The 110,779-nt window shown below is 61.1% G+C and carries 122 protein-coding genes, 1 tRNA gene and 1 pseudogene (2 of these 124 cut by a window edge); 56 read left to right on the top strand and 68 right to left on the bottom strand.

What is annotated here, in order from left to right:
- The 4 genes from FFS30_RS18715 to FFS30_RS18700 form a co-directional block, all read left to right on the top strand.
- Positions 1–763, top strand: partial view of a helix-turn-helix transcriptional regulator gene (locus FFS30_RS18715; protein ID WP_137914715.1) — the 3' portion only. The gene continues 77 nt to the left of window position 1, outside the view; only the last 763 of its 840 coding nucleotides appear in the window; its start codon lies beyond the left edge, outside the window; its stop codon occupies positions 761–763.
- 310 nt (positions 764–1,073) lie between these two features.
- A complete protein-coding gene (gene fusA, locus FFS30_RS18710; protein ID WP_137914714.1) occupies positions 1,074–3,218 on the top strand; it encodes an elongation factor G in 2,145 nt (714 codons plus the stop codon).
- Positions 3,219–3,359: 141 nt separating this feature from the next.
- A complete protein-coding gene (locus FFS30_RS18705; protein WP_137914713.1) occupies positions 3,360–4,076 on the top strand; it encodes a YebC/PmpR family DNA-binding transcriptional regulator in 717 nt (238 codons plus the stop codon).
- Positions 4,077–4,192: 116 nt separating this feature from the next.
- Positions 4,193–5,089: a hypothetical protein gene (locus FFS30_RS18700; RefSeq protein ID WP_137914712.1), complete on the top strand. Its 897-nt coding sequence runs from the start codon at positions 4,193–4,195 to the stop codon at positions 5,087–5,089.
- 128 nt (positions 5,090–5,217) lie between these two features.
- Here FFS30_RS18700 and FFS30_RS18695 read toward each other — a convergent pair whose 3' ends face one another.
- Complete coding sequence (locus tag FFS30_RS18695) at positions 5,218–5,967, bottom strand: hypothetical protein (RefSeq protein ID WP_137914711.1); 750 nt, start codon at positions 5,965–5,967, stop codon at positions 5,218–5,220.
- Between the two features lie 28 nt (positions 5,968–5,995).
- Positions 5,996–7,123, bottom strand: coding sequence for a histidine kinase (locus FFS30_RS18690; protein WP_249352547.1), 1,128 nt, complete (start codon positions 7,121–7,123; stop codon positions 5,996–5,998).
- Between the two features lie 573 nt (positions 7,124–7,696).
- On the opposite strand from FFS30_RS18690, the gene FFS30_RS18685 reads away from it, so the two are divergent.
- Together FFS30_RS18685 and FFS30_RS18680 are read left to right on the top strand one after the other, a co-directional pair.
- Entirely contained in the window at positions 7,697–7,960 is a 264-nt protein-coding gene (locus tag FFS30_RS18685) for a tyrosine-type recombinase/integrase (protein ID WP_137914920.1), read from the top strand.
- 260 nt (positions 7,961–8,220) lie between these two features.
- Complete coding sequence (locus FFS30_RS18680; RefSeq protein WP_137914709.1) at positions 8,221–8,514, top strand: hypothetical protein; 294 nt, start codon at positions 8,221–8,223, stop codon at positions 8,512–8,514.
- Between the two features lie 242 nt (positions 8,515–8,756).
- Here the strand turns inward: FFS30_RS18680 and FFS30_RS18675 are convergent, their stop codons facing one another.
- The 3 genes from FFS30_RS18675 to FFS30_RS18665 are packed head-to-tail and all read right to left on the bottom strand — an operon-like array spanning position 8,757 to position 9,943.
- Positions 8,757–9,188 carry a hypothetical protein gene (locus FFS30_RS18675; RefSeq protein WP_171014732.1) on the bottom strand — a complete coding sequence of 144 codons (432 nt, stop codon included), beginning with the start codon at positions 9,186–9,188 and terminating at the stop codon, positions 8,757–8,759.
- 4 nt (positions 9,189–9,192) lie between these two features.
- Positions 9,193–9,579 (bottom strand): hypothetical protein, encoded by a 387-nt coding sequence (locus FFS30_RS18670; RefSeq protein ID WP_137914707.1) that lies wholly within the window; start codon positions 9,577–9,579, stop codon positions 9,193–9,195.
- Positions 9,563–9,943, bottom strand: coding sequence for a hypothetical protein (locus FFS30_RS18665; protein WP_171014731.1), 381 nt, complete (start codon positions 9,941–9,943; stop codon positions 9,563–9,565). Before FFS30_RS18665 ends, FFS30_RS18670 begins: the two co-directional genes overlap by 17 nt.
- A gap of 1,460 nt (positions 9,944–11,403) precedes the next feature.
- Between FFS30_RS18665 and FFS30_RS18655 the strand changes: the two genes are divergently transcribed.
- A complete protein-coding gene (locus tag FFS30_RS18655) occupies positions 11,404–11,754 on the top strand; it encodes a hypothetical protein (protein ID WP_137914704.1) in 351 nt (116 codons plus the stop codon).
- A gap of 46 nt (positions 11,755–11,800) precedes the next feature.
- On the opposite strand, the gene FFS30_RS24310 is transcribed toward FFS30_RS18655, so the two are convergent.
- Entirely contained in the window at positions 11,801–12,931 is a 1,131-nt protein-coding gene (locus FFS30_RS24310) for a hypothetical protein (protein ID WP_137914703.1), read from the bottom strand.
- Positions 12,932–13,554: 623 nt separating this feature from the next.
- Here FFS30_RS24310 and FFS30_RS24305 point away from each other — a divergent pair.
- Positions 13,555–13,710 carry a hypothetical protein gene (locus FFS30_RS24305; RefSeq protein ID WP_249352561.1) on the top strand — a complete coding sequence of 52 codons (156 nt, stop codon included), beginning with the start codon at positions 13,555–13,557 and terminating at the stop codon, positions 13,708–13,710.
- Between the two features lie 116 nt (positions 13,711–13,826).
- Here FFS30_RS24305 and FFS30_RS24300 read toward each other — a convergent pair.
- From FFS30_RS24300 to FFS30_RS18620, 7 genes and pseudogenes are all read right to left on the bottom strand, one after another.
- A pseudogene (locus FFS30_RS24300) lies at positions 13,827–14,147 on the bottom strand (Ig-like domain-containing protein); the annotation flags it as partial.
- A 42-nt stretch (positions 14,148–14,189) separates the two neighbouring features.
- Positions 14,190–14,525: a hypothetical protein gene (locus FFS30_RS18645; protein ID WP_137914702.1), complete on the bottom strand. Its 336-nt coding sequence runs from the start codon at positions 14,523–14,525 to the stop codon at positions 14,190–14,192.
- A gap of 3 nt (positions 14,526–14,528) precedes the next feature.
- Positions 14,529–15,572: a hypothetical protein gene (locus FFS30_RS18640; protein WP_137914701.1), complete on the bottom strand. Its 1,044-nt coding sequence runs from the start codon at positions 15,570–15,572 to the stop codon at positions 14,529–14,531.
- A complete protein-coding gene (locus FFS30_RS18635; RefSeq protein ID WP_137914700.1) occupies positions 15,482–18,922 on the bottom strand; it encodes a hypothetical protein in 3,441 nt (1,146 codons plus the stop codon). The genes FFS30_RS18640 and FFS30_RS18635 overlap by 91 nt, the downstream gene beginning before the upstream one ends.
- Before the next feature lie 61 nt (positions 18,923–18,983).
- Positions 18,984–19,394, bottom strand: coding sequence for a hypothetical protein (locus FFS30_RS18630; protein WP_137914699.1), 411 nt, complete (start codon positions 19,392–19,394; stop codon positions 18,984–18,986).
- A 2-nt stretch (positions 19,395–19,396) separates the two neighbouring features.
- Positions 19,397–23,383, bottom strand: a complete 3,987-nt coding sequence (locus tag FFS30_RS18625; protein ID WP_137914698.1) for a phage tail tape measure protein — start codon at positions 23,381–23,383, stop codon at positions 19,397–19,399.
- Positions 23,383–24,114: a hypothetical protein gene (locus FFS30_RS18620; protein WP_171014728.1), complete on the bottom strand. Its 732-nt coding sequence runs from the start codon at positions 24,112–24,114 to the stop codon at positions 23,383–23,385. Before FFS30_RS18620 ends, FFS30_RS18625 begins: the two co-directional genes overlap by 1 nt.
- Between FFS30_RS18620 and FFS30_RS18615 the strand changes: the two genes are divergently transcribed.
- Both FFS30_RS18615 and FFS30_RS18610 read left to right on the top strand, forming a co-directional pair.
- Complete coding sequence (locus tag FFS30_RS18615) at positions 24,108–24,398, top strand: type II toxin-antitoxin system RelE/ParE family toxin (protein WP_137914696.1); 291 nt, start codon at positions 24,108–24,110, stop codon at positions 24,396–24,398. The genes FFS30_RS18620 and FFS30_RS18615 overlap by 7 nt on opposite strands.
- A gap of 2 nt (positions 24,399–24,400) precedes the next feature.
- Positions 24,401–24,748, top strand: a complete 348-nt coding sequence (locus FFS30_RS18610; RefSeq protein WP_137914695.1) for an addiction module antidote protein — start codon at positions 24,401–24,403, stop codon at positions 24,746–24,748.
- A gap of 49 nt (positions 24,749–24,797) precedes the next feature.
- Here the strand turns inward: FFS30_RS18610 and FFS30_RS18605 are convergent, their stop codons facing one another.
- Entirely contained in the window at positions 24,798–25,307 is a 510-nt protein-coding gene (locus tag FFS30_RS18605) for a hypothetical protein (protein WP_137914694.1), read from the bottom strand.
- Between the two features lie 422 nt (positions 25,308–25,729).
- The gene (locus tag FFS30_RS18600; RefSeq protein ID WP_137914693.1) at positions 25,730–26,467 is read right to left on the bottom strand and encodes a KilA-N domain-containing protein; all 738 of its coding nucleotides are present in this window, start codon (positions 26,465–26,467) and stop codon (positions 25,730–25,732) included.
- Positions 26,468–27,236: 769 nt separating this feature from the next.
- Here FFS30_RS18600 and FFS30_RS18590 point away from each other — a divergent pair.
- On the top strand, positions 27,237–27,659 hold the full coding sequence (locus tag FFS30_RS18590; protein WP_137914691.1) for a helix-turn-helix transcriptional regulator: 423 nt from the start codon (positions 27,237–27,239) through the stop codon (positions 27,657–27,659).
- A 10-nt stretch (positions 27,660–27,669) separates the two neighbouring features.
- Here the strand turns inward: FFS30_RS18590 and FFS30_RS18585 are convergent, their stop codons facing one another.
- From FFS30_RS18585 to FFS30_RS18540, 10 genes are all read right to left on the bottom strand, one after another.
- Positions 27,670–28,056, bottom strand: coding sequence for a hypothetical protein (locus tag FFS30_RS18585; protein ID WP_171014727.1), 387 nt, complete (start codon positions 28,054–28,056; stop codon positions 27,670–27,672).
- An 8-nt stretch (positions 28,057–28,064) separates the two neighbouring features.
- Complete coding sequence (locus FFS30_RS18580) at positions 28,065–28,358, bottom strand: hypothetical protein (RefSeq protein WP_137914689.1); 294 nt, start codon at positions 28,356–28,358, stop codon at positions 28,065–28,067.
- A 119-nt stretch (positions 28,359–28,477) separates the two neighbouring features.
- A complete protein-coding gene (locus FFS30_RS18575) occupies positions 28,478–28,678 on the bottom strand; it encodes a hypothetical protein (protein WP_137914688.1) in 201 nt (66 codons plus the stop codon).
- A 10-nt stretch (positions 28,679–28,688) separates the two neighbouring features.
- Positions 28,689–29,471, bottom strand: coding sequence for a hypothetical protein (locus FFS30_RS18570; RefSeq protein ID WP_137914687.1), 783 nt, complete (start codon positions 29,469–29,471; stop codon positions 28,689–28,691).
- Positions 29,472–29,562: 91 nt separating this feature from the next.
- Positions 29,563–30,006, bottom strand: coding sequence for a hypothetical protein (locus FFS30_RS18565; RefSeq protein ID WP_137914686.1), 444 nt, complete (start codon positions 30,004–30,006; stop codon positions 29,563–29,565).
- A complete protein-coding gene (locus tag FFS30_RS18560; RefSeq protein ID WP_137914685.1) occupies positions 29,999–30,319 on the bottom strand; it encodes a hypothetical protein in 321 nt (106 codons plus the stop codon). The genes FFS30_RS18565 and FFS30_RS18560 overlap by 8 nt, the downstream gene beginning before the upstream one ends.
- On the bottom strand, positions 30,316–30,498 hold the full coding sequence (locus FFS30_RS18555; RefSeq protein ID WP_137914684.1) for a hypothetical protein: 183 nt from the start codon (positions 30,496–30,498) through the stop codon (positions 30,316–30,318). The genes FFS30_RS18560 and FFS30_RS18555 overlap by 4 nt, the downstream gene beginning before the upstream one ends.
- On the bottom strand, positions 30,498–31,523 hold the full coding sequence (locus FFS30_RS18550) for a major capsid protein (protein WP_137914683.1): 1,026 nt from the start codon (positions 31,521–31,523) through the stop codon (positions 30,498–30,500). Before FFS30_RS18550 ends, FFS30_RS18555 begins: the two co-directional genes overlap by 1 nt.
- Positions 31,524–31,621: 98 nt before the next feature.
- Positions 31,622–31,996 carry a head decoration protein gene (locus FFS30_RS18545; protein ID WP_137914682.1) on the bottom strand — a complete coding sequence of 125 codons (375 nt, stop codon included), beginning with the start codon at positions 31,994–31,996 and terminating at the stop codon, positions 31,622–31,624.
- A gap of 53 nt (positions 31,997–32,049) precedes the next feature.
- Positions 32,050–32,505 (bottom strand): hypothetical protein, encoded by a 456-nt coding sequence (locus tag FFS30_RS18540; RefSeq protein WP_137914681.1) that lies wholly within the window; start codon positions 32,503–32,505, stop codon positions 32,050–32,052.
- Positions 32,506–32,519: 14 nt separating this feature from the next.
- Between FFS30_RS18540 and FFS30_RS24455 the strand changes: the two genes are divergently transcribed.
- Positions 32,520–32,810, top strand: a complete 291-nt coding sequence (locus tag FFS30_RS24455) for a hypothetical protein (RefSeq protein WP_171014701.1) — start codon at positions 32,520–32,522, stop codon at positions 32,808–32,810.
- On the opposite strand, the gene FFS30_RS24450 is transcribed toward FFS30_RS24455, so the two are convergent.
- The 14 genes from FFS30_RS24450 to FFS30_RS18470 form a co-directional block, all read right to left on the bottom strand.
- Positions 32,786–33,346 carry a S49 family peptidase gene (locus tag FFS30_RS24450; RefSeq protein WP_137914679.1) on the bottom strand — a complete coding sequence of 187 codons (561 nt, stop codon included), beginning with the start codon at positions 33,344–33,346 and terminating at the stop codon, positions 32,786–32,788. The two genes, FFS30_RS24455 and FFS30_RS24450, sit on opposite strands and share 25 nt — an antisense overlap.
- Entirely contained in the window at positions 33,343–35,079 is a 1,737-nt protein-coding gene (locus FFS30_RS18525; protein ID WP_137914678.1) for a phage portal protein, read from the bottom strand. Before FFS30_RS18525 ends, FFS30_RS24450 begins: the two co-directional genes overlap by 4 nt.
- Complete coding sequence (locus FFS30_RS18520; protein WP_137914677.1) at positions 35,076–35,294, bottom strand: hypothetical protein; 219 nt, start codon at positions 35,292–35,294, stop codon at positions 35,076–35,078. The genes FFS30_RS18525 and FFS30_RS18520 overlap by 4 nt, the downstream gene beginning before the upstream one ends.
- A gap of 37 nt (positions 35,295–35,331) precedes the next feature.
- On the bottom strand, positions 35,332–37,278 hold the full coding sequence (locus tag FFS30_RS18515) for a terminase gpA endonuclease subunit (RefSeq protein WP_249352557.1): 1,947 nt from the start codon (positions 37,276–37,278) through the stop codon (positions 35,332–35,334).
- The gene (locus tag FFS30_RS24290) at positions 37,211–37,741 is read right to left on the bottom strand and encodes a hypothetical protein (RefSeq protein ID WP_249352546.1); all 531 of its coding nucleotides are present in this window, start codon (positions 37,739–37,741) and stop codon (positions 37,211–37,213) included. Before FFS30_RS24290 ends, FFS30_RS18515 begins: the two co-directional genes overlap by 68 nt.
- Positions 37,742–38,090: 349 nt before the next feature.
- The gene (locus tag FFS30_RS18510; RefSeq protein ID WP_137914675.1) at positions 38,091–38,426 is read right to left on the bottom strand and encodes a hypothetical protein; all 336 of its coding nucleotides are present in this window, start codon (positions 38,424–38,426) and stop codon (positions 38,091–38,093) included.
- The gene (locus FFS30_RS18505) at positions 38,426–38,731 is read right to left on the bottom strand and encodes a hypothetical protein (RefSeq protein WP_137914674.1); all 306 of its coding nucleotides are present in this window, start codon (positions 38,729–38,731) and stop codon (positions 38,426–38,428) included. Before FFS30_RS18505 ends, FFS30_RS18510 begins: the two co-directional genes overlap by 1 nt.
- A complete protein-coding gene (locus tag FFS30_RS18500) occupies positions 38,728–39,066 on the bottom strand; it encodes a hypothetical protein (protein WP_137914673.1) in 339 nt (112 codons plus the stop codon). Before FFS30_RS18500 ends, FFS30_RS18505 begins: the two co-directional genes overlap by 4 nt.
- Complete coding sequence (locus tag FFS30_RS18495; protein ID WP_212742517.1) at positions 39,059–39,553, bottom strand: hypothetical protein; 495 nt, start codon at positions 39,551–39,553, stop codon at positions 39,059–39,061. Before FFS30_RS18495 ends, FFS30_RS18500 begins: the two co-directional genes overlap by 8 nt.
- A 3-nt stretch (positions 39,554–39,556) precedes the next feature.
- Positions 39,557–39,916: a hypothetical protein gene (locus FFS30_RS18490; RefSeq protein WP_137914672.1), complete on the bottom strand. Its 360-nt coding sequence runs from the start codon at positions 39,914–39,916 to the stop codon at positions 39,557–39,559.
- A gap of 303 nt (positions 39,917–40,219) precedes the next feature.
- Positions 40,220–40,666 carry a GIY-YIG nuclease family protein gene (locus FFS30_RS18485; RefSeq protein ID WP_171014725.1) on the bottom strand — a complete coding sequence of 149 codons (447 nt, stop codon included), beginning with the start codon at positions 40,664–40,666 and terminating at the stop codon, positions 40,220–40,222.
- Positions 40,667–40,862: 196 nt separating this feature from the next.
- Positions 40,863–41,414, bottom strand: a complete 552-nt coding sequence (locus FFS30_RS18480; RefSeq protein WP_137914670.1) for an NYN domain-containing protein — start codon at positions 41,412–41,414, stop codon at positions 40,863–40,865.
- A 106-nt stretch (positions 41,415–41,520) separates the two neighbouring features.
- Positions 41,521–41,820: a hypothetical protein gene (locus FFS30_RS18475; RefSeq protein ID WP_137914669.1), complete on the bottom strand. Its 300-nt coding sequence runs from the start codon at positions 41,818–41,820 to the stop codon at positions 41,521–41,523.
- Between the two features lie 93 nt (positions 41,821–41,913).
- A complete protein-coding gene (locus FFS30_RS18470) occupies positions 41,914–42,342 on the bottom strand; it encodes a hypothetical protein (RefSeq protein ID WP_137914668.1) in 429 nt (142 codons plus the stop codon).
- Between the two features lie 354 nt (positions 42,343–42,696).
- Between FFS30_RS18470 and FFS30_RS18465 the strand changes: the two genes are divergently transcribed.
- Entirely contained in the window at positions 42,697–43,086 is a 390-nt protein-coding gene (locus tag FFS30_RS18465; protein ID WP_137914667.1) for a hypothetical protein, read from the top strand.
- A gap of 26 nt (positions 43,087–43,112) precedes the next feature.
- On the opposite strand, the gene FFS30_RS18460 is transcribed toward FFS30_RS18465, so the two are convergent.
- The 9 genes from FFS30_RS18460 to FFS30_RS18425 form a co-directional block, all read right to left on the bottom strand.
- Positions 43,113–43,385 carry a hypothetical protein gene (locus FFS30_RS18460; RefSeq protein ID WP_137914666.1) on the bottom strand — a complete coding sequence of 91 codons (273 nt, stop codon included), beginning with the start codon at positions 43,383–43,385 and terminating at the stop codon, positions 43,113–43,115.
- Positions 43,386–43,557: 172 nt separating this feature from the next.
- Complete coding sequence (locus tag FFS30_RS18455; protein ID WP_137914665.1) at positions 43,558–43,956, bottom strand: recombination protein NinB; 399 nt, start codon at positions 43,954–43,956, stop codon at positions 43,558–43,560.
- On the bottom strand, positions 43,953–44,342 hold the full coding sequence (locus FFS30_RS18450; protein ID WP_137914664.1) for a hypothetical protein: 390 nt from the start codon (positions 44,340–44,342) through the stop codon (positions 43,953–43,955). The genes FFS30_RS18455 and FFS30_RS18450 overlap by 4 nt, the downstream gene beginning before the upstream one ends.
- Positions 44,339–44,512, bottom strand: a complete 174-nt coding sequence (locus FFS30_RS23935; RefSeq protein ID WP_171014724.1) for a hypothetical protein — start codon at positions 44,510–44,512, stop codon at positions 44,339–44,341. Before FFS30_RS23935 ends, FFS30_RS18450 begins: the two co-directional genes overlap by 4 nt.
- Positions 44,505–45,872 carry a replicative DNA helicase gene (locus FFS30_RS18445; RefSeq protein ID WP_137914663.1) on the bottom strand — a complete coding sequence of 456 codons (1,368 nt, stop codon included), beginning with the start codon at positions 45,870–45,872 and terminating at the stop codon, positions 44,505–44,507. Before FFS30_RS18445 ends, FFS30_RS23935 begins: the two co-directional genes overlap by 8 nt.
- Positions 45,869–46,726, bottom strand: coding sequence for a hypothetical protein (locus FFS30_RS18440; protein WP_137914662.1), 858 nt, complete (start codon positions 46,724–46,726; stop codon positions 45,869–45,871). Before FFS30_RS18440 ends, FFS30_RS18445 begins: the two co-directional genes overlap by 4 nt.
- Before the next feature lie 4 nt (positions 46,727–46,730).
- Positions 46,731–46,946 (bottom strand): hypothetical protein, encoded by a 216-nt coding sequence (locus tag FFS30_RS18435; protein WP_137914661.1) that lies wholly within the window; start codon positions 46,944–46,946, stop codon positions 46,731–46,733.
- Positions 46,947–47,118: 172 nt separating this feature from the next.
- The gene (locus tag FFS30_RS18430; RefSeq protein WP_137914660.1) at positions 47,119–47,424 is read right to left on the bottom strand and encodes a hypothetical protein; all 306 of its coding nucleotides are present in this window, start codon (positions 47,422–47,424) and stop codon (positions 47,119–47,121) included.
- 86 nt (positions 47,425–47,510) lie between these two features.
- Positions 47,511–47,966 (bottom strand): phage regulatory CII family protein, encoded by a 456-nt coding sequence (locus FFS30_RS18425; protein ID WP_137914659.1) that lies wholly within the window; start codon positions 47,964–47,966, stop codon positions 47,511–47,513.
- A 211-nt stretch (positions 47,967–48,177) separates the two neighbouring features.
- Here FFS30_RS18425 and FFS30_RS18420 point away from each other — a divergent pair, with 211 nt between their 5' ends.
- Positions 48,178–48,480, top strand: a complete 303-nt coding sequence (locus tag FFS30_RS18420) for a hypothetical protein (RefSeq protein WP_137914658.1) — start codon at positions 48,178–48,180, stop codon at positions 48,478–48,480.
- Between the two features lie 83 nt (positions 48,481–48,563).
- Here FFS30_RS18420 and FFS30_RS18415 read toward each other — a convergent pair whose 3' ends face one another.
- Positions 48,564–48,794 (bottom strand): YdaS family helix-turn-helix protein, encoded by a 231-nt coding sequence (locus FFS30_RS18415; RefSeq protein WP_137914657.1) that lies wholly within the window; start codon positions 48,792–48,794, stop codon positions 48,564–48,566.
- Between the two features lie 84 nt (positions 48,795–48,878).
- Here FFS30_RS18415 and FFS30_RS18410 point away from each other — a divergent pair, with 84 nt between their 5' ends.
- The 5 genes from FFS30_RS18410 to FFS30_RS18390 all read left to right on the top strand — a co-directional run bounded on the left by FFS30_RS18410 (position 48,879) and on the right by FFS30_RS18390 (position 51,827).
- Positions 48,879–49,415 (top strand): helix-turn-helix domain-containing protein, encoded by a 537-nt coding sequence (locus tag FFS30_RS18410; RefSeq protein WP_137914656.1) that lies wholly within the window; start codon positions 48,879–48,881, stop codon positions 49,413–49,415.
- A gap of 264 nt (positions 49,416–49,679) precedes the next feature.
- Entirely contained in the window at positions 49,680–49,940 is a 261-nt protein-coding gene (locus tag FFS30_RS18405) for a hypothetical protein (protein ID WP_137914655.1), read from the top strand.
- A 153-nt stretch (positions 49,941–50,093) separates the two neighbouring features.
- Positions 50,094–50,708, top strand: coding sequence for a toll/interleukin-1 receptor domain-containing protein (locus tag FFS30_RS18400; RefSeq protein WP_171014723.1), 615 nt, complete (start codon positions 50,094–50,096; stop codon positions 50,706–50,708).
- Between the two features lie 32 nt (positions 50,709–50,740).
- Positions 50,741–51,097: a hypothetical protein gene (locus FFS30_RS18395; RefSeq protein WP_137914653.1), complete on the top strand. Its 357-nt coding sequence runs from the start codon at positions 50,741–50,743 to the stop codon at positions 51,095–51,097.
- A 46-nt stretch (positions 51,098–51,143) separates the two neighbouring features.
- Positions 51,144–51,827, top strand: coding sequence for a hypothetical protein (locus FFS30_RS18390; RefSeq protein ID WP_137914652.1), 684 nt, complete (start codon positions 51,144–51,146; stop codon positions 51,825–51,827).
- A gap of 84 nt (positions 51,828–51,911) precedes the next feature.
- Here the strand turns inward: FFS30_RS18390 and FFS30_RS18385 are convergent, their stop codons facing one another.
- Positions 51,912–52,439, bottom strand: a complete 528-nt coding sequence (locus FFS30_RS18385) for a trypco2 family protein (protein WP_137914651.1) — start codon at positions 52,437–52,439, stop codon at positions 51,912–51,914.
- 702 nt (positions 52,440–53,141) lie between these two features.
- On the opposite strand from FFS30_RS18385, the gene FFS30_RS18380 reads away from it, so the two are divergent.
- From FFS30_RS18380 to FFS30_RS18370, 3 genes are read left to right on the top strand one after another with little or no spacing between them, the layout of a single operon-like run.
- Positions 53,142–53,327: a hypothetical protein gene (locus FFS30_RS18380; protein ID WP_137914650.1), complete on the top strand. Its 186-nt coding sequence runs from the start codon at positions 53,142–53,144 to the stop codon at positions 53,325–53,327.
- The gene (locus FFS30_RS18375; protein WP_137914649.1) at positions 53,324–53,506 is read left to right on the top strand and encodes a hypothetical protein; all 183 of its coding nucleotides are present in this window, start codon (positions 53,324–53,326) and stop codon (positions 53,504–53,506) included. The genes FFS30_RS18380 and FFS30_RS18375 overlap by 4 nt, the downstream gene beginning before the upstream one ends.
- Before the next feature lie 11 nt (positions 53,507–53,517).
- The gene (locus tag FFS30_RS18370; protein WP_137914648.1) at positions 53,518–53,823 is read left to right on the top strand and encodes a hypothetical protein; all 306 of its coding nucleotides are present in this window, start codon (positions 53,518–53,520) and stop codon (positions 53,821–53,823) included.
- 47 nt (positions 53,824–53,870) lie between these two features.
- On the opposite strand, the gene FFS30_RS18365 is transcribed toward FFS30_RS18370, so the two are convergent.
- Positions 53,871–54,473, bottom strand: a complete 603-nt coding sequence (locus FFS30_RS18365; RefSeq protein ID WP_171014722.1) for a DUF4145 domain-containing protein — start codon at positions 54,471–54,473, stop codon at positions 53,871–53,873.
- Positions 54,474–54,666: 193 nt separating this feature from the next.
- Here FFS30_RS18365 and FFS30_RS18360 point away from each other — a divergent pair, with 193 nt between their 5' ends.
- The 13 genes from FFS30_RS18360 (at position 54,667) to FFS30_RS18295 (ending at position 67,153) form a co-directional block, all read left to right on the top strand.
- Positions 54,667–54,900 (top strand): hypothetical protein, encoded by a 234-nt coding sequence (locus FFS30_RS18360; RefSeq protein ID WP_137914646.1) that lies wholly within the window; start codon positions 54,667–54,669, stop codon positions 54,898–54,900.
- Positions 54,901–54,959: 59 nt separating this feature from the next.
- Positions 54,960–55,916, top strand: a complete 957-nt coding sequence (locus FFS30_RS18355) for a RecT family recombinase (protein WP_137914645.1) — start codon at positions 54,960–54,962, stop codon at positions 55,914–55,916.
- Complete coding sequence (locus FFS30_RS18350) at positions 55,913–56,335, top strand: single-stranded DNA-binding protein (RefSeq protein WP_137914644.1); 423 nt, start codon at positions 55,913–55,915, stop codon at positions 56,333–56,335. The genes FFS30_RS18355 and FFS30_RS18350 overlap by 4 nt, the downstream gene beginning before the upstream one ends.
- Before the next feature lie 122 nt (positions 56,336–56,457).
- Positions 56,458–56,652, top strand: a complete 195-nt coding sequence (locus tag FFS30_RS18345) for a hypothetical protein (protein WP_137914643.1) — start codon at positions 56,458–56,460, stop codon at positions 56,650–56,652.
- Positions 56,630–57,097, top strand: a complete 468-nt coding sequence (locus FFS30_RS18340; protein WP_137914642.1) for a hypothetical protein — start codon at positions 56,630–56,632, stop codon at positions 57,095–57,097. The genes FFS30_RS18345 and FFS30_RS18340 overlap by 23 nt, the downstream gene beginning before the upstream one ends.
- 134 nt (positions 57,098–57,231) lie before the next feature.
- The gene (locus tag FFS30_RS18335) at positions 57,232–58,041 is read left to right on the top strand and encodes a hypothetical protein (protein ID WP_171014721.1); all 810 of its coding nucleotides are present in this window, start codon (positions 57,232–57,234) and stop codon (positions 58,039–58,041) included.
- A gap of 470 nt (positions 58,042–58,511) precedes the next feature.
- Entirely contained in the window at positions 58,512–58,817 is a 306-nt protein-coding gene (locus FFS30_RS18330) for a hypothetical protein (protein WP_137914640.1), read from the top strand.
- A gap of 291 nt (positions 58,818–59,108) precedes the next feature.
- Positions 59,109–60,059: a tyrosine-type recombinase/integrase gene (locus FFS30_RS24285; protein WP_249352545.1), complete on the top strand. Its 951-nt coding sequence runs from the start codon at positions 59,109–59,111 to the stop codon at positions 60,057–60,059.
- A gap of 61 nt (positions 60,060–60,120) precedes the next feature.
- Positions 60,121–60,197 (top strand) — tRNA-Arg (locus tag FFS30_RS18315).
- Positions 60,198–60,369: 172 nt separating this feature from the next.
- Positions 60,370–61,218 carry a cyanophycinase gene (locus FFS30_RS18310; RefSeq protein ID WP_137914638.1) on the top strand — a complete coding sequence of 283 codons (849 nt, stop codon included), beginning with the start codon at positions 60,370–60,372 and terminating at the stop codon, positions 61,216–61,218.
- Positions 61,215–61,937 (top strand): CPBP family intramembrane glutamic endopeptidase, encoded by a 723-nt coding sequence (locus FFS30_RS18305; protein ID WP_137914637.1) that lies wholly within the window; start codon positions 61,215–61,217, stop codon positions 61,935–61,937. The genes FFS30_RS18310 and FFS30_RS18305 overlap by 4 nt, the downstream gene beginning before the upstream one ends.
- A gap of 88 nt (positions 61,938–62,025) precedes the next feature.
- The gene (cphA, locus tag FFS30_RS18300; protein WP_137914636.1) at positions 62,026–64,818 is read left to right on the top strand and encodes a cyanophycin synthetase; all 2,793 of its coding nucleotides are present in this window, start codon (positions 62,026–62,028) and stop codon (positions 64,816–64,818) included.
- A 25-nt stretch (positions 64,819–64,843) separates the two neighbouring features.
- Positions 64,844–67,153 carry a DUF559 domain-containing protein gene (locus FFS30_RS18295; RefSeq protein WP_249352544.1) on the top strand — a complete coding sequence of 770 codons (2,310 nt, stop codon included), beginning with the start codon at positions 64,844–64,846 and terminating at the stop codon, positions 67,151–67,153.
- Between the two features lie 38 nt (positions 67,154–67,191).
- On the opposite strand, the gene FFS30_RS18290 is transcribed toward FFS30_RS18295, so the two are convergent.
- The gene (locus FFS30_RS18290; protein ID WP_137914635.1) at positions 67,192–68,697 is read right to left on the bottom strand and encodes a glycosyltransferase family 39 protein; all 1,506 of its coding nucleotides are present in this window, start codon (positions 68,695–68,697) and stop codon (positions 67,192–67,194) included.
- A 187-nt stretch (positions 68,698–68,884) separates the two neighbouring features.
- The gene (locus FFS30_RS18285) at positions 68,885–69,382 is read right to left on the bottom strand and encodes a hypothetical protein (protein WP_137914634.1); all 498 of its coding nucleotides are present in this window, start codon (positions 69,380–69,382) and stop codon (positions 68,885–68,887) included.
- Between the two features lie 421 nt (positions 69,383–69,803).
- On the opposite strand from FFS30_RS18285, the gene FFS30_RS18280 reads away from it, so the two are divergent.
- On the top strand, positions 69,804–71,339 hold the full coding sequence (locus FFS30_RS18280) for an aldehyde dehydrogenase family protein (RefSeq protein ID WP_137914633.1): 1,536 nt from the start codon (positions 69,804–69,806) through the stop codon (positions 71,337–71,339).
- A 563-nt stretch (positions 71,340–71,902) separates the two neighbouring features.
- Positions 71,903–72,532: a class I SAM-dependent methyltransferase gene (locus FFS30_RS18275; protein WP_137914632.1), complete on the top strand. Its 630-nt coding sequence runs from the start codon at positions 71,903–71,905 to the stop codon at positions 72,530–72,532.
- Position 72,533: 1 nt separating this feature from the next.
- Here FFS30_RS18275 and FFS30_RS18270 read toward each other — a convergent pair whose 3' ends face one another.
- From FFS30_RS18270 to FFS30_RS18260, 3 genes are all read right to left on the bottom strand, one after another.
- Positions 72,534–74,975 carry a heavy metal translocating P-type ATPase gene (locus FFS30_RS18270; RefSeq protein WP_283235226.1) on the bottom strand — a complete coding sequence of 814 codons (2,442 nt, stop codon included), beginning with the start codon at positions 74,973–74,975 and terminating at the stop codon, positions 72,534–72,536.
- Entirely contained in the window at positions 74,975–75,379 is a 405-nt protein-coding gene (locus FFS30_RS18265) for a heavy metal-responsive transcriptional regulator (protein WP_137914631.1), read from the bottom strand. Before FFS30_RS18265 ends, FFS30_RS18270 begins: the two co-directional genes overlap by 1 nt.
- Positions 75,380–75,568: 189 nt before the next feature.
- On the bottom strand, positions 75,569–75,796 hold the full coding sequence (locus FFS30_RS18260; RefSeq protein ID WP_137914630.1) for a GDCCVxC domain-containing (seleno)protein: 228 nt from the start codon (positions 75,794–75,796) through the stop codon (positions 75,569–75,571).
- A 98-nt stretch (positions 75,797–75,894) separates the two neighbouring features.
- Here FFS30_RS18260 and FFS30_RS18255 point away from each other — a divergent pair, with 98 nt between their 5' ends.
- The 6 genes from FFS30_RS18255 to FFS30_RS18230 all read left to right on the top strand — a co-directional run bounded on the left by FFS30_RS18255 (position 75,895) and on the right by FFS30_RS18230 (position 79,232).
- Positions 75,895–76,185 (top strand): DUF4190 domain-containing protein, encoded by a 291-nt coding sequence (locus tag FFS30_RS18255; RefSeq protein WP_137914629.1) that lies wholly within the window; start codon positions 75,895–75,897, stop codon positions 76,183–76,185.
- A 108-nt stretch (positions 76,186–76,293) separates the two neighbouring features.
- A complete protein-coding gene (locus FFS30_RS18250) occupies positions 76,294–76,578 on the top strand; it encodes a ribbon-helix-helix protein, CopG family (RefSeq protein WP_171014720.1) in 285 nt (94 codons plus the stop codon).
- Complete coding sequence (locus FFS30_RS18245; protein ID WP_137914627.1) at positions 76,578–76,775, top strand: hypothetical protein; 198 nt, start codon at positions 76,578–76,580, stop codon at positions 76,773–76,775. The genes FFS30_RS18250 and FFS30_RS18245 overlap by 1 nt, the downstream gene beginning before the upstream one ends.
- A 21-nt stretch (positions 76,776–76,796) precedes the next feature.
- Positions 76,797–77,831: a quinone-dependent dihydroorotate dehydrogenase gene (locus FFS30_RS18240; RefSeq protein WP_137914626.1), complete on the top strand. Its 1,035-nt coding sequence runs from the start codon at positions 76,797–76,799 to the stop codon at positions 77,829–77,831.
- Positions 77,828–78,895 carry a UDP-N-acetylmuramate dehydrogenase gene (gene murB, locus FFS30_RS18235; RefSeq protein ID WP_137914625.1) on the top strand — a complete coding sequence of 356 codons (1,068 nt, stop codon included), beginning with the start codon at positions 77,828–77,830 and terminating at the stop codon, positions 78,893–78,895. Before FFS30_RS18240 ends, murB begins: the two co-directional genes overlap by 4 nt.
- 55 nt (positions 78,896–78,950) lie before the next feature.
- Positions 78,951–79,232, top strand: a complete 282-nt coding sequence (locus FFS30_RS18230) for a hypothetical protein (protein ID WP_137914624.1) — start codon at positions 78,951–78,953, stop codon at positions 79,230–79,232.
- Between the two features lie 21 nt (positions 79,233–79,253).
- On the opposite strand, the gene FFS30_RS18225 is transcribed toward FFS30_RS18230, so the two are convergent.
- Together FFS30_RS18225 and FFS30_RS18220 are read right to left on the bottom strand one after the other, a co-directional pair.
- A complete protein-coding gene (locus FFS30_RS18225; protein ID WP_137914623.1) occupies positions 79,254–80,147 on the bottom strand; it encodes an adenylate/guanylate cyclase domain-containing protein in 894 nt (297 codons plus the stop codon).
- A 172-nt stretch (positions 80,148–80,319) separates the two neighbouring features.
- A complete protein-coding gene (locus FFS30_RS18220) occupies positions 80,320–81,423 on the bottom strand; it encodes a TIGR03032 family protein (protein WP_212742516.1) in 1,104 nt (367 codons plus the stop codon).
- 73 nt (positions 81,424–81,496) lie between these two features.
- On the opposite strand from FFS30_RS18220, the gene FFS30_RS18215 reads away from it, so the two are divergent.
- Together FFS30_RS18215 and FFS30_RS18210 are read left to right on the top strand one after the other, a co-directional pair.
- A complete protein-coding gene (locus tag FFS30_RS18215; RefSeq protein ID WP_137914622.1) occupies positions 81,497–82,039 on the top strand; it encodes a hypothetical protein in 543 nt (180 codons plus the stop codon).
- Positions 82,040–82,250: 211 nt separating this feature from the next.
- A complete protein-coding gene (locus FFS30_RS18210; RefSeq protein ID WP_137914621.1) occupies positions 82,251–85,868 on the top strand; it encodes an Ig-like domain repeat protein in 3,618 nt (1,205 codons plus the stop codon).
- Positions 85,869–86,090: 222 nt separating this feature from the next.
- On the opposite strand, the gene FFS30_RS18205 is transcribed toward FFS30_RS18210, so the two are convergent.
- The 6 genes from FFS30_RS18205 to FFS30_RS18180 all read right to left on the bottom strand — a co-directional run bounded on the left by FFS30_RS18205 (position 86,091) and on the right by FFS30_RS18180 (position 92,466).
- The gene (locus FFS30_RS18205; RefSeq protein WP_137914620.1) at positions 86,091–88,358 is read right to left on the bottom strand and encodes a thiamine pyrophosphate-dependent enzyme; all 2,268 of its coding nucleotides are present in this window, start codon (positions 88,356–88,358) and stop codon (positions 86,091–86,093) included.
- Positions 88,359–88,459: 101 nt separating this feature from the next.
- The gene (locus FFS30_RS18200) at positions 88,460–89,161 is read right to left on the bottom strand and encodes a polysaccharide lyase family 7 protein (RefSeq protein WP_171014719.1); all 702 of its coding nucleotides are present in this window, start codon (positions 89,159–89,161) and stop codon (positions 88,460–88,462) included.
- 283 nt (positions 89,162–89,444) lie between these two features.
- Complete coding sequence (locus FFS30_RS18195; RefSeq protein ID WP_283235225.1) at positions 89,445–90,065, bottom strand: glutathione S-transferase family protein; 621 nt, start codon at positions 90,063–90,065, stop codon at positions 89,445–89,447.
- 37 nt (positions 90,066–90,102) lie between these two features.
- Positions 90,103–90,645 carry a GNAT family N-acetyltransferase gene (locus FFS30_RS18190; protein ID WP_137914618.1) on the bottom strand — a complete coding sequence of 181 codons (543 nt, stop codon included), beginning with the start codon at positions 90,643–90,645 and terminating at the stop codon, positions 90,103–90,105.
- Between the two features lie 61 nt (positions 90,646–90,706).
- On the bottom strand, positions 90,707–91,261 hold the full coding sequence (locus FFS30_RS18185; RefSeq protein ID WP_171014718.1) for a pilin: 555 nt from the start codon (positions 91,259–91,261) through the stop codon (positions 90,707–90,709).
- Between the two features lie 32 nt (positions 91,262–91,293).
- A complete protein-coding gene (locus FFS30_RS18180) occupies positions 91,294–92,466 on the bottom strand; it encodes an acyl-CoA dehydrogenase family protein (protein WP_137913656.1) in 1,173 nt (390 codons plus the stop codon).
- A 218-nt stretch (positions 92,467–92,684) separates the two neighbouring features.
- Here FFS30_RS18180 and FFS30_RS18175 point away from each other — a divergent pair, with 218 nt between their 5' ends.
- The 4 genes from FFS30_RS18175 (at position 92,685) to FFS30_RS18160 (ending at position 95,689) form a co-directional block, all read left to right on the top strand.
- A complete protein-coding gene (locus tag FFS30_RS18175; RefSeq protein ID WP_137914616.1) occupies positions 92,685–93,506 on the top strand; it encodes a polysaccharide deacetylase family protein in 822 nt (273 codons plus the stop codon).
- 155 nt (positions 93,507–93,661) lie between these two features.
- Positions 93,662–94,186: a hypothetical protein gene (locus FFS30_RS18170; protein ID WP_171014717.1), complete on the top strand. Its 525-nt coding sequence runs from the start codon at positions 93,662–93,664 to the stop codon at positions 94,184–94,186.
- A 147-nt stretch (positions 94,187–94,333) separates the two neighbouring features.
- Positions 94,334–94,891 (top strand): cytochrome b, encoded by a 558-nt coding sequence (locus FFS30_RS18165; protein WP_137914614.1) that lies wholly within the window; start codon positions 94,334–94,336, stop codon positions 94,889–94,891.
- A 153-nt stretch (positions 94,892–95,044) separates the two neighbouring features.
- Entirely contained in the window at positions 95,045–95,689 is a 645-nt protein-coding gene (locus FFS30_RS18160; protein WP_137914613.1) for an ECF-type sigma factor, read from the top strand.
- Positions 95,690–95,695: 6 nt separating this feature from the next.
- Here FFS30_RS18160 and FFS30_RS18155 read toward each other — a convergent pair whose 3' ends face one another.
- A complete protein-coding gene (locus tag FFS30_RS18155; RefSeq protein ID WP_137914612.1) occupies positions 95,696–96,721 on the bottom strand; it encodes an IPTL-CTERM sorting domain-containing protein in 1,026 nt (341 codons plus the stop codon).
- Positions 96,722–96,855: 134 nt separating this feature from the next.
- Entirely contained in the window at positions 96,856–98,193 is a 1,338-nt protein-coding gene (locus tag FFS30_RS18150; protein ID WP_137914611.1) for a hypothetical protein, read from the bottom strand.
- 146 nt (positions 98,194–98,339) lie between these two features.
- Between FFS30_RS18150 and FFS30_RS23930 the strand changes: the two genes are divergently transcribed.
- The 5 genes from FFS30_RS23930 to FFS30_RS18125 all read left to right on the top strand — a co-directional run bounded on the left by FFS30_RS23930 (position 98,340) and on the right by FFS30_RS18125 (position 105,926).
- A complete protein-coding gene (locus FFS30_RS23930; protein WP_171014716.1) occupies positions 98,340–100,946 on the top strand; it encodes a serine/threonine-protein kinase in 2,607 nt (868 codons plus the stop codon).
- A 53-nt stretch (positions 100,947–100,999) separates the two neighbouring features.
- Positions 101,000–101,851: an SDR family oxidoreductase gene (locus tag FFS30_RS18140; protein WP_137914610.1), complete on the top strand. Its 852-nt coding sequence runs from the start codon at positions 101,000–101,002 to the stop codon at positions 101,849–101,851.
- A 65-nt stretch (positions 101,852–101,916) separates the two neighbouring features.
- A complete protein-coding gene (locus FFS30_RS18135) occupies positions 101,917–103,680 on the top strand; it encodes a DUF885 domain-containing protein (RefSeq protein WP_137914609.1) in 1,764 nt (587 codons plus the stop codon).
- A gap of 58 nt (positions 103,681–103,738) precedes the next feature.
- Entirely contained in the window at positions 103,739–105,127 is a 1,389-nt protein-coding gene (gene dbpA, locus FFS30_RS18130; RefSeq protein ID WP_137914608.1) for an ATP-dependent RNA helicase DbpA, read from the top strand.
- Between the two features lie 61 nt (positions 105,128–105,188).
- The gene (locus FFS30_RS18125; RefSeq protein ID WP_137914607.1) at positions 105,189–105,926 is read left to right on the top strand and encodes a TetR/AcrR family transcriptional regulator C-terminal domain-containing protein; all 738 of its coding nucleotides are present in this window, start codon (positions 105,189–105,191) and stop codon (positions 105,924–105,926) included.
- A 7-nt stretch (positions 105,927–105,933) separates the two neighbouring features.
- Here FFS30_RS18125 and FFS30_RS18120 read toward each other — a convergent pair whose 3' ends face one another.
- Positions 105,934–107,259: an aspartate aminotransferase family protein gene (locus FFS30_RS18120; RefSeq protein WP_137914606.1), complete on the bottom strand. Its 1,326-nt coding sequence runs from the start codon at positions 107,257–107,259 to the stop codon at positions 105,934–105,936.
- A 133-nt stretch (positions 107,260–107,392) separates the two neighbouring features.
- Here FFS30_RS18120 and FFS30_RS18115 point away from each other — a divergent pair, with 133 nt between their 5' ends.
- Positions 107,393–109,393, top strand: coding sequence for an amidohydrolase family protein (locus FFS30_RS18115; protein WP_171014715.1), 2,001 nt, complete (start codon positions 107,393–107,395; stop codon positions 109,391–109,393).
- A gap of 72 nt (positions 109,394–109,465) precedes the next feature.
- The gene (locus tag FFS30_RS18110) at positions 109,466–110,587 is read left to right on the top strand and encodes a serine hydrolase domain-containing protein (protein ID WP_137914604.1); all 1,122 of its coding nucleotides are present in this window, start codon (positions 109,466–109,468) and stop codon (positions 110,585–110,587) included.
- A 49-nt stretch (positions 110,588–110,636) separates the two neighbouring features.
- Here the strand turns inward: FFS30_RS18110 and FFS30_RS18105 are convergent, their stop codons facing one another.
- A protein-coding gene (locus FFS30_RS18105; RefSeq protein WP_171014714.1) for a DUF2225 domain-containing protein crosses the window boundary here: on the bottom strand, positions 110,637–110,779 show its 3' end. It continues 610 nt past the right edge of the window; 143 of the gene's 753 nt are visible here — the last part of the coding sequence; its start codon lies off the right edge, out of view — the gene reads right to left on this strand; the stop codon is at positions 110,637–110,639.

Genomic DNA, 110,779 nt, shown 5'->3' with positions numbered 1-110,779 from the left:
CCTGCCCCTGCGGCGCCGGCGCACGCCCGGCCTGCGCCGCGAAGAGGTCGCGCAGCGCGCCCACGTCAGCGCGACCTGGTACACCTGGCTCGAACAAGGCCGTGGCGGCGCGCCCTCGGCCAATGTGCTCGACCGCATCGCCGGCGCGCTGATGCTGACTGATGCCGAACGCGAGCATCTGTTCCTGCTCGGCCTCGGCCGGCAGCCCGAAGTCCGCTACCGCGCGGCCGAAGGCGTCACGCCGCGCCTGCAACGCGTGCTCGACGCGCTGCCGTTCAGTCCGGCGATCGTCCGCACCGCGACCTGGGACGTCGTCGCGTGGAACCGTGCCGCCGTGGCGGTACTGACCGACTATGCGATGATCCCGCCGGAGCGGCGCAACATTCTGCGCATGATCTTCTGCGATCCGCGCGTCCGCGCCGTGCAATACGACTGGGAAAGCGTCGCGCGCTTCGTCGTCGGCACGTTCCGCGCTGATGCGGTGCGCGCAGGCGCATCGAAGGAAATCGAGGCGCTCATCGCCGACCTGAGCCGGCAAAGCCCCGAGTTCGCCGCGATGTGGCGCGAACGCGATGTGCGCACGCATGGCGAGGGCACGAAACAATTGCGCCATCCGGTTGTCGGCCCGATCGCCCTGGAGTTCTCGGGCTTCGCCGTCGACGGCCGGGCCGACCTGAACATGGTCATCTACAGTCCGGCAACGCCGGAGGACCAAGCGCGGATCGAAAGCCTGATCCGGGCGCTGCCGAAACCGGCGCGATAAACCGCGACAGACGGCGCCCGGACCGGGCGCGAACGCCGCACTTTGCCGCCGACAGGCGGCAAAAACCGCAAGTCACCCGGGGCGAGCCGGCCTGGGTGCACAAAAGGGGATCAAAACAGGTATAATCAGCGGGTTAAGCGACCCGCAACGACGACTCGCGTCTCCGTTGATCTTCCACCGAACGATCGGCGTCGCGTCAAACGACTTTCATCCGCCTTCGGCATCCTCGATCGGTTGCCGCGGGCGATTGCATTTTCGATCGCCCGAATCACTTCCAGTTTTCCAGTTCCAAACCTTCGAGTTCAAGACCATGGCCAGAACCAAAGACCTCAAGTTCTATCGCAACATCGGCATCATCGCGCACATCGACGCGGGCAAGACGACGACGACCGAGCGCGTGCTCTACTACACCGGCAAGAAGCACCAGATCGTCGACGTGCACGACACCAAGGACGGCAAGGGTTCGACCACGACCGACTACCTCGAACAGGAACGCAAGCGCGGCATCACGATTCAGTCCGCCGCGGTCTCGACCGAGTGGAAGGGCTACCAGATCAACGTCATCGACACCCCGGGACACGTCGACTTCACGATCGAAGTGAACCGTTCGCTGCGCGTGCTCGACGGTGCGGTCGTCGTGTTCGACGGCGTCGCCGGCGTGGAGCCGCAGACCGAGACCAACTGGCGCCTCGCCGACCAGTACCGCGTGCCGCGCATGTGCTACGTCAACAAGATGGACCGCATCGGCGCGAACTTCGGCCATTGCGTCAAGGGCATCCGCGAGCGCCTCGGCGCCAACGCCCTGCTCTGCCAGGTTCCGCTCGGCAGCCATGACGAATTCTGCGGCATGGTCGACCTCGTCGCCGGCGTCGGCTACAAGTGGGATTCGCACGACAAGGATTCGACCTGGGAAACGATTCCGCTCGACCAGGTCAAGGACAAGGTCAAGTTCGCCGCGACCGCCGACAACGAGTGGGTCGCGAACCTGCCGAAGCTGCGCCAGGACCTGCTCGAAAGCGCGCTCGCGATGAACGACGAAGCGTTCGAGAAGCTGCTCGAGACCGGCGAGTTCGACCCGGCCGTGCTCAAGGCCTGCATCCGCAAGGGCTGCATCGAAGGCAAGCTGGTGCCGGTGTTCTGCGGTTCGTCTTATCGCAACAAGGGCGTGCAGCAGTTGCTCGACGGCGTCATCGACTATCTGCCGGCCCCGGGTGAGAACGGCGGTATCGCGATGGTCGACGAAGACGGCAAGGCGATCGGCGTGCAGGAAGTGACCGACGACGCGCCGGCGCGCGCGCTCGCGTTCAAGGTCATCAACGACCAGTTCGGCACCCTCACCTTCGTGCGCGTCTATTCGGGCGTGATCAAGAAAGGCGACACCCTGCTCAACGTCACGCGCGACAAGAAAGAGCGCATCGGCCGCATCGTCGAAGTGCAGGCGAACGCGACCAAGGACATCGAAGAAGTCCGCGCCGGCGACATCTGCGCCTTCGTCTCGATGAAGGATACGGAAACGGGCGACTCGCTCAGCGATCCGTCGAAGCCCGCGCTGCTCGAGCGCATGCGCTTCCCGGACCCGGTGATCTCGGTCTCGGTTGAACCGAAGAGCCGCAACGACATCGACAAGATGTCGACCGCGCTCTACAAGATGGCCAAGGCCGACCCGTCGCTGCGTCTGCAGGTCGATCCGGCCACCGGCCAGACCGTGCTCAAGGGCATGGGCGAACTGCATCTCGAAGTCACGATCGACCGCATGCGCACCGAGCTCGGCGTCGAGGCGGTCATGGGCAAGCCGAAGGTCAGCTTCAAGGAGAAGTTCGGCCAGGCGGTCGAGCACATCTACACGCACAAGAAGCAGTCCGGCGGTTCGGGCCAGTTCGCCGAAGTGAAGGTCCGCTTCGAGCCGACCGAGCCGGGCACGGGCGTCGAGTTCGTTGACGAAATCGTCGGCGGCCGCATCCCGCGCGAATACATCCCGTCGGTCGACTTCGCCGTCAAGACCGAGTCGAAGAAGGGCCAGATCGCCGGCTACGAAGTCGTCGACTTCAAGTTCACCCTGCTCGACGGCAAGTACCATGACGTCGACTCGTCCGCACTCGCGTTCGAAATCGCCGGCAAGGCCTGCTTCCGCGAAGCGCACAAGATGTCCAAGCCGAAGCTGCTCGAGCCGATGATGAAGATCGAAGTCGTGACCGAAGCCGAGTTCCTCGGCGACGTGATCGGCGACATCAACCGCCGCCGCGGCCAGGTCAGCGACCAGGGCCAGAAGGGTCCGCAGGCGTTCGTCCAGGGCTTCGTGCCGCTGGTCGAAATGTTCGGCTACATCAACTACCTGCGCTCGGCAACGCGCGGCCGCGGCAACTTCACGATGGAGTTCGACCACTACTCCGAAGTGCCGGCCAGCATGGTCGACAAGCTGATGGAAGACGAGAAGAAGGACAACAAGGCCGCCTAAACCACGGCCGAGTTAGAAAGAAAGGCCGGGCCCCGCTCGGCCTTTCTTTTGTCCGCTGTTTGCACCGCTTCGAATCCGGGGCACGGCAAACGCGGGCGGCGCTGATAAAATACGCACACCAGACTATACGCAGGAATTCTTATGGGCAGAGGCCCCAGCATCGAAGGCCGCAAGAACGCCGAAGACGCGCGTCGCGGCAAGATTTTCACCAAGCTCATTCGCGAGATCACGATCGCCGCACGCCAGGGCGCCGACCCCGCCAGCAACGCGCGCCTGCGCGCCGGCATCGACAAGGCGAAAGCGGTCAGCATGCCGAGCGACACGATCGAGCGCGCACTCAAACGCGCGAGCGGCGCCGACGCCGCCGACATGCACGAGCTGCGCTACGAGGGTTACGGCCCCGGCGGCATCGCGATCATCATCGACTGCATGACCGACAACCAGCAGCGCACCGTCGCCGACGTGCGCAGCTCGCTCACCAAGCACGGCGGCAACCTTGGCACGTCGGGCTCGGTCGCCTTCCAGTTCAAGCATCAGGGCGAGCTCGTTTTCGCCACGCCTGACGCGGCAAGCGAGGAAAAAGTCCTCGAAGTCGCACTCGAAGCCGGCGCCGACGATGTGCAGGCGGAGAACGGTCAAAGCACCGTGCTGTGCACGCCGGAGAACTACGAGGCCGTGAAGAAGGCACTCGTCGCAGCGAAGCTCGAACCCACGCGCGCCGACGTGGTCTGGCGTCCGGAAAACCGCGTCAAGGTCGAGGGCGAAACCGAAGAAACCCTGCGCGACCTGCTCGATCGCCTCGAAGAACTCGACGACGTGCAGGAGGTTTATCACAACGCCGCGATCGACGACGCCTGATCGCCGGGCGCAAACGCGGGATCGAATCGGTCGACGGCACGAACATCTTGCAGCATCGATCGACGGCAAGCAGGTCAGTTGAGCAGACGCAATTCGCCAGCGTCCAAGTCAGTCTGATGAAACAAGGGCCGCAGCGGCTTCCGCTTGCGGCCCTTTCGTTTTTCAGACGGCAGTCCCGATACGTGGAAATCTGCTGCGCGCCCGCGACCTTTCTCGCTGACACAATCTTGCGACTTTTCCGATACGTCCCTGTCGTCATCCGCCGATACATTCGCTCCGCCGCAGTGCCGTCAAAAAAACGGCTTGCGGCAGGTCTTCGCGCGCCAAGGGGGGCTCGCGAAATTGATGTATCGCAACGTTACCAGGAGAAATTCATGTACGTTTCGAAGACGACCAAGAAAAACCCGCTCGCGATCGCAGCGGCCTCATTCGCCGTGTACGCGGGCGCGCTATGCGCCAGCTTGAGTCTCAGCTCGACGGCACTCGCTTGGAATGTCTCACCGGGTGGAACGGTGTCGTTCGCCGCGCCAGTCACGCTGAGCACGACGGCACCTCCCTATGCGACAACGGGAGTCAACTGCACCCTGTCGATGCAAGGCTCCTTTGCTCCGAGCACCGGCGAACTGACGATCACGTCGGCTGCGCTCAACTCCAACTGCCAGTACGCGAACGGATCGGCAACGGAAGGGATCAGGGTAGATGCCAATCAATTTCCGATCGGCCCCATGCCATTGGAATGGGACGGAAGCGCGAACACTCTGAGCCTGAACTTCGTTTTCGGTTTCGTTTTCTGGCAGAAGCTCGGGTTCGGCCCCGCTCCGGCCGCGTCCACCTGCACCTTCAACGCGAATCTCATCTGGAACAACACGCAGAACATCAGCAGCTCGCCGCCCTCGAACCAGGCTCAGATCAGCGGCGGCTACGGCACCGCCACCAACGGACATGGACCGACCTACGATTGCTCCATAAGCGGCACGTTCACCATCACGCCGTCGCAATCCATCATCTATTGAAAGTAGTCGCGTGATGCCGCCCCGGTGACCATACTCAATCGACGTCGATCCAAGAGTGTGGCCCGCCGGGGCTCTCCGCACGTAAAGCAACTTCAAGAAGATTCGCGGTAGATTTTGGCGAACCTAAATCAACGATTCGCTTGTTCGTATCGCAGATTGGCAAACAGCCAATTGCTGTAACGCTCGACGACGACCGAACCTATCGGCCGGTTCGCGCTTATGCCGAGGAATTCCGGGACACCGGACGGCATACCTGTCAGCCCTTGCGGGAATATCAACGTCGAATAGATCAATTGCCCCGCGGGATTGAATACCGTCATGTTCACGGGTGCGGGCGTACCGCCAGCGCTGTCGCAACCGAAGCATTGAATGTCCATGCCAATGGCATTGGCGCCCCCGCGAATCTTGATCTGCGCAACAAAGTTGGAGATAACAAAACTGCTCGACTGAGTTTGCGCTCCAAACCAAAAGCTGGCCGGAAGTCCAACCAGCTGATCGACCACTTTCGGGCCTGTCGCCGGTGCAACATTCCCAAAGACCCGGACGGGACCGGCGCCGAATGGCGCCGAACTTCCAATTAAATTGTCAAAATTAGCGCGAGATGCTTGCGGATACACGGCATCGAAAGCGACGCGATCCGAAAATACGGTCACTGCGAGGGGCGTGCTCGACGCCGAATTCTCGGTACTCTCATCGGCGGTTGCGCCAACGCCGGCGCTGATCTCCTGTGCAAAGATGGGGTGGGCGAAGGCGAGACTGGTTAAAACCGCAAATAACGCTGTCAAACGCATAGCTCTCTCCGATATCGATATTGTTTCAAACGGCCGAGGCCGGTGAGCTTTGATATCGCCCCCCGCGTCGGCAACGATACGACTCATGGTTCAGAGAGGAAGTTCCGTTGCCATTTTATGGCAGCGCCAGATCCACAGCTCGGTTCCCGCCCCATCCAACTCTTCGTCGTTCGGCAGCCGGAATGGCAGCAAGATGCTTAAGTGGCACGCGAATGCTGCAAACTGCACCGCGCGGTGAGAGTGCCTCAAGCAGAATCCGCCCCTCGCTGCCGTAGAGCTCGGCCAGACGCAAACGCGAATTGGACAAGCCGATGCCGCGCCGGAACGGATCCTTCGATGTGCCAGCTACCGTGCTGTTTCGGTTCCGCACATCGATGCAAAGATACCCAGTGACACTACTGCAAGAGATTTCTACGCAGTCGTCGCCAATGTGTTTTCCGATGCCATGGCCAATGGCGTTCTCAACGATCGGCTGCAGAATCAGGCTCGGAACAGCGTACTGCATCAACTCCGGAGCAACGTCGACGCGCGCGGTCAGGCGATCCTTGAAACGCACGCACTGAATGCCGAGATAGAGCTCGATCAGATCCAGTTCTTCTTGCAGCGTAATTTCCTGGCGATCATCGTCGAGGTAGGTACGTAACAGTTCCGCAAGACGAAGCAGCATATCCTCAGTAGCAGTTGCATCTTCCCGGCTCAGCGTTGCGGCAGTGTGCAATGCGTTGAACAGAAAATGGGGATGCAATTGCATCTTAAGCAATTGCAAGTGCGATTGAGCAAGCTGGGTTTGAAGGTGGCTCGCTTGTAGCTCTCGGCGCACCTTTTCACGATGCAGCCAAACCGCTTGCCGTGTCAGCACTAGCACCCAGTAGGCCAGAAACCCCGCCTCGCCATGTTTTGAGACAAACTCATCGAGTTGCGGGCGAATTTCAGGCTCTCCGGGCTCAACGAAGAGAGAGAGAAACGTTGCCGCCATCACCGCAAGCACCGTAAACCCGACGCTCATGACAAGATGGAAGCAAAAATTGCGCAAGCGATGAGGCGATTCGATCGGCTTAAGCGCAGACAGCCAGTACGCAAGAGGCCCCAAGGCAAACAGCGTCGACCACTCGACCGCGGCCCAGCGAATATAGTCTGTGGGAGCCCAGACGTGACGGTGCAAATAGACATCAAAAATGTACCATAAGAGCGCGAACACGCCGCATGCGATCATCCACAACGCCACATAAGCGAGCGCACGCATAAAAATTTCGGGCGGATGCACCCTGTCTGCACACATGAACAATTCCAAATCCGAGAATGCGTGGGCATGCTACGCGTACGATCGGAAATTCGAAAGAAATCGCGGAACGAATTGCGATTTGTCGACTTGCAGCTACGATTCGTCTCATCTTCGGGCGCAAGATTCGTCGTTGCACATAGGAGAATCTGCGCGAGCAACTCTTGAGCAAGTAAGCAACACACGACGAAGATGCGCGATTATACGGACTGCTCGGCGCCGGTCTTTTCATCGCGTCAGTTGTTGCTGTTGAAATACTTCAGCCGTGGCGTTCGACGTCACCGTGGCTTGGCGCCATGAACGCCTTTCTAGTTGGCCTAGCGGCCGGTGAAATATCTCGGGCCTTTCGTGGCGGCTCTAGGAACGAGCCAGTCTAGCCGTTTCCCAAAACACCAAGCGGGCGGCGAGGACGCTCAGCTTCGCCGGTGCGCTTTGCCCTATCGTTGATAACACAATCCGGATCGAGGGTACCGGAACAGGCCAACCAAGTCAGGCAAGTGGCGCGAGGTTGCGCCGAACGCTGCGGCTAAGTCTGCCCTGCGCCGCCTCGGAGACGATAGAATATCGCCATGTAGCAAGGATGCTCCGACTCGCGCGTTTGCGGGTGCGGCGAAGAAGGTAGGTATCCGCGGGAATCTACACATCCTCCGTCATACGTTTTGCTCGCATCTCCTGATGCATCGGGTGTCGCTGCGAACTGCCCAGGCCCTAGCCGGCCATTCGAACTTTGCGATTACCGAGCAGTATGCGCACTTTGCAACGCAGGACAAGACAGAAGTGGCAGATAAGATACGGCTGTAGAACTAGCGCAAAACCAGCACAGCAGTATACTTGAAAATATTTTAACTCGTTGTTTTGTAAAACAAGGCCCCGTAGCTCAGCTGGATAGAGCGTCCCCCTCCTAAGGGAATATCTCGCTCACCACGCATATATAAATCAATAAGTTACGTTTTCTACCATGCACTAAATCGCACGGTTTTGGTCACAAATGGTCACAGTGCCAAAATCTGCAAGTGAATCCCTGTCGCAACCCCTGCGACCTACCCCGCTACACTGCCGGCATGCGCGGCGACAAGACAGCGATTGAGCAGTTGACTTACGGTCCCATCGGGATGAGCGTCACCTGGGGTGCATGGCTCGATGGCAAGCAAATCACGCAAATGAACGGATGCCCCGGAGGCTATGCCGTTCGTTGGCTTTGGCTGGATTGGCAAGACCCGCATGCCACGACAATACATGCTGACCGAGACGCCGCGATCGAGTACATCCGGCTATGGGTCAGCGGCTTGGATATTGATCCTGGCGACATCGAAGGCTGCGAACTTAGCTCGCTCGACGATTTGCCAGCGGCCTGATTTCCCTACGTAGCGACGCATGCAGCTGGCACATGGAGATCGGACCAAACCGCTATGGTCCGTTCAAGGCTTACATCGGAGCACGAAGATACGCGTACAAATGGTATAGCGGCCTGGACATCGTGCCGCTCGAAGAAATAGCATTATCGAGGAAGTAGAGCTCGCCCACCCTAGGCATTTTCGGCCTGCCCACACTCAATTTTTGAGGGATACAGGTTTGCCAGCTCGAGCAACCGAGTGCCCTATATGGTCGCGAGAGTTTGATGCGCCGGATCAGTGACCAATTCCACTGTAATCCGCCACCTTGCTTCGGAACGGCTCCATTCCCCGTCGCCCTTACGCCAGGCCATGCGCACGACATATTTTCCTTCGGTCGGCGGCAGCACGAACCCCGTCTGCTTGATACGCGCGGTGCCGCTTTCAGCGACATCAACAGTATGTTCTGTTCCTGTCGCGACAAGGTTTTCGTCTGTCGACCAAATTTCGAGGCGGAATGTCGTCTTCCCCTTGTCCTCGTCGTCAAATTCCCAGTACGAATGGGTCTCGAGCTGCATGCGCTCGTTAAGTTTCAGAACGCGCAAACTCTCAACGACGTTTACAAACGTCCACATCCCTGATTCGGCGCTCAGAATCGATGAAACGCACAGCAAAACGGTATTACAACGGATACTCATAGAATTAATCGGCGTAACAAAATCGAACCGCATCACCGCGATTTCGCGCTGACGGCTGAGGAGGACGAGCCGCCGTAAGCATGCTGAAGGTACGCCCGATAGCTTGAAAAGTCATGGCCGTATCTGTAGCCACCCTCACAAATTGCTGCAAATCTGCGACTTCCCCGAAAAGCCGAGTACTTAACATTTCGTTCGCAAATGCTATCTCAGATACTTTTCCGCTAGATATTCGTTCGGAAACTACTTTTACAGCCTCTCTCTCCGAGCGATTCATTCGATACCAGAGCACATCAAGAACCGCCATGAGGTCGTCCTCACGATCTTCGTTCGCGTCCCTGCGCGCTAGGAACACTTGCGCAAGGGTCTGGAAATATTCAGTCGATATGGACATGAGTCCATCGCTCCCGCGTTGCGTGAATCGCTCGTTCGTATGCCAAAAATGGGCATGATTGCCGCGGCGCGATCACAAAATGGTATGGATCTGTGCCATTAAGATCATCTAGGTAGGCTTCAAGTTCCTCACCCAAGTGTTCTTCCTGAATGGAAAACACCGGATATGTACCTGTCCCACCTAGTGTTTTTGGTCGTCGATGATCAGGCAAGTGCCGTGGATTCTCAGCGGCAACTGACATTCCTCCTGATCGCGGTTTTACAACCCCATCAACAATTTCCACATCAGCCGGTTCAGCAACGCGCACGCCCAATAACGCGCCGGATTGCCCAATTCTTGGAAATTGATCGGCATCAGCGCGCATCGCGCGAAAATATCTCATTCCCCTTGCCTATCCCCTAGAAACACGCGTTCTAGGCACCACGGCGTGCCATCCTCCCAGGAATCTTGGCACAGCTTTTCGGGGAATGTCCATAGACCCTCTCTACTGTGCGCTCGCCCCTACCCCGACTTCTTCACGCAGTCGCGGTGCATCCTATCTCTGCACCGGAAGCAGCGCCGCGCGAGCGGACGGCATGGACGCTTAGCTTTGCCGGGGCACTCAAACGTATTGCGGTATGCTGAGTCCTTCGCGGCGGCGGCCGCTTATCTCAGGCGTTAGGCATCTATGGGCAGTCCGCAGGAAGAATCCTGGTGGCTCGACAGTAGCAACGATTCCGTTATGTGGGCGCGTCTTCGAGTGTTCACTGACGGGGGGGCTGAAGTCCTCGACCTTGACGGAAAGCGCCACCACTTTGCTTCAAAGCGAGACGCGGTGCTTTGGCTCCAAGAAGATGAATATTTGGCGTACCGAGACGCCATAGCAGAAGGGGAAATTCCAAGTACGGTTCTGCCGCCTGAGGCCTCAACTGAGGCTGAGCTTGTGCGCAAAATGGTTCTCCGCCTGCAGTCTGATGCCTAACTATTCGCTCAAGCGGACCGCTGCGATGGGTTGCGGTATCCTGACACTCCCGGCTTAGGAACGTCTTGGCTTCCCCGTTCGACCGCACAGCAGGACAGGTGCACTATGAATTCCCCATGGCTGACGTTCAGTGCTGCTCTGACTGTCGCGCTCGCTATTTACTACTTTCTCGGCCGGCTCAATTTGAGCAGTTGGGTACACGGGCTGCTCGGCGCCAGTCTCCTCATCGCATCGTTTTTCGCCATTAGTTATCTTCAACCTTGGCATGCGGTATCTCCGTGGCCAGGTTCCATCAATGCGTTTCTGGTGGGCTTGGCGGCCGGTGAGATATCTCGCGCCGTTCGTGGCAGTTCTAAGAATGAGGCCACGTAGTCATACGGTCTAGCAGGCGCTTTGCCGGTGCGCTCAATTGTATTGCGGTATGCTGGCGTTCCTCGCGGCAGCGGCCGCTTAGCTCAAGCGTTAGCTGCCATGAATAGCAATCAGCGCAGCCTGGAACTCCTTGAGAAGCATCTGGATCTGTTGCCGCTCGAGAAGCAAGGCATTGCGCGCTGGCTCTGTGAGGAATGGCGTGGTGGTGACAGCAAGCTACCCAGGCAGTTGCGTAATAGGGTCTGGAGGCATTTTAGCTATGACTTGTCACTCCCTAATGCACCTGACTGGCTGGTGCGAGAGCTATCCTTGAAGCTGCTAGCCGATAGCAAGATTGTGATCGCTCGTCGCAATCGCGTGGGTGCCAGCCGGCAGCTTCCGTCTGGCCCTCGTCGTCGGGGTGAGTCGCATCGCAGCTAACAATTCATTCAAGCCGACGCCGCTTCGCGGCGCGGCTCAATTCAGACGTTAGGTTGCATGGGTAGGCACTAATGAACTCACAAGCCATCCGAAGCACATTGACAAGCGCAATTTGGTTCTGGGAACGGGGTCGGATTTTTTACAATCTAGCGCTCTGCGCGGTGGTCTTGGGCATCTACACATTCAATTTGCCACATGCCAAACAGGTCTTGTCGCTCGATAGCCTGTTAACTCTGTTTGTGCTTGCTGTGCTCGCAAACGTGGCTTACTGCGCAGCTTATATCGTTGACATCGTGGCGCAATCTTCTGACTATCGTGCTGGTTGGCTCAAAACTCGTTGGGTCTTGCTCGTCGTTGGCATTTTGTTTGCCGCCGCCATCACGCAGTTCTGCGCTCGCGCAATATTTAGCATAGAAACTTAACTCTTCGTTCAAGCAGCCAAAAGGATATTTTGTTTTGGCGGTGCGTCTAGACATACTGAGTTACACCAGTAAGTGTGGGTGCCGTGTCCACAACTCGGCCATCTTGAACGAATACGCCTGCGCCGATTGCCCAAGTTTGTCCCGGAAGCGGTCGCGCGCAAATCGCGCCGCCGTCGGTCGTCGCCACCGTCAAGCTACCGTCCGCGTTGATCGAGGTGACGCTGCCCTTAATGTAGCGGGTCCCCGGTAGCGTTCCGGTCAACGCTCGCCAAAAATTCGCACGCGCGACTCCTTCGCCGCCGCCCGCGATTGCATTGCGGCCGCGCTCGCGTTGCACCGTTGCGTCGGTAATCAGAGCATCGACGATCTGCGGTAGCCGAGTAGTGCCGGCACGACCGTTTCGGATAATTGGCGAACTCACTCCAACCTGCTGCCCGCTGACGAGCACATAGTCGAAGATCGGATCAGCTGGGGGCGAATCGAGCTTGATGTCCTGCGCCACAACCAGCGCACTCGCACTGCCAGTATTGGACTGCATCTGCACATTGATTTGCACCGACGCCACCTGCCCCTTCCATCCGGAGGCAGCGACGAACTGTACGAGGTGAAGCGGCGAGATCAGGCCCGGCATATCCGTTGCCGTTGCCGGCCAGAGGGGAAGCCCTGCGATTTGATATGTCGCCGTGCCGCTCGTTTGGTCGACCGCGGTGAGCTGCGGCGTGAAGTCATCCAGCACGGTCTTGTCCGGCGACGTCGACGCCCAGTCCCATGGGTTTGTCGGCCAACGCGGCCGGATCTGCAGGACATCGTTGAACGGATGCGACTGAACGATCGCGCCCGCGGCAGAGGCTATTCTTTGGATTGCGCCGATCGGCGTTTGTTGCTGATAGGTCCATGTTCCACCCGGCACGAGCCAGTCGGTCGTACCGTAGTCCAGCGTGAAACCGCTGAACTGCAGTTCGTCGTTCATGAGCTGTTGTGCGGTTTTCTGTGCCGCCTGCGCGTAGTCGCGCGGCATCCGATAGGGCGCGTTGAGCAGCATCGTGCGGCTGTGGCCGGTCATAGTCACAACGTCGGCCGGGAACTTCGATTGCGTTTGCCAGGATTCGATGATCGCCGTCCAGATGTAGCCGTTGACGTTGACCTCGATGCTCTGCGGGCCGTTCGAGTCGGGCAACAGGTATGGCCTTGAGCGCAGGATCCGCGAGCGTGATGCTGACGGACCAAGCCACGTCGTCGACGCTTGACGCGAGCGTGATCGCGGAAACAGGAATGGGTGTGCGCTCGGGCAGACGCACCACGGCGGCAGAATTGAGCACGATGTATCTCCGGCGGCCGAGCGAAGCCGCATAGCAGGCAAAGGGGCCGATCGGCAGATAGAGCTGATCGCCTTTCGGCGGCGAATAAAGGCATTGGATCGGGAGCGCGAGTCGATCACCGCGCGGCGGTACGTAGTACGGCGCTGGCGGCACAACGGGCGGCACATCGATGCCCGGCGAGTGCGGCAGCCATGGCACGCGCGGCGCGTAGCCCCACGGCATGCATGTCCGCAGCGGCGTGCGCTGTCGCAGAGTCCAGGTCGAAGCCGCACTAGCCGCCGCGCGCGGCCGCACGAGGGATAGCGCGGACAGCTGACTTCCCACCGTCGGGCGCGCGATCCAGGACGCAGTTGTATCGGTACTCGGGAATTGGCGCGCGAGTTGCCACGCACTGGACGCCGCTGCGGCGATACGCACGTCCCTATTCCACGATGTTGCTCGTTCTACGGCTTCCCGAGGGCGCATACCCCAGATCGACCGCATGCCCGCCGCGACGCGCGCATCGCGCGCCCAAGGCATCAATGTCGAGATTGAGCAGCGCGCGGCTGTCTCCCAAGTCATCGATGGCTCCGCATTCGCTCGATCACGCATCGACCAGCCCGAGGCGAGTTCGATCGGCAGGCGCGACGTCGGCTGATACGGCATCTTTGTCTCGGTCGCGATGTAGCGCATCACAGGCGGCAACAATGCGATGGTCAAGGTCACCGTCGCCGTCGCCGTCGCCGTGCCGGCCGCGTTGCTCAAATCGTACGTAAACGAATCCGGCCCGGAATAGCCCGATGTCGGCGTATAGGAGAAGCTCCCATCCGAGTGGAGCGAGAGGATGCCGTGGATCGGCGCCGAATGGAGCGCGAGCGTAGCGCCGGCCGGCACATCGTTAGCGAGTACGCCCGGTGCCGGCACATTCAACGTGGTGCCCGCGAACAACGCGTAGGAGTCCGCGCGCGCGATCGGCAAGCCTGCGCCAGAATCGAAGTCGGCGAGCGGAAATGAAAGTTCGTTGCCTGTCGGCGCGGTGTAGCTGCGAGAGAACGGAAACGCCAGTTTGTCGCCGCCGGGAGGCGTGTAGGCCATCGCTCAGCTCGAGTACGGGACCGGGGTGATACGCGCGAGAATCTAATCGTTGTAGATGCGCTGATCGTCGCGCGCGATCGCCATGTATTCGCGACCCACGATGAGGCCATCGAACGCAGCGATACCGTCGATCGTCGACATGGTGCTTCGTACCCAGGCGCGCGATGCGTACTCGAAGAGATCGACCGTACGCTGCGCCGGCGCGCCATTGACGGTGACCGCCAACAACTCGCCGCCGACTAACCCCGGCGCGAGCAGAAAGCCGCGCGAGGGATCGCGCGGAGTCTGGGGAACCGGTGCGAGCTGTGCAAACGAATAGCCGCGGACGCGAACGTATGGCGACGGCGCCGAAGCCAGCGTGAGGAATTCGTTGGCCATGGTCTACCAGCTCAGCGATTGTTCTATGAGCACACCGCCGTGGGCTTTGCTGGAAGAACCCTTGTAGAGCGAGAACAGCGAGAGATTGCTGCCGCCCGGAAAGGCAAAGCTCGTGTTCTCGTTGTAGGCGGAATGCCCCGTCGACGAATCGAAATCGATCCCGCAATGAAACAGCGGAATGCTGATTCCGCGGAGCTTGCCCCGGACGACGTTGTTTCTCACCACGAGTGCCGGCATCACGTAGTTGTTTGCGCCGTTCAGTGACGGCGTGATCGGGTAGCCGTCGTCGCCGAAGATCGCGCCGTTTGCCGCAGTGATACCGAGCAAGCTGTGCGGCGAATAGCCTGACACGATGCCCGTATATTCGCGGCCAAGCGATAACCCGATGTCCGACGTCGACGTAAAACCGCCGTTGGCGAAAATTGGCTGAAAAGACCCCATCGGTCCGAGACAAAAATATCGGTACGCATCCGCAGTCGAGAACGAGGCAATATCGCCAGCGCCGGCCGTGAACGGATATATGTTGACGGCCGCTGCGGAATCGGGCTGCGCAATGCTGAAATAGAACGTCAACTCGTCCGCACATACATGCCACGTCGATGGCTTCGCCGTGGCAGCCGGCAAGCGATAGGCGAGATAGGAATTCGTCGGATTGGTCCCATCCGTCAGGCTCGACATGGACTGATAGACGGTGAGCTTTACAGGACCTGCCGATGAGGTGCCCGTTTCGTCGATCTGCACATAGCAGCCCGTGCCACCCGCGGCCGTCGAATTTTGGAAGACAGCAATGTTCCCGGAAGCCGCAAACGGCTCCGTCCATCCCGCCCCTGTTTTCGCGCTTCCACCGCTGCCATAGCCCGCGACGAGACAGGCGCGCAGAACCGCCGCGTAGCTGCCCTGCGTGCTGTTGATCGGCGGCGCGCCCGCGTCGCTGGATATGTAGTACCGCGTCGTCGTCATGTGGTTTTGCCTCCGCCGTAAACCTGGAATCGAATCTGATCGGTCGTCACCGTGATCGCCCCCTGCTGCGTGCAGCGCAGCAGCCATGTCGGATGCGTAGCGCTGATAGTGTTGAATCTGTAGATGTTGCCGGCTGCCCAGCCGCTGCCCCAGCCGCCTTGCTTGACTGTGAAATATGGCTTGCCGGAGACCGGGTTGTTCGGTGCGATATCGGCTGTAATCGGGAACTGGCCGAGATTGCCGGCGATCTCGCCGATGACGGACACCGAATTGACTGAGTAGAACTGGAACGCCCAGCGGTCTTGCGTCAATGAATCGTCCGCGACCTGGACCGGGTAGACGACCGAGTTGTATTGGGCGGTCGTGCCGGGTCCGACAGGTGCATCCTTGAACGTTCCGTCCCAGGTCTGTTGGGTGAAGGGATTCGTCACGCGCGCCTGCAGATCTCCGTAGTAGAGGCACGACGAGACGTAGCTGTCGCCGGCGCTGAACGCATGCGTCAACGGCGATTGGAGAGTGATCTCGCCGGTGATCTGCACGTCGGCCGCTGTATAGATATCTTCGATGCGGTGTCGGATCTGCACCGGCAGCGTGAACGCGCTCAAGTCGAGAGGATTCGCCCAGGTGACTGTGCCCGCGTCGAGGTCTGCCGTGTACCAGACGGGCAGAATGTCTTTCGGCGGATTCGACGAATCCGTGAGCGTCGCGAACGAAATTCGCGGGCGCCCGAGATTTGTCACCGCGCCGGCCGTCGGCGTGATGCCTGTGGTCTGCGTGTTGTGCACAACGATAATCTGGCCCGGCCGATAGCACTGCACTTTGCCGTTGCTCGGCAATCGGACTGGGTCGAGGCCAATAATCGCGGCGGCGAGTGGCACCGACTTGTAGATGACGTAGTTCGCGAAGACCTGCGAAGGATCAACGAGCACGTAGAAGCTCAGCGAGATATACCCGTTATCCCAGTTCACCGACCCAGTGAAATCGCCGCTGATTACGCCATTGATGTTGGCCGACGCATTCAGCACGGTCCCGTCGAGCTTGACTGCCCGCACGGTGAAATTGGCCGGCTGCAGCGGCGCGCCACGCGCGTGGAACACCGTGCTCATGATGCCGGTGCGCACGTATTGCGTGAGCAGCGAAACACATGCGAACGAATTGCTCCCGCCGCCGGCGGCGGTGAAGATTGCGGTGTTGCTCGCATAGTCGTACGTGCCCGCGGCGACGCCGACGTTCGTGGTCGGATCGATATCGCGATAGAGCTGACCGTTCCTGTCGACGTAGGTTTTGCTGCGGAAGTTCAGCCGCACCGAGCCGGGAACGGCCGGCCCCACGGCACCCGTCGCCAGCGAAATCGATGTCGTTGCCGGCGTGAACTGCTCAGATGTCGCGTTGACCGCACCGGCGACGCCGTAGCCGATCGACAGCGGCTCGCCGTTCTTCGACCACTGCTGCGCAGACGTGGTCCAGCCCGTCAGCACGCCGTCCGAATAGATCGGCGTGTTTCCGATGAAGTTGACGATCGAGCAGAAATTGACCGCCCCGGTCGAATAATCCACCGTGTTCGTACCTGCGAGCGGCTGCGTCGGATCGGTGAGCTTCTTGAATCCGCCGCTGCCGTCGTCGACGAATTGCGCGACAAAGTACGTGGATGACGTCGAGGTGCCGCGCATCGTCAAGTTCACTGATCCCGGCAGCGGCACGTCCGGCAACGTGAACGCCATCTGATTCGCGCTGATCGACGGATTGACGTTGACGTATTTGTAGGTCGCGGGATCCCGGTACGAATAGCTGAGCGTGAAGGCCGCGTCCGGGAACTGTGCGGTCGACAGCGCGATGGCTCCCGTCCCGAAGTTCCAGGTTCCCGTCGCATCGCCGCTGATCGTTCCATCGGCCCCAACGGTCGCGCTCTTGGCGACGCCGGAACTGGCCCACGCGATCGTGATGCCCGTCGTCGCGGTTGGATAGTGCGCCAGCTGGTAGGTGTAGTTGGCCGTGCCGGCCGTGACGTCCGCATGCGAATCGCGCGTCGTCAGGCTGGTGCCCCAGTAGACAATCAAGGATGAGCCATTATCCGGGTATGTGCCGAGCGTGACTGCAAACGAGCCCGTCGTGTAGGTGATGGTACCTACGCCCTGCCCTTCGAGGCCGCTGATCGTGCCATCGCCGTTGTCGGTGAGGCGAATCCAACGGCCGAGCGCGAGATAGTCGATGATCACGCTGCCCGGGACAGGTGCAACCGGGATGTTGCCGATGAATGCGAGCTGGCGAACGCCGTTCGGCGTCGGGATCGCCATCGAGCGCGTCTGCTGTAGCACTCCGCCAGCAGGTGTGGCGATTGCCGAGAGTGTCCCGCTTGCGCCGCCCGTGTGCGTCAACGTGAAGCTGCCCGACACATAGTCCGCACTGCCCGACCAGGTGACATCCGCGGTGCAAACGAGATTGCCATTGCCGTCGTCGACAATAGTTGAGCCGCCGAAGCTGATACTCAGCGAGCGGCGCGTGAACGGCGTGCCGAAGAAGCGAGTGACCGAGGCACCCGCCGCGAGTACTGTCGAGACCGATATCGACAATGCATTCGCAGCCCCGCTCTGGCACATCGCGATGACGCCTTCGCCGGCGAGCACGTCGGTCAGCGGCGCCTCGGCCTGCGTCGTCGGCACCACGCGCACGAAGGGGCTGTCGATCTTGACGACCGTGTCGCCGATCGCCGCGGCGAGCTTCAACGGCTGGATTCCGTAGAAGGTGGACGAGTCGGAGACCTGCGTCGCGCGCACGATCGTCGGCGCATTAACGCTGCTCGTGTAGCGCTGCGGATCCGGCTGGCCGAGGAACGCATACTGAAGCGGCGTCGTGATCTGCAGGATGAGCACGTCTTTCGTGAACGTGCCCTGCGAGTCCTCGAACGTCAGAGTCTGGCGACTCAGGATCGAATCAATTTTGATGTACTGCTGGACATTCAGATAGCCGCTTGCTTCGACAGAGAGCAGCAGCACGTCACCGATGTTCGGCGTTGCGATGGTGCGATCGCGGCAATAGAGCTGGATCGTCTGCTGGCCGACGATGTGATTGCCATAGAGGACGAACTGCGTCTTGTTGCTCGGGATGCGGTAGTTCTGGACGTAGTTGGCGGCGTCGGCCTTTTGGTCCGAGTAGCTGCCGGTATCGAAGGCAACGACGGATTCGTTCGGATCCGCCGGCGGCGACGATAGGAAGGCGAACGCGCGCATATAGGTGTCGGTACCGGGCACGTCGACCTGCGCGTAGATCTTGCGCATCACGGTATGGCCTGTGACGCCGTCAAGCTCGGCTAGGTCGCCAAAGACGTTGTCGACGACGCCGTCGACGATCTCGACCGCTGACATTTGGCCGCCGCCGTCGTCGAAATCGGTCATGCGCTCGGACTGGCGCAACTTAATGTCTTGCGAAGTTATGGTCATCTGGACTCCAGAAATGCAAAACCCGGCCGAAGCCGGGTTCTCTGCGGGGTTGGAAGGACGGTCAAACCAGAATTAGATAGATCGTCACGTTGTAGTAGTCACTGTCCGATGGCGGGTCGTAGAACGTGATCGGCGCTGCCGTCACAGCAGCCTTACCGGCTCGACGAAACATCGCAGTGAAGCTGCGCCCATCGCTCAACACGACTGGATAGGTCGCGCCAGGGACATCCGCTAAGGCTTTCAGCGCATTGACCTGCGCTCGCGTCAGCGGGCCCCAGAACTGATCACCACTGCTCCCGCTCTGGAGAGTCATCGCCCTACCCGCCTGCTGAGCCGATGCCTGGATGATCAGCGCGCCGGTAATGCTGATGGTTTCGGTCTGCCCTACCAGATCGCTGCCTTGATCGAATTCGTCGATCCACTGCAGCTCGGTATCGAGGGTGACTGTGCCGATGGAGAAAGGCTGACTCATTATTAGTACCCCGCACTCCGTTGAGCGTTTCTGAGGCCGTTCATCACCACATCCAGAATGCGCTGTTGATCGCGTGGATCATTCAGATTGATGCCGCCGAGGTTGTTTCCGTTGAGTGTGATTTCGATTCGCGAAACCGTACCGCTCGAACCCGCCGATCCCGACGACTGCGAGGACGATGCTCCGCTATCGCCTGAGGATGAGGACGTCGATCCGCTGGACGAACCTGCGCCGGTTGAACTGGACGAATTGGCCGCGGCCTGCGCCTGCTTCTGCAGGTTCTGCATCTTGAGTTCGTGCAACTGATTCTCTTCTTGCACGGCCTGCTGATAACTCTGCGAGTTCAGAGTGTTCGCCGCTTCCGCTGCCGCCTTGAGATCGGCAAGCTGCTTCTGGTGCCGCTCGTCCTCAAGTGCCGTCTGGTTGCCCTGCTCCTGGAGCAGCGAATCATGGATGCCCTGGGCGAGAGATTCGTATTGCTGCTCGGCCGCCTTTGCGGCATCCGCGAGCTGCTGCGTGCGCTGGATGGCGCTGTCGAGGGCTTGTTGGAGTGGGCCAAGCTCCTGCTGGCCGAGCAAGGTGAACCCCGAGTTGCCGTCCTGCAGGGCCTGTCGTTGCGCTAATAATGCAGATAGCAGTTTGTCTGCACCTTGCCCGGCGATGCCGAAGTTCGTCTGCGCGGCGGTGCCGTACGTGTTGAGAAGACTGATCGTGGCCGCAAGCGATTCGCGCTGCCCATCGATCTTTGCTTGAGTCTGCTCTTGAACCGCTTCGAGCGTCTTAAAGTAAGACACGATCCCGGAGCCGGTATCCACCGCGTTACGCAAATCTCCCATGCTCTTGGTGAGGTCGGTTGTACCTTCCTTCACCAATCCAATGCTCGTCAACGCGTGATCAAGCGCGGCGGTGAACTCGTGGCCTGCAGCTTCGGATACGGCGCTGAACTGCGCGCCAGTATTTGCCATTATCTGACCAAGGCTTTGCGCCGCCCCCATCGCCCCGACCATCTCCGTCTCTGCACCTTCTGCGGTAGCGGCTTGTCGCTCAGTGGCGTCAGACGCCGAATCCATTGCGGCCGCCAGCGCTTTCTCGCGATCTGCCAAGGAGGCAGTCGTATCCTTCAATTTTGCTAGAGCAGCGTCGCACTCTGCCGCGCGTTTGGCGCCTTCTGCCATCTGATCCTGCTGCAGCTTCGCCCCTTCCTGAGCTTGGCGCACGCCTTCGAGGTAGTTACCGGCGGCTTCGCGGGCAGCAATACCGGATTTGTTCGATGCATCTATTAGACCTTGTAGGATATTCGTCAGGCCCAGTGCGGCGGCTTTCGATTCAAGCATCGCTTGTGTCGAATACCTCTCGCCTTCGGTTAGATTCTGCGTAGCCTCCAACTGTTTTCTTGCGTAATCGAGGAACGCATTGCGCACGTTTGCGATTCCTGCGGCGCTCCCATCGGACGTCGCTTCGATCAACTTGAAATGGTTGGCTGCTGTGTCGGCGGCTTCTGCCAAATCGCCCTGCAAAGTTATTTTCAATCCGGCCGCAGCTGCCTGAATTTTCTTAAACTCCTCTGAACCAGCCGCAACGCTTGCTTTCATTCCCAGCAATGACGGGTTGACGACGCCGCTTATAGCGTCATTACCAAAACTTCGAAGCTGCGCGCTGGCACTCTGAATCTGATCTCGTAACGCTTGGACAGCAGGCCCTGTAGTGATGCCCGCATGCTCCAAAACACCAAGCGCAGTCACTGCCTCATTTAGGCTCGCCTGGAAGCCTCGGATTCGCGATGTAGATGCTTGTGCGGAGTCTGCTGTCTTCGATATCGCGTCGCCAACCAACTTGCTTGCAGCCGCGGCGTGTTCTGATTGTTCGGCCGAGTCCTTGAGGCTCTTCGCATGCTCTTCGTGCTTCGGTGCGGCATCCTTTGCCTTCTCTCCTGCATCGAGGATTTTTTCCGTTAGGTCTCCGAGCGACTTGCCGACTTTCTCTGCGGCCTCATCTCCGGCATTCCAGTAGGCCGTGGCATTGTCAGCATATTGCTTCGCGAGATCATGGAACTCTTTCGCCTTTTGGGCAGCCGCGTCGCTGAAGTATCCAATCTTATCGAGCGCTGAAGCCAGACTCTCTACCACATGAGATGCGAGATAGCTTGTGGCGGAGGCAATCGAATCGAATACGGTCTTGATCGTGTTCCAGACCGCGCCCACGATGTTGCCGAGAATTCCGAAGCCCTTGCCTACAACTCCTACGCTCTCGGAAATCAGCGCGAATGACTCGCGCGCGCTATTGGCCCATTCAGAAATTTGTTTGCCGAAATCCTTCCAATCGATCGCGTGAGCAAACTGGTCGAACCATTTCACCGCGTCGGTGACAAAATCCTTCACGCCGTCCTTGAGCGTCTTGAATGTCTCGGACTTACCAACGTCCTTCAGTTCTTCATTGAGCTTCTTGAGTTCGCCCTCGACCGCCGGGAGCGACTCCTTGACCATATCCTCCGCCAGACTGTCGACGGTTCGCCCGATTCCCTTGAGAGCACCATCGAGCGTATCGCCGAGCAGCTTCGCCGTCTTGCTTGCGGAGCCTGCGGAGTCGTCCAGGATTTTCTGGAACTGCTGCAGCCCGGCGCCACCGCCCTGCTCAAGGGCTAGAACCGCCGCACGTCCTTTGACGCTAAGGTCTTCAAGCGCCTTGGTGCCTCGATCGCCGGCTCCGCGCAGACCATCCATTATCGAATTGAGCGAGGTTGTATCGATACCGAGGCCGACGAGGTCTTGCCGGAGCTTGCTCGTCGGCGTGCCAAGCGCGACGAACAACTCGCGTAGCCCCGCACTCGATTTCTGTGCGTCGAAGCCTTTGCTCGAAAGTTCCGCTAGCGCGCTCGCTACAGTGTCGAAGCCGATGCCAGCTTGTTTCGCTAGTGGGGCCACCTCTGCGGCGCCGCGCGCCAGGTCGGCAAGGTTGACGCCGGTTCGAGCAGCAATCGCCGCCGGCTTGTCGGCAACCTGCCCAGCCTGATCCGCATTGAGGCTAAACGCCTTGAGCGTGGTAGCGACGAGATCGGCCGACTCGTTGAAGTCGATCTGAGCAGCTTTGGCAAGCGTCAAGGTCGCCGGCAATGCCTTCGCCGCGGCGTCAGCATTCCCCAACTGCGCCGTGAGCCGCGTAAGTGTCTCGACTGCTACGTTGCCGGTTGTACCAACGGAATCGGCCGCCTTTTCAGCGGCTTCTTTCAGATGGTTGAACGACTCCTGATTCCCGTCGACAGCCGCTTTCAGCTTCGCGAGCGCGACTTCGCCAGACCGCGCTTCCTCCACGCCTTTCTCGAAGAAGCGGAATCCGGTGATCGTCGCCAGCGCGGAGGCAACGACTCCTGCAATGCCCGAGATTTCGAGAAGGTGCTTCCCGAATTCGATCGCTTTCTCTCCCCCGTCCTTCAGCGATTCAGCCGCCTTGGCAATTCCTTCCTTGAGTGACGCAAAGCTGATGCCACCACGATTGGCCTGGGCGGCGGTATCTGCCAGCTTCGACCCCGCCTCCTGTGCCTTCTTGCTCAACTCATCGTGGGCGACTCCAAGGTTCTTGGTATCGACGCCTTCTGCATTGAGAGCAGCCGAGGCAGTGGACACCCGGACGGCGAGCGCATCGTGTTGCGCGGTAAGGTCTTCAATGGACTTGTTCGCGGCGTCGAACTGCTTCGCGATCTCGGCACTGCTCTTGTCGGTCGCACTGAATGCGCTGTTGAGATTCGCGAGGCCGTCTCGGGCGGCGGCCAGCTTCTCGCTGACAGCGCTCAGACGGTCCTGCAGCGCCTGCAGACCTTCGATCTGATTGACCCGCTCCAGCAATCCGCCAAGTTCATCGGCGAGCTTCGTTAGCTCTGCGCCAGACTCGCCGCCCTGCTTCCCGGCTTTCGCCAGGGCATTGGTAAGTTGATCAAGCCCTTCCTGACCTTGCGTTTCGAGAACGAACTGGAGGATTTCTTGTTGGGTTGCCATTAGCGGTTCTTCAGTAGGTCGACGAGACGCGAAACTTCGTCGGAAAGGATGTTTCGGCCGAACTCAACGAGTTGCGGGTAAATGTCGCCGTGCTTGCGCTCGTAGACCGCGCGGGCCATCGCTGGCCCTTTCCGCACGACGATGGGAAGGCGGCCGACGAGCGCACCGGCCGACTGGATGACTTGACGTGACGAGTCGCGTCCTTGACCGACTTGCTGCGTCTTCGAGCGCGATGTCGGGATGCGCTGCCAGACTTCCTTGCTGCCCGGGCGCAGGAACGTATGTGGCAAGACGACTGCGCCTTGATCTCGCCAGATCGTCGCGACAACACCCGGTGATGTTCGGCCGCCCCAAGTCGGCTTGAACGCAGAGATCGGTGGTCGCTGGTCAGAGCCCGTCAACGTGATGGATTGCTCGTCCGCCTTGACGTCGAGATAGCCGCTGATCACGCGCGGAGGCAGGTTCAGAATCTTCTCGCTGATCTGCCGCGACGCCTCTGCACCCAATCGCCGCTTTAGCGTCGAGATCGCCCTGATCTTGACCTGCGAAATCTGCTTCTCGCTGAGATCGCGCGTGAACGAGGCAAGACGAATCAGCGCGTCGACGTTGATGTTGATGCTGCTCTTTGCCATTCGAACTCCGGAAATGAAAAGCCCCGCACTTGGCGGGGCTACGAGGTAGGAATACTTTGCATTCGGCGATTTTTGTCCATTATAATGGACAAATGACAACCATCATCAGCACCTCTGCTTTTGACGATTGGTTCAACTCGTTGCGTGACCGTGAGGCCAAACAACGTATCTCTGTTCGCATCCGAAGACTGGGCTCCGGCAATCCCGGTCAACATCGCACCCTCAAGGGCGGCGTATCCGAGATGAAGATCGACTACGGCCCCGGCTACAGGATCTATTACACCGAGCGCCTTGGAATCACATACATCCTGCTTTGTGGCGGCGATAAACGCACCCAAGACGCCGATATCGAAATCGCCGTTCGAATGGCGAAGGAGCTTTGACTATGAGCAAGATCAAGACACGCGTTTGGGATTCCGTCGAGCATCTACGCGACGAAACCGACATTCAGCTATATATCCAGGCCGCCCTAGAAGAAGCGCCGGATGACGCAGCCTTTCTTGCTAGCGTCCTCGGCGATGCAGCTCGTGCTCGCAATATCACCGAACTGGCGCGCGTTACTGGCATTGCCCGCGAGACGCTATACAAGACGCTTCGTGGCGAGGGAAATCCGACCATGACAACCGTCAGCAAACTTGCAAACGCTCTCGGCTTCCGCCTTAGCTTGGTCCCGGTAACGGATTCCAAGCCAACGCGCCCCGCACGGACCAACAAATCGAGCAAGGCTGCCTAGATACAAGCTCTAAGTCGCTGCAGCCTCGCAATCCCGATTTCAGATACCTCTATGCGGCGTCACCCGCGCCAGACGACCGTGAGGCCCGCTGCTCCAGCAAATACCTCAATTCCGCCACCTCGAATTCAGTCAAGGTCGAACTGCCATGAGCTAGCTGGTTCGGGTCGATACAGTCGGCTGGCAGGTGCCGACCGATCTCCCTGCGCCTTGTGAACTCCGGTTCTGCCTCACCCCGCACAACCAGTTGCATGTAAGGCGCTCCAGTCAGTCGCGCCTTCTTAGCTTTTCGTCCGTGCGCCAACATTTCCCGGCGCCGCTTTGCTTCCAACTCCTTCACTGCCCTGTCCCGGTAGAACTCCCACTCGCTCTCTTCGTTGTCGAAGCGGCTGTATTTCGCAGCCAATCCCCGAACTGCCGGGCTGAGGGCGTTCAAAACATGACGTTCGGGATGCAATATGTGAATGCGGGATGCCGCCGGCGTGCAGCTGTCGACTGACTTAGAAGCCACGTCCGTGCGGCGAAATTGCGATTGCGCACTGTTTGTAGTAAGGTTTTCCACGTTAGAAAACTCCTGGTAAGGGGGTTTTGTAATCAAGACCTCAAGCGTTGGCGCGCTTGGGGTCTTCTCGTTTTTGGGCCGTGCTGCTTTTTCGACAACTCGGCCCTTCGATTCGCATTCTCTACATTCCTCTGACTCTGCCTACTCCGAAAAACAGTAGGCCCCTCAACTTGCGATTTATTCCGATGCTTGGCAACGCTCAAATTCGGACCGCATCGGAATCTGATTTGCAGCATATCCAACTGTTCTGTCGGCTTACCAGTGGATAACTTGTGGGAAACTCGCTTGACTTGCCAAAAATATGCTTTGGGACGACCAAGTTAGACCATCTTGGTATACCGGGGCAGAACTGGATATCGTCGACCAAATAGCTTCATTGCCTTGAGTCTCACTAGCTGACACATTTCAAAATATTTTTCTCGTTAGGCCGCGCTCGCGAGCGTCTTCTGATTCCATGCCATAGCCATCGATTCGAGCGCCTTGGCCCGCTCCTCTCTCCCGACGCCACGAGCTAGCAACACCAGATTTTTTGCCTCCAGCTTGGCCAGAAGATCCAACGCAGTAAGAGGAAGTGCGTCGCGATCAAGGCCTCCCCACTCACCCGTGATGACACGATTTACTAGGCGCGCCTCATTTGCATAGTGGTAGCTCGCCGTGCTCTTTCCCTCTTCCTCGCGCACCAGCCGCAGCACATCGCACATGCCTTTATATGTGGCAGATGCTTCGTGACGGGCGCGTTTCCAATCCACTTGTCCGCGGAGCAGTTTGTCGATCTGCTCGTCGCACCAGACCGCGAATCGAACATCCAACCAGCGAGCGAACACCACACCTAGCTTGGGATGCATCCATGTGCCGCCACCGTTTTCCGGAGAGCCGGCTTTGGTCCTGACAAACCCCGTGCCCTTGGACAATCGGAGTAATTTTGCTTGGCTCGCCGGACGCTCGCCTTTCAACTGACTGATTTCGTTGAATTGTTCCAGAAAACCACTTTTGCCTTCGCTGTTGGCCAGAGCGGCTAAATACTCCGCTGTGTCCCGTTGTTCTAGCCAATCAACAGGCCGCTTACCGAACCTGGCGGCAGCACCAGTCGCGTTGAACCAACCATCGCCTGAAAACGTGATGTCAGTTCCCTGGAAGTCCGCGTGGATGATGTTGGTCATGCCGCCCCCCTTTCCTGATCTGATCGGTACTGTTCCACCGCTGCCTTGCCGGATAATCGAACGTGAACTTCTCTACCCTTCCTTTTTCTTCCATCGTAGGAATATGGTGGATCGCCTAGGCACATGGCGGGCCATCCGGAAGACAATCGTTGATCCAGTGTGCAGAAGTTGACGCCGTAATATTCCGCCCACTCGTGAAGTGACCTGACATCTCCTTGAATGGCCCAATAGACTTTCCCCGTTGGTATCTCAGATCGATCTAACGACCATTGACGACCGCGCAAATAGCTCACCCTATGGCCGATCCTGCCGCGACAACGCTCAACCATGTCTCGACTGTTGTCTGCGCCGCTTCCGAGGTAAAGATGATTGGGGTTGCAGCAGGATGGATTATCGCAGTGATGGCAAATGAATCTGCGCTTTGAGGACATGTCTCCCCCATGAGGAATCGGGCCGAAATGGAGTGCATACATGAGTCGATGCGCGATCACGCTCCGACCTTCGATGTACGCGTGACCATATCCGCAATAGTCCTTCGTTCCGTCCCAGTTCCAGCAATCATTTGCATCTTTGACGAGCCGGCCCATTAGTTTCACCAGCGCCAAATCTCGGTCCGCTGGCATTGGCATCATTGTTCCGGGCGACACTTTCTCCCGACTCATAATTTGATTCCTCAGTCCTTGGAGCTTTTTGTGTATCTTTGTGGCCTTTTGTGGATTTGTCAAGCACTTTGTTGCTTTCTGTGCACTTTGCCACGATCATTTGATTTATGGATAACGAATTTGGCGCGCGGCTGAAAAAGCTGCGCACGGACAGTGGCCTAACTGTGCGCGAGGTCGGCGAAGCAGTAGGCGTGGGATGGACACAGATTTCCCGTTACGAACGCGGTCTGGCGATGCCTCGGCCGAAATTGCTACTTGAGCTCTGCGCATACTTCAAAGTTACGCTTGAATTTCTTCGCGACGGGCTGACGGCCGAAGAAGAATGGCGACGCATGGAGGCCAGCGGCATCCGACTCGATGAGGAAGAAATGCAGTTGGAACTCGCCCCCGATGTATTTCGAATGATCCTCGAACGATCGATGGTCAGTAAACGCACATTTCGAGGAGAGGTCATTTATCTCCTCGAACAAGGTATCAAGCACGACATCGATCAGCTAAAAGATCAAAAGAAAAAGAAAACCCGGCGCTAGGCCGGGTTTTTCATTCTTGGATGGTTGTCAGAACGCCATCGTCAAAATAGAGATACCAACTCAAGCGCTCATTGCCGAACACCCATTGCTCGTGCGTTCCTCTTGCGTTCTCGGTCCGATTTACCTTGTGCGAGCCACACCACCTGAACGCGCGGTCCCAGCAGTCTTTTGACTCGATGACCTTCATCACCTCGGCTTGGGTCATTCCAATTCGAGGCTGCCATTCCTCCTGCTTTGGTTTGGGATCGGCAACCACTTTACTCGCGGTGCCTGCCGGGCACTTGTCCGCGAAGTAGCCGCCTTTCCCTGGTACTTCGCACCACTCCTTTGCGACAAGCGATGCGGAAGCCAGTGGGAGCAGCCAAATTAGCGATCTCGATACCTTTCTCATCGACATGTCTGCCTCTAACGATCGATCATGTCGAGCACGCCGGTCACGATGCCATTGAGATTGACATTGATCAGCGTCCAACTGCCGTTGCCTCGGTTGTACTGCCATTGCTCGCCGATCTTGACGCCGTACTCGTTATACCGAGGAATAACCTTCTCGGGATCCGCCGCATCTCTAAACTGAGAAACACGATCCCCGGCGCTCACAACCCTATTCCCGACCCTGACGTGCTCCATTGAAGAGTACGTGACTGCGAACAAATGATTGCTCTGCACCAAGAGTAATAGCGCGATCAAGCCAATCTTCATAAAGTCCCCCCGTCGGATTCCCGACCGCATCCTACTGCCGCCCCATTCCCGGTTCAATCCGGGGCCGACGGATCGACGTTTTCCTACACGCCGATCCGGCGTTTTCCTCTTGCTTCTGACTATGCCCCAATGACCGTCTGCGCGCTGCCCTGCGCGCGGATGAAGTCGGCGTCCGCTTGCCCGAAGGCGTCCTCGTCGCCGCGCTGATAGGTCTTGCTCTTGCCATCGGTGCCAACGTGACGATGAGGCTGCGTGAACCTCAGCCTGATCTTCTTCGCATCTGTGGCCTTCGCCGCTTCGACTTTCGCTTCGTCTGCCATGATCGCGTCCTCAGAAGCCATTCGGGATGGTGGTGATGTAGTTCACCGTAAGCGGCGCCGCACCAGCGACCGAGATTGGCGAGCCGGTAAGAGTCAGGTTCGCGAAGTTCTCGCTCATCAAATCCAGCGCGGTCGACGGCGCCATGACGGCCTTCGGCACGTCCACCTGGATGTACTTGCCATCCGCAAGGTTCTTGCCATCGAACACGATCTGCATGTTCAACTGCGTGAACTTCTCCGCCGCAATCGTCTTACCGGCGTAGGTTGCGTAGGTGTATCCGACCTTGATGCTGCCGACGGTGATTGCGCCTGCCGAATAGAAGATGATGAGACCGAGGCTGTAGTCCACATCGTAGTCGCTGCCCTCGACGTAGGTCGTGGTGCCACCGGTATTCGTTACACTCACCGCGGACATAAACCTCTTCCCTGGCGCGATGGGAACGTAAAGATCGAGCGCGGGCACGTTGAACGCTGCAGGTGCAACGGTTGCTCCGGTAACGGTCAGTGCTGTCAGATCGCCGCGGAAAATCTGCGCGATACCTTGCGCATCGATCGTGTCGAACGTCAGCGTCAACGCCGACGGCTTCGGAACATAGACTTGGTCGAGGATTCGACCGTAGGTCCCAATGCCCTTACTGATGCGCTGCTTCACTGTCGGCTGACCGGAGTTGTACTCGAATTTGACGGTGTTCTTGCTGACTCCATAGCCGATCGGCGTAAGGCCATCGGATGCCAGGAGACCGAATTTCAGATTGCCTTCGGCCAGAAAGCCGACGTCTTGGGTAGCACCCATGTTGAAACCTCCAAAAGGATAAATGGCCGTCTCGCGACGGTCTGATCGGCTGCCTCACGGCAGTCGGCTGGTTTCGGGTAGACCGAAATAGTTAGGTGCGCGGCAGATAGTTCGCCGTGCCGTTGAACTGGACCACGATGGCATCGAGCCCGTCGGGCCGTTTCAGAATCGTTGAATCGGTGAGTTTCGCATTTGCAATGCCCGTGATGGACGCCTGCGGCTTCGAGAACGCCGATTCGACATCGCCGACTATCTGGTGAGCCAATTGCTTGGCGTTGCTCAGAGAAGCTTTCACGGCCGCCTCGATCGTGAAGCTGATGGAACGCTGACGTCGATTCACATTCGGATCGGTCGAAAGCCGCGACGTGTTCACGTCGACCACGACAGGAATCTGGTCCTTGGTCGGAGTCACCGATTCCTCAAGCAACACCAGGTCGCCGATGTCGGTGAAGTACCCATTGACCTTGCGAATCAGCTGCAGTTGCGCCTGCACAGCCAGGGCAAGCTGCCAGGTGATCGGGTCAGTGCTAGCCATCGTTCAGCACCCATTGCTCGCTGGATTCGTCACACTGGCCTTGTACCGGCTTTTCGAGTGCCCACGTCTCGGAGCCGATTGACAGGGTCGCCCCGCGCTTCGGCCGGGGCACTTCGACGAGTTGGAAGGTCGCGACAGTGCGCTGTCCGATCACTTGGCCGATATCGCCGAGTTCTTGGATATCTCGCTCCAGAACGACAGTGCATGGGACCGTTCCTAGCTCGTCCTGATAAGTCGCCGCATCGGCCAAGCCGGCTCGCCGCAACGAAGCGAAGACAGCAGCATCAATACGAGCAATGGCCGCATTCGTCACAACACAACCCCATTGCGGACGAGCTGTTCGCGCAACCACTTCTGCTCATCACGCATGTCTTTGAGCAGATCGCGGATTTCTGTAAGCAGCGGGACGGGATCGGGAATCGATTCGTTCGCTAGCGGGAAGGAGACCGGCGTTTCCGCCGGTCGGTTGTGCTTGTGCTTGAACATCTTCATCAGGCCGCAGTGCCACGCTGCAGCATGAGCGGCTTCGTGCAGACGTATAGCGGGTAGCTGTAGATTTCCAGATCGACGAACATGTTGCGATCGTCGTCCGGAATCTGCAGCGCATAGAACGGCTGCCCCGGGGTGTTGACCCAATCGAACGATTCACCGGGAGACATGGCCTGCTTGAACACGCCCGGCGCGTTGACGGGGAAAAACTTGCACTTCCCGTTAGGCACAGCCACGGTGGTGTTGTCGTCCGTGCCGCGATAGTTCACGAACGTGATACCGCCGTAGACGAAGGTCTGGAAGGCCGTACCCGTACGCAACTCTGCTGCTTGGGCTTGGTTGAGGTACGTGGCGCGCGTTTCCGCGTTCCCGACGAGAGCGTCGAAGAAGGTGTCGTCACAAAGACCCATGACGTAGGACCGTCCATCGATCCATGCACCCTTCGATGCACGAGCCGTTGCGCGAACGATCGCGGCGCACTGACCGCGGATAGTTCCGTTTGCGGCGGTCGCAGAGGAAAACGAGAAGCTCACTTCTGCCGGTTGCGACACGCCAAACTCGGTATACCAGTTGCGGATCGTCGTTCCGTCAGCATCCTTCACGATGCCCTGGATCGCGCCGAGACGCATGTTCTCATGCGTTAGATTCTGGTCATTGCGCAGATTGGTGAGCTTGCGCAGCACCTCTTCTTGTACCTGCATGAGCTCGCTGTCGGACCCAAACGCACGGATGTTCTGAATCTCCGACGCGTTGAGCCGATCCTTGTTCGCGACGCGGACCGTCGGGAAGTAGCGCAGCGAGCGGCCGTTGTCAGTCCGAGCCGTTGCCGGTGCACCGCGTGGCGAGGTCTGAACCAGATTCAGAACATTGTCGCGCTGCTCGATCGCAAACGCTTCGGTACGGACCGGTACCGCCTCGAAGATATCGAGCGACTGCAAGAAGTTGGGGATGTACGGAACGTTATTGATTGCCTGCGTAAGTTCGAAGGTCGTAAACGCGTCGCCTTTGAAGACGTCAATCGAAGCCATGGTTTTTCTCCGTCAGATGGGATTTTTCGCCGTCACGGCGAGCGTGAAAATAGAAAGGCCCGACAAGCGGGCCTGGCAGGGGTTGGGATCAATGTGGGCTATCGAACGACGACCGCGTTGACTGCGAGCTGGCCGATGGCAGTCGTCTTCTGCGGACCGGTGATGCCGCCGGGCCACGTCAACTCGCCGCCAGTGACTTCGGCGTCACGGGTGACTGCGGTGGCGACCGCATCGGCCGAGGTCGCGTCGACAGACGCCCACAGGATGCCGGCAGCGATCTGACTGCCGTCGCTCGCGCCCGGAGCAAGGACAGTGAACTTGCCGGAAGCGGTGATCTTGCCGAGCACGGCGCCAGTGGCAAGAACACCAGCGCCGGATGCGATGACGATCTGATCGACTGAAATCTTGCTGCCATCGTAGTTTCCGGACAGCAAGAAGCCGCCGGCGTGGAGGGTTTCGTTCAAAACAGGCATGGCTTTCTCCGTCTAGTTGGGAATACGTCGCCTCGCGGCGAGAGAAGATGGAATTAGGCCGCTTTGGCCTTGGCTTTGTGGCGGTCGACGATGCGATCCCACGAACTCGCTCCCGCTGTTGGATCGCCTGGCGCGGCATGCGGAGCACCTTTGGAATCACGCTTCATCGCATCAACTGTGATGCCGCGATCCTTGATCGCCTTGGCCTGCACGACTGCGTAGTCCGCAATCGATGTGCCGGCCGCAACGGCTGCATCACGCTCGGCTTCGAAACCGGCAACATGCAGATCGTTGATCCCTTTAACGCGTTCGCGCTCCGCCGTCGCGCCCAGCTCACGGCCTTCTCTCAGGCCATCGGCTTTGCCGGATTCAACACCCTCTCTTCGAGCAGCCTCGATAGCTGCCGAATTGTCGGGGGCGGAAATCTTGATGTTCTCGGGTTTGTAGCCGGCGTTGAGCGCCGTGCGGTAGTCCGCATCGTTCGTGACGGTAATCGATTCGTTACTCATTGAATTAGACCTCGTTGTTTCAGTTTCGCTTTGGCAGCGAGTTGAGAAATGACCGATTCGAGCGACCCGAGCCGGTCAGCCATTCCAGCGTTCACGGCGTCTTTACCGACGAGCACGCCACCCTTGCCGAAATTCGATTTGACATAACCCACCGCGACACCTCGATTGCGCGCAACCTTCTCAAGGAAGGCTTCTTCCAGGGCGTCGACGACGGCCTGGAACTGCGCACGTCCCGCTTCGGTAGTGGGGTCTGGGCGCTTGTTCGGCGCGTTCGTGCTGACTATCTGATAGGTGCGGCGTCCTGACTTGGCATCGCGTTCGCTCGTATCCTCGATAGTCGAGACGACCCAATCGATCCCAGCAAAGCTGTGTCGTCTGCAACGACCGTGTCGGCGGCTGAGCCAATCCAATACGCTGTACTCGCCATCGTGCCACCGGCATAGGCGACGATCGGCTTTGTTCCGCGCGCCGAATGGATGACGTCGGACATCTCGTTGATTCCCCGCGCGTCGCCGCCCGGAGAATCGATGTTGAGCACGATTCCCGTCACGGTCGGGTCGTCGAGCGCGGTACGGATGTCGGTCGCGAGAACCTGCGTCGACGTCGCGCCGGAAATCTCCGTGAAGATGTTCGAGTACCGCATGATCGGCCCGGCGATCGGCACCACAGCAATTCCGTTTGCTCGTTTCTCAACGGTGCGCGTGTTGTCGAGTGGCTTGCCTTGCAATTGCGCCAGGGCCTCGTGACTGAAATCCCGCTCGCAGATCGCGAGGATCCGTTCGAGCGCATCGGGCAAGATCAGCCAGTGCTGAGCGCATGCCACATCGAAAGCGCGAATCATTCCTGCTGCTCCGGGTCTTCGGGGTTATCGGCTTCTGCCGGGTCGCTCGGCGTGACCGGTGTACCGTCTGGATTGTCGATTGGGGTGTAACGAACGACACCCGTCGGACGCAGTTCCCACGTTTGGTCGCGCTTGCGCTGATTGATCTCGCGAACCTGCTGGTCGTATACGGCGTCGCGAGACTCACCTGTCATCGCTGCGCATTCGATCGATTCGTTGCTGACACCGATCGCAATGCGCTTCTCGGCCGCCTGTGCTTCCTTGAGTTCATCCATCGCGCCGCGTGCTGGACCAATCCAGACGCACCGTGAATAAGCCCGTCGACGAATCGGGTCCGAATAGCCCGGCAAGCGAATGCGCCCCGTTGCGACCTCTTCGTCTAACCGCAACCCATAAATCGGATCGCAGAACTGCTGCACCGTGCGTGCGCGACGGCCTGTATAGAACCGCCATGCCTGCAACATGGCCGCGCGCGCTGCGGTATAGCTTCCGGCGTAGGTCAGCAGAATTTCATCGCTCGGCATTTCGAGTGATGCGCCCATCTGCTTGACCATGGCGACAAAGAACGGATCGAACTGCGCATTGGGTCGAGCAGGATTGGCGAAATTCGCCTTGTCACCGTTCGCCAATTCAATGACCGCGCCGTTGCCGAGCGCGACGTTCTGCGCCGGAACGGGCGGCACGAGCGTAGACTGATCCACTTGACCCGTCGCCGTCGGTCCAGCCGGCACGCCACCAAAGGCGCTGAGGGCATTACCGTTCGGATCGAGGACATCCTGTCCCTTCTCGATGAAGACCGTGAACATGGCCGAGATGACGGCGGCCATCAGTTCGTTGTCAGTCCATTTCGAGAGTTGCCGAAGCGGTTCAAGAATCGGAGCAAGAAACGGTGCGCCGCGGACCTGCCCCGGCCGTTCCTTATCGTTCCAGATGTGCATCACACGCCGGCGCCCGGTTTCCTCGCCAAATGCCGGGTGGAAAGTCCAGGTCGGCGGCTGCTGTGTGATCAGCGCATCGCCCGGGTGATTGCTGCGAATCCAGTAGCCGACCGGCGCGCCCAGATCGTCGAGTGCGACGCCGTTGATCAGCCCGGCGCGGTCCGGTTGCTGCTCGGGTGTTTCGAGCCGGTCCGCCTCGATCAGTTGCACCTTGAGCCCGGAGACGCCGCCCTGGCGCTCGACCCACGGCGTGAGCGCAATGCAGTCGCCGCTCAGCATCGCCGAGAAGACAGCGAGGCTCTGCAGGCCATAGAAGTCCAAGGTTGCTTCAGCATCGCATTCGAGCGCGTCTTCCGCCCAACGCTCCCAAGACGCCTGCAGTTGCGAGTTGAGGGCCTCCGCTTCGTCCGCAGTGATTCCCAACGTCACGTAATCCACGCTCGGACGGCAGATGAGTCCCGTCCCGACAATGTTTGTTCGCGCTCGAGTCATTGCCGCACGGGCGATCGGAAAGGCTCGAATTGCATCGCGAGAGCGTGCACGCAAGGTGCGCTGCTCGCTCAGATTCAAATCGCTTGTTCCACTCCCCAGCGCCGCAAACCACGAAGCCATGCTTCGCAGGACTCGCGACGCGCCAGGCCAACGCGTTTCGCGGAAGTTGGCACCGTCCCCAGTGGCCGTAGCTCCGATAGCGCCCGCATTCTCAAGCGACTTGAAGCGCAGACGCTCCAGTTCACGCTTGACGGCGATGCCGGGCGCGATGTGAGCAATCGCGCGATTGATCACGCTGGTCATAGCGGCGTCACGTAGGTGACACGCGCTCGACCGCCGCCGTTAGCCGCCGCATTCTCCATCGCAGCGAGCGAGCTATATCTCTGCTCAAGCGCCATCAGTTCGGTGAGATTGGCCTTCGTTAGCGACCTGTTGTTCAGGCGCACACTGACGCCGGTCGTGAGAATGTCGTCAATCGCCGCCTGGACGGTCGCCAGTCGTTCGGTATAGGTCGCCATGGGTCTCATTTGGCTGCCTCACGGCAGTCGTTACTGTTCAAAATACCTGCACACCAGTGGATCGAACTGTCGGCCTACTAACGATGCGCGCAGTCTGCGTGGTCACTGGCGAGCCTGCTGGACGCAGATTTGCCACGCCATGTACATGTGCGAGAAACGCTTGCATGGCCTCGCAATCAAGATAGTCGTGAGCCTTGTGACCGCCGATCCACATCACGCGGCCGGATGGCAATCGCAATTGCTGCTCGGCGACCAATTGCCGGTAGTAATCCTCTTGATCAGGCCACTCGCCTTGCGGTGTGTGCCACGCTCCGGGCTGATCCGGGCGCCAACTAAAGCGCGCCTGGACCCACCCCTTGAAATGCTTATCGTCGATCGTCCAAAGCTGCAGCTTGTGACGATCATTGACGCTGATCTCGTTGCTATTGAAGATCTTGCTCGGCTTGTCGCGGCCCTTGGTCGCATATGCGATTGCGCCATATTTCAGACACCACGAGTACACCTGATCGGTTCGAAAGCCTGAATCGACCGCGCAAGCCCGTAGGGGCATGCCATCCCACGTACGCAGCACGAACTGATCGAGCTTTTCCCACACGTCAGGTTTGTCGGTATCGCCTTCGCCGTAGATCTCACCCTTCTCAACGAGCCACGATTCGAACGACGGTCCCCAAGCTCGCACGACATAAACGAGGCGATTCTTTTGGACGTCGATCGTGCAGAAAAGAAGCTGCGCATCCTGCGGTACACGGCCATAGGCATATTCGATCGAGCAGCCTAACCTCACGTCCTCCCAAGCCGGCGCGTCGCCACGCAGCGCGTAGAGCTCGCCGAATCCGGTATTGAGTACGGCGCGAACACGATCCTGATCGCCACTACGCACCGCGCGCAGCCAAGCCGCAGCTCGCTGTCCGAACGAGACCCACGGCGAGCAGAGACCGGATACCCAGAAACTCTGGATGTCCGATTCCTCGACTTCGCCGGTCACTTCGCCGTTTTCATCGCCGAAGCCAAGCTGCCGATGCCAAGGACGTCCAGCCTGCGCCGGATCGTAGCCGACGACATCCTGCCCCCAGGCTAGGAACGTACCGCCCGCATTCATTGCGAACTTGTCGGCGTCCTCAATCTCCGCGCCGCACCGCTGGCATGTCAGTCGCGCCTCAAGTAGCGCGCGTCTTGGAGTGCTTCCTTCCGGCCAGCGAAGCAATTGGAACCGCGGCACGAAGAAGCGATGACAGTGTGGACATGGAATCGCCCACTCGAACCGCGTCCCTTCCTGCCATAGCGACCAGATCGCCGAAGCAATCGCATCGCCCGGCGCGACCTTCCAGTGATCGATTCCCGTGACAGGATGGCGCTCGATGTCGACGGTGCCTTCGGTCGGACTCGATCCGATGACAAGGCGCCCATCAATGAACGTTGCCGTTCGAGCTTCCGAAATCGACACGACATCGCCTTCGCCCGGAATCGCCTTCATGCGATCGATCTCGTCCAGGAGCACTGTATGCGCCGGTTGCGAGGCCAATTCAGTTGGCGAACCTGCCCACGCAAAGCGAAACAACACACCAGCAATCTGCTTCGCGAGTGTTTTTGCTTTCCTACCCTTCAACGTCTTCGCATCCAGCGAAGCGCTTTGCCGCAGCATCTCCGAGAACCTCGGTTCAATTACCGTGCTCACGTTCGACTTCGTTGGACCGACGAACAACATCGGCGCCGGATCGGTATCGAGCTTGTGCCCAGCGATGTTGAACATCGTCTCGGTCTTGGCGACCTGCGATCCTTCACAGAACACGACGCGACGAGCACGCGGGTTCACCGCTGCCCGACAGATCGCGATCGTCCACGGGGTCTTCGATGACTTCCACTTGCCGGGCTCAGCGCTTCCCTTAGGTAGGCGCCGGTTCGCATCAGCCCACGTATCAGGTGTTGTCTTCGGCGGCGCTTTCGCTATCGCCTGAGCTGCCCGGTACTCGATCGCCAGCGCCATCGAACTGCGCGGCGATGATCCCGAGAACTCCGGCGACAGCGTCGCGGACGTCATTGCATTCATCGATGAGCTTTGCGCGTACGAGCGCGGGGTCCTTCATGTTCGCGACGGTTGGCGCAACGCGGCCGGGGAACCCCGCCATCTGCCCTGCAACCTCACCAGCCAGCCTTCGCAACAATTCGCCGTGCATCGAGATCGAGACGAACTCGCCACGACGAACGGCGTTTTCGAATTCGGCCTTATCGGCCTGCGCTGCGGCCAAGCGCTCGCGATCATCCGAGACGGGCCTGCCGAAGCGGACGTTCTCGATCATCCAGCGAATCGCTTTCGCCGTATCGATCTCGACGGCCTCCCCTTTCTTTCCGCTGCGCTCGCATGGCATGCCGCGATCAAGGTAGTCCGCGACCTGACGCGGGCTGTAGCCCACGAGCTCAGCGAACTCACGGCGATTGACGATTGGCATGAATTGTTAAGAAAGGGAAACGAATTCGAACCGTCTATTCACACAAATTGCGGCTCTGCGTTCCCGCTGGGGTTCCGGTTGGCGGAAAGGACCCGTCCGAAAACTGAACAACCTCAACAACCTGAATGGCGTGACCGAAATGCGAACCGCTCACTGCTTGATCACTCCTGCTCGCTCTAACGCATCCAGACATCGTGCGCATAGTTGTCGCCGTGCGTCACAGGCTTCACCTTGCTTGATGTGCGTCTGCTGTAGCCAGACGAGATAGTCGTCATCCTTACGGCCGTTCCACTCCTGCGCGTCTGGGCATTTGTCGCGACACTGCTGCGGGCAACGGAACTCGACGGGCTTAGCGCGCGTTAGCGCGGAGCACGACGGCAGGATCAGCAGTAGCGCAAGTAAAGTCAGTCTGGATTGGAGGCGCATTGTTTTTGAGCGCTTCGTCTAGCGCGTTGAATTTGTCGAGGTATGGAGCGAGTGCCAGTGTTTCCTGCCTGACCTGCGCTTCCGTTGCGGTGGTCGCGGCATTCACGCGCGCCTCGCACTTCTGCTCGCCGAGCTCGCGCTCGTGCCATGCAAACGTGACCAGCGAGAGCACTACGAACAGTGCTGCCGCAGCGAGCAGCCAGATCTTGAGCGGCAGTTCTCCTGCCCACGCGGACAGTGCAGCGATCTTCTCAAGCATCAGTGCAGTGACCTCGTGTTGCGCTGTAAGTGAAGACGGCGAAGCTGTCTCGCCGTATCAAGTCGGCGCAGCAGCACCAAGTACACAGCAAGACCGACATCGATAATGACGTCCCACCATTTCGGCTCACCTGGTCCAATGTCGAACCAAATACCTACAAACGAACCTATTGCCACCATCGCAAACGCTATCGCGAGCAATGGTTGTCGACGACCGTCCATGACGCGAAGTTCATCACCGATCAACAGAGTGATCGAAATCAAAGCGATGACATCGACGAGATCGAGCATCGAGATGTGGATCATTGCGCACCTCCGTCCCCCTGATTGGGTTGGGATGCAGTTCCGCCGAGGTTACCGATGCGGTTCCTCACTGCGTTCTTTGCTGCCGGCAGAGCCGACATCGCGCACAGCCCGATGACAAAAGCGACGCCGTTCTCGACACCGGCTGATTTCAAACCGGTCCATTCTGCAATCATCGGCGTAATGGCAATCGCCGTGATTAGTCCCACAAACACCGCGAGAATTGCTTGAGTGCGCGATAAGTCCTTCACAAACGCCAGGGAGACAATGCCGCCAGCAAAGCCGAATACCGCAGTTCCCAGCTTGATCCCCAGCGTGCTCGATACAGGCTCACCCATGTTCTACGGCCTCAAGTGCGATGCGGTAGCTGTCAGGCCAGTCTTTTGGTCGCGGGACGCCCGGATTCTGAGCGCTTAGATAGAACGCCCAAGCAGCGTTTGCATCGCCGAGCGCCGGCAGCGGCTTTGAATCGGCCCAGCAGGTCAATCGGCACATTCCGAAGCCGAGAACATCATCGAATTCGAGCGCGTTCCAAACGTCGAACGCAGTTGGAGCAACGCCCCGTGCTTCGCAAAGCTGGAGTGCGAGGACGTGCGTCAGCGGATTACTGAGAACACACTGCAAGCCACCTCGCTCGTACTGCGTGAGGCCGCGCGCAGGTCCATTGCCGTATTGATGCCTCGTCCGTAGCTTTGTCTCCTGCCACGCTGTTGCCAGTAGTTGGACGCGCGCTTCTTGCGAATCCATTTTTCCCGGCAGCAAGTCCAGCGCAGGCACAATTGCCTGCGCCAGACAATCCGCTGGCGTGACAGGAAGATTGAGCACAGCTTAGCCTTCCGGCTTGGCCTCGGAGCCACCCGCAGCACCGACAGCGGCCGCGTCTTCGTGCGATTCCGGCGCAGGCGGTTCGGCCAGCGAAGGTGCCGGTGTGGGATTCAGAGCGGTGTCGATTGCAATCTTTGAAGCGTTCAGGCCGGCAGTAGCCGACTTCACGCCCTGATCGATCGCGCCAAGTTGATTCGCGAGAGTCGCCAGATCCGCATCGGTGACGACGCTGGCATTCAAAGTCGACAGCTTGTCGAGCGCGGCCTGGACATCCGTTCCGATGCCAGATACGGCCGTAGTGAGTTCGCCAAGATCGGTGGAAAGCTGAGAAACAATGGTTTCAACGTTGTCGAGCTTTGACATGATGGTCTCCAGAATTGAAAACGGTGAACGGAACAAGCGGCCGAAGAATCGGCACATGGGAATCTCCCAAAAAGGTCCTGCGGCAGTGAATGGGTAGCGATGAAGATCCGAATAGGCGAACCGGTGGCGTCTCACGACGGGAACGGCTTCTTGCTCTAACTGCCGCAGAAAAGGTGGCCCCGCGACCGGCTTAGCCAGTCAGCCGATGTCCGGGGAGCGCCGGATTCGTTCGGTTTTTTACGGGGCTTGAAAACGCAAAAGCCCGGGACTGGCCCGGGCTTGAAACTTCATTTGTCACGACTGCTATGCAGCCTTCAAACTGATCTGGCGTCCAATCGCCTGGTTTTGTCGAGCCAAAGCGCGCAACGCCTTCATGTGCACTGTATCCCAATGCCATCCGCTCGAGGCGACTTTATCCAGAACGCCCCTGCAGACGCGATGCAGAGTTTGCTTGTGCTCAGGAATTCTTGCATCGAACCGATACCATTCACCGTTCGAACGGAATTCCGCCAAGCCGCGATGTATCAGTTTCTCCGCGATCTTCGAGCTTTCGAGATACGGGAGGCGCACGCACCGAAACAGCTTGATCTCGATCGGGCTTGCATGCGATAGCGCCAAAAACCGTCGGTATGGGTCAGATGATCGCCCGACCTTCACGTGAATCGCGCCACCTGACTCCTCAGCGAAACCGAGATAGACGAAATGGCCGCGGAGCATTTCCCCATTCGAGTCGCGGTCGAGAACCGTCACTATGCCCATCCTCGTACACTATTTCCGATCGTGTAGCTACGCAAGCATTTTCATAGGCATCAGCTTCGGCAAGTACCGTTTGCGCGCCAGTTGCATCGCTGTTGACATCCATTGTTCGATGCGACGTGCCAACCTGATCGACAACGCTTTGATCTACCGTGACCTCCATACAATTCCTGTCCGCTTGTACGAATAGTTAAGCACTCGCGTTGCCGACATAGCTCAAGAACGGATTGAGGCTTGTGAACTTACTACACGCGGCCCTCAGCTCTGGCGCTGCGTTGTCCCAGAAAACGACGTGCACAGTAAAGCCATTTTCTACGAGGTCTTCTACGACCGGGCAGAAGTCTTTATCTCCTGCAACCAGCGTGATTTCGTCCGTGCCTTTCTTGATCTTGCCGGTATAGGCATCTTTCGTAATTTGATGCGCAATCGCAACATCCACTTTCTTTTCCTTCCCGGCGAAATTTTTGTCGTAAGTCTTTACTTCAAAACCCTTTCTTTCAACCATCTTCCAGAAGGAGTCACTGGGCGGCGGAGAACCCCATAGCTTCGCGCAGCCAATTTCCGCCTTGTCACCACATGCAAACTCATGAAGATGCCCATAATCAACGTTCCACGAACGATCAACCACATTGTTCCTCATGGCCTCAATGTACGATTCCGCACCGGGCATTTTCTTTGCCACAGCTGATGCTCGGCAGCCCTCAGCATACACATTTGAATTATCAACATAGGTGAAGTTCACTTGAAGAGTCCCCTTTTTTGTGCCAAAAAGTTCGAACTAAACGGCGGCTGTCCCTGGAAACATCAGCATACCGCAACCAATCACAGCGCTCAGCTTGAGCGGATGGCTAAGGAAGATCATCGATTGCCACATAGTCGCCTGATAGAGCAACTTGTGTACCAGCGCCAGGCGGAATGCTTGGTACGATAATTACGAGACGAAACCCTTCGGGCGCAGAAGAGGCGTGCTTTGAATATTCGTCACGCCATTGTTGCGGTGAATCAATAATGCGTTTTTCCGCTGCCTTAGATATTTGATAATAGGTACATTTTGGGCATTTAAAGAACTTTCTATTGCTGTAATCAACCCAGTAGAAGCTCGCTGGGCTGCTGCAAAGAGGGCATTCTTGTTCCTGTTCCAATTTCATAAAATCTCCAGAGGGGCGCCGGACCATCAATAGATGGGAATTGATGTTCGCTTATACATCATACGCCTCACCCCGGGCATCTTGGCTATGTATTCACGCAGACTCCGCCCTCACGGTGACGAGCGCACCGAGCAGGAAGGCTCGTCCGTACTGCACCGCCCGATAGTACGTCTGCCGGCTCATAGGAATGCCGACCTTGGCCAATGTGCGCAGCCGTTCATTCTCGGGCCAATGCTTAGGCGACAGATAGTAGGCGCGCAAGCACATGGCAGCCCGGAACGGAAGACTGACTGTGCCCGGCGTGCCGCGCATCTGAGCGAGCGTGCAGATCGCCTGCTCGACCTCATCGGCCGCGGTGCCGATCGGCGTGCCGGAATAGCCGCGCGCAGATGGCACGAAACCCCTATGGTCGATCAGGGACTGTAGGCAGTTCCGGGTCCGAGTCTGCGGCATGTCGCCGCCCTGCCCGTACTCCTTCGCCCACTGTTCCAGCCGGACATCTAACTGCGCTTCATTGATCACTCGATTCTCCCAACGTAGTTTCGTCCAGCTCAAATCTGATTCCAGGCGTATGCAGACAAAGTGGAAAGCAGCGCGACTTGCCGGTGCAGAACGACCTACCCCACGCATCCGCCGACTTGTCGCGGTTCAGGCAGCAGGCACAACCGCCACGCTGATTTATCTCTGCAACGATGCGCCTGCGCTGGCCGCGCTCCACGAAGCGCTCCGGTTTGGTGTAGACCGTCACACTTCACCTCTAAGTGCTAACGGCGCCGCGCTGTGCGCTCGGCATTCAATGGAACCTTCAGCCTTCGTCGCGATCCGTGAGATTGCCAACGCGCACCTTGTGCGCGACGACAACGACGGGGAAATCGTATGCGAGAGTTCTGGCGCAGAATTGCGAAGGAATTTGTCGACCTGATCAAGAATCTCGGTCTCTGTATCTCGTTCCTGTACATAGCCGGATACGTTCTGTACGGGAAGGGCCACATCTTCAATGAAGCCTCTACCGATCGCATGTTCTGGACGCTTTACTGGATCTCGTTCGTGATCGGCATGATCGTATTCTGGCTTTTTGCCGAGGCCGTATATGCTGAAATGCGAAACTCCCGCGCTGCGACCTGGGCTCCGACCACCTGGTGCATCATCATGGGCTGTGCTTTCTCTTTGGTTGTCTTCATCATGCACTTCACTGCAAACATAATTGACTTCGCTCACTCGCAGTCCACGGCGTGCGCCCATGTGAAGACCGAAGCGAGCAAGTAGTTGGTGCCACTGGCGAGCCACCATCATCATTGCGTATCCAACAGGCTCAGTTCGATCCAGCAGCCGGGCGCGTCCAACGCATCCAGCTCTTCGCCATCGAATTTGTATGCTTTCACGTAGTGACGCGATATCACGCCGCACCCCTTGGAATAATCTTGTCCGACGACAAGCGGTTCGATCTCGCTTTCTGGTCTGTTGACATCAGTGCTACCGATGCCGGTTTCCCGGCCCGGAGCCGCACCACACGTCGCGTCGTTTCGTTCGCTGCTTCCTGTTCCGTCATTCTGCCGATACGCCAAACTCTCGCTTCGTGGCATTGATGGCAGGCCGCCACCGTGCCGAAATGGAGCCCTTGCTTCGGATGGTGGGCCTCTACCGGCGGTGGTGCGTCGCAAAAAGCGCAGGCGACGCTCTTCACATCCGCAAGCCACTCGGCCTCGTCGTCGGTCAGCGGTCGGCTATTCTTCGATCTCACGCAGCGTCACGCTCATCCGCCACGAAACGGGCAAGGCATACGGTTGCTCCCCACCGTACCGGCTTACTCGATAGTCCTTGATCCCCCGGGTTATCTCCAATGTCGAATGCCATCCTGATGGCCTCGGTCGCCTGCGATCTCGTGAATTCCAAACTGCTACGGGACATGCGGATCAGACCGGGATTACCGTGGCCCGTGTTAACTCCAGGGACAATTCGCTCACCCAACACGCACGCTGCGATCAGATGCCGGAAGTCATCTTTGTCAAATCGGGCACCGTGCCAAAATCGAATTGCCTCGGCCAAATCGCCACAGGCCGCGTTGAGCAATTTCTGCTGATCGCGAGTCATACGATCACGCCCGGTTTCCTGCCAATCGGTGCGCTCAGCTGTCACGGCAATTCCTCGATCTCCACCAAGGTTTCTCCCTTACCGGGCTCCTGACGTACCTCAAGCGGCGCCACGATGCAGCACCGCGAGTCCTCCTGAATGACGCCCAGGCCGTCAGGATGCGTTTTTGATAGCGGCTGCAGAACGTCAAGCACCGCTTTGGCACTACTCGCCGCGTTGTCGTCATCGAGCCGTCGCCGACAACGGCGCGTGATCGTGATGCGGCAGCGCTGAATGGGTGGCGCGCCAACCTGATATCCACTGCCGTGCTCCAACAACGCAGCTTTGACGAGCCATGCCACCCGCTTGCGGAGACGAGTGCGCTTTCCCCAGTGCATGCGGAGTAGAACGTTCTGCCCGGGTAGTGCCTCAGGGATGGTGATTCGAATCATGCGAATCTTTCCAAAACCACCATACGGGGCTCCATGCAGGCTTCCGCAAGGCCATCGAACAGCAGCGCAAGTTCTGGAATATGCTCTTTTACCCACGCCCGATTCTCGGCTCGAGTCGCGATGTTCTTTCGCATCTGGTGCTCAGCCAGTTCGCGTAGAGAGTCAATCATTGATCGCTCTTCCTGAGTTGCCACCGAATCCGCGATATCGGCGCGCAGGAGCGCTTGGAGCGATTTGTGGCAATCCACCCGGCGCTGCGTCAAAGCGCTGGATATCGAAGCGAGTGCGCAACGGGACCATTCCCGTTCGACCGTTGCGCTGCTTCCTGATCAGTGCTTCGGCGAAGCCAGCATGGGGCGATTCGGTGTTGTAGTACTCATCGCGGTAGATGAACAGGATCACGTCGGCGTCCTGTTCAATCGCGCCCGACTCGCGCAGGTCACTCATCATCGGACGTTTGTCCGCGCGCTGCTCAAGCGAGCGGTTGAGCTGCGAGACAAGGACGATCGTTATTCCGAGCGCTTTGGCCGTCGCCTTCAGTTCTCGCGTTACCTCTTGCACCGCGAGGGCCATCGTTTGGGCTTCGGGCAGCCGCATGTGCTGCACGTAGTCCAACACGACGAGCCTAGTCCCGTGCTGCATGTTTGCCTGACGAATTCGCGCTAATGCGCTAGCCAAGTCGTAGACGTCATCGTCGAAGTACAGGGGTAAAGCGCCTATGTCGTCGCCTGCCGATACAATTCGAGGCCAGTGGTGATCTTCAATTTTTTTTGCGTCCCGCACGATGTCAAAGGGCACCTCCGAACGCGCCGAGATCATGCGAGTGACGCAAGCCGCGGTCTGCATTTCTAAGGTGACGACGTGTGCAGGAACGCCCGCTGCCGCTGCCGTATGCGCGAACTGCATCGCCAGCAGGCTCTTTCCCATACTGGGGCGCCCTGCCACCAAGACCAGCTCACCCACCTGGAATCCCGCGGTCATTTCATCGAGCATCGGGAAGCCGGTGGACACGCCGAGCAGATCGGAATCACGGTCGGTCTGCGCTTGCATCACCCGCAACACACCGCGCATAGCGGCCTTCGCGTCCTTGGTCGGCGCCGCTGACCCACCGACAACCGAGCCGAGGACTGCCTGAGCCTCTGCAAGCGAGTCCGGACCAGTTAGTGAGGCGATCTTTGTGCCCGCCTCTCGAACGCGACGGCCGATCGCGTGGTCCCGGACGATCTCCGCCCATGCCCGAATGTTTGCTGTGCTCGCCGTAGTGTTTGCCAGATCAATGACATAGCTCACACCACCCACAAGATCGGAAATCTTGTGCGACTCGAACCATTCGGCAAGGGTGATTGAGTCTGCGGAGCTACCCTCTCGAACAAGTTCGCTTATCGCGCCGAAAATGACCGAATGTCGGCGACTGGAAAAGTCGCGCTCCGTCACTACGTCCGCGATTGACCAGAACGCCTTGGCGTCAAGCATGCAGCCGCCAAGAACGTTCTGCTCCGCTATGGCAAAGTTGTTTTCGCGAGGCTTCATGCTGCGGCATCCGGCGCCATTGCGCGCTGCAGTTGCAGTCCTACTGTGGTGAGCTTGTACTCACCGCCCGGATCCACCCACCAAGCCTTCGCCCAATTGCCCTCTACCGAGTCCTGGAAAATTTTTGGCCAGCCTCTCGCAGAGTATTTTTTCTCGCTTTGCGAATACCGTCGTTGAAACCAATCCCATGCCAGTTTCAGGAACTCCGCAGGAATTCCCACTCGCTCCGCGTAGGCGAAGACGGCGTGATCCTCAGGAATCGCCATTGAGCCCTCTGGCAGCGAGCGCAGCCAGACACGAAACGCCACTTTGCTTGCGGGTTTTGCAGTCGGAGGGGCGGCGTCAGCCGCGCTTTCCCCTTCTTTTGGAATCGGAGACGGAGACGGAGACGGAAGCGGGGCATCCGGATCGCATTGCGGATTTGTGCGTGGCGCATGCGGTTCGGGTGCGGGTCGCATGCGGGTCGCATACTCCGGCATGCGTTCCGCAGCGCCATCGCGGCCATAGCGCTTGCAAAGCGCAGCCCATTTCGATGACTCGCTGCGATCTGTAGAGCCTGCAGCCCAGGGATTGTGTTCTGACCAATCATGGACCGAATAGTGCCCATCTGCGCCGTCGAGAAAGCGAACATCGAGTAATGCGGCGACGAGCGCGCCATCGTCGCCGCCCCAATTCGCCGCAAGCTCGATATCCTCCACTGTCATGCCGGAGAGATCACCGCTCGGTCGATTTTCGGCCACGAAGAGGAATAGACAGATCAACGCCCAACAGCCCTCTCCGCCAAGTCTCTTTCGGAGCTTCTTGGTCTTAGGGTGAGATGGAAGCGAAGTAGCAATGCGCGCGTCGGAACTCATTCGATTAGGCCCTTAGCCCCTTCGCGCGCTCCATACGCTCGATCTGTTTTGGCGAGCGCTGACTAACGGCAACGCAGTACGCATCCCATGCAGCCAACTTTTGGGGCAGCGAGAACTGGTGGTAATAGATGTTCGTGAACGCTACGTACAGCTTTTGGATTCGGCGCTCGTGGCGCCAATCGTTCAGTCGCTGGCGAAACGCGATGATGGCTTCTCTCATATGCTCGCCCTGAGGAATGGCATCGCTTCGTTCCGAATCACAAGGTCGTCCAGCGCACGCTCAAGCTGACGTGCGCAAGCTCTCGCCTCAGGCGAATCGATGGAATCAAGGAGGCGTGCAGCTTCGCGATTTCGCTGCACGAGAATTTCCAAGAGCCGCTGATCGTGTACGTTCATGCGGCTTCGGCCTTCAGAGCAAAGGCTTCCTCTGGCTCGTCTGAGCGTGCTAGCGGAACGCACCCCCATGTCACGTCACGCGCGGTACGTTTACCCTCCGATTGGTCCCGCACAACGCGATCGATGTCCAGCCAATCTTGCGGGTACAGACGGATATGATTGGGTAGCTGCTTGCCCCCGAGCTGCATGTATGCCCGGAGCCTGTCCGACTTCTCCAGCACCTGTCGGCTCGACTTCTTGAGCGAGTACGCCTCCAGCGCAATGCTGTTGACGACCTTCTTCGCTAAATTGTCTCTTGCCATCTTCGCCCTCCGTTTCGGCAACGATAGTGTGGTTTTCGCGTTTTCCAGGGGTCGAAAGTCCCCAATTACGTCGACGGTTTCTGGGGTTATGCGACAGGCCGCAGCGCTGGAGCTTTGGCGCTCGCCGTCAGTCGCGCGATAAGAGCGATCAGGACGGACTGCACTTGGTTGCCCGCAGCACAGATATGGCGAAGCTCGTTCTGCGTGATCACGCCATCGGCAACTGCGGAATGGATGGTCTCCATCAATCGCCCATTCGCGGCGTTCTCTTCGAGGGAGAGATTCAGCAATGAATCTGTCTGCACAGGTTCGAGCGGCACTATTGCGCAACCGTGATTTGCCGCGAGTGACCGCAAGATCTGTAGATCATTGGTTAGGGTCATCATCGAATCCGCCTCTGCCAACGTCAGGTGATGCGACGAGCAGTTCGGGTTGACCTTGTTTCGCAAGACTGCATCAGACATCGCCATCCGCGGCGCCAGCGCAACGCTTCCGCCCGGATAATCGTGCACAGTCTTGTAGGCAGCATCGCCGACGTTCATAGGATCTCCGAATGCACGTAGAAGTCAGTCTCTGCCCCAGCTACCGTGGCGGCAATGGACGAGTTGAAGAAAAACGCCGCGCGCAAATTCCACCGTGACCGAAAGGAGGTTGGTTGCGAGGATGTGCAGACGCGTGGCGCGGGAAAGAATTACGGTGCTACGGTGATAGGATTCCGACTTTTCTCGCCACTCACCCGCCACCGGAGCAAAAATGGACGTCTTAATGGAACTCGCCGCGACTTCCGAGCAAATCGCCAAGCAAATAGCCACGCTGGCAGCGAAATCGAGAGCCGAGGCGATCGTCATTCGAGCGCTCGCATACGCAGCACAGCACAACCCCGATTTCACCCGATACCTGATAGACGGCCTCGCACGGAAGGACGTGGAATATGTTCTACAGGGGATGCCAGACGAGAGCGTCACAAGCTTCGAGAATTCGCTCAAGGAGCTTCTCCCCGACCAATTCCATCAGCATGTTCTTCCGTCGCTGATCGGTTTGAAGCCAATGAACTGACCGCCAGAGCCGGCTGGCTCGGCATATGCTCGATTCCGAGCCGGAATCGAAGTGCCCTACAGAGGCGTACACGGATGCCCATCTCACGCGGCCTTCTTCTTCGGCGCCGAAAGCTCGGGCCAGATGTCGGGGCGCAGATCAGAGCGTGTTACTGCGCCGTTGGTCTCGCGCTCGATTGCCTGCGCCATAACCTTGCTGGCGCGCTTGCCACGCCATGCAATTGAAAGCTGCCATAGGTACTGGGCGCTTGTTCCAACCGCATCAGCAAGTTGATTGCGTTGTTCGGAATCGGATATGTAGTCGGCGAGCTTCATTCTCGCACCATACTAGCTTGGCTAGTATTTGTAAATAGCTTAGCTCGTGGCGGATAGAAGCCGCAGTTAGTAGCCTAGCTAGTTATGGGTAAACGAACTCTCAGCGATGAAGAACGCGCGATGGCCGCGACTATCAAGGCCGCAGTTGAGCGGTCTACGAAGTCTCAGGAGGCCATCGGAGTCGAAGTCGGCGTGACTCAGGGATCCATCTGGCAATGGATGGAAGGAAAAGAGCCGGTTTCCGCAAAACGCGCCCCAGCGCTCGCAGCCGCACTGGGAATTGATGATCCAGCCAAGATCAGTTCCGCCTATCGTGAGCTCAGGCCGAACAGGACCGAGGACGCCATCGCGATTTTCACTCCCGAACGACGCGCAGATGACAACGTGACTGCGGTTCACATCGCGGTTGAGAGTCTTGCGGTCGCTCTCTTGCGCCAGGTACCAGGCTCAGCAGAGGCATTCGCCGCTGACCTGGAGGCGATTTGTAGCGAGCGCCATTTCTCGCCGCACCATGCTCTTCTTGGCAGGCTCTTAGGTAGCGCTCGCACAATTCAGAGTATCGAGGCAGCGGAAGACAGAGTGCGGCGGCGCGCCGGTCCTGCTCGGCGCACCAAGCCCTGAACTTTGGATCGAATGGATCAAATTTCATGGTTTCCCCCTGGTGAGGGACATGAAATCAAAACAATCTCGCACAGCGTGAGATTCTATATAATCAATTAGTTATAGCGGAGCTCGCAACAGGCATTCGTGGAATTGCCGTTACCTCATTGAGCTTCCAAAGTTTCTATCCCAATGCCGGGGTAAAGTTCTAGTCATGCCTGGAAGCTATGGCGGCGAAGTTACTTGGGATATCGGCGGCGGCAATGAATGTAAGAGGAAACCTGGATGGATGAGCCGTTTAAGCGCCTCGATCGCGCAAAGTCGCAAGCATTTGTCCGCGATATCCTTGCCATCTACGCAAAATATGGACTGGCGATCTCCCACGAAGACGGGTCAGGATCATTTATCATCGACCGTGATGCAACTGATTTGCGCGCCAGGCTCTTGTTAGCGGCGAATGGAAGTGAGATTGACGCCGATAATGTGTTTAGCAATTCCGAGATGATGGAGGAGCCACTTCGATTGGCTCCAGTGGTGCGCACTTAGGGAAAGAACGTCTTGGAGGAGCTATGCACGATCCAACATCAGCCGAGAGCCCCGAGCCGAATGCGGGGAAGTAGCTTCGACCAGGTTCGCGATAAAGAAGTTGTAGAGACGGAATGCCGCTGAAAATTGCGACCTCAGTATCAGGGGATACGTGTGGCCCAAGACGCGCCCGACCAAACAAAGTACGAGTTTGACGTATTCATCTCTCATGCCTCGGAAGACAAGGAATCCATTGTCCGGCGCCTAGTCACCCTACTTGTCGGATACGGTTACCAAGTCTGGTACGACGAGTTTTCCCTTTCGCTTGGCGACTCTCTGCGCAGATCCATCGATGCCGGGCTAATAAAGAGTCGCTTTGGCGCCGTGGTTCTAAGCCACAGTTTCTTCAAGAAAAACTGGCCGCAATACGAACTGGATTCCCTCAATGCAATATCCATTGCAACGGGCGAAAAACGCATTCTGCCCATTTGGCACGAGATCACTTATCGAGAGATGGTGGGGTACTCGCCATATCTCGCGGACAAGGTAAGCATTCAAAGCAACGTAAGTGATGACGATCTACTCGTTGGCTTTATTAAGGCACTTGGGCCTCCACCGAACATCCTGCGTAAGCAATCAATCTCGGTGACATTCAACGGACATCGTATTCAAGTATGCCCGTGGTGCCTCTCGCCAATCACAACAAGTGGACAATATCTGGGGTACGGTGACAGCTATTGGGAGCAACACTGTCAGTCCTGCAGATGGGCTGACTCAGGCGTGAGCTAGGTTGAGAGCCGTGCGACTTACACTTTGCCAAGATGAAAAATAGTCCTGACCAGGAATCTCGCGGCTGGACGAATCACGACATCCTTCGAAGCGATGCGATTAAGTACGTCTTCGATTACATTCGGAACATTGGTATTAGCGGATCACTCATTGCGGGTGGCGACTATCTCCGCGAACATCCAGAGTTCTTTAAAGCCCCGGCGCCTCTGAATGACGCATTTGGGTGGACCATTGGGGGAATCGGACTCGCCCTACTCGTTCTGAACTACGCCCATGCCAGCTCGAAGGTCGATGACCTGAAGCTACCCAAGGTCATCTCCGTGCTCATCAACTTCCTAATAAACGTACTGTCGATGGTGGTCATGATTCTGATTGCGTTGAAGAAGTGAGATCCTAGACCGTCGAGGCTCAGTGATCGGCAAATATGAATGATCGATGGATTTAATTCCGACCCTCGTTAGCTCTATTGCCAGTAGCGCCTTAGTTGCCGGGCTGCTTGTCTGGCTATTCAAGTCGTGGATTAGCGAGCGACTAAAGAATGCTATCAAGGCAGAGTACGATCAGAAGCTGGAAACGCACAAGGCTCAGCTAAAGGCTCAGGCAGACGTCGAAATTGAGCGCCTTCGATCTCAACTAAGCATCGCCGCCACCGAACACCAGGTTCGATTCTCCAAGCTCCATGACAAGCAAGCGGATGTAGTAGTGCAGATATATACCTTGCTCGTCGAAGCCAATACCGCGGCGACGACATTTGTTTCAGCGTCCCAAGGAACTGATGAAGCAAGACAAGGACAGGCGCATGAAAATGCCATTACATCCCTGATTACCTTCGTCGATTTTTTTGAAAAGAACCGTATCTTTCTTCCAGAAAGAGTCTGCACTCAAATAGAAGAACTTGTGAATAGCATGGGGGACAAAATAACGAAAGTTAGAACCTACATGCACTATCGAAGCGAAGATCTTCCAGCCGCTGCCCTCGAGGTTAAAGAGCGTGCCTCGAATGACGCTTGGAGTTACTTTCAGGAAAAGTTTCCGGTTGCTCGATCTGCTCTAGAGCACCAATTGCGCATAATGCTTGGCTCGAAAGAATCCAAGAACTCGAAATCCGACAAAGCATAATCACTCGCACTGGGAGGCTCGGGACGAAGCCCGTGAGCGCTTACCTGGCGAGATCTCCTTGACTGGATTGGCACCACCTACCAACTAGCCGGCACCCGCCTGATACTTCTCCTCGGCTTGGGCCTGTATCCCCATATCTTCGATTTTCTCTATGACGTCGGATATATCACCGTCACCTGAAACATCCACTTCTGGACGGAACGTTGGGCCGTGACCGACAGGTCCTTCTTGCTTTGGCAGACCCATCGCCGCAACAAAGGCGGTCAGAACCCGCACGAAAGTCTCTTTCTCAGTCTGAGAGATCGGCTGTTCTGATTCCTGATGTTTCTTCCCGCTCGGCCCCGGAGGTCCTGGTGGTGGCGCCTTTGGGAGCGGCTTGAACTTCAGTTCCACCTTGTGGAGTTGCTTGGCGTCGCCGGCGAGCTTCGCATCGATGACGTAGAAATCAACCTCGGCTTCGCTTTTGATCACTAGCTCGAAATGCGTTTCGAGCTTGATCTCCTGAAGCTCCATGTATGGCTTGGTGTTGTCCTCTGCCGCCAGAAGCTCCCGCTTAACTTGTCGAATGAATTTGACGAGACTTATACCGCCCGGAGTTTTGCCAAGTTCCATTGCAGTGCCCCCTATTGGCCCTGTGGAAATGATGCTCCTACTAAAGCCACCGTTCAAGACGAGTTTGTCGGAAAAAAAAGGATTGCACTCCCCACCTTCACCTGCAATGCCAAAACCCCGCCACCGTTACCGCGATGGCAGGGCTGCGGTGCCACGGTCAGCCGCTTCACAAATGGCCGAGTCCAACTTTGAGGTATCCGTATGGAAAACTTGAAACTCAAAGCCATGGCGAAGCTCGGGAAGTCGAAAGCATAGTTCAAGCTATGCCTTCGCGAGGCGACTTCTAGGTCATCCTGCCCTTCTCAGTTTCTTCCATGCCACCTTGATTGCTATCCTCACTATGCCGGCGATTGGCCGGTAAATCGACACAGAAGGTGCAATCATGCTTCAACCTTTCAAGCTCCATATTCAATAGGCAAAGAGTAGGTCTATCTAGATCGAAATACCGTGGTGGATGGTGGCAATCGCCCTTGACCTATTGAGTCGAATGTAAGTCCGCTCCGGGACGCGCCACCTCCGTCCCGGAGCACAAATCCCCGAAGCCGCCGCATGGCGGCTTTTTCATACCCGCAATTCATGTAGGGCGGCGTTTGGTGCCGCGCTCGATAGAAAGTCACGAAATACTAGCACAGCTATTGACAACAAATAGCTTGGCTAGTATTGTTCTTCCCACGCCGAACTCAGCCGGCAGTGGAGAATCCGATGTACCTCAGTCAGACCCGCGTTCATCGCCCGGCGAATTTCGATGTCGCGCGCGAACAGGATTGCATTGCGATCCGCACTAACGACCGCGACGTCTACGTCTCACTGTCGTTTGACGAAGCCGAAGAGCTACGGGCGAAGCTACGCAGCGCGCTCACCAGTTCGCAGGCCGAGGCCGCACCATGAGCGTCCTCACCTACGACAACTACCGGAACGCCGAACGCATTCGCCGGTACGAGCACGCGCTTGCGGACACCAATCTGGATCGCTCAGACCTTCCGTTCCGCATCGTGCGTGGGATGGCATTCAAGAGAACTCTGCGCTCCGAATCAACGGCGCAGGTCGCCCTTGTCCATCCGAAATAGGACAAGCCGGCATGACTCTCGATCCAGTCACCGCCGACACCAACCGCTACGAGTGGGACTTGAACAGGTCCGACGCCCGCGCGACGGCGATCGATGCGCTCGAAGAGAAGTTCTGGTCCGACCACGGAGAGCGCCTATCGCTGCTCGAAGAAGTGGGGATGAGCGAGCGGGACAAGCTGATCGCCGCACTCACCGAATGCGACTACCGCAAGTTCGCAACGCTGATCCAGTCAGCCGCTCGCGAAGCATGCGAATCCGAGTTTGACGACCGAATCGAAACGCAGCGCTACAACGCCGCTGCGGGCAAACACGACTAGAGGAGCATCGCAGCGTGACCAGCCAAGCAAACGATGAACGGCTACATCTACGGCGACGTCGTGCCCTGGAATTCCACGAGCATTCCGGGAAGCGTAAACAGGTAGTTCAGGGTCAACTCGGTGAAGTGCGAAATATCGCGCGCATCTTTTTCGGACGTATCCAAGGGATCGTGCATGGCGTCATTGCGCAGCAACCTAACATGGTGCGCCCACGCACCGAGTTCCCTTGTAAGTCGTCCATCGCTCGTGAGTCGCTCTATTCGGGCGAACAGAGTCAGCGTTGCCAAGTCCGGGGCAAAAAACTTGGTCGCCACGTCAATCGATTTTCCGACGAGCATCGCGGCTGTTTCCCAGTCTCGTGCGCGCAGAGCTTCATACCCCTTCTTGAGCGTCCGCTCGACCTCTGGGGGGATATGGGCCGGAACGTCGATGTCCATGACTTTCGGCTCCGTATAAAGGAATTCCTCGCGCATGGTGTTTTCCTCCATGACGTGATTGCACACCGCAATGACACCTCGAAAGCAAACTCGGCAGATGCACAGAAGCTCAAAAAGCTCCAACAACTTCGGTCGCTCGGGCGTTCGATGAATGATCTCCAATGTGGCGTTCTTTGCCAAACAGCGAGGACAGTCAGCCGACAGCAAATTCATAGTTCGCATCCCCTTCAATTCGATCTCAAATCAGTTGAACACAATTTGCTTGGGGGCGCAAAGGTGCTCGGGGGCGCGAAGTGAAACGCCCTCGCACCGAGTTACTCGACATGCCGATCGTGCAGGCCGCTTTGCATGTCGCTGGCGTTGCCGCTGTCGTCGGCCTGATCGCTGTCGCTTTCGGGTGGCACCCATGAGCGCCGTCCTCGACTTCTGCGCATTCCGCAACGAGCGGTACGGCGCGCCAACAGCGACTGTCCGCGAACGTGTAGCACAGGCGCTGCGCAATACGGGAATGTCTGCTGCGGTGTATTCACAAGCGATCGATCGAGCGAAGCGACACGACAGCGAATCCAAAGGCGATCGCGAGCTTCAAGCGCGCGGAGTCATCGCTTGGGCGAAGGAACAACCAAAGGGCGCCGCCTGATTTCCGAGCGCCGCACTCTACAGGGCTTGGCGGCGCTTTCTTTCTTTGAGGAGTAGAAGATGAGCAGCGATATTCAGCCGTATCAGGAAGGCATTCAAAACAGCAAGCAGCGATTCGAGAAGATCGGCGGAAATCTGATCAACTACGATCGTGAAAGCATCTTTGCCATGCAAGCATTGATGAAGAACGACTTCGCACTCAGCACTGCAAATCGCAACAAGCAGTCTGTGCAGTTGGCGATGATCAACGTTGCTTCCACCGGGCTTACACTCAATCCTGCGAACGGCTACGCGTATCTTGTTCCTAGGGATGGCGCGATCGTTCTGGATATCAGCTACAAGGGCTTGATCAAGATCGCGACCGATTCTGGCTCAATTCTTTGGGCCAGGGCTGATGTTGTGCGAGAAGGTGACACGTTTGTCTACAACGGTCCCGCGGCTGCGCCAACCCATCAAACGGACCCCTTCAAGGCAGACGCTTCGGAACGCCCAATTGTCGGCGCTTATGCGATTGCCAAGACAAAAGAAGGCGACATTCTCACCGAGTGTATGGCTTGGGCCGAGATCGAGAAGATCCGCGAGAAATCTAGCGCGTACACGAAGAAGAAATCCGGGCCTTGGGTTGAATGGCCGGACCAAATGGCAAAGAAGGCCGTCATCAAACGCGCCTCAAAGACTTGGCCGTATACGACCGACAAGCTGGCGCAGGCCATCGACGTCGCCAACGAATCCGAAGGCGGCTATGACCTTGCGAGCGAAGAAGAGCGCGATGCAATGAACCAGTTGCAGCACGAAGCTGCGGTTGGTCGCAACTGGCGAACATTCGCTTTCATCAAAACGGCTCTCGCCACCGAATCACCAGATGGCTACGCCATCGCCGAGGCTTGGTATGAGCTGCCTCAACATGAACAGCAAGTGCTTTGGAGGGCGCCAACGAAGGGCGGTCTGTTCACCATCGACGAACGCAAATACCTCAAAACAGAATTGCCGAAGATGGCGACCAAGGAGGCTGCATGATCCCCTACTACATCGGCCGCGTTGGCAAAGACGCTGTGACGCGTCACACGAGTGGCGGAAAACCCGTAACCGGCTTCTCGGTCGCTTTCGATAGCGGCTATGGCGATAGCAAGCAAACCCTATGGTTCGACTGCAACGCCTGGGGCGAGCGTTACGAGAAGCTCGCGGAATACATCAAGAAGGGCGACAACATCGGTGTCGCTGGCGAGATCGGCGAGCGAGAGCACGAGGGCAAGACGTACAAGACGCTCCGAGTTTCCGACGTGAAGCTGCTCAGCAGCAAGCGCGACGCATCCGCCAATAACTCTCAACGCTCGACAGGCAATCCGAAACAAGCCGACGCGAGCAACGGCGAAGGCGCTGCTTTTGACGACGACGATATCCCCTTCGCTCGCATCAAGAAACGCGCGTACTGGTAACGACTACGGCAGCGAAAGACCTATTCGCATAGGTTCCGCGACAAGAGCGTAAGCGCTCGGCGCTGCCACCAAATCTCAACAATCGCCGGGCCAGTTCATCGGCTCGGCGGAAAGGAATACCGATGATCAGTTTGTCGATCGAAGTTGATGTCGAAGCCATTGTCGAAGGATTTCCCCACGACGAGGAAGCGGCATTGAAGCTGATTAAAGCGCTTGATGTGAAGTTTGCAGACTACGACTTCACGAAGTTGCTCGCCGACCACTTTGCCGCAGAGATTGCAAAGGAAGATTTGCATGACAACCCCCACCCTGCTTGACCGTGCGAGAGGCGCGCTACGCGATCTAGCCGATCTCTACGACACCGATGAAGGCTGCCGTTCGCTTCCTCAGTACATCGCTGCAAGGAAGGTCCTCGCCGACCTCGACCGCGCACGATCTTGGACGAAGGCGAAGCCAACAATGGAAGGTGCTTACTACATACGCGGCTACGTGATTTGGTCTGATGCCAACGAGCCGGCGCTCGTTCAAGTAGTGGAGTCGAAAGACGGCCTCATCTGCAATCTGCATCAGAGCAATACGAGCAGCGACTACGGGGCCTGGTTTGATGTGGCTGACCTGGATCCCGACTTCAAATGGTTCGGCCCTCTCCCCGCCCCACCCATCGCCACAGACAAATCGCAGGAGGCAGCCAATGGCTTGCGCATGGAGATGCGTTCGCCTGGGCTGTTCCCGCAGATGAAGACGTCGAGCGCGACAGGATGATAGCTGAGCTACGAAGGAACGCTGACTTTTCGTCCGCGATTGACATCGTCAGCAAATTCATCCAACAGAGGATGTTTCCCACACTCAACGGAAGTAGCATGAGAGACTCCAGCCAAACGCGGAGCTTGCTCGACATGCTTAAGATCAATGGGGTCGCGTTCTATGCTGCTTCGTCCGCGCTCATGCAGACCTGGGGTGTAGTTTCCATAGCACAGAAACAAGCTGACTCAAGAATTGATGATTCCACAGCTAAGAAAATTGCTAGTAGCGTTCGCCGATTTCATACCAACGTTATGGAAATGGGTGCCGAGATTACGGCGATGGCTGCCGTCGATCTTGTCAAGACGCTTGAGACATCAAATCCAGGAATGAAATTCTCCGACCTAGGAGAATCTTTGAATGTCATTGATGCGACCCTGACGCGCGAGTTGTCACTTGTCAGACTGTTCGTTATTGAGCGCGATAAGAGTAGGTATTTTGAACCTGAGGAACCACCTTTTGGTACCGATCTACAGAACAAGTTTCCGTCGTTGATCTACGACATGGAAGAAGCGTCAAACTGCCTCGCCCTTGGGCGAAGCACGGCAAGTGCATTTCATTCGCTGCGCTGTTTGGAAGCTGGCATTCGTGCCATTTCGCGCTGCCTCGGAATCCCCGATCCTACAACCGGACAGGCGCGGAACTGGCGGATTATGTTGGAGGGAGTTCAGAAGCAGATAAATAGCCGCTGGCCCAATTCTGGCGATCGTTTCTCTGGAGACGGACACTTCTTCGAATCCATCCATGCTGGTCTTGTCGCCATGCAGAACCCTTACCGCAACGCGACTATGCACCTGGATCAGAAGTACACGGAAGACGAAGCGAAACACATCTTTGAATTGGTTGGCGGCCTAATGAAGAAGATCGCAAGCCGAATGGATGAGGCTGGCAAGCCACTCGCCTGACCCGAACAAAGACGAGCAACCAACTGCCTGAAATGAGTCTACTTTCCTCGAAACCAATAGCCTAGAACGGTGCCGATGACTCCGAAAGCCCATCGCTCCGTGCCTACTTCGTACTTTGAAGAGAGCACCACCGTAAGAGCCGCTCCGACAACCACCAACGAAAGAATCACCCGCATCACTAAGTCAACGGTTAGAGAGGAATTCAGCGCACTTTGCAAATAACTTCTATGAAAGACGCTGTAGAAGAACAAAAGAATTAAACCAGAGGCCATCACAACCCAAGGTATGTACTCCATAGCTGCTCTCTCGAATTTAATTCTCTGGTTTGCATCCTCTCACGAAATTCTAAGGGATGGTAGCGAACCGCAACACAAGGCTGAATTTACATGCCCTGGCGGTCGTGGAACTGCGGACATGACCAAAGTCGCCGAAGAAGGCGGATGCAAGGTGATGAAGGTGGAGGCTCGAGCATGACAGATCAGAAAACCGAGAAGCCGGCTCTTTGGGTAACCGTTCGCGCGAATGGCCGAATTTCGTTTACCCAGAACGAACCCAGGCTGTCGTTTGGAGACCGTCCGGAGCCGCTGTATCGCCACCCAACTGACGCGCGAGTGCGGCAACTAATCGAAGCGGCTGAGGAGCTAAGCGCGTTCTATTCCCATATTTGGGACAGAAAAGACGGTTGCATCGTGCTGATGGAGCCGAGCGTCCCGAAGTTCGAGCAAGCGCACGCGAAGCTGAATGCGGCAATTTCTGCCGTAAAGGAGCGAGCATGACACTCTTCGCGGCACTCGCGTTCACCGCCGCCTTCCCCATTTTCGTTGTCGGAACCGTTGGCGCGGTTTGCTACTGGTCTGCGCGGGCGGTGGCTTGGGTTACGGGGGATATGTGACCGAAAAGAACTTCGACCTACGCGGGAAAGATTGGCTGACTGAGGCAGAGGCAGCGCACTATTGCGGTGTGTGCCTAACTCAGTTCGCGAAGGCCAGGTTGCCTGCACGCCGCTTCTTAGGAAAAAAACTATACTCCCGCGCTTTGCTAGATGAATCCATAGCAGCATCCCCAGAATGGCAACCCTCTACCAACGCGAAGGTCAGTGGTATCTCAACTGGCGTGAAAATGGGGAACGCTTTCGGCGATCTCTCGGAAAGATTGAGGCCAGTGCGGCTGAGAAAATCAAACGCGAGAAAGAGGCCCAGCTTACCCTTGGCATCCAACCAGTAGGACCATCCCCTACTCTTGCAGACTGGATTGATGAGTACTGCGAGGCAAGTACTAGCCCGAAACGCCGCCAGAGCGAGTTGAAGCACGCAAGGGCGGCGCTTGGCCGATATCACATTGCTTCCTTGCCTCCTCGTGAGATCGACAAGTTCCGACTCTCCAGGTTGAAGCAGGTTAAGCCAGAGACGGTCGGCAAGGAGATTCGCATTCTCAAGGCTGCGTTAAAGCGCGCCGTCAAGCTGGAAATTATCGAGAAGAGTCCAGCGCAGTACATAGAGGCACCGCGAGGCACTGCGGACAAGGCCGTCGAGTTCTATACCAAGGCGCAATTGGCGAAGATTTACAAGGCCGACAAGGCTACTGCGCAGATCTGGAGATTCATGGCAAACACCGGCATTCGGCGGGGCGAATTTGCCAAGGCGGTGCGCTCGGATGTTCGTGGCAGATCGATCCACATCGAATCGACCGACGAGAAACGCACTAAGTCCGGCCGCTGGCGAGAAGTGCCATTGAATGCTTCAGCCAAGATCGCTCTGAAGGGTTTGGGGCGCGAATCGCTTTCGCCCTACGCGGCGGACACCCTAACCCACAAATTCGCCCGCGTGGCCGCCCTGGCGAACGTGGGCGGCAATCTGCATATCCTAAGACACACATTCTGTTCGCACATGGTCATGGCCGGTGTACCATTGCGCGCAGTTCAAGTACTTGCGGGCCATTCGTCATCTGCTATTACCGAGCGCTACGCCCATCTTGCCCCACGGAAGAAGAAGGGCGCGGTAGACAAAATCAATCTGTAATAGTCACAGTTTGGTCACAGCGGTATACTTGAATCAACGTAACGTATTGATTTATAAGCACGGCCCCGTAGCTCAGCTGGATAGAGCGTCCCCCTCCTAAGGGGAAGGTCGCACGTTCGAATCGTGTCGGGGCCGCCAGTTCGATTTGCGTTTGCGCTCGTTGATGGACGAACGCAGGCGTTGCAGCGCAGCGGCCCAGACGCGCTCCTCGATTTGCTTTTGCATTCGTCTGCGATTGCAGGAACCGAGAGTAGGCGGTCCCCGGCTGTACTTTTCAGTAATCAACCATATCGTCAACAATCTCGTACTCATGAGTCCAAGCAAGGTCAACGAAGGTGCCGAACGCGGCTGGATCGTGCCGATCGGCGGCGCGGAAGCGAAGCACCACGACGCGCGCATCCTCGAACGTTTCGTCGGCCTCTGCGGCGGCCGCGACGCCGACATCGTCGTGATCCCGACCGCAAGCCAGCTCGCCGACACCGGCACGCGCTACGAAGGCATCTTTTCCGAACTCGGCGCCGCGCGCGTCACCGCGCTCGACTTCGATACGCGCCGCGACGCCGAGGAGCGCAACCGCATCGACCTGATCGAGAACGCAAGCGGCATCTTCTTCACCGGCGGCAATCAACTGCGCATTTCGACCCTGCTCGGCGGCACGCCGATCGCGCAGGCGATCCGCGCCTGCAACGCGCGCGGTGTCCATGTCGGCGGCACGAGCGCCGGCGCGAGCATCCTTTCCGAGCACATGATCGCGTTCGGCAAAGAAGGCGCCTCGCCGACCGCGGGCAGTGTGCGTCTTGCGCCGGGTCTCGGTCTGACCAACCGCTTCGTGATCGACCAGCACTTCCGCCAGCGCGACCGTCTCGGCCGCCTGCTCGCTGCGCTCGCCTACAATCCGTTCCTTGTCGGCATCGGTTTGGACGAAGACACCGCCGCGTTCATCCGTCCCGACAATACGCTCGAAGTCGAAGGCTCGGGCGCGGTGACCGTAGTCGACGCCAACGGCATGCAGTTTTCTTCGATGGATCAGGTCAGCGAGAACGAGCCGGTCTGTCTGCTCGGCCTCACCGTGCACATCCTCGTCGCCGGCGCGACCTTCAACCTCGCTACGCGCACGGCTTCGGCCGGATCGCTGGTGTCGCCGAAGCATACGCATTGACCAACGCCCTGATATTTTCGCTTTCGTTCGCGTTGATCGCGGGCGTCGTCTTTCTGTGTGCCCGCGCGGCGGACAAACGCATTCTGATCGGCTTCGCTTTGCTCGCCGCGGCTTATCTCGCTCTCGACGACTTCATCACCGGTTTGCCCACGGTCGCGCACAGTCTTGTTCTCTTCGGCGCTCACTGGAACTGGACCGGCAAGATATACAGCATTGTCCTCTCTTTGCTCGCTATTACCGCGTTCAAACTGTCGCCGCAGGCCGTGGGGCTGACGCTCGAGCAGAGTCATCTCAAAATCGGTGCGATTGCAGTCCTGCTGTTCATCGTCTGGGGCACCTGTCTCGGCCTACTGTTCAAGCCCGGAGTGCCCGATGCGGAAACCCTCGCCTTCCAGGCAGTCATGCCCGGCATATCGGAAGAACTCGTCTATCGGGGCATCGTGCCGGCGCTGCTGCTCGGCCTCGTGCAGCGCAAGGCGGCGGTTGACGGAACGCCGTGGGCGGTTATTCTCTCTACAGCCATCGTATTCGGCGTCTGGCACGGCTTGAACTATTCGGACGGAAAATTCGGCTTCGATCTGATGTCCGCGTTGTTTCCGTTCATAGGCAGCATTCCCGGCGGTTGGCTTCGTTTCAAGACCGGCAGCCTCGTTGTACCGATCCTCGGTCACGGTCTTGCAAACGTCGCTTTCCATATCGCCGGCGGGCTCGGCGCATAGCGGTTTCACGCCGTTTCGGCGTGTGGTGCATCGGCGGCGGGCGTGTCCCGCTTCCGCAGGAATGAACGCTGAAACTGGGGAGGTTTGCATGCGCATACTCGATCGTTCCGTCTACGTCGGCCCTTCGCTGTACGCGCACTTTCCGGTCATCAAGCTCGAACTAGACCTCGGCGAGCTGGAAAACTGGCCGACGGCCAAGCTCGGCGAAAAATTCATCGATGGACTCGTCGAAGCACTGCCAGGTTTGCAGGAACACGGTTGCTCGTATCGCGAGCCGGGCGGCTTTATCCGCCGCATGCGCGAAGGCGAAGGCACCTGGCTCGGCCACGTACTCGAACACGTCGCGATCGAACTGCAGAACGTCGCCGGCGAAGACGTCACCTTCGGCAAGACGCGCAGCATCAGCGACGCGCGCCCGGGCGTGTACACCGTCGTCTACGAATACGCGCAGCGCGAAGAAGGCATTGCCGCGGGCGATCTCGCCCTACGCCTGCTCGCCTCGCTGTTGCCGGAAGACCTGCGGCCGAAGGACAGCGTGCCCGAAGGCTGGAATTTCGCCGAAGCGCGCGACCAGTTCATCCGCTACGCACAGCGCCGCGCGCTCGGACCTTCGACCGCATCGCTCGTGCGCGCCGCCGAGCAGCGCGGCATTCCGTGGCTGCGCATGAACGAGCAATCGCTCGTGCAGCTCGGCCACGGCAAGTACCAGCAGCGCATTCAGGCCACGGTCACGGGACGCACGCCGCATATCGCAGTCGAACTCGCCAGCGACAAGGAAGAGACGAACAAGATTCTTGCTTCTCTCGGACTTCCAGTGCCGAAGCAGGAACTCGTGCGCACCGAGGAAGCCGCCCTGCGCGCCGCGCGCCGGCTCGGCGGCCCGGTCGTGACCAAGCCGTACAACGGCAACCACGGCCGCGGCATCACGATCGCGATCACCAAGGACGAAGACGTGATCGCCGGCTTCAAGGCCGCGCAGGAACATTCCAACTCGGTCATCGTCGAGACCTATCTCGCCGGCGACGACCATCGCCTGCTCGTGGTCAACGGCGAACTCGTCGCCGCGACCAAGCGCACGCCGGGCCACGTCGTCGGCGACGGCAAGCGCACGGTCGCGCAACTGGTCGACGAGGTCAACGCCGATCCGCGCCGCGGCGTCGGCCACGAGAAGGTGCTGACCCGCATCAACCTTGACCGCGAAGCGATCCTTATGCTCGAAGGCCAGGATCTGACCGTGGATTCGGTGCCGAAGCAGGATCAGGTCGTGCCGTTGCGCAAGACCGCGAATCTTTCCACGGGCGGCACCGCGACCGACGTCACCGACATCATCCATCCCGACAACCGCGACATGGCCGTGCGCGCCGTGCGCGCGATCGGGCTCGACGTCGGCGGTGTGGATTTCCTTTCGCCGAACATTGCTGAAAGCTACAAAAGCGTCGGCGGCGGCATCTGCGAGATCAATGCGGCGCCGGGCTTCCGCATGCACGTGAGCCCGAGCGAAGGCACGCCGCGCGACGCCGCTGGCCCGGTCGTCGACATGCTGTTTCCGCCCGGCACGCCGTCGCGCGTACCGGTCGCTGCGATCACCGGCACCAACGGCAAGACCACGACCTCGCGCATGCTCGCGCACATCGCCAAGATGGCCGGCTACACGCCCGGCCTGACCACGACCGACGGCGTCTACATCGACGGCCAGCGCACGGTCGAAGGCGACATGACCGGCCCGGTGTCGACGCGCATGGTGCTGGCCGATCCGAACATCGACATCGCCGTGCTCGAAGTCGCGCGCGGCGGTCTGCTGCGTGCCGGCATGGGCGTGCCCGAGGTCAACGTCGCCGCCGTGCTCAACGTGCAGAGCGACCATCTTGGCCTGAAAGGCATCGACACGCTCGAACAACTCGCCGAAGTGAAGCGCATCCCGATCGAAGTCGCCAAGGACTGCGCCGTGCTCAATGCCGACGATCCGAACGTGCTCAAGATGTCGGCCTACACAGAGGCGAAAGTCATCTGCTACGTGACGATGAATCCGTCGCACGCGCTCGTGCGCGAGCATGTGCGCGCGGGCGGCCGCGCCTGCGCGCTCGAAGCCGGCGTCAATGGCTCGATGATCACGCTCTACGACAAGGGCAGCCACATCCCGCTGATGTGGACGCACCTGATTCCGGCCACGCTCGAAGGCCGCGCACTGCACAACGTACAAAACGCGATGGTCGCGGCAAGCCTCGCCTTCGCCCTCGGCATCAAGCTCGACGCGATCCGCCAGGGCCTGCGCACGTTCGACACGACCTTCTTCCAGGCGCCCGGGCGCATGAACGTGTTCAACGAGCATCCGTTCAAGGTGCTCATGGACTACGGCCACAACGCGCATGCGGTCGGCGTCATGGCTGATCTCGCCGGGCGCCTCGACGTGGCGGGACGCCGCATTATCGTCGTCGCCGGTCCGGGCGATCGCCGCGACGAGGACCTGCGCGAAATCGCCAACGTCGTCGCCGGCAAGTTCGACCATTACATATGCCGCCGCGACGACACGCTGCGCGGCCGCGACGGCGACGAAGTGCCGCGCATTATCGCCAAAGCGCTGCAGGAGAAAGGCGTGCCGGCGTCCGCGATCACCATCATCCCGGACGAGCAGCAGGCGATCGACGCGGCGCTCAAGATGGGGCAGCCGGGCGATTTGCTCCTGGTCTTCGCCGACGCGCTCGCGCGCTCGTGGAAGCAGATCACCAAGTTCCATCCCGAAGGCACGCCCGCGCCTGCGATCAAGCGCGTCGAACCGGTCGCGGCGATCGAGCCCGTCGTCGAGGAGCGCGCCGTGGTCGAAATGGACGGTCTGATTCGCGACGAACGCGGCATCCGCTTCGCGCGCGAGAACGAAGACTGAACGCGCCCGCCGACGAATCCCTCCCATGCCGCTTCCGTTCGAGGATTCGCGCCGCCTGACCGGCGCCAATCTCTACTTCTCCGTGCCCGGCGCCGTGCTCGAAACGTCGCCCGGCATCGCGCTCGACGACGACACGATCGCGCGTTGGCGCGCCAATGTCGAACATCTGCGCGAGGAGCTCGGCTGGCCATCAGCGCCGATTGCCGCGCGCATCGAACATGGCCGCGGCGCGCTTGCGATCGCCGCCCCGATCGATCAGTTGCTGACGGCAACCGAAGTCAATGAATGGGCATTGGAGCGAGCGTTGCTGTCCTTCTCCCCTCGGGAGAAGGTGGCGCGGCAGCGCCGGATGAGGGAAGAACCCACCGCTCCTGCAGCGACCGATTCCATTGGCGAGAAGCTCCCGTTCGATGAAGAAGCTCTGACCTTCATCCGCGCGCTTCGCAAAAGCTTGACCGATCCCGAACGATTGATCTGGTCTTTCGTTCGCGATAGGCGATTGCACGGTCAAAAATTTCGCCGGCAGCAGGCGGTCGGTCCTTATATTCTCGATTTCTACTGCCATGAATTGGGCCTCGCGATCGAACTCGACGGAAGCCAGCACAATGCGCCATCCGGCTTGAAACACGATACGCAACGCGCGGCGTTTCTCGGCGAGCGCGGCATCGAAATTCTGCGCTACTGGAACAACGAGGTAATGACGAGCACGGAAACCGTGCTGACGGATATTTGGAATCGCATCGAAGAACTCACCCGCGTCGCTCTGCATCGCGGCGCTTCTCCCTCATCCGCCCCGTCTTTTATCAAAGACGGGGCACCTTCTCCCGAGGGGAGAAGGGAAGATTATTTCCACGCACCTGCCTACCCAGCGATCTGGGACGAAGAACTCGCGCTGCAGACATTGAAGCACGCTGCGGCGGCAGAGAGACGCCCCAATCTCGTCGCGCTGCTCGACGAAGCGCACCAGCGCGCGCTCCCTGTTCTGCTCGACGATAGCGAGCTGACGCTTGGCGAAGGCAAAGGCTCGCACACGTGGCTGCTCGACGCCCTACCCTCGCCTCGCTCAATCGACTGGAATGCGCTGCATGCGATTCCGGTCGCGCTCGTCACCGGCTCGAACGGCAAGACGACGACAACGCGCCTTGTCGCCGCGATCAGCGAACGCGCGGGCCGGCGCACCGCATTGAGCAGCACTGACGGCGTCGTCATTGGCGGCGAAACCATCGCGGGCGGAGACTACTCCGGCCCCGCCGGCGCGCGCACAGCGTTGCGCGATACGCGCGTCGATGCCGCTGTGCTCGAAACTGCGCGTGGCGGAATCCTGCGCCGCGGGCTCGCGGTCGAATGCGCGCAGGCGGCGATCGTCACCAATATCAGTGCGGATCATTTCGGCGAGTACGGTGTGCACTCGCTCGACGATCTCGCCGACGCCAAGCTCGTCGTCGCGCACGCGCTAGGCGAAGACGGCATGCTTGTGCTGAACGCCGACGACGCCGTGCTCGTGCGCAGAAGCCACGATGCGGCGTTCGAGATTCGGGGGAAAACAAAACATATCGTCTGGTTTGCGTTGAACGCCGACCATCCCCTGCTGATCGCTCACCGCGAGCAAGGCGGTGCGACCTGCGGCGCGCGCAATGGCGAGTTGATCCTGCATACAGACGGCATCGACCAATCGCTCGGCCGCATCACCGACATGCCGCTCAGCGCGAACGGTGCGGCAAAGTACAACATCGCCAATCTCGCCGGTGCCGCCCTCGTCGCATACGCGCTCGGCCTCGACCACACGCTCATCGCGCAGGTCTTCGCACGGTTCGGCGCGAGCAACAGCGACAATCCGGGCCGGCTGATGCGCTGGACTTTCGGCACCGCGACCGTGCTCGTCGACTACGCGCACAATCCCGAGGGCCTGCAAGGTTTGCTCGACGTCGCACGCGCGTTGTCTCCCGCCGGTCGCCTCGCGGTCGTGCTCGGCCAGGCCGGCAATCGCGAAGACGCCGATATCCGCGAGCTTGCGGCCGTCACCGCACGCCGACACCCCGATCTTGTCGTGCTCAAGGAACTCGTCAGCTTCGCGCGTGGACGCAGTTCGGGCGAAGTCGTCGCGCTGTTGCACGACGAGTTGCTGGGCAATGGCATCGCCGCGAGTGCGATCCTCGCCTGCCGCGAGGAAATCGAAGCCGCGCGCATCGTGCTCGAATGGGCGCGCGACGGCGACCTGCTCGTTCTGCCGATCCACGACAAGCAAGGCCGCGCCGATGTGGTCGCGCTGCTCGATCAGCTCGCCGCAACGGACTGGAAGCCGGGCCATGCACTGCCGGCCCGCATCTCCGCGTAGAACGTCGACACGGCGGCGCGCGGCGCGTTTTCCTAGGGCTACATAAACTCGGCCAATGTCGGCCACAGCTCCACGAGCGGCTTGCGCACGCCGCGGCAGAGAAAAATGTTCGGATGCCACTTCGTCTCTTCGTTCTCGACCTTGGCCTCGTTGCCGGTATGGCCGATAAGTTCGACCGTCGTGCACGGCTGATCGAGATCCTTGCGATCGGCGCCGACGACGATCATGTTCTGCGGCGTCGGCCCGTACGGTCCGCGCAGCCAGAACGAATTGGCCGCACTCCATACCTGTGGCAGACCGAATTGCGCCCCGTACAAATCGAGCGCCCCTGCTTCGCCGTAGTTGCTTGCCCAGATGCCGGTCTGCGCGCGTTCCTCATCAGTCAGGCCGGCACGAATGCGCGCGACTTCGCGTGCGAGTTCCGGCCATCCGAACTGCTCGCGGAAGTCGCCGCCGTTGAGGGTATTGAGGCGCTGCCAATGGCTCGATTCGACCGGCACGAGCGGCAGCACGACCGGCACCACCACCGTGCCGGCCAGCAACAGCAGGCCGGCGGCGCTCCACGCGGCCCGGCGCACAAGAGGAGTGCGTCCAGCAAGCCAACACTGCAGCGCGACCGCGCCCGCCGCGAACAGCATCGGATACAGCGGCCCTGTGTAGTAACCACGGCCCTGCGCGAGCGCGAAAAGCGCGATCGGCACGGCGAACATCCACACCAAGATCCGATAGCGCCCGCGCGCGCCAAAGGCCGCATATGCCAAACCCGCGACCCATATCGGCAAAGTGAAAAGATTGGTCGAGACGTTGTTGATCTGCTGGATCCAGAATCCGTCGGCACGGCCGATGCGCACGTCGCGCGCGTGGATGCGCTGGAGCATGTCCAGGGTGACGAAGTCGTGACGGAACTGCCAGATCAGGTTCGGCAGGAAGATCAGCAGCGACAAGCCGACGCCGTACCACAGCCACTTGCTGCGCAGGTCGGCGCGCAGCGGCGTGAACACGACGCCGGCGACCAGTCCCACGGCGAACAACGCGGCGGTGTACTTGGTCATCATGCCGAGCCCGACCATCGCGCCGATCGCGAGCCACCAGCGCGCGTCGCCGGACTCGATGCGGCAGACGACGAAGTACGCGAGCAGCACGTACCAGAGATAGTCGAAGGTGACGTACATGAACAGCGTGCTGCCCGACAGCGACACCGGCGCGAGAGCAGTGGCGAACGCTGCGACCAACATGGCGATCCGTCCACCGCCGAGCCGGCGCGCCATCAGGCCGACCACGACGAAGACGATGCTCTGGGCGAGCGCGGGGAAAAAGCGGAATCCGGTCAGCGAGGCACCGAACAGTTCCCACTGGATGCGGCCGAGAAACGGCGTCAGCGGCGGATAAGCGACATAACCCCAGTCGAGATGGCGTGCGTCGCTGAGGAACTGCAGTTCGTCGCGATGGAAGCCGTACTGGCCGTTGGTTGCGATATGAAAGACGAGCTTCGCCGCCGCCAGTGCCAGCAGCAGAATCAGATCACCGTTAGCCGCTTTCTTCATGAAGCCCCCGTCCCGGAATGGCACGGAGGATAACCTATCGGTTCGCGGCCATCGTATGCCGGAAGGCACTCACTCTCGCGCAGAAGCAAGGATCCTGTCCCTCACCACAGACATGCGGGACCGAATTCGGAGCAGACGGGCGCGACGACGTGCGCCCATCTGCACACTCATGCGCGCAAGCAAACTATCAGTTGCTCTGACCGTCCGCACTCGGCGAATAGGACACCTGGAAGTTACCCTGATCGCCGCGGCTGTTGAACCAGGTGCCGCTGAAAGCCACGGGTTTTGAATCGGCGGCGTAGATCGGCGGGAAAGGCTGCGTGCCGACGACGCCGACCAGAGGAAGCTGATAGGCAAAATTCACCGACCCGGCGAGGCTCGCACAACTGAATGCCGTGCCGGCAAAACCGTTGTTGAGCGTCGCGCCGTTCGCGGAGACGCCCGGCATCACGAACGGATTGGCCAGCGGAGAGTCGCTGCTGCCGCTGTTGAACCTGCATAGGACGGAACCGTTCGACCCGAGAAAAACCGTCATCGCGCCGGAATCGTGAACGCCGCTATAGGTTCCGCTATAGGCGGAATACGTCACCATCGGCCCTGCCGAGGCAGCGGAAGCGATCAGGCAGAACGGCAGCGCCGAAAGAAGAAGCGCTTTGCGGACCACGCTGGCAACTCTGTATTTCATGGCAATACTCCAAAGGGAATGCGGTTCTCTTCACTCCAGCTTCGACCCCGGTGCCTCAATGCCGACAGGCCAAGACCGGACGGATAGTCGTTCGTTTCCGTCGCAGCATTAAGGAAAATTCACCGATAAACCTCTCTGGCCGACGGCGCGAAGCTCCGATCGTGCAGGTTCCTTTGCCGGCGCGCGAAGAAAAAAGCAAAAGACGGAAGCATCGAGAATACGGAGACACAGAATCACGAATGTCGAGGCTCTTCTCCGCGTTCTGCGTCACTGAGGCTTTTCGGTCCTTTCTCCTGGGGTCGAACAAGCACGGCTTCTTGGCAGAAGATATTGGCCCCACCAGATTCTGACGCCGCGGCCCCGGGAAGTACCAATTCCCGGTTTATAATTGGCGGTCTTTTCAAGCCAATCTGGAATACCTATGTCCGACAAGATTCTCGCGGCGCTCGGCCTGACCGGCACCGTCTCCGGCACCTACCTCGGCAACGGCGAATGGTCGAAGACCAGCGACGCCGGCACGCTCGAAGTGGTCAACCCGAGCACGCACGAGGTGATCGGCCGCGTGCATTCCGCGTCGGCGAGCGACTATGAAACGATCGTGCAGCGCGCCCAGGCCGCGTTCGCCGAGTGGCGCACGACGCCGGCGCCGAGGCGCGGCGAAGCGATCCGCCTCTGCGGCGAAGCACTGCGCAAGCACAAGGACGCACTCGGTTCGCTCGTCGCGCTCGAAATGGGCAAGATCAAGCCCGAAGGCGACGGTGAAGTCCAAGAGATGATCGACATCGCCGACTTCGCCGTCGGCCAGTCGCGCATGCTCTACGGCAATTCGATGCACAGCGAGCGCCCCGGCCACCGCATGAGCGAGCAATGGCATCCACTCGGCCTCGTCGGCATCATCTCGGCGTTCAACTTCCCGGTCGCGGTGTGGGCGTGGAACTCGTTCATCGCCGCCGTCTGCGGCGATATCTCGATCTGGAAGCCGTCGCCGAAGACGCCGCTCTCGGCGATCGCTTCGATGAAGATCTGCAACGAGGCACTCAAGGCCGGCGGTTTCCCCGACCTGTTCTTCCTGTTCAACGACGCCGGCGTGGAACTCGCGCAGACCTTCGTCGACGACAAGCGCATCCCGCTGATCAGCTTCACCGGCTCGACCGCGGTCGGCCGCACGGTCGGCGAACGCGTGGCACGGCGCATGGGCCGTTCGCTGCTTGAACTCGGCGGCAACAACGCGATCATCGTCGACGCGAGCGCCGATCTGAAGTTGGCGATCCCGGCGATCGTGTTCGGCGCGGTCGGCACGGCCGGCCAGCGCTGCACGACGACGCGCCGCGTGTTCATCCACAAGTCGATCTTCGCCGACGTGGTCGGCAAACTCGTCGCCGCGTACAAGCAGGTCGAGAAGAAGATCGGCGATCCGACGCTCGCGACCACGCTGATGGGCCCGCTCAACAGCAAGGCCGCGGTTGACGGCTTCCTCGGCGCGATCGAGAAGGCCAAGGCCGCAGGCGGCAAGATCGAAACCGGTGGTGCTGCGCTGAGCGACCGCGCCGGCAACTTCGTCCTGCCGACCATCGTCAGCGGCGTGAAGAACGCGGATGCCGTCGTGCAGACCGAAACCTTCGCTCCGATCCTCTACGCGATGCAGTTCGACTCGCTCGAAGAGGCGATCGATCTGCAGAACGGCGTGCCGCAGGGCTTGTCGAGCTCGATCTTCACGCGCGACATGCAGACGGCGGAAAGGTATCTGTCCGCGGCCGGCTCCGACTGCGGCATCGCCAACGTCAACATCGGCACCTCGGGCGCCGAAATCGGCGGCGCATTCGGCGGCGAGAAGGAAACCGGCGGCGGCCGCGAATCGGGCTCGGATGCGTGGAAGGCGTACATGCGTCGTCAGACCAACACGGTCAACTACTCCGACGCGCTGCCGCTCGCGCAGGGTATCAAGTTCGATCTGTAACGTTGCAGTGCAGAGGTGCTAGGAAAAGCATTTACCACGGATTGACACGGATCAAAACAAAAAACGCGGATTGGCACGGATAGAGCATTTTTCTTGCTTTGTCCGTGTTCATCCGCGTTGATCCGTGTCAAAAGATCTTTCCTGCGCCGGGCATCAAGCTCGATCCGTAACTGCTTTTTCTTCCCTTCTCCTAATGGGAGAAGAGAAGCTAGCACCCGAACTCGATAGCTGCCTCTGCCTTCCCTTCTCCCCTCGGGAGAAGGTGCCCGAAGGGCGGATGAGGGCAGAACCTCGCACGATGCAACGGACTGAGGAAATGACACGCTCTTCCCTCATCCGGCGCTGCCGCGCCACCTTCTCCCGATGGGAGAAGGAAAGCTGATGCCTGCCTCGATTGTGGTTATCGGGTAACTGCGCGTATCGTTAGTGCATGGACGCCCGCAACACCATTGCGGCCGCCCTCGTCGCGGCGCTGGTGTTTTGCGCTGGCACTCCGCCATCCACGCCCAGCTCGCGCGCACGCACGCGCACCTCCCCGACCTGCATCACCGCCACGCACACCCATGACGACCAACGCGCAAGACCACTGGGAAAATGTATACCGCGACAAGGACTCGCAAGCAGTAAGCTGGTTCCGTCCGCATCTCGACGTCTCGCTGCGCCTGCTCGAACGCGCCGGGCTGAATGTGCAGAGCCGCGTGATCGATATCGGCGGCGGCGCGTCGACCCTGGTCGACGATCTGCTCGACCGCGGCGTCGCGCGGATTGCCGTGCTCGATCTGTCCGCCGAAGCGCTGCGTGCCGCACAGCAGCGGCTCGGAGATCGCGCGGCGCAGATCGACTGGCGCGTCGCCGATATCACCAACGCTGAATTGCCGCCGGCGGGTTTCGACATTTGGCACGATCGCGCGGTGCTGCACTTTCTCACCGACTCATCCGCAGCACAGGCGTATGCGCGATCTGCCGCCGCCGCACTGCGCCCAGGCGGCCATGCGGTGATCGGCGGCTTCGCCAGCGACGGCCCGGAGAAATGCAGCGGCCTGACCGTCGCGCGCCGCGATCCCGCCGACATTGCCGCGCTGCTCGGCGCGGATTTCGAGTTGATCGACGAAGCGCGCGAAACCCACGCGACGCCCTGGGGCGCGCCGCAGTCGTTCGCCTACGCCTTGCTGCGCCGCCGCGGCGCCGACTGAGTCACGCCCGCGCCGTGCGCAGGCGCAGCGCATTGGCGATTACCGAGACCGACGACAGGCTCATCGCCAGTGCGGCGACCATCGGACTCAGCAGCAGGCCGGTGAACGGATACAGCACGCCCGCCGCGAGCGGCACGCCGAGCGCGTTGTAGATAAAAGCTAGGCCGAGGTTCTGGCGCATATTCGCGACCGCGCCCTGCGAGATCGCAATCGCACGCGCGACGCCGCGCAAATCGCCCTTGACCAGGGTCACTTGCGCGCTCGACATGGCAACGTCCGTGCCGGTGCCCATGGCGATGCCGACGTCGGCGGCAGCAAGCGCGGGCGCGTCGTTGATGCCGTCGCCGGCCATCGCCACGCGGCGGCCCTGCGCCTTGAGCGTGGCGACGAGCGCGGCCTTGTCCTGCGGACGCATTCCACCGTGCACTTCGTCGAGGCCGAGGCGCGCGGCCACAGCCTGCGCCGTGGTCACGCTGTCGCCGCTCGCCATGACGATGCGCAGGCCGGCCGCGTGCAGCGCGGCGACGGCCTCGGGTGTCGAGTCCTTGATCGGATCGCTGACCGCGATCAAGCCGAGCGCACGGCCGTCGGCGGCGAGAAAGACCACGCTGGCACCTTGCTTGCGCAGACGTTCGGCATCGGCGCCGACCGCACCGACATCGGCACCGACTTCCTTCATCAGCGCCGCGTTGCCGAGCGCCACCTGCTGCATGCGGATGCGGCCGCGCACGCCGCTGCCGGTCGCCGACGAGAAGTCGGCTGCCGCATCGAGCGGCAAGTTGCGTCGCCGCGCTTCGGCAACGATCGCGGCGGCGAGCGGATGCTCGCTGCCGAGGTCTAGGCTGGCCGCAAGACGCAGCACTTCGTCGGCCTCCGCGCCCGCCGCAGCAACGACCTCGCCGAACGCCGGCTTACCCTCGGTCAACGTGCCGGTCTTGTCGACGATCAGCGTATCGATCGTGCGCAGGCGTTCGATCGCCTCGGCGTCGCGGAACAGCACACCGGCATGCGCGGCGCGTCCGCTCGCGACCATGACCGTCATCGGCGTGGCGAGGCCAAGCGCACACGGACAGGCGATGATCAGCACGGCGACCGCGTTGACGATCGCGTAAGTCCATGACGGCTCGGGGCCGAACAAGCCCCAGACCAAGAACGCCGCGACCGCGACGGCAAGCACGCCGAGCACGAACCAGACGCTGACCTTGTCGGCCAGTCTCTGCATCGGCGCGCGCGTGCGCTGCGCCTGCGCGACGAGGCCGACGATCTGCGCGAGCGCGGTTTCCGCGCCGATCTTTTCCGCGCGAACCACGAGGCTGCCGGTGCCGTTGAGTGTCGCGCCGATCACTTTGTCGCCAACGTTCTTTTCGACCGGCATGGGTTCTCCGGTCAGCATCGATTCGTCCACGCTCGAACGTCCTTCGAGCACGACCGCATCGACCGGTACCTTCTCGCCGGGCCGCACGCGCAGGCGGTCGCCGACGCGCACTTCATCGAGCGGCACGTCGTCTTCGTTGCCGTCATCGCGCAGGCGGCGCGCGGTTTTCGGCGCGAGCCCGAGCAGAGACTTGATCGCAGCCGAGGTGCTCGAGCGTGCGCGCAATTCGAGAATCTGCCCGAGCAAGGTCAGCGAGACGATCACGGCGGCCGCCTCGAAGTAGACGCCGATGCGCCCATGTTCGCGAAGCGAATCCGGGAAGACCTGCGGCGCCACGGTCGCGACAACGCTGTAGCCGAACGCGGCGAGCACGCCCGTGCCGATCAGGGTCCACATGTTCGGGCTGCGGTTGGCGATCGACTGCGCCCAGCGTTCGAGAAACGGCCAGCCGGCCCAGAACACGACGGGCACGGCCAGCACGAGTTCGAGCCACGTGCGTGCGGCCGTCGACAAATCGGAGAAAGCATGGCCGAACATCGCCAGCGCAAACACCGCGAGCGACAGCGGCAAGGTCAGCAGAAAGCGGCGGCGAAAATCGGTCAGCTCGGGATTCTCGCCGTCGTCGAGGCTCGGCATCATCGGCTCCAGCGCCATGCCGCAGATCGGGCAGGTGCCGGGGGCGTCGCGCACGATTTCCGGATGCATCGGACAGGTGTATTTCGCGCCCGCAACGGCTGGCGCCGCGGCTATGGCCGGTTTTTTCGGCGCAAGATAGTGCGCCGGATTGCCGAGAAACTTCGTGCGGCAGCCGGCCGAGCAGAACAGATACTCCTGCCCCGCATGTTCAGCGCGATGCGGCGTGCCCGGCTTCACCGTCATTCCACAGACCGGATCGATCGCCGCTGCAGACGTGTCTATCGGCGCGGGCGAATCGCAATGCGCAGGTTTGGACGTACTGCAGCAACTCGCCTTCACCGGCATCTCCTTGCCCGCGTGGTCGTGCGCGCGATGTTCGTGGCCGTGCATAGAGTGATCGTGTTTGTGATGTTCTTGATTCGACGTGGACATCAGTGCGTCTCCTCGTCGGTCAGTGCGTTGAGGATCGGGCAGGCTTCGGCGCGCCCGTGGCCCGGGCAGGCCGCGATCAGCGTGCGCAAGCCGCCGCGCACGCGTTCGAGTTCGGCGATGCGCGCTTCGATGTCGGCGAGCTTGGCCTGCGCCGCGCGTTTGACCTTGGCGACGTTGCGTTCCTCGCTGAGCGTCAGCAGCGCGCGCACGTCTTCGAGGCTGAAGCCGAGCGCCTTGGCGCGGCGGATGAAACGCAACCGCTTCAACTCCGCGTCGCCATAGCGGCGATAGCCCGAAGCGAGTCGTCCGGCGGGTTGCAGCAGCCCGTTGCGTTCGTAGTAGCGCACGGTGTCGATGGCGACGCCGGTGCGCTGGGCCAATTGGCCGATACTGAGATTCGACATGGGAAATCCTCCTGGACGCAAAGTCTAGAGTCTGGATCACGGTCCAGAGTCAAGAGTCGAGCTATTTCAGCCAGAACCGCGGCCGGTTTCGTCTCGAAGCGCAAACTGAAACTGTCTCACGCGACCGCGTGAAGACGCGAAGAAGGCAAAGAACTCCGGGCGCCGTTTCCTACCGGCTATCGTGCGGAATCAATGCGCCGCGCAACAACCGCCGCCTTTGCCTTCGGCCTGTATAGGTGGGCAAGGCAGGTCGCCGTAGGAGCAGAACACGCAGCAATCGCCGGCCTTCGGTTTCAGCAAGGCGCCGCAGTGCGTGCAGTCGTAGAACCACTGGCAGGCGTCGGTCGGCATCGTCTCCGTATGCTTGCGTCCGCACTCGGGGCAGGTCAGCGTGGACTCGAGAAGAATCGTGCTCATGGCCGCCATCATAGTCCGACCGCGGCGCATTACCATCGGGACAGGCGTCGCGAATGCGCCTTCAGTATGATTCCGCCACGACCACCCTGGAGGGCGATATGAGCACCCCGATCCAAGGCACGACCAGCGTCAGCGCGATCATGAGCCTGATCTTCGGCATTCTGAGCTGGCTAGGCATTCCGTTCTTCGGCGCGATCATCGCCATCGTCTGCGGCCACGTCGCACGCGGCGAAATCCGCCGCGCGCCGCCGGGCGCGCTGCAGGGCGACGGACTCGCCCTCGTCGGGCTGATCCTGGGCTACCTGAATCTCGCGGTCTTCGGGTTCGTGGCCTGGGTACTGATGGCCTTGTTCGGCGGCATCGCCTGGTTAGCCGCGCACATGCACTGACGGCGCAGGGCCCGTGGCGGAACATTGAATGGACATGCACATGACATTATCATGTGTCTAGGATTTGCATGTTCGCGGTCGCACCGATCGCGGGATCGAAATACCGCCATGAAAACACAACGCCTCACCCTGCTCGTCTCGCCCGAAGACAAACGCCATTACCGCAACCTCGCCAAAGAACGCGGCATGAATATGAGCGAACTTATGCGCGAGGCCGTGCGCGCCTACGGCATCAACACGATCGACGATCCGCGGGAACTCGTCGCCCTGACCGCCGAACTGCGCGAAGCTCTGCCGGCCATGCGGCGCAGCGTGCGCGCGGCCAACGCCTCGGTGGAACGCGCGCTCGCGAGTATCGCCGGCCGCCAGGCCAAGCCGTCCAAAGCGAACTGATGGGCGCTCTGCTCGACGCGGTGAAAGTGCTCAAGGACGTGCTGCGCATGCGCGACGACCTCGACCGCCTGGCGAAGAACGTCGACAAGCTCGCCAACGCCGCCAACGAGATCGACAAGCGCCTGATCCGCATCGAGACGATGGTCGAAATCGCCGAAAAGCGCAGCGCGCGGCAGACGCGCCTGTCGTCCAAATAACCCCAACGATCCAGGCAAGTCTTGTACGCCCTCGCCCGCCCCTTCCTGTTCTGCCTCGACGCCGAGCGCGCGCACGAGCTTGCGCTGACCTCGATCGAGGCCGCCTACCGCACCGGTCTCAACCCACTGCTCGCATTGAAGCCCAAGGCGCTGCCGGTGCGCGTGTTCGGCATCGACTTCGTCAATCCGGTCGGGCTTGCCGCGGGGCTCGACAAGAACGGCGCCTACGTCGACGCGCTCGCCGCGCTCGGCTTCGGCTTCGTCGAAGTCGGCACGACCACGCCGCGCGCGCAGGCCGGCAATCCGAAGCCGCGCATGTTCCGCCTGCCCGAACACGAAGCCGTGATCAACCGCCTCGGCTTCAACAACGGCGGCGTCGATGCGCTCGTGCGCAACGTCGAACGGGCGAAGTTCAGCGGCGTGCTCGGCATCAATATCGGCAAGAACAAGGACACGCCGAACGAGAACGCAGTCGACGACTATCTGCATTGCCTCGAACGCGTCTATGCGCGCGCGAGCTACGTGACGGTCAACATCTCTTCGCCGAACACGCAGGGTCTGCGCGATCTGCAAGAAGAAGAGACGCTCAAGCGCTTCGTCGGCACCCTGCGCGAGCGCCAGGAACAGCTCGCCGCACAGCACGGCGCACGCAAGCCGATGCTGCTCAAGATCGCACCCGATCTCTCCGCGGCCGAACTCGACGGTATCGCTGCAGTCCTGCTTGCCGCGAAGATCGACGGCCTGATCTGCACAAACACGACGATCGCGCGCGACGCAGTCGCGGGCGCGCGCCATGCCGAGGAAACCGGCGGACTGTCGGGCCGGCCGCTGCTGGCGAAGGCGACCGCCGTACTGCGCGGCATGGCGCAGCGCCTCGGCGGCGCGATTCCGCTGGTCGGCGTCGGCGGCATCACGCGCGGCGGCGATGCCGCGGAGAAGTTCGCCGCGGGCGCCAGCCTCGTGCAGTTCTATTCGGGCCTGGTCTACCGCGGACCCGCACTGATCGGCGATTGCGTCGACGCGCTGCGCGCGCATGGCGGCAAGAGCACGGCATGAACGACAGCCCCGCTTCTCTGCCCACGAACTTCGGCTATACGGTCCACGACAACGCGTCGCTGCTCGACCGCGCTACGTTCCGCGTGCCCGCGCGCGCCGCGACCTTGATCGACATCCACGAATTCGATGCCGTGCCCGCCCTGCTCGATGCGGCCGCGGCGCAGCGGCGCGAGGTGCTGATTCTCGGCGGCGGCAGCAATGTGCTGTTCACGCGCGACTGGCCCGGCATCGTGCTCGCGCTGCGCACGCGCGGCCTCGACATCGTCGAGCAACACGTCGCCGGTGCACCGGGCGACGCCGCGCTGGTGCGCGCGGCCGCGGGCGAAACCTGGGACGATTTCGTGCACTGGACTCTGGCGCACGGATTGAAGGGCCTGGAAAACCTCGCCCTGATCCCCGGCAGCGTCGGCGCGGCACCGATCCAGAACATCGGTGCCTACGGCGTCGAAGTCGGCGAGTTCGTGCATGCCGTGCAAGCGTTCGATCGTCGCACGCGGATGATCGTGCACCTCGACCGCGCCGCATGTGCGTTCGGCTACCGCGACTCGCTGTTCAAGCGCGAGAGCGGCCGTTATCTGATCACCGCCGTGGATTTTCTCCTGCCGCGCGAGCGCGAACTGCGCCTCGACTACGACGGCGTGCGCGAAGAACTCGCCGCGATGGGCGTCGATGTGCCCGATGCGCGCGCCGTCGCGCACGCGATCTCACGTGTGCGCACGCGCAAATTGCCCGATCCGGCGACGACGGGCAACGCGGGCAGTTTCTTCAAGAATCCAATCGTGCCGGCCGCGCTCGCCGAATCACTCAAGCGCGAGCACGCCAGGCTCCCGGTCTGGCCGACGGCCGACGGGCAAGCCAAGCTCTCGGCCGCGTGGCTGATCGAGGCCTGCGGGCTCAAGGGCGTTCGCGACGGCGACGCCGGCGTGTCCGATCAGCACGCGCTCGTGCTGATCAACTACGGCAGCGCGGGCGGTGCGCAGATCTGGGCGCTCGCGCAGCGCATTCGGCAGACTGTCTTCGAACGCTACGGCGTCGCGCTGGAGCCGGAACCGTTGGTGGTCTGAACCGCGCCGTTTCCAGTACCAGTAGACCGGCGTCGCGATCAGGATCAGTACGGCGATGATCGCCGCATTGCGCGGATTCGACAGCACGTTGTTCGCAATGCTCGCGAGCAGTACGCCGGCACGCACCGCAAGCGTTGCCAGCTTACCGAGTTCGGCCAACGCCGACGGCGCCAGCGCCACGGACTCGGTCTTGAACGAATATTCTGCAGACATGGCCTGTTCCTCGGTTCCGGTCGGGAGCGGCGATACGCTGTCTCGCCTGCCCGTTTCTGTCTACTCGACGAACCGGAAATTACGGAATCGACACGCGGCGGAAAAATTTCTTACGGAGCGCTGAGGCGGCGCCTCACTCCGAACTTCACTCGCAGCACTGGAAGTAGAGCAGATGGTCCGGATTGAGCGCCATCGTCTGGCCGAGGCTGATCGTTCCGCTGCGCAGCAGGCGCACCTCGTCGCGATGGAACGGCAGTTCGTCGTCTTCGCCGAACCGCACCCACGAGCCGTTCGTCGAACGGTCGGAGATGACGAAGTAGCCGCGCTTGTACTCGATCAGCGCATGGTTGCGCGACACCCACTCCGCCTCGACGACGAGGCTCGAAGACAGATCGCGGCCGAGGGTGAACGGCGGCGCGAGTTCGTCGAGGTCGATCGCGCGGCCGCGGTAGCGCAGTTGCAGACGCACGCGCGGCGCTGCGGCGCTCTCGACCGAGATCGCGCGCTGCACCATGGTCAGGTTCGAGGTGTCCTCCTGCCAGAGCACGTCGACGATATCGATCGGCAGGAGCTTGCCGGCGACGCGCGTCTGTCCCATCGAACGCGTGCGCAGCATGCCGGCATTGGTCAGCAGGCGCACGGTCGATGCGGTGGTGATGATCTGCTCGCGCTTGGCCAATGCGGTCATGCGCGCCGCGGTGTTGACCGCGTCGCCGTAGACGTCATTGTCTTCGATGAGGGTTTCACCGTGGTGCAGGCCGACGCGGATCGCCAGGCTCTCGCGCGCCGACTCGTCGTCGCCGGAAACCCACTGGTGCATGTCGACCGCGGCGAGCAGACCCTGGATCGGTCCCGGGAAGGTGCAGAGGATTTCGTCGCCGATGTTCTTGATGACGCGGCCGCCGTGCTGGCGCGTGACCTCGCCGAGGGCGCCGAGCAGGCGCGCGACGAGGCGCCGCGCCTCGATATTGCCGCGAACCTCGAACAGTTTGGTGCTGCCGCTGACGTCGGCGAACAGGATGGTCAGTTGCGCGCTCATCGTTCAATTCTAGCCCGAAACTACGTGCGGGCCGATGCGGACGGCTCATTAAGACATTGGCCGCCCCGTCCCGATAGACCGGCCCGACGCCGATTGCTCGGCGACTTGATGACGCCTGTCCGGATTCGTCTCGCTTAATCGTAATTTCCTATTGCGAAGATGCGCCGTCGCACTAGACCCGCGGAGCCGCGACCTCGTGCAACACGCTGTCCGGCACCGCATAAATCGACGCGAGCAGATCGCCGCTTTCGTTGACGACCTCGGGATACGTCGCGCCGCGCAAAATCGTGATCGCGAAGATTTCCTGCACGCCGCCGGTAAATTTCAGGATCGCGACGGTCTGACCGCTGCGCGTATCGATCACCCAGATGCCGGAACTGCGCTCGCGGTTTTCATCGGTGATCGGAATGTCGGTAAACGCATTCGTCTCGCGCAACTGACACAGGCCGACAAAGGCGAGAGGCCCGTGGAAATCGAGCCCGCGTAGAAATCCGGGCAGGCGCGCGACTTCGATCTTCGCTCCCGTCGCCGCGTCTATCTGCAACAAGGCGCCGCGACCCGATTCGAGCAGCCACAGCTTACCGTCGTGCCAACGCGGCGAATGCGGCATGGACAGGTCGGTCACGACGATTTCCTTCGTCGCATAGTCGATCGCGACACCGCCGTCGCGCTTGTTGGCGCGCCAACCTTCGACTTCGTCGCTGATGCCGAGCGCGGTCAGCGTCGCAGGCTTGCCGTCGCGCATCGCCAGGCCGTTCAAATGGCAGCGATCCTCCGCCGAATACTTCGTCACAAACTTGGGCCGCCATACCGGGGCGAAGCTCGACTCGCGGTCCAGCAAACACAGGCACGAGAACAGCGTGTTCACGTACCACAGTTCCTCGTCCCCACCGTATGCCATCTCGTGAATGTCGATCGCCCCGGTGACGTAACTGCGCCGCGGCATCCATACCGCATCGTTTTTGTTCGGCGGGTCCAGGCGCGCCGCGGCGCCCGGCATGTTGCGGAATTCGATGATCTCGATCTGCGTGCCGAGGGCCAAGGCTCCCTTGTTCGACAGAGCCATGCCCATCGGCCGCTGAAAGCTGCGGTAATGGGTATTGATGATATTTCCGTCGCTGCGCACGAGCACGAGCTTGCCGGCTTGATACGTGGAGACCAGCAGCGAGGCGCCCATTTGTCGAAGCAGGTCGGGGAAATTGCTCGAATGCTGGCTCGAAAGATCGGCCGCAGGAGCGTCAGCCGACGTCGGCATCTCGGAGGGATCGTAAGCCACTTCGTTGTTTTATCATTCGTCGCAGAACGAACTTTATCGCCGAATTTTTGCGGCGTTGCAATCGAGACCAGGCATGGAAGAGAAGGCGCGAAGCTTTTCCCCGATCGAATTCGTCGAGCATTGGCCGCACGCACCGGCTGCCGCCGACGCGGAAAAGCTCGTGCGTTTCTGGCTTGCCGAAAACGCCTTCTCGACCGAGGCCGATGCTCGCCGGCGGTTGCCCGAAGTAATACTGCATGCACGCGACGGCGCAGGAGAAATCGCGGGCGTGTGCACGGCCGCGCCGATGGTGCTGCCGCGGCTCGGCGAACCGATGTACTACTACCGCTGCCTGATCGGCCGCCGCTGGCGATCGACCGTTCTCGTCATGTCCATGCTCAAGCGCGCGAGTTTTCTTCTCGAGGAATACGCCGTGGCGCATGCCTATCCGTGCATCGGCATCGTCCTCGAACTCGAGAACGGCGCATTCGCCAAAGCGCTCGACTCGCCGATTTGGCCGAATGCGCAGCAGCGCGGCTATGTCTACATCGGCAAGAGCCGCGACGGCCTTGATCTGCGCATCGCCTATTTTCGCGGCGCGAAACTGACGCGCGGCGCCGCGGTCGCGATCCCCTGACGGCTCTGTTCGAAAAAAAAATCGCCTCGATGATAGGAACGCGATTTTTTTTCGCCTGACCTGGACAACAAATACGGATTGCAAGAAAGTCCGACGCCACAGAGCTGGCGACCGCAAGGCTCGCGTGCGCCTTCGGGGTAGCGAAGGGGAACGCGCAAGAGCACGTCGATTGCGGTCGCCGCTGCAACTACGAGCATCGAACGGGGACACGATGAAATCGCTCGAACGACAAGGTCGCGCTTGCCGACAACCTGCGCGCACCGCACTGACCAACGGCATGCTGCTGGCGCTCGGTCTGGCTCCGACTTTGGCCGAAGCCGCGACCATCATAGTGACCTCGCCCGGCGACACCCTGCCTTCGGCGCCCGCCACCTGCACGCTGCGGCAGGCGATCCTGACCATGAACAATTCGACCGTGTCGGGCAATTGCGCCGCCGCGGCGGGCACGATCGGCGACAAGAACAACGACACGATCTCGTTCAGCCCAGGCGTCTTCAACGGCGGCTCGGCGAGCACGGCGGCGAACACGATCACCCTGGCGGACGATGCCGCGGCGCCGTTCGGCACACTCGACATCACCGACGACAACCTGAGCATCGATGCGAGCCGGGTCGGCGGCGTCACGATCAAGCGCCCGCGCCCGAGCACGGACAATACCAATGCGTTCCGGATTCTCCGGCATAAAGCGCCGCGCTCCAGTTCGACTCCGAGCGGTTTGATCCTCAACCAACTGACGATCAGCAACGGCAATGCCGGCAGCGGCAGCTGCTACACCGAGCAGGTTCTCAATGCAGGCGGCATCTGCAGCGTGTTCGCCGACCTGACCCTGATCGACAGCACGGTGAGCAATAACGCGGCCCGCGGAAATGCCGGCGGAATCTATTCCCGCGACGGCAAATTGACTCTGCGCCGCAGCATCGTCAGCAACAACGTGTCGACCGGGCAGTTGGGCAGCGGCGGCGGGATCGCCGCCGGTGGCGGCGTGTTCGTGATGACCGACAGCACCGTCAGCGGCAACACCGTAAAAGGGTACGGCGGCGGAATCATTCTGCAGTCCACGAACAAAGCCTATATCAGCAACAGCGTCATCAGCGGCAATACCTCGACCCAAGTGGGTGGCGGAATCATTCTCGACCCCGGTACCAAATACAACGGAACCGGCGCGCCGACATTGGTCGCGACCAATGTCACCATCAGCGGAAACACCTCTTTGAGCGGAGCGGGCGGCGGAATCGGGCTCGGAGACCGTGCGGGCGCCGTGCTGACCAACGTCACCATCAGCGGAAACAATTCAGCGAGCACGATGAACCAGGACGGCACCGGCCGGCTTTACGCCGGCGGAATCTTCGGACTCGTCCGCAATACGGTAAAAATCAACAATTCCATCGTGGTCGGAAATACCGCCAGGGACCCCGGTGGAAATTTGCAGGCCAACACCGACATCGGCGCGCCTTGGTCGGGGTCGTACAACGTTTCTGCGGGTAGCGCCCCGGACAACGGCGTGCAGAACATTCACAACATCGGTTCGGCGGCGGCCGACCTCAAACTTAGCCCGCTGCAGAACAATGGCGGCCTGACGGCAACGATGCTTCCCGGTGTGGGAAGCATCGCGCTCGACGCGATCGACTCGGCGGCATGCATCGACGCGGACGGCAACGCCGTCGCGACCGATCAGCGCGGCGTCGCCCGCCCGCAGAACGGCAAGTGCGACATCGGCGCGGTCGAAGTGCGTGGAGGAAGTTTCAATCTCAACGTCACCGTAGCGGGCTCCGGCAGCGTATCGGCGACACCGAAACCGAGTGGGTCGGGCAGCAGCGGCGAAATCAACGGTTGCACTTCGAGCGGCGGCCCGGCATGCGCCGCCGTTTTCGCGCGTGAGAACAATATCTCCACGGTCACGTTGAAGGCCACGCAACCTGTCGCGGGCCAGGCACTCGTTTGGGGCGGCAGTTGCATCGCGGTTCCCGGAATGCCGACCCAGGCAACGGCGACGATGGACCAGTCGCGCACCTGCACGGCGACCTTCGGCAATCTGACCATTGCGCCGACGGGCCTGCCCTCCGGCACCTACGGCGCGCAGTACGCGGCTAGCTTGTCGGCCGGCGGCGGCACCGCGCCCTATTCGTTCGCCTTGGCTCCCGGCAGCACTTTGCCTGCGGGTTTGACCTTGACCGCAACCGGGGGCCTCAACGGCACGCCGACCGTGGCCGCCGACACAGCGTATTCGTTCGCCGTCGTCGTCACCGATGCCAACGGTTTTGCCGGCAATCCGCAAACGCTCAACGCCATCATTGCCAAAGCCGCGCTGACCGTGAAGGCCAACGATGCGAGCCGCACGTTCGGTGCGCCCGATCCCGTATTCGGCGCGAGCTACACGGGCTTCATCCCGGGCGACACAGCGGCGAACAGCCTGACCGCGATGCCGACGTTCACGACCAACGCCACGTCTGCATCGCCGCCCGGCACGAGCTACGTCATCACACCCACCGGCGCGACGAGCGCGAAGTACGCGCCCACTTATCAGAACGGCAGTTTGACGATCACCTCGGCATCGAGCGCAACCGCGTTGATGCAATCGCTGCCGGCAGGCAGTGTCTATGGTCAGTCGGTCGCCTTCACCGCTACGACGACGAATACTTCCGCTGGAAGCACCGCGGTGCCCAACGGCACGGTGAGCTTCAGTGAGGGCGGTGTCGCGCTGTCGGGCTGCAACGCCGTGCCACTCGACAGCACCGGCAAAGCGCAGTGCCAGACCGCGAGCCTCGCGGTCGGCAGTCATTCGGTCACGGCGAACTATGCGCCGTCGAATACGAATTTCACCGGCTCGGCGAGCGGCGCGGTGACCCAGTCCGTCGCCAAGGCCGCGACCACGACCGCAGTGACATCGCCCGGTGCGATCACTCTCGGCAGTCCGGTTACGGTCAATGCCCAGGTTGCCGTGACCTCGCCCGGCAGCGGCACGCCGATCGGCACGATCACGATCGGCGACGGCGGTGCACAAGCCGGCGACATTTGCACGATCAGCTTGCCGGCGACGAGCTGTGTGCTGACGCCGTCGACGGCGGGCACGAAGACGTTGACTGCGCACTACAACGGCGACGGCAGCTTTGGCGCGAGCACGGCGCCGAGCGGCAGTCTGACCGTGAATCCCTCACAGCCCGGCACGACGTTGACCAGTTCAGCGAACCCGAGTCGCTTCAGTCACAGCGTGAGCTTCACCGCAACGGTGACGCCGGCCGCGGGAGGCACAAACCCGACCGGCAGCATCGACTTCAGCGACGGCGGTAGCGCACTTGCGGGATGCACCGGCCTAGCGCTCAGCGGCGGCACGGCGAGTTGTGCGGCGAGCACGTTGTCGGTCGGCTCGCACACGATCCAGGCGAGTTACTCGGGCGACACGAACAATCGCCCCTCGAACGGCATGCTGACACAGACGGTCGACAAGGACACGACGACGATGTCGCTGAGTGCCAGTCCGAATCCCGCGGGCGCGATCCAGCCGATTACGTTGACTGCTACGGTGTTCGGCGATCCGCCGACCGGAACGGTGACGTTCTACGACGGCACCGCGATTCTCGGCACAGCGACATTGACGACGGCGAGTGCGTTATCGAGCAGTGCGGCCTTGACCGTCGGCCCGCTGGGCTCCGGCACGCACAGCCTCAGTGCAACGTATTCGGGCGATGGGAACAACGAAGGCAGCGCGAGCGCCGTGCTCGTCGTGACGGTCAATGCGCCCGTCGTGCCTGCACCGCTGCTGTCGCCGTGGCTGCTCGCTCTGCTCGGTCTCGGCTTCGCCGGATTGAGCGCACGCCGTCTGCGGGCCTGAGGACGGAGCGATTCCGTTCTCGACGGTTGCGGACAACGAGCGAGATTTCGGTACTTTGCCTTCGCCTGCTTACACGCGAAGGCGAACCGGGACGGCACCGACGACCGCCTCGAAGATTTTTTAGCGATTCGTCACATCGTGCGCACGACCTCGCTTCGCTAGCGCGAGAGGTCGATGCGCGAACGCGCCGGCGTGCCTGCAGCCGTCGGCGCGTCAGTACCGTTAGGCGAGCGTGCCGGCCGCAGCGACGATATCGGCCTCACCCGGCAGCACGAGGAAGGCCGCGCCGGCGAGCGGCGTGTAGGTGTCGGCGCCGACCACGCGCTTGAACGGCGTGGCGCCGAAGCCTGCCTCGGCGATCGCGGTGATCACGCCCTCGCCGATGCCGGCGCTGTGGCGACCCTCGTCGACGATAAGGATGCGCTTGGCCGACTTCGCCTGCGCGGCGATATACGCTTCGTTGAGCGGCACGAGCCAGCGCAGGTCGACGACGCGCACCTTCCAACCCTTGCTCTTCTCGATCTCGCGCGCGGCGCGCAGGCTCATCGGCACGCCGTTGCCGTAGGTGAATACGACGAGGTCGTTCGCGCCCTCGTTGTACACGCGGCCTTCGCCGAGCGTCATCGCCTGGTTCGGCGCCGGATAGGCGAACGACCACTCGCCGTCGCCGGCCGCGTACAAGTCCTTGGTCATGTACAGCGCGATCGGCTCGAGGAAGATCGTCACGCGGCCGTCGACCTTGGCCAGCGCGGCGAGCGTGCGCAGCATCGTCGCCGCATCGTCGCCGCGGCTCGCGCAGCCGACGACGAGGCCCGGAATGTCGCGCAGCGCGGTAATCGAATTGTCGTTGTGGAAGTGGCCGCCGAATCCGCGCTGGTAGCCGAGTCCGGCCATGCGCACGAGCATCGGATTGCGGTACTGATTGTTCGAGAAGAACTGCAGCGAGGCCGCCTCGCCACGGATCTGGTCGCCCGCATTGTGGAAATAGGCGAGGTACTGGATCTCGGGCACCGGCAGCATGCCCATATTGGCGAAGCCCTGGGCGAGACCGAAGATCATCGTCTCGTCGAGCAGGGTGTTGAACACGCGCGCGTTCTTGAACGCTTTGTGCAGACCCTTGGTCACCGTGTAGACGCCGCCCTTCTGCGCCACGTCCTCGCCGAACAGCAGGGCTTCGGGATACTTGGCGAACAAGTCGTGCAACGCGTTGTTGATCTGGATCGCCAGATGACGCGGCGGCAATTTCTCCGGCAGCTTCTCGGCACCGCCGAACACCTTGACGCGTTGCGTTTCGTAGTCGGCGCGCTGCGCCTCGGCCTGCACCTTGGCCGGCGTGTACGGCGCGAGCGGCGCGACGACTTCAGCGAGCGAGTTCAACTTCGCCGTGCGATCGGCCTGTTCGGCCGCGGCGAAGCACTTCGCGCGAAAATCCTCGTAGCGCGCGAGCAGTTGTTCCTTCGTATACACGCCGGCTTCGAGCGCGATCGCCGCGCTGCGCAGCAGCGGGTCAGTCGCCTCGACCGTCATCAGTTCCTCGAAGCTGCGCCACTCGATTTCGAAGTCGGTGCCGGCATGGCCCATGATGCGCGTCGTGCGCATATGCAGGAAGGTCGGCCGGCGCGTCGTGCGGCAGTGGTGCACGGCGCGCGCCACGCCTTCGTAACCCTCGGCAAGATCGAGGCCGTCGGCGTAGAAATAATCGAGATCGCGGCGGCCGCTGAAGCTCGCGCCGATCCAATCGGTCGGCGTCTTTACCGAGATGCCGATGCCGTTGTCCTCGCAGACGAACAGCACGGGAGCCGGCAGTTTCTGGTAGGCCGTCCACGCCGCGGCGTTGAACGCGGTCTGCGCGGTGGCGTGGTTGGCCGAGGCGTCGCCGAACGAGCAGATCGCGATCGAATCCTCGGGCACCGGCAGCGTGTGGCCGATGCGCCGCGCCTGCTCGATCGCGACCGCGGTGCCGAGCGCCTTGGGCAGATGCGAGGCGATCGTCGAGGTCTGCGGCAGCACCCAGAGCGGTTTCGAGCCCCAGACCTTGTGGCGGCCGCCGCTGGCCGGATCGTCCGCGCTCGCGGCGAAACTCAGTGCCGAATCCATGATCGGGTCCATGCCCGGCAACTTGCGGAAGCGCTCGGCCATAAAGCCGCCGGAACGGTAATGCAGGAAGGCCGGATCGGTATGCCGCGTCAGCCGCGCGACCATCGCATTGCCTTCGTGACCCGACGAGCCGATCGTGTAGAACACCTTGTTCTTCACGCGCAGTACGCGCGCCATCAGGTCGAGATGGCGCGAGACCAACTGCGAATCGAACAGATCGATGAAATCGCGCCGGCTGCAGATGCTGCCCGGCAGAATCGGCGCATCCTCAGCGCCGCCGGCACGTACCGATCCGGACCAGTCGCGCACGAATTCGGCGAAATTCTGGTCGCAGACTTCGGCGCGGTTGACGTTCTTGTGGCGTGCGGGGATCGGATTGAGGGCGGCGTTCATGCGCAAAGTCCAATGAGATTGGCACGTATTTTATGGCAGCCGCTGCCCAGCGCGCAGTACCAATTCGCCCCGTTTCCGAAATCGCAATGGCCGTACCCGGCCTACGGATCAGCCGCGCTCGACAGCGAAAAGAACTTCACGACGCCGAGCGAACCCGACGCGGAGTTGTCCTGCAGATAGCTGCCGGCCTTGAAATAAACCGTGTCGCCGTCCCAACTGCGATCATAGGTGAACGGCCTGGAGACGCCGTTGACGGTGACCGTCACCGTATGGTCTGCCTGCGCAACTCGGTAATCGATGCGGTCGCCGAGCGCGAGACCGCGCACCAGGGTGACACGTTGCTCCTGATCGTCCGGATGCGCCTTGATGCCGACGACCACGTCGCCCTTGATCCAGCGGATCTTCAGCGCCTCGGTGCCTTTTCCGTTGCCGTGAATCTGCCCGATGATGATGTCGCCGCTGCGCGGCTGCTGGGCGACGGCCAGCGACGCGCTGAGGCTGCGCCGGCCCGGAGCGGAGAATTTCCACTCATGGGTGTCGCGCAACTCCGCGCGCGGAAAATGCGATCCGCGCGTCGAAGCGCCATTGTCCGGGCATGCGAACACCATCGCCTTGGCCTTGGCGTCGAAGTAGAAGAACGATGCGGAGAAATCGCGCAGTGCCGGCTGCACGATCTCGCGCACGCTGTCGCCTTGGGCGATCGGCGTCTGCAGTTTGTATGCCGTGAGATCGAAGTGCCGGCCGGGCGCTTCTGCGTCCGCTGCGTCACGCGCAGAGACATTCAACGACAACGACAGGGCCATGGCCATGCCGATCGCGAGCCATGCCGGCGGGCAGTGCTCTCGCCTTATATTTCGATGTTCTGTTGCATTGCCGGACATCGTCATATCCCCGATTCTGCGCGCGAATGCCTTGTCTCGTCCTTCCCGCATTCAAGGCAGGAAAGATGAGCCGGCGGCAGCCAGTCAATAAACGATGGATTCCACGATGCGTTGACCTGCTCGCCAGCCGGAGCCGCACATGCCCGCTATGTGATTCGACGATCTCTATATGGCCGACCGCAGCACCCTGCCCTCTGCGCGCGGCTCAGCTTTGCAGGCGCACGAAGCGCGGCTGCGCCTGCACGCGCGCAAGCCAGGCGCAGACCGCCGGATACGCGGCCAGATCGAAACCGCCGTCAGCAGCGCAATGGGTATAGGCAAACAGCGCGGTGTCGGCGATGGAGTATTCGTCGCCGACGAAGAACTCGCGGCCTTCGAGGTGCTTGTCCATCACCGCGAGCGCCTGCGCGCCGCGTTCGGCCAGGCGCGGCAGGTCGGCACGACGCGCGTGGTCGGGCGGCAGCCACAGGCAGATGAACCGCGCCACGGCGATGTAAGGTTCGTGGCTGTACTGCTCGAAGAACATCCACTGCAGCACTTGCGCGCGCAGCCAGGGATCGGCCGGAAGATACGGCGTGCCGTCGGCGAGGAAATTGAGGATCGCATTCGACTCGGACAGCAGGCGGCCGTCGTCGAGTTCGAGCAGCGGCACCTTGCCGTTGGCGTTCTTGGCGAGAAACTCGGGCGTGCGCGTCTCGCCATGCGCGCTGTCGGTTTCGACCCAGCGGTAGGGCCGTTGCAACTGTTCGAGCAGCAACTGCACCTTGTAGCAGTTGCCGCTGGATTTCATGCCGTAAACGCTGACCACGTCGGTATCCTTGTTCAACTCGCTGCGCCCATCTTGCCGCGCGCGGGTCAAGGCATCAACGCCGGCGTGCGAACCACGCCTCGCGCGACTGGCCCCAGATGTCGCAGGACATGTCGCCGGACGGCAGCGGCATCGAACCCTGGCGCAGCTTGCGCGAGCCGAGCCGCGTCGCCACCTGGGCCGAATTGACGTTGTCCGGATCGATGCAGTGGATGACGTCGGACCAGCCGAGGTTCGCGAACGCCCAGTCGATGCTCGCCTCGGCGGCTTCAGTCGCGTAGCCCTTGCCGGTCGCCTCGCGCGCGAGGCCCCAGCCGACTTCGGTGCCGGGCCAGCCTTCGGGTACCCACGGACCGATGCGGCCGATCCAGCGGCCGGACGCTTTCTCGATCACCGAAAACATGGAGTAACCCTGGATCGTCCAGGCGCCGGCCATGGTCAGGAATCCGCGCCAGGCGATCGGGCGCGACTGCGCGCCGCCGAAGAAGCGCGCGGATTCGGCATCGCCCATGAAGTCGGCCCAGGCGTCGAAGTCCTCGCGCTGGATCGGGCGCAGGATCAGGCGTTCGGTTTCAAGACGGATATCGGCGAGATTCATCGTTACTTAGCTCCAACTCGGTTCGTCTTCACGACATGCGAGTGCCGCGAAAAATCCACCATCAGGGTTTTGCGGGCGCAGCCGGTGCAGAAACATTTTGCGTTGCCGCCGGCTTGTATGCGCACGCCGGACTGACCCGCTGGATATGCGCGTAGTCCGACGTTTCGCAGCGCCATTGAATGCCCATCGCTTCGGCATGCGAAGTATCGGCGATAAAACGTATATGCCCGCCGTCGATGCCGGAGCTGGCATCGAACACGAGTTCGATCACGCCGCCGGGCAGCAGGCTCGCGGATTTCAAGCTCTTGCCGCGATACTGCTCCGCCGGCGGCAGGCCGGTCTCCGCCTGGCTGTCCGGCATCCGGCCATTGGTCTGGTAAAATTCCACGATCGCGACACGCATGCCCGCAATTGCCTGCAGGTCTTCGCGGATTCGCTGGCTTTCGGGGTCGTTCACCGCCTTGCGCAGTTCCTCCTCGCGATCCAACTCCTTGCGCATCTGCTGCTGTCCCTGCGTCAGCTCAGCGACCGCGCCGGCCAATTCTTTCTGCCGCCTCTCGCCGACGAGGAACTGATAAGCGAGCAGCGCCGCTACCGCCGCCAACAGCGCGATCACAGCAATCGAGACGGGATTGCGCATCGAAGTCCTCAGAACGCGTTGATCCCCGTCACCTCGCGCCCGACCACGAGCTGATGCACGGTCTCGGTGCCTTCGTAGGTGATCACGGATTCGAGATTGAGCGCGTGGCGGATCGGGCTGTGCTCGGTCGTGATGCCGGCACCGCCGAGGATGTCGCGGCATTCGCGCGCGATATCGATCGCCATGCGGCAGTTGTTCCACTTCGCCAGCGACACTTGCGTCGGCTGCATATTGCCGGCGTCCTTGAGACGGCCAAGTTGCAGCGACAGCAATTGCGCGAGCGTGATCCGCCGCGCCATGTCGGCAAGCTTGATCTGCACCGCCTGGGTCGCCGCAATCGGGCGCTTGAACAGCATGCGGTTCTTCGCGTACTCGGTCGTCTCGGCAAAGCAGGCGATCGCCGCGCCGATCGGGCCCCAGGTAATGCCGTAGCGCGCCTGGGTCAGACAGCCGAGCGGTCCCTTGAGGCCCTTCACGTTCGGCAGGCGGTTCGAGTCGGGCACGCGCACGTTGTCGAAGAACAGGCCGCTCGTCACCGAGGCGCGCAGACTCATCTTCTTGTGCACTTCCTGTGCGGCGAAACCCTTGCTGTTGGTCGGCACGATAAAGCCCTGGATACCGTCTTCGGTCTGCGCCCAGACGATCGCGATATGCGCGAGGTTGCCGTTGGTGATCCACATCTTCGCGCCGTTGATGACCCAGTCGGAACCGTCGCGTTTCGCATGCGTCTTCATGTTCGCCGGATCGGAGCCGCCGTGCGGCTCGGTCAGGCCGAAGCAGCCGATGACCTTGCCCTGCGCCATCTGCGGCAGCCACTCACGCCGCTGCTCTTCGCTGCCATAGGCGTAGATCGGGTACATGCACAGTGAGGACTGCACCGAGGCGAAACTGCGCAGGCCCGAATCGCCGCGTTCGAGTTCCTGGCAGACCAGGCCGTAGCTGACACCGTTCATGCCCGCGCAGCCGTACTCGACCGGCAGCGACGAACCGAGCAGGCCGAGTTCGGCCATCTCGGGAATCAATTCGACGGGGAACCGCGCCTTGTCGAAGCAGTCGCCGATGATCGGCAGCACACGCTCGTCGGTGAAGCGCGCGACGGTGTCCTGCACCATGCGCTCTTCTTCGGTGAGCAGCGAGCGGACGTCGTAGAGATCGACGGGGTTGAGGGCGACGGCGGGCATACAAGCTCCAGATACAAAATGAATTGAGGGAAGACGGACAAGCCATTCGCGCCGAGCGTAGCCCGCGGAGCGAGCGAAGTCGAAGCGGCACTTCGACTCCGGCTCTGCGAGCCTGTGCTCAGCGCGAACGGCCGAGGGATTCCCGAACGCGGGATACCGATATGCGGCTATTCTATGGGGCCGCCATTGGTCGAGTCACCAGCCAGATTTAGCAAGACATGAAGGTACCAATTCTCACCTATCATTCAAACAACATTGCCGGCAACGACTACGCGACCAACGATCATGTCGCCCTCGCCGAGGATCTGCGCACGATCGCACGGCTCGGCCTGCGCATCGTCTCCGCGGCGGAAGTCGTCGATGCCCTGCTCGGCGCGACACCGGCGTCGAGCGTCGACAACGCGGTCGCGCTGACCTTCGACGACGGCTCGTACTTCGACTGGTACGACATGGAACATCCGCACTACGGCACACAGCGCGGTTTCGCCGGCATCCTGCGCGATTTCGCCGCGGCGACCGGCATGCGCGCGCACGCGACCAGTTTCGTCATCGTCTCGCCCGCGGCACGCGCAGTGCTCGACGTCACCTGCATGGCCGGGCGCGACTGGTGGCGCGACGAATGGTGGCCGCAGGCCGCGGCCGAAGGCCTTGTCGCGATCGAGAACCACAGTTGGGACCACAACCACGCGACCCTGCCGCAGACGGTGCAGCGCGAGCAGCGCAAGGGTACGTTCAAATCGATCGACAGCCATGCGGATGCCGATGCCGAGATCCGCGCCGCGGCCGACTGGCTCGATACGCATCTGTCGCCCTACCGCAGCACCTTGTTCGCCTACCCTTACGGCGAATGGAACGACTATCTCGTGCGCGAATACCTGCCGCAGTACGCGCACGAACATCGCCTGCGCGCCGCCTTCACCGGCGAGCCGCAGCCGGTCGAAGCGAACAGCAATCGCTGGCTGCTGCCGCGCTATGTCTGCGGCCATCACTGGAAGGAGCCGCCCGAACTGGAGCGGCTGCTGCGCGAAACGCGCAGCTGAAAGCGCCGCCATCGCCGTGTCTGTGCATCGCACGATGCGCCGGACTGATTGGCACGAACGGCATAGATGCGACTCGGCCATGCGCCGGCGTACGCATGGGATTTTGCGCCGCGGTCCGCTACCCTTCGCCTTCCGCAATGCTCGACTCCGCATACATGCTTCGTCCCGCTCTACACGTTATTCCCGAATCGCTGCGCAGCTTCCTGACGATCACCGAGATCGACGACGCCGAATTTCTCGTCGGCGAACTTTTCCAGCGCAAGTTCAAGCAACCCGTGCCGGATTTCCCGCGCCATATCGTCGCCCTCTACCGCGACGGCGACGGCGCCCAACACCTGCTCAGCTATTCGCATATGCGCCCGTTCGGCGACATTTACCTGTCCGGCGGCTCGTGCAGTAACGGTGAGACGGTCAAGCGCATGCAACCGCACGAGCGCGAGGCGATGTACGCGGCCGGCGGTTCCTGGTTTCTCGTCCTCAAGTACGCGTTCGAGCGCTATGCCGACTGCTGCGACGCGTTCTTCGGCTACACCGGCGACGCACGCGCGCAGGAAGTCGCGATCGCCGCAGGCTGGACGCCGACCGAGCACGATCATCTCTACGTGAACTGGCACAAGCCGCTGCCCGAATCGTTCCGCCGCGCCCTGCTTGCCAAGGCGCACGCGATCGGCGAGTTCTGAAGGGTCGCATCGCACGGCCACGCCGCGGCGCATCGGCGCGCCGCGGTCGCGATCGGGCCGAAAATCCGCCGCTGCATGCCGCCGTCAGCGAAACGTGGCTTCGCCTGGATAGGCTCGGACGCCGAGCCACTATCGAGGAGAACGCCGATGAGCAGCACCGCAACGCCGCAGCAGCTGGCCACCCGCTACGACCGCATCACGATCGCGCTGCATTGGCTCGTCGTGCTGTTCGTGGTCTTCCTGTATTTCTCCGCCATCGTCTGGGGCGAGCTGCCGCGCGGCACGCCCGTGCGCAAGCTGCTGCAAGCGCTGCATGTGTCGTTCGGCCTGCTCTTTATCGCCGTGCTCGCCTGGCGCGTCTATTGGCGCCTCGCACATGGCCGCCGCCTGACGCGGGTCGGCAATCCGGCGCAGCGCTTCGCCTCGGCGGCGGTGCAGAACGGCCTGTACCTGATGTTGATCGCGCAGGCCACGATCGGCGTGTGCTGGCGCATCGCCCAGCAGGAGCCGCTGGCCTTCTTCTGGCTGTTCGAGTTTCCCGAACCGCAGATCTTCGGCGCGGCCGCCAAGCAGTTGCTGCACACGCTGCACGAATACCTCGGCCATACGATCGTCGCCGTCGCCGTGCTGCACGGACTCGCCGCGATCTACCATCATTGCGTGCTGCGCGACGGCGTACTGCGGCGCATGCTGCCCGGCGCCTGACGGCGTTTCGTGACGCGGGACTCACCTGCCGCGTGAGTCGTCGCGCGGAGTCGCCGCGCACGATCGCAGAAGATGCACCGGCGCGGCTGCGAATATACTTCTCCACGGTTCGCATAGCAGCCGCATTCCCGTTTTCCCGCGAAACGCGCCACGATGACCGATCCCGTTCCCGCCGCAACACACGATTCGACCGAAGCGCTGACGACTCTGCTGCATCGCCATGCGACGGGCGAATCCGGCGCGATGGCGCTGCTAATGCCGCGCGTCTACGCCGAACTGCATCGCGCCGCACGGCGCCAGTTGCAGCAGGAGCGCGCCGATCACACCCTGCAGCCGACCGCCTTGGTCAACGAAGTGTTTCTGCGCCTCGCCGAGCGGCGCGAACTCGAACTCAACGACCGCGCGCATTTCATTCGCCTTGCCGCGCAGATCATGCGCCACGTGCTCGTCGACCACGCGCGCGCGCAGCGCGCGCTCAAGCGCGGCGGCGACGTGGCAGTGACCAGCCTCGACCATCTCGAACGCGGCGACGGCCTGCCCTTGATGCGCGACGACGACGAGGCCGAGGGCCTGCGCATGGAAATGGATTTCCTCGCCCTCGATGCCGCACTCGACAAGCTCGCCGGGCTGTCCGAGCGGCAAGTGCAAGTCGTCAATCTGCGCTACTTCGGCGGCCTGTCGATCGAAGAGGTCGGCGAGACACTCGACCTCTCGCCAGCCACGGTCAAGCGCGACTGGACCATGGCGCGGCTCTTCCTGCGCCGTGAACTCGAAGCGGCGCAGGTCGCACCACGCTGAGCGACGTCAGCGGTTTCTGCGCACTCCGCGCCACCCTGCGATCACGAGCAGCGCGCCGAGCAGGGCAAGCATCGCGTTCGACACAGTCGGCGCCGCGACGGCCGCCGAAGCGACCTGTACGTCATTGACGACGAGGCTAGCAGTGCCGCTCGACGGCGCGTTCTGCGCATCACCCGCATAAACCGCGGTCAGCGTGTAAGTGCCAGGCGTCGCAAAGACGAGCGTGCAACTGCCCACGCCGTTGCTCAGGCTCGCCACGCAACTCGCGCCGCCTCCGGAGACGCTTGCCGTGCCGCCGATCGCGGCGGCGGCCGCAGCAGCCTGTGCGAGGCCGCCGGACGCCTCCGGCCGCGCCCCCGCACTCACCGTCACTGTGGCAACCACACTCTGGTTGACCGTCGCAGGATTCGGCGCGGGGCTCAGCGTCGTCGCGGTCGCAGTTGGCGCCACCTCGGTGAGCACGACATTGTCGAGCGAATTGTTGTCGTCGTTGGCGGGGTCAGCATTGCGGAATCCGATCGTCGTCGTCGATCCGGTGGCGACAAAGGTATGGTTGTACTGCTGCCAGGTTAGCGAAGTCGCGTTGATCGCCGAGTTCGTATCGGTGAATGCGACGGCGCCGTCTACGAGCACCTCGACCGTACTGGTCGATCCGAATACCCCGCCGCCAGTCGTATTGCCGATGTAAAAGGAGAGTTGGTATTGCCGGCCTGCGATTGTCGTTACGGACTGCTGCACGCCCTCGGTGTTACTGCTGTTGGTACCGCTCAGATCCAACCATTGGACGCCATCCTGCGCGGGAAACGTGACTCCGGAAGATGCAAACGATCCGCCGACAATGGCGACATTCATCCCCGACGGACCGAAGACCGTCCATCCGCTGAGCGCGGAGTCGCCGACGGGAAACTCGGTGTATCCGGTCGGCGAGACGACCGGCGATTCGAAGCTTCCATTGGTAATGAGATTCTGGGCAACTGCCGAGGTCGAGAGCTGTCCGAGCAGTGCGAGGAATGCGAGAGCGATTGCTTTCATTGTTCGAACCTTCTAGTGATTTGCGCGCCATGCCGCACGACCACATCGCGGCTGTTCGTACTGCAAAGCGCAGTTCGGCGGAAAACGGCTCATTTCCGACTGCACAGGCCATCGACCAGGCCGCCGGCAAACGCTCAATGCCCGAAGATGCCCTTGAGCGCGTCGACCGGGCCTTTCTTTTCCTGCTTGCCGCGACTTTCGCCGTCGCGGCTGCCTTCTTCGCCACGGCTGCGCCCGCGCATCGACGCCGCGTTCTCGCCGAGCATGTTCATCGCGACCGATTTGTTGCGTACACGCGCGACCCAATCCGGCGACCACGACGGCGGCGCATTCGCCGGCTTCGGCGGATACGAGAAATTCGCTTCGTTGCCGTAGGCGATGCCCTGCAGGATCGCCGCCTCGCGCTTGTCGAAGATGCCGACGGGAATGTCGCACTCGGTCTGGCTCGCCGGCAGCAGCACTTTTTCGCGCAGCCACTTGTCGACGTTCGCGTTCGACGCATAGTTCATCAGGCCCTGGCCGGAATCCGGCAATTCCGACGAACTCCACAACACCAGATCGGGTGCACCCGATTTGTCTTCGCTCGCGCTGATCGCGGTGAGCAGATAGGCGCGCGCCGATCCGATCGACGGCCAGCGCACATGCACCGATTCGCTGAGTTTGCCCTCCGAATCGAGTTTGAGGCTCGGCATGAAATCCTGGTCGCGCGACAGGGTGAAGTGCAGGTTGTCCGGCACGCCGTCGCCGGCGACGACGTGCTCGCCGGCGACCGAGGCGCCGCGCGCAACGCGCGCGTTCTCCTTGTCGTTCGGCCAGATCGCATAGCCGGGCTCGGCGCGCGCGCCGCGGTCGGGCACGCTGCGGCCCTGCATAAAGCCGCGATAGTCCTCGACCGAGAACTTGGCCATATCGATGATGCGCGGTTGGCCCGGCTTCACCTGCGCACCGCAGCTCCAATAGAACAGGATGCGGCCGCGCGGACGCTCGGGGTACTCGATTTCGTCGCTGCCGCCGGTCGCGCTCTCGCGCGGCGGCGTGATCAGGTGCAGCGGCGCGGCGCCGAGATCGGCACGCTGCGGCGTCTCCTGCGCGGCGCTCGTGCCCGCGGGCTTGTTCTGCGTGTACAAGGCGATGTCGATGTGCCGCCCCGGCATGCCGCTGAACTTGGTCATGCCGAAGTTGCCGACGCCCTTGGCGTGGCGGCCGTCGCGACCCTGGGCGGCACGCGTGCCCATCATATTGCCCATCATGCGCCCGGCAATGCCGTCCATCTGCGGCATCTCGTCCATGCCCATGAGGTTGTAGGTGGCCAGGTCCATCCAGTACTGCGCGATCGGGCCGCGCGCGGCGGCCGGCTTCGGCGCTTCGGCCGCATTTGCCGCCGCGGCGCAAGTCAGCACGGCGGCCGCGAGCAGGGAGAAACGCAGCGCCGGGGTGCGGGCGGCGGGGACGACGTGCGAACAATCGGTCATGGCGGTTTCCTTTTCGATTTGCGACCTCGGACGAGGCCGCCTGCATTGCATTGAGCGTAGAATCGGCAAAAGCGGCTCATCGGGGTCCGCGGCGAGGGGTCGCCCGCGGGATGAGCCGTTTCAGGTCGCGCTTCGCTTTAGGGGTTATGAATTCGGATCGCTGGCAGAAACTCACCGACATCGTCGGCGAATGTCTCGACTTGCCCGCCGCCGGGCGCGAGGCACATGCGCATGCACGCAGCGGCGGCGACGAGTCGCTGTACCGCGAGGCATTGGCGTGGATCGCCAGCGCCGACGGCGGCGACCGCTTCCTCGAACAGCCGCCGCAGCTCGACACGCGTATGCTCGAATCCGCAGCAGGCAGCGCTGCGACACCCGCGCCGAACTGGATCGGCCGGCGCCTCGGCCCGTACCGCATCGTCGGCGAGATCGCGCGCGGCGGCATGGGCAGCGTGTTCAAGGCGGTGCGCGACGACGACGAGTACCGCAAGATCGTCGCGGTCAAGCTGATCCGTCCGGACCTTGGCGGCGAGCAGATCGCCGCGCGCTTCCGCATCGAACGGCAAATCCTCGCCGGTCTCGAACATCCGAACATCGCGCGCCTGATCGACGGCGGCACGACCGAAGAAGGCCTGCCCTATCTGGTCATGGATCACGTCGACGGCGAGCCGATCGACCGCTACTGCGCACGCCGCGCGCTCGGCGTGCGCGACCGCCTGCTGCTGTTCTGCGATGTCTGCGCGGCGGTGCAGTTCGCCCACCAGCGCTTGGTCGTGCACCGCGACCTGAAGCCGAGCAATATCCTCGTCGACCTCGACGGAACGGTGAAGCTGCTCGACTTCGGCATCGCGCGCCTGCTCGACGCCGGCGGCGACGGTGCCGGCGCGCCGACCACGATCCATGCGTTCACGCCGGAATACGCAAGCCCCGAGCAGGTCAAGGGCGAGGCGATCACCACGGCGAGCGACGTCTACTCGCTGGGCGTCTTGCTTTATCGCCTGCTCGCCGGGCGCAGCCCGTACCGCTCGGACAATTCGCAGTTGCACGCGCTCGTGCGCGAGATCGTCAGCACCGATCCGGCGCGGCCGAGCTCGACGGTCACCGAGCCGGGCCGCCGCGACGCCGTTGCGGCGACGCCGACGCTCGACGCCGAACGCCTGCGCCGTGCGCTGCGCGGCGACCTCGACATGATCGTGCTGATGGCGCTGCGCAAGGAACCGGCGCAACGCTACGCCTCGGTCGAACAGTTTGCCGACGACGTGCGGCGCCATCTTGCCGACCGGCCCGTGCGTGCACGCGATGGTGCGCTCGCCTACCGCGCGCGCAAGTTCCTCGTGCGTCATCGCCTCGGCGTCGGCCTCGGTTCGCTCGCCGTCGCCGGCCTGCTCGCGCTGTCCGCGTTCGCCCTGCACCAGGCACGTGTCGCGCGCGCGGAAACGCTGCGCGCCGAACGTCACTTCAACGGCGTGCGCGACCTCGCCAACCGCTTCGTCGGCGACGTGTTCCTGCAGATCGTCGACGTGCCCGGCACCGGCAAGGCGCAGCAGACTCTGCTCGACACCGGCGTCGAGTATCTCGGCCGGCTCGGCGCCGACGCGGGCGACAACCGTGCGCTGCTGCTCGAAACCGCGATCGGCTACATCAAGCTCGCGCAGATCCAGGAACGCGCACTGATGCCGCCGGCGCAGCGCGCCAAGGCCGCCAGTCTCGCCCTCGACGCGGTCAAGCGTGCCGACGCGCTCGCACCCGCCGACAGGCAATCGAAATATCCTCGCCTGATGGCGCAGACCCTGCTTGCCGGCAGTGAAGCCGACGCGCAGCAATTCGCCGCGGCGAAGGCGCACTTCGAGACGGCCGCCGCGCTCGCGCGCGAAACGCCCGATGCCGGCGAGCCGTCGGCGTTGATCCAGGCGCGCGCGAACGCGTTCGCCGAATTCGCCAAGTCTCCGGGCATCGATATCACCAACCAGCGGCGCCTCGTCCTGCTTGCTGACGCGTTCGCGGGCTACGAGACCGCATTGCGCGTCGCCACCGACGACAAGGACCGCGACGATATCGGCAACGCGCTCGCGACGACTTCGCTCTACCGCGCGCGCGTACAGGTCGAGGACCACGACGATCCGCAGCGCCAGACGAAGGCGCTCGCGTACGCCGAGGATGCGATCCGCCGGCAGGAAAGTCTCTATGCCAGAGATCCGCACAACATCAAGAATCTCGTCAATCTCGTGCTCGAATCGGGCATCGCCGCGTCGATCGCGGCGCAGGGCGGCGACTACACCACCGCGCGCGCCTACTACGCCAAGGCGCGCACTTACGACGAGCAAATGCAGCGCCAGGATCCGGGCCAGCCCACCGCGCAGATCAACCGTATCGGCATGCGCCTGCAGCAGGCGGAGATGGAACTGCGCGCGAACTCGGCGACGCGCGTGCAGCTCGAAGAACTCGCTGTGGTCGAGCGCATGGTGCAGCAATTGCCCGAGTATCTTTCCGGTCAGCGCCAGATGATCGCGGTGCGCGCGTGGGTCGATGCCCTCAGGGCGGAATTCAGCCTGCGCCGCAGCGAGGAAACCGATCTGCCGGCGAGCGAGCGCATCGCACTCAAGCGCGAGTCGATCGTCCTGTTCGAGAACTCGAACAAGCTGGTTGCGCAGATTCCCGAAATGATCGACGAGGAAACCCAGGACATCGTCGAACTCGTGCGTACGGGCGCCGAACGCGCACGCGCATCGCTGGCGAAACTGCAGGCGCGTTGAGCGTCCCGCCTGCGCGTTCGGCGCGGCGGCCGCCTTGCTGATATTCTGCGCGCATGACCGCCGCAAAATCCGCCGCAACGACATCGGACGCGAACGTCCGCCGCGCCCTGGTCACGGGCGCTTCCGCCGGCATCGGCGCCGAATTCGCGCGCCAGCTTGCCGCCTCGGGCCACGCACTCGTGCTGACCGCGCGGCGCGCGGACCGGCTCGCCGCACTCGCCGCCGAGCTTAAGGCCGCGCATGGGGTGGAGGTCGACTGCATCACCGCCGACCTTGCCGATGCGCACGCGCCGGTCGCGCTCTGCACCGAGCTGGCGCAGCGCGGCCTGCGCATCGATTTGCTGGTCAACAATGCCGGCTATGGCGTGGTCGGTAGCCTGCTCTCGCAGCCGTGGCAGGTGCATGCCGATTTCATCCAGGTGATGATCACCGCGCCGACCGAACTCGCCTATCGCCTGCTGCCGGGCATGCGCGAGCGCGGCTACGGCCGCATCGTCAACGTCGCCTCGCTCGCGGGGCACGTGCCGGCGCCCGCCGGACACACGCTGTACGCGGCGAGCAAGGCCTATCTGATCAAGTTCTCGCAGGCGCTCGCGCTCGAAAACCTCGACCGCGGCGTGCACGTCAGCGCGCTCTGCCCCGGTTTCACCTATTCCGAATTCCACGACGTCAACGGCGCGCGCGACCTCGTTTCGAAGATGCCGAAATGGATGTGGATGCACGCCGACCGCGTGGTGCGCGAAGGCCTCGCCGCAGTCGAGCGCGGCGAAGCGGTGTATATCCCAGGCCGCCTCAACCGTACGATCAAGGGCGCGCTGAAGTTGCTGCCCGACCGCCTCGCCGCGCGCATGTCCGCGCGCCAGGGCAAGAAGTTCCGCGTCGCCGGCGGCGCAGAGAAGAAGTGACTGCGCGGCGCAGCCAGCGCCGCGTCCGCATCCACCGCTTCCATCCAGTACGAGGATTCCGCGTCATGCCTGTTTTGCCGCACAAGCTGCTGATTGGCGTCCTGCTCGCCGCATCGTTCGTTCCCGCCGTACACGCGCTCACTCCGGTCGTGCCGCCCGACATGGCCTTCGCGGCGATGGCCGACGAATTTTTCGACAACTATTACTTCCCGAACAATCCGACCCTGGCGACCCAGACCGGCATCCACAAGTACGACGACAAGCTCGAAGACTATTCGCGTGCGCAGATCGACCGGCAGATCGCCGAGCTGAAGAAATACGAAGCGCGATTCGCCGCGTTCGATCCGCTGCCGCTCAGCGAAATGGCGCGCGGCGACCGCGACCTCGTGCTCGGCAATATCCGCAGCACCCTGCTCACGCTGGAAACGATCCGGCCGTGGGAAAAGAACCCGGACACGTATTCGAGTGGCATCACCAACAGCGCATTCGTCATCATGGAGCGCAAGTTCGCGCCGTCGGCAGAGCGCCTGCGCCTGCTCGTCGCGCGTGAAAAGCAGATGCCCGCGGCGCTCGCCGCCGCGCGCGCGAACCTGAAAAACCCGCCGAAGATCTTCACCGAGATCGCGCTCGAACAAGTGCCCGGCCTGATCGAATTCTTCAAGAACGACGTGCCGGCCGCCTTCGCCGACGTCGACGACGCCACGGCGAAGAAGCAGTTCGCCGAAGCCAACGCCGCGGTGATCAAGTCGCTGAGCGACTACGCCGCGTGGCTGAAGAAAGACCTGCTGCCGAAGTCGAACGGCGATTTCAAACTCGGCGCCGACACCTACGCGAAGAAGCTGCAGTACGACGAGATGGTCGATATTCCGCTCGACAAACTCGTCGAGATCGACATGACCAACCTGCGCGCGAATCAGGCGCAGTTCGCCAAGGTCGCCAAGGAACTCGAACCGGACAAAACGCCGCAGCAGGTGCTCGCCGATCTCGCCGCCGATCATCCCGATCCGAAGAAACTGCTCGACACGTTCCGCGGCACGCTCGACGGCCTGGTCAAGTTCATCGACGCCAAGCAGATCATCGCGATTCCGTCGGATGTGCGGCCGACCCTCGAAGAAACGCCGCCGTTCATGCGCGCGACCACGTTTGCGTCGATGGACACGCCGGGGGCCTACGAAACCCAGGCCAAGGAAGCCTACTTCAACGTCACCCTGCCCGAGAGCGGCTGGGAGAAAAAACGCGTCGACGAATTCATGGCGCAGTTCAGCTATCCGGTCATCACCGTCGTCGCCGCGCACGAGGCCTATCCGGGCCACTACGTGCAGTTCCTCTGGATGCAGCAGATCCACGACCGCGTGCGCAAGCTGCTCGGCGCCAATACCAATATCGAAGGCTGGGCGCATTACTGCGAACAAATGATGCTCGACGAGGGCCTCGCTGAGGCGCTGTTCCCGACCGATGCGCGCCGGCAGAAACTGCTGCGCCTCGGTCAGCTCCAGGACGCGCTGTTGCGCAACGCGCGCTTCATCGCCGGGATCAAACTGCACACCGGCCAGTTCACCTTCGACCAGGCGGTGGATTTCTTCGTCAAGGAAGGCTATCAGTCGCGCGGGGTCGGCACGGTCGAAACCAAGCGCGGCACAGGCGATCCGACCTATCTCTACTACACCCTCGGCAAGCTCGAAATCCTCAAGCTGCGCGCCGACGTCGCGGCGAAGCGCGGCGCCGCATTCAATCTGAAACAATTCCACGACGAGTTCATGCAGCAGGGTGCGGCGCCGATCAAGATCGTGCGCCACGCGCTGCTCGGCGACGATTCGCCGACGCTCTAGCCGGCCGCACCATCGCCTGCGCGGCGCATTTTTTGCCCGCGCATGCGATCATGGCGGCATGTCCGAATTCTCCTCGCTCCCCCTCGCCGCGCCGCTGCTCAAGGCTCTGGCGACACTGAACTTCACCGAGATGACCGCCGTGCAAGCGCAGAGCCTGCCGGCGATGCTCGCCGGCCGCGACCTCATCGCGCAGGCACCAACCGGCAGCGGCAAGACGATCGCCTTCGGCCTCGGCCTGCTGCAACGCCTCGATCCGGCTCAGGTGAAACCGCAGGCGCTCGTGCTCTGCCCGACGCGCGAACTGGCCGATCAGGTCGCCAAGGAAATCCGCCGCCTCGCCTTCGACATCCCGAACCTCAAGGTGCTGACCCTGACCGGCGGTGTCGCTCTCGGGCCGCAGCTCGCCAGCCTGCGCAAGGACTCGCACGTCGTCGTCGGCACGCCGGGCCGCGTGCAGGAAATGCTGCGCAAGCACGCCCTGAGTCTGGCCAAGCTGCGTACGCTCGTGCTCGACGAAGCCGACCGCATGCTCGACATGGGTTTCGCCGAGGCGATCGGCGAGATCGTCGGCAAGACGCCGTCGTCGCGCCAGAGCTTGCTGTTCTCGGCTACGTTCCCCGACGCGATCCGCGAAATGGCACGCGCCACGCTGCGCGATCCGCTCGAAGTGACGGTCGCCGCGGAAACCGAGCGGCCCGAGATCGACGAGCAGTTCTTCGAGATCGACCTCGCGCGCAAACCGGCCGCGCTCGCCGCCCTGCTGCTGCATCACCGGCCCGAGTCGAGCGTGGTGTTCTGCAATACGCGCCGCGATGTCGACGACGTGGTCGAGGCACTCGGCGACCAGGGCATAGCCGCGCTCGCCCTGCACGGCGACATCGAACAACGCGACCGCGACGAAGTGCTCGTGCGCTTCGCCAACCGCTCCTGCCGCGTACTCGTCGCGAGCGACGTCGCGGCGCGCGGGCTCGACATCAAGGATCTCGCCGCGGTGGTCAACTACGAGCTGCCGCCCGACCTCGACATCTATCGCCACCGCATTGGCCGCACCGCGCGCGCCGGCAAAACGGGACTGGCGCTGAACCTGGTCACCCCGCGCGAAGTGCATCGCGCACACGACCTGGAAAAAGCCGAGCTCGAAAAGAATCCCGACGCATCCTTGCGCTGGCTGAAACTGCCCGCATCGAATGCGAAATCGCACGACGGCCTGCCTGCGACGATGGCGACGCTGCGCATCGACGGCGGCAAGACCGACAAGCTGCGCGCCGGCGACATCCTCGGCGCGCTGACCGGCGACGCCGGCCTCCAGGGCGATGCGATCGGCAAGATCGACATCTTCCCGACGCGCTCCTACGTCGCCATCGCGCGCGGCCTTGCCGACAAGGCGCTGAACCGCTTGCGCGCGAGCGGAATCAAGGGACGCAAGTTCCGCATCGCGAGATTCTGAAAGCCGTTCTCGCTGTGTCTCCTTCGTGGACAGGAGACGCCGCTTCACGCAGTATGCTGCGATGACCGCCGCTTCGAAAAAACAACTCCGCAAGAAGCCCGCTTCGACCCGGCAGGAACTGTCGCGCCAAAGCGTAATCGAAGCGTCTCTTGAGGAAATCGACGAGCGCGGCGTAGACGGATTCAATCTGCGCGATCTGGCCAAGCGCCTCGGCGTCTATCCGACGGCAATCTATTGGCACGTGCCGACGAAGAACCACATCTTCGCCGAAGTCGTCGCCACGGTCTTCCGCAACGTGGCGCCCTCGCGCAAGGACAAAAACTGGCGCCGCTATTTGCGTGAAATGTTCCATCGCTATCGCGATTCGGTACGTCGTCATCCGAATGTGGCGCCGTTGGTCGGCGCGCATCTGGTCGGCAACCTGAGCATCGACTTCGATTTCGTCGAGGGCGTGCTCGGCGCGCTGCAAAACGCCGGTCTTAGCGGCAGCCGGCTGACGGCCGGTTACAACGCGATCATTGCCTCGCTGATCGGCTTCGTCATCCAGGAGTTCTCTCCCGTACCGGAACAGGATACGTGGCAGTCGGCGGTGCAGAAACGCCTGTTGAACGTGGATCCCGCCAAACATCCCGTACTCGCCGCGAATCTTCCGTTGCTGGCCAACAAGGCGTTTATCCTGCGCTGGCAAAACGGCGGCGAGGCGCCGCTGGACGACAGCTTCGAGAGCTTCATCGATCAGGTGCTGTCGGGTATCGAGTTGCTGTCCACACACGAAAAGCGGCCCGTGGCCAGGGCCTGAAAAAGCCTCAGCCAAACACCGCGGCAAGCGCGCGCAGAAATCGCTCGACGATCAGTTCAAGCTGATCGGGCGTCGAATTCAGCGGCGGCGCAAACAGTATGTGATCGCCGACTTCGCCGTCCACGGTTCCCGTTCCCGGATAGACCAGCAAGCCGTGATCGAAAGCGGCCTGCCGCACTCGATCGGCAATGGACGACGCAGCGGGGAACGCGCGTTTCGTCGCGCGATCCTGCAGAAATTCGATGCCGACGAACAAGCCGCGCCCGCGAATGTCCCCAACGTGCGGATGCGCGCCGAGTTCGTGCATGAGATGACGCAGGAACACGGCACCGCTGCGGTCCGCCGCCGCGACCAAGCCTTCCTCGGCAATGATACGCTGGACCTCGTAAGCCGCCGCGCAGGCCACCGGATGGCCTTGGTAAGTCTGCCCGTGCATAAAACCCTTCGAGCCGGCCGACAGCGCCTGCACGATGCGCTCGGAAACGAGCACGGCGCCTATCGGCTGATAGCCGCCGCCGAGCCCCTTGCCGATGATCTGGATGTCCGGAACGACATCTTCGAGTTCCCATGCGTGCAGGCGGCCCGTGCGGCCCATGCCGCACATGATCTCGTCTAGGATCAGCAGCGCACCGTGGCGATCGCAGACCCGGCGCATTGCGCGGAAGTATCCGGGCACCGCAGACACGCACCCTGTCGTGGCGCCGACGACCGTTTCCGCACAGAACGCGAGAACCTTGCCGGGCTCGATGCGCTGGAATTCCGCCTCCAGTTCATGCGCCAGCCGCGCGACGTACGCGGCATCGTCTTCGTTCCGCAGGCGATGGTGGAACGCGAAACAAGGCGCCACATGGCTGACCCAGGGCGAGAGCAGAGGCAGGTAAGGCGCACGCCTGGCGCAATGGCCGCCGATCGAGAGAGAGCCCAGAGTCGCACCGTGGTAGCTCTGCCGACGCGCGATGATGTGGCTGCGTTCACCCCGCCCCGATTCGACGAAATATTGGCGCGCGAGCTTGACCGCGGCATCTACCGCTTCCGAGCCGGACGACAGAAACAGTGCGCGCGACATGCCGCCAGGCCGGTGTCCGACGAGAATTTCCGCGAGGCTTTCCGCCGGCGCCGAAGTGAAGAAGCCGGTATGGGCGTAGCTCAACAAACGCATCTGTCGCGAAACAGCCTCCGCCACGCGGCGATTGCCATGGCCTATGCATGCAACGGCAGCCCCGCCGCAGGCATCGAGAATCTCCGTGCCGTCGTCGAGGTGCAGAAATGCCCCCGTTCCGGCGATCGCCAGCGGCGAAGTGATGGATAACGAGCGCTGCAGCACGGCAGTCATATTTCACACCAAAATGTACGTTGTATATCTGAATGTCATGATGAACTCCTCTTTCAGATACTTATTTATTTGCTCATTGAACAAAAACACTGTACGTTGTACAACGAAAATTGGCAATATTGAGAGAAAGCGCATGCGTACCGACGGGTTCCTTCTTCTCGCCCTGCTTGCCTGTAACGCCACGGCCGGCGAGACCGTACGACGTGACAGCATCCTGATGCAGGCCCACCGCGCCGGCTGGCAGGAAGTGCGCTCGAAAGCCGACGGCAATGCACGCGTCGAATACACGTATAACGACCGCAGCCACGGCGATCACATCACCGCGACCTGGTCGCTCGATTCCTCCGGGATTCCGCTGAAATACGAAAGCAGCGGCGTCGACTATATGAAAGCGCCCGTCGCCGAACATTTCTCGCTGCACGACGGCGTCGCGAACTGGGAGAACACCGGCGAGCGCGGGCAGCGCACGCTCTCAGCTTCCGCTTTCTATATGCCGGCGAATCCGCCGCCCGAGTTTTATGGCGTGCTAGCACGAGCATTGTTGAAAGCGCCGGACCATCGGCTCGCGCTGTTGCCCGAAGGCTTGGCAAGCATCACCACCGAGGGCAGCATCGCCTCAACCGACAACGGCAAGCCGGCGAAATGGACTCAGTACCAAATCACCGGACTGAGTTTCATGCCGCGGTCCGTGTGGCTCGACGAAAGCGGCGCGACCGCGGCGGTCGCATCGACGTGGCTGTCGACCATCGCCCCGGGACACGAGCGCGAGGTGGAGAATTTGCTCGAAGCCCAGGACGATACGAACCGGATCTGGTTTGCACACGCCGCGGCGCGGCTCACGCACGCACCGAAAGGCGATCTCGTCATCCGCAATGCGCGCTTGTTCGACCCGCGCGATCTGTCCGTGACGGCAAACACCAGCGTGCTGATCCGCGGCGAACGTATCGTACGCATCGCCCAGGACGCAGAATTTCAGCCGCGCGCCGACGCCGAAATCATCGAAGCGAACGGGCGCTTCCTCATGCCCGGGCTATGGGACAACCATCAGCATTTCGATGAAGTCGACGGTATGCTCGACATCGCCAACGGCGTGACCAGCGCGCGCGATCTGGCCAACGACACGGGCGTGTTCCTCAAGCGTATGGCCCGATTCGATGACGGCAGCGAAATCGGTCCGCGTGTGCTCAAGGCGGGCATCATCGACGGTACCGGGCCGAACGCGGTACCGGTCGGCAAGTTCGCCGACAGCGCGGAGGAAGCGATCCGCGCGGTCGACTGGTATGCCGATCACGGTTACGTGCAGATCAAGGTCTACATGTCGCTCAAGCCGCAGCTCGTGCCGGTGATCGCCGACCGTGCGCACGCGCGCGGCCTGCGCCTCAGCGGTCATGTGCCGGCGTTCATGTCCGCGCGCCAGTTCATCGAAGCCGGCGCCGACGAGATCCAGCATTTCAACTACGTCGAATTGAATTTTCTCTACCCACGGGTCAGAGAAACCACGCTACTGAGTGAACGCTTCATCAAGGTTGCCGAGCATGCACGCGATTTCCCCCCCGACAAACCGGCCGTGCGCGACTTCATCGAATTTCTAAAGCGTCACCGCACCGTGCTCGACCCGACCATGGGTTTGCTCGAAGCGCGGCTTGCAGGCAGCCCAAAACAGATAACGCCCGGCGTCGAGAACGTCGCCTATCGTTTCCCGCAGGAAGTCCGCCGCAGCTTGATCGGCGGCGCCTACGAAGTGCCGAAGGGCCACGAAGAAGCCTACCGCGCGGCGATTCTTTCCATGCTGCGTTTGCTCAAAGCGCTCTACGATGCGGGCGTCGTCATCGTGCCGGGAACCGATGCGCTGGCCGGCTACATGCTGCATCACGAACTCGCGCTTTACGTTCGTGCCGGCATCGCACCGGCGCAGGTGCTGCGCATGGCGACGCTCACTTCGGCCCAGGTCATGGGAGTCGAGCGCGACCTCGGCGTGATCGCCGCCGGCAAGTACGCGGATATGATCCTGATCGACGGTGATCCCGCGCGCGATATCGACGACCTGAAGAAGATCAGCACCGTAATCAAGGGCGGCAAGGTTTTCGATCCGCGCGCGATCGAGAATTCGCTCGGGATAGCGCCGATGAAATGATCTGCGCCGCGCTTGCAACCTTTTTCCGCGGTTTTGTATCCAACCCGGCGTTGCGTCCGCCGAGGGAAATCCATGATCCGAAACCGCATCATCGCCTGCCTGCTGCCGATGCTCCTCGTCGCAGCCTGTGCTTCGACTCCGATCAAGAACGAATCGGCCCGGCCTTCCGCCGCGGCGAAAGCGCTACGCGCCGAACTGGACCGGCAGGCACCGCAATGGCTGCAGCAGTCCGACGTGCCGAGCGTCGCCGTCGCCTACATCGAGAACGGCAAGCTCGCCTGGACTGCCGTCTACGGCGAACAAAGCCCCGGCGTGCCGGCAACCGAGAAGACGCTGTACAACCTCGCCTCGCTGACCAAACCGATCTCGGCCGAGCTGATTCTGCGCCTCGCATCGAAAGGCCAGTTGTCGCTCGACGAGCCGATGTATCCGTACTGGGTCGATCCCGACGTCAAGGACAATCCCTGGGCGAAACTGCTGACTGCGCGCCTCGCCCTGACGCATCAGACCGGCTTCAAGAACTGGCGCCGCCAGACCAAGGGCGTGCTGACCTTCCAATGGGAACCCGGCACGCGTACCGGCTACTCGGGCGAAGGCTACGACTACGTCGGCCGTTTCGCCGAGAAAAGGATCGGCAAGCCATTCGAAGAACTTGCGCAGACGTACGTGTTCGATCCGATCGGCATGAAGGAAACCGCGTACACGAGACGCGACTGGTTTGCCGGCCGCCTCGCCGAACCGCACGGGCCGAAGGGTGAAACCGCGCCGAAAGAATCCAACCAATGGACCGGGGCCGACCTCGTGCGCACGACGGCCGCCGACTACGCGAAATTCCTTATCAGCGTCATGCGCCGCGAAGGGCTGACGCGCGAAATCGCCGACCAGCAGATGGTCAGCACGCGCAACACGGTCAGCGATAAAGAACTGCGCGACGTCTGCACGAAGGCAGGCCTCGCAGCGGACGCCTGCAGCGGCACCGCCGGCTTGGGCCTCGGCTGGGAGATCATGGACCTCAACGGCACCGCCGTCATCGACCACGGCGGGTCCGACTGGGGCGTGCGCACGCAGGTGTTCTTCGATCCGAAGAAACAAGTCGGCGCGGTGATCCTGACCAACGGCGACAAGGGCCGCGAAGTGATCAGCAAGGTCGTCGGCCTGCTCTATCCCAATCCGCTGTTCATCGCGACCTTGTGATGCAACGGTTGCCGCGCGCAGTGCCGATGATGTAGGTATTGCGCCGGCCTCAGGGCTTCTTGTCGAGCAGCTCGGGAGCGAGCCGCCCGCCGGGCGCGATTCGCGGCACGTCCTGCTTTAGCTCGGTCAGATACTTCACGTAGTCGGCGAGCTTTTCGTTCTTGTTGTTGGCCAGAGCCGTGTCGAGTTTCT

The sequence above is a fragment of the Rudaea sp. 3F27F6 genome, assembly GCF_005503555.1.
In the GTDB taxonomy this organism is placed as follows: domain Bacteria; phylum Pseudomonadota; class Gammaproteobacteria; order Xanthomonadales; family Rhodanobacteraceae; genus Rudaea.
The sequence above is the reverse complement of the archived record's forward strand: the minus strand, read 5'-3'. Positions and strand labels throughout refer to the sequence as shown.

Bases quoted from the DNA above. Each gene is read 5' to 3' on its own strand.
- fusA (WP_137914714.1), top strand. From the start codon at position 1,074: ATGGCCAGAACCAAAGACCTCAAGTTCTATCGCAACATCGGCATCATC.
- FFS30_RS18705 (WP_137914713.1), top strand. From the start codon at position 3,360: ATGGGCAGAGGCCCCAGCATCGAAGGCCGCAAGAACGCCGAAGACGCG.
- FFS30_RS18700 (WP_137914712.1), top strand. From the start codon at position 4,193: ATGAAACAAGGGCCGCAGCGGCTTCCGCTTGCGGCCCTTTCGTTTTTC.
- FFS30_RS18695 (WP_137914711.1), bottom strand. From the start codon at position 5,967: ATGAGTCGTATCGTTGCCGACGCGGGGGGCGATATCAAAGCTCACCGG.
- FFS30_RS18690 (WP_249352547.1), bottom strand. From the start codon at position 7,123: ATGCGTGCGCTCGCTTATGTGGCGTTGTGGATGATCGCATGCGGCGTG.
- FFS30_RS18680 (WP_137914709.1), top strand. From the start codon at position 8,221: ATGCGCGGCGACAAGACAGCGATTGAGCAGTTGACTTACGGTCCCATC.
- FFS30_RS18675 (WP_171014732.1), bottom strand. From the start codon at position 9,188: ATGAGTATCCGTTGTAATACCGTTTTGCTGTGCGTTTCATCGATTCTG.
- FFS30_RS18670 (WP_137914707.1), bottom strand. From the start codon at position 9,579: ATGTCCATATCGACTGAATATTTCCAGACCCTTGCGCAAGTGTTCCTA.
- FFS30_RS18665 (WP_171014731.1), bottom strand. From the start codon at position 9,943: ATGCGCGCTGATGCCGATCAATTTCCAAGAATTGGGCAATCCGGCGCG.
- FFS30_RS18655 (WP_137914704.1), top strand. From the start codon at position 11,404: ATGAACTCACAAGCCATCCGAAGCACATTGACAAGCGCAATTTGGTTC.
- FFS30_RS24305 (WP_249352561.1), top strand. From the start codon at position 13,555: ATGCCCGCCGCGACGCGCGCATCGCGCGCCCAAGGCATCAATGTCGAG.
- FFS30_RS18645 (WP_137914702.1), bottom strand. From the start codon at position 14,525: ATGGCCAACGAATTCCTCACGCTGGCTTCGGCGCCGTCGCCATACGTT.
- FFS30_RS18640 (WP_137914701.1), bottom strand. From the start codon at position 15,572: ATGGCTGCTGCGCTGCACGCAGCAGGGGGCGATCACGGTGACGACCGA.
- FFS30_RS18635 (WP_137914700.1), bottom strand. From the start codon at position 18,922: ATGACCATAACTTCGCAAGACATTAAGTTGCGCCAGTCCGAGCGCATG.
- FFS30_RS18630 (WP_137914699.1), bottom strand. From the start codon at position 19,394: ATGAGTCAGCCTTTCTCCATCGGCACAGTCACCCTCGATACCGAGCTG.
- FFS30_RS18625 (WP_137914698.1), bottom strand. From the start codon at position 23,383: ATGGCAACCCAACAAGAAATCCTCCAGTTCGTTCTCGAAACGCAAGGT.
- FFS30_RS18615 (WP_137914696.1), top strand. From the start codon at position 24,108: ATGACAACCATCATCAGCACCTCTGCTTTTGACGATTGGTTCAACTCG.
- FFS30_RS18610 (WP_137914695.1), top strand. From the start codon at position 24,401: ATGAGCAAGATCAAGACACGCGTTTGGGATTCCGTCGAGCATCTACGC.
- FFS30_RS18600 (WP_137914693.1), bottom strand. From the start codon at position 26,467: ATGACCAACATCATCCACGCGGACTTCCAGGGAACTGACATCACGTTT.
- FFS30_RS18590 (WP_137914691.1), top strand. From the start codon at position 27,237: ATGGATAACGAATTTGGCGCGCGGCTGAAAAAGCTGCGCACGGACAGT.
- FFS30_RS18585 (WP_171014727.1), bottom strand. From the start codon at position 28,056: ATGTCGATGAGAAAGGTATCGAGATCGCTAATTTGGCTGCTCCCACTG.
- FFS30_RS18580 (WP_137914689.1), bottom strand. From the start codon at position 28,358: ATGAAGATTGGCTTGATCGCGCTATTACTCTTGGTGCAGAGCAATCAT.
- FFS30_RS18575 (WP_137914688.1), bottom strand. From the start codon at position 28,678: ATGGCAGACGAAGCGAAAGTCGAAGCGGCGAAGGCCACAGATGCGAAG.
- FFS30_RS18570 (WP_137914687.1), bottom strand. From the start codon at position 29,471: ATGGGTGCTACCCAAGACGTCGGCTTTCTGGCCGAAGGCAATCTGAAA.
- FFS30_RS18565 (WP_137914686.1), bottom strand. From the start codon at position 30,006: ATGGCTAGCACTGACCCGATCACCTGGCAGCTTGCCCTGGCTGTGCAG.
- FFS30_RS18555 (WP_137914684.1), bottom strand. From the start codon at position 30,498: ATGAAGATGTTCAAGCACAAGCACAACCGACCGGCGGAAACGCCGGTC.
- FFS30_RS18550 (WP_137914683.1), bottom strand. From the start codon at position 31,523: ATGGCTTCGATTGACGTCTTCAAAGGCGACGCGTTTACGACCTTCGAA.
- FFS30_RS18545 (WP_137914682.1), bottom strand. From the start codon at position 31,996: ATGCCTGTTTTGAACGAAACCCTCCACGCCGGCGGCTTCTTGCTGTCC.
- FFS30_RS18540 (WP_137914681.1), bottom strand. From the start codon at position 32,505: ATGAGTAACGAATCGATTACCGTCACGAACGATGCGGACTACCGCACG.
- FFS30_RS24450 (WP_137914679.1), bottom strand. From the start codon at position 33,346: ATGATTCGCGCTTTCGATGTGGCATGCGCTCAGCACTGGCTGATCTTG.
- FFS30_RS18525 (WP_137914678.1), bottom strand. From the start codon at position 35,079: ATGACCAGCGTGATCAATCGCGCGATTGCTCACATCGCGCCCGGCATC.
- FFS30_RS18520 (WP_137914677.1), bottom strand. From the start codon at position 35,294: ATGGCGACCTATACCGAACGACTGGCGACCGTCCAGGCGGCGATTGAC.
- FFS30_RS18515 (WP_249352557.1), bottom strand. From the start codon at position 37,278: ATGGCGCTGGCGATCGAGTACCGGGCAGCTCAGGCGATAGCGAAAGCG.
- FFS30_RS24290 (WP_249352546.1), bottom strand. From the start codon at position 37,741: ATGCCAATCGTCAATCGCCGTGAGTTCGCTGAGCTCGTGGGCTACAGC.
- FFS30_RS18510 (WP_137914675.1), bottom strand. From the start codon at position 38,426: ATGCTTGAGAAGATCGCTGCACTGTCCGCGTGGGCAGGAGAACTGCCG.
- FFS30_RS18505 (WP_137914674.1), bottom strand. From the start codon at position 38,731: ATGATCCACATCTCGATGCTCGATCTCGTCGATGTCATCGCTTTGATT.
- FFS30_RS18500 (WP_137914673.1), bottom strand. From the start codon at position 39,066: ATGGGTGAGCCTGTATCGAGCACGCTGGGGATCAAGCTGGGAACTGCG.
- FFS30_RS18490 (WP_137914672.1), bottom strand. From the start codon at position 39,916: ATGTCAAAGCTCGACAACGTTGAAACCATTGTTTCTCAGCTTTCCACC.
- FFS30_RS18475 (WP_137914669.1), bottom strand. From the start codon at position 41,820: ATGAAATTGGAACAGGAACAAGAATGCCCTCTTTGCAGCAGCCCAGCG.
- FFS30_RS18465 (WP_137914667.1), top strand. From the start codon at position 42,697: ATGCGAGAGTTCTGGCGCAGAATTGCGAAGGAATTTGTCGACCTGATC.
- FFS30_RS18450 (WP_137914664.1), bottom strand. From the start codon at position 44,342: ATGATTCGAATCACCATCCCTGAGGCACTACCCGGGCAGAACGTTCTA.
- FFS30_RS23935 (WP_171014724.1), bottom strand. From the start codon at position 44,512: ATGATTGACTCTCTACGCGAACTGGCTGAGCACCAGATGCGAAAGAAC.
- FFS30_RS18445 (WP_137914663.1), bottom strand. From the start codon at position 45,872: ATGAAGCCTCGCGAAAACAACTTTGCCATAGCGGAGCAGAACGTTCTT.
- FFS30_RS18440 (WP_137914662.1), bottom strand. From the start codon at position 46,726: ATGAGTTCCGACGCGCGCATTGCTACTTCGCTTCCATCTCACCCTAAG.
- FFS30_RS18435 (WP_137914661.1), bottom strand. From the start codon at position 46,946: ATGAGAGAAGCCATCATCGCGTTTCGCCAGCGACTGAACGATTGGCGC.
- FFS30_RS18430 (WP_137914660.1), bottom strand. From the start codon at position 47,424: ATGGCAAGAGACAATTTAGCGAAGAAGGTCGTCAACAGCATTGCGCTG.
- FFS30_RS18425 (WP_137914659.1), bottom strand. From the start codon at position 47,966: ATGAACGTCGGCGATGCTGCCTACAAGACTGTGCACGATTATCCGGGC.
- FFS30_RS18420 (WP_137914658.1), top strand. From the start codon at position 48,178: ATGGACGTCTTAATGGAACTCGCCGCGACTTCCGAGCAAATCGCCAAG.
- FFS30_RS18415 (WP_137914657.1), bottom strand. From the start codon at position 48,794: ATGAAGCTCGCCGACTACATATCCGATTCCGAACAACGCAATCAACTT.
- FFS30_RS18410 (WP_137914656.1), top strand. From the start codon at position 48,879: ATGGGTAAACGAACTCTCAGCGATGAAGAACGCGCGATGGCCGCGACT.
- FFS30_RS18405 (WP_137914655.1), top strand. From the start codon at position 49,680: ATGGATGAGCCGTTTAAGCGCCTCGATCGCGCAAAGTCGCAAGCATTT.
- FFS30_RS18395 (WP_137914653.1), top strand. From the start codon at position 50,741: ATGAAAAATAGTCCTGACCAGGAATCTCGCGGCTGGACGAATCACGAC.
- FFS30_RS18390 (WP_137914652.1), top strand. From the start codon at position 51,144: ATGGATTTAATTCCGACCCTCGTTAGCTCTATTGCCAGTAGCGCCTTA.
- FFS30_RS18385 (WP_137914651.1), bottom strand. From the start codon at position 52,439: ATGGAACTTGGCAAAACTCCGGGCGGTATAAGTCTCGTCAAATTCATT.
- FFS30_RS18380 (WP_137914650.1), top strand. From the start codon at position 53,142: ATGTACCTCAGTCAGACCCGCGTTCATCGCCCGGCGAATTTCGATGTC.
- FFS30_RS18375 (WP_137914649.1), top strand. From the start codon at position 53,324: ATGAGCGTCCTCACCTACGACAACTACCGGAACGCCGAACGCATTCGC.
- FFS30_RS18370 (WP_137914648.1), top strand. From the start codon at position 53,518: ATGACTCTCGATCCAGTCACCGCCGACACCAACCGCTACGAGTGGGAC.
- FFS30_RS18365 (WP_171014722.1), bottom strand. From the start codon at position 54,473: ATGAATTTGCTGTCGGCTGACTGTCCTCGCTGTTTGGCAAAGAACGCC.
- FFS30_RS18360 (WP_137914646.1), top strand. From the start codon at position 54,667: ATGAGCGCCGTCCTCGACTTCTGCGCATTCCGCAACGAGCGGTACGGC.
- FFS30_RS18355 (WP_137914645.1), top strand. From the start codon at position 54,960: ATGAGCAGCGATATTCAGCCGTATCAGGAAGGCATTCAAAACAGCAAG.
- FFS30_RS18350 (WP_137914644.1), top strand. From the start codon at position 55,913: ATGATCCCCTACTACATCGGCCGCGTTGGCAAAGACGCTGTGACGCGT.
- FFS30_RS18345 (WP_137914643.1), top strand. From the start codon at position 56,458: ATGATCAGTTTGTCGATCGAAGTTGATGTCGAAGCCATTGTCGAAGGA.
- FFS30_RS18340 (WP_137914642.1), top strand. From the start codon at position 56,630: ATGACAACCCCCACCCTGCTTGACCGTGCGAGAGGCGCGCTACGCGAT.
- FFS30_RS18335 (WP_171014721.1), top strand. From the start codon at position 57,232: ATGCTTAAGATCAATGGGGTCGCGTTCTATGCTGCTTCGTCCGCGCTC.
- FFS30_RS18330 (WP_137914640.1), top strand. From the start codon at position 58,512: ATGACAGATCAGAAAACCGAGAAGCCGGCTCTTTGGGTAACCGTTCGC.
- FFS30_RS24285 (WP_249352545.1), top strand. From the start codon at position 59,109: ATGGCAACCCTCTACCAACGCGAAGGTCAGTGGTATCTCAACTGGCGT.
- FFS30_RS18310 (WP_137914638.1), top strand. From the start codon at position 60,370: ATGAGTCCAAGCAAGGTCAACGAAGGTGCCGAACGCGGCTGGATCGTG.
- cphA (WP_137914636.1), top strand. From the start codon at position 62,026: ATGCGCATACTCGATCGTTCCGTCTACGTCGGCCCTTCGCTGTACGCG.
- FFS30_RS18295 (WP_249352544.1), top strand. From the start codon at position 64,844: ATGCCGCTTCCGTTCGAGGATTCGCGCCGCCTGACCGGCGCCAATCTC.
- FFS30_RS18290 (WP_137914635.1), bottom strand. From the start codon at position 68,697: ATGAAGAAAGCGGCTAACGGTGATCTGATTCTGCTGCTGGCACTGGCG.
- FFS30_RS18285 (WP_137914634.1), bottom strand. From the start codon at position 69,382: ATGAAATACAGAGTTGCCAGCGTGGTCCGCAAAGCGCTTCTTCTTTCG.
- FFS30_RS18280 (WP_137914633.1), top strand. From the start codon at position 69,804: ATGTCCGACAAGATTCTCGCGGCGCTCGGCCTGACCGGCACCGTCTCC.
- FFS30_RS18275 (WP_137914632.1), top strand. From the start codon at position 71,903: ATGACGACCAACGCGCAAGACCACTGGGAAAATGTATACCGCGACAAG.
- FFS30_RS18270 (WP_283235226.1), bottom strand. From the start codon at position 74,975: ATGTCCACGTCGAATCAAGAACATCACAAACACGATCACTCTATGCAC.
- FFS30_RS18265 (WP_137914631.1), bottom strand. From the start codon at position 75,379: ATGTCGAATCTCAGTATCGGCCAATTGGCCCAGCGCACCGGCGTCGCC.
- FFS30_RS18260 (WP_137914630.1), bottom strand. From the start codon at position 75,796: ATGAGCACGATTCTTCTCGAGTCCACGCTGACCTGCCCCGAGTGCGGA.
- FFS30_RS18255 (WP_137914629.1), top strand. From the start codon at position 75,895: ATGAGCACCCCGATCCAAGGCACGACCAGCGTCAGCGCGATCATGAGC.
- FFS30_RS18250 (WP_171014720.1), top strand. From the start codon at position 76,294: ATGAAAACACAACGCCTCACCCTGCTCGTCTCGCCCGAAGACAAACGC.
- FFS30_RS18245 (WP_137914627.1), top strand. From the start codon at position 76,578: ATGGGCGCTCTGCTCGACGCGGTGAAAGTGCTCAAGGACGTGCTGCGC.
- murB (WP_137914625.1), top strand. From the start codon at position 77,828: ATGAACGACAGCCCCGCTTCTCTGCCCACGAACTTCGGCTATACGGTC.
- FFS30_RS18230 (WP_137914624.1), top strand. From the start codon at position 78,951: ATGATCGCCGCATTGCGCGGATTCGACAGCACGTTGTTCGCAATGCTC.
- FFS30_RS18225 (WP_137914623.1), bottom strand. From the start codon at position 80,147: ATGAGCGCGCAACTGACCATCCTGTTCGCCGACGTCAGCGGCAGCACC.
- FFS30_RS18215 (WP_137914622.1), top strand. From the start codon at position 81,497: ATGGAAGAGAAGGCGCGAAGCTTTTCCCCGATCGAATTCGTCGAGCAT.
- FFS30_RS18210 (WP_137914621.1), top strand. From the start codon at position 82,251: ATGAAATCGCTCGAACGACAAGGTCGCGCTTGCCGACAACCTGCGCGC.
- FFS30_RS18205 (WP_137914620.1), bottom strand. From the start codon at position 88,358: ATGAACGCCGCCCTCAATCCGATCCCCGCACGCCACAAGAACGTCAAC.
- FFS30_RS18200 (WP_171014719.1), bottom strand. From the start codon at position 89,161: ATGGCCCTGTCGTTGTCGTTGAATGTCTCTGCGCGTGACGCAGCGGAC.
- FFS30_RS18190 (WP_137914618.1), bottom strand. From the start codon at position 90,645: ATGAATCTCGCCGATATCCGTCTTGAAACCGAACGCCTGATCCTGCGC.
- FFS30_RS18180 (WP_137913656.1), bottom strand. From the start codon at position 92,466: ATGCCCGCCGTCGCCCTCAACCCCGTCGATCTCTACGACGTCCGCTCG.
- FFS30_RS18175 (WP_137914616.1), top strand. From the start codon at position 92,685: ATGAAGGTACCAATTCTCACCTATCATTCAAACAACATTGCCGGCAAC.
- FFS30_RS18170 (WP_171014717.1), top strand. From the start codon at position 93,662: ATGCTTCGTCCCGCTCTACACGTTATTCCCGAATCGCTGCGCAGCTTC.
- FFS30_RS18165 (WP_137914614.1), top strand. From the start codon at position 94,334: ATGAGCAGCACCGCAACGCCGCAGCAGCTGGCCACCCGCTACGACCGC.
- FFS30_RS18160 (WP_137914613.1), top strand. From the start codon at position 95,045: ATGACCGATCCCGTTCCCGCCGCAACACACGATTCGACCGAAGCGCTG.
- FFS30_RS18155 (WP_137914612.1), bottom strand. From the start codon at position 96,721: ATGAAAGCAATCGCTCTCGCATTCCTCGCACTGCTCGGACAGCTCTCG.
- FFS30_RS18150 (WP_137914611.1), bottom strand. From the start codon at position 98,193: ATGACCGATTGTTCGCACGTCGTCCCCGCCGCCCGCACCCCGGCGCTG.
- FFS30_RS23930 (WP_171014716.1), top strand. From the start codon at position 98,340: ATGAATTCGGATCGCTGGCAGAAACTCACCGACATCGTCGGCGAATGT.
- FFS30_RS18140 (WP_137914610.1), top strand. From the start codon at position 101,000: ATGACCGCCGCAAAATCCGCCGCAACGACATCGGACGCGAACGTCCGC.
- FFS30_RS18135 (WP_137914609.1), top strand. From the start codon at position 101,917: ATGCCTGTTTTGCCGCACAAGCTGCTGATTGGCGTCCTGCTCGCCGCA.
- dbpA (WP_137914608.1), top strand. From the start codon at position 103,739: ATGTCCGAATTCTCCTCGCTCCCCCTCGCCGCGCCGCTGCTCAAGGCT.
- FFS30_RS18125 (WP_137914607.1), top strand. From the start codon at position 105,189: ATGACCGCCGCTTCGAAAAAACAACTCCGCAAGAAGCCCGCTTCGACC.
- FFS30_RS18120 (WP_137914606.1), bottom strand. From the start codon at position 107,259: ATGACTGCCGTGCTGCAGCGCTCGTTATCCATCACTTCGCCGCTGGCG.
- FFS30_RS18115 (WP_171014715.1), top strand. From the start codon at position 107,393: ATGCGTACCGACGGGTTCCTTCTTCTCGCCCTGCTTGCCTGTAACGCC.
- FFS30_RS18110 (WP_137914604.1), top strand. From the start codon at position 109,466: ATGATCCGAAACCGCATCATCGCCTGCCTGCTGCCGATGCTCCTCGTC.